This is a genomic window from Snodgrassella sp. W8158 (genome assembly GCF_016100435.1).
Taxonomy (GTDB): Bacteria; Pseudomonadota; Gammaproteobacteria; order Burkholderiales; family Neisseriaceae; genus Snodgrassella; species Snodgrassella alvi.
This window is the reverse complement of the sequence record NZ_JACFSM010000001.1, coordinates 345657-460999: the sequence shown is the minus strand read 5'-3', so window position 1 is coordinate 460999 and position 115343 is coordinate 345657. Positions and strand designations below refer to the sequence as shown.

The following is a 115343-nucleotide window of genomic DNA, read 5'->3' as shown; positions in this document are numbered from 1 at the left end:
CGGTTTCAATCAGATACATTTGACCGTTTATAAATTCAAATACAGCCAGCTCAGTAATAACCATGCTGACTTTGCCTTTCGCTGTAAGCGGCAAAGTGCATTCCGGCAATATTTTCGGTTCACCGGTTTTAGTACAGTGTTCCATGGCAATAATTACCTTTTTTGCACCTGTAACCAGATCCATAGCACCGCCCATACCCGGCACCATTTTGCCCGGTACCATCCAGTTAGCCAGATTGGCATGCTGGTCAACTTCCAGTCCGCCAAGCACACAGGCATCGACATGACCGCCGCGAATCAGCATAAAAGAAAATGCACTGTCAAACATCGCCGCACCGGGAACAATACCGCAAGGCTGACCGCCTGCATTAACAATATTCGGTTCATCAACTGTTTTAGGCCCCAGCCCCAGAAAGCCATTTTCTGATTGCAGCGTAATATTGATACCTTCAGGCAAATAATTCACCACCTGAGTTGGTAAACCAATCCCCAGATTAACAACATCTCCGTTACGTAATTCCTGAGCAACACGGCGAGCAATTAATTCTTTTTTATCCATTGTCTTTATTCCTTAATCGTTAGTGCTAACCATAAAATCAACTAATGCTGCCGGTGTCATCACCGCATCAGGATGAATCTGGCCAACTTCTACCAGTTCATCAGCCTGAGCAATCACCGTGTCAGCAGCGGTAGCAATCAGCGGATTAAAATTACGTGCAGCATATTGATAGACCAGATTACCGTTGTAATCAGCCTTATGCGCATGAATGATGGCTAAATCAGCACGGATTGGCAGCTCAAGTAAATACTCACGATTATTAACTGATAAAACTTTCTTGCCTTCAGCAACAATCGTACCCACTCCGGTAGGTGTTAAAACTCCGCCCAGTCCGGCACCGCCGCAGCGAATCCGTTCAGCCAGCGTACCCTGCGGTACCAGCTCAACTTCCATCTCACCGGCAATCATTCTTCTGCCTGTTTCACGATTGGTGCCAATATGGGAAGTAATCACTTTTCTGACCTGATTATTATTAATCAGCGGTCCGACACCAGTGTCTACAAAAGCTGTATCATTTCCGATAAGTGTTAAATCCTTAATACCCGATTCAAGAATTGCATTAACAATCTTTGACGGCGTACCACACCCCATAAAACCGCCAAACATAATCGTCATACCGTCTTTAAGAAAATCCCGGATTTTATCGGTAGTGATTAATTTTGTTTGCATCAACGGCTCCTTGTTACACGTTAAAAATTCATCTATGCTTAAAAGCAAGCCACTTTGCTATTGCAATTTGTATACCAGATTGGAATAATGAAAATAAAATAATAAAATATTGATTTTTAAAAATAAATTTTATATGACAAAAGGGTTTTGAATAAACTTAGCGCAGAAAATTGCACTTGCGTGCAAAAAAAATTGCACGATTAAGTATTCATTATTTATTTGACATTAATGATATGTAAGAAGTTACATTGATTTTAGTTACACCAGCAGACAAGAAAATAAAGTATCAGAATAATCCAGGAAAATAATTAATATTATGATTTATTGGATAAATAATTCTATATTGATAAAAATACTTTCAGTTTATTTTTATCATAAATTCTTCAGGAAAAATCCGATAAAGAAATTTGTACAAGGAAAAACTATATAGTATCTGTTTGGCGTGAATAAGCCATAATATATTTTATTAATTTTCTGATCTGAACTGATAAGCACAGAACCTGAATACGTTTATTAGAGTATAAAAGCAAATAGAATTTAAGCTATACAACCATATTTACAATTAAAAATATAGAACTACCAATGATTTGTATTTATTAGGCAGTTTTTGAGGCTTAAAATGGCTAAAAAGGCTTGACGAGTTTAATATCGACCCCTATAATGCGCTCTTCCTTTCCCTGATAGCTCAGTCGGTAGAGCGACGGACTGTTAATCCGCAGGTCCCAGGTTCGAGCCCTGGTCGGGGAGCCAAAGGGTCGTTAGCTCAGTCGGTAGAGCAGCGGACTTTTAATCCGTTGGTCGAGCGTTCGAATCGCTCACGACCCACCAATATCCTCTCCATTTCTTTCTATATATTGCTAAGATATTCAGTGTTGATTATTTAGTTTTATCCAGCGTAATAGTATTCTTCTTATACTTTCTTGTTATTATTTTGTCTCCTTTATAGTTGTTAATTTAAATATTTTCAAATCTAAATAAGTATATTTTGTACTATCTGAAAAGAAAAATTAGTTTTTAGTTTCTAGAGCTTTAAAATTTAAAGAAGAGTTACTTTGATAGATAGTCAAAACTACTAATAATATTAAATATATTACGGAAAATTTGCACAATCTATAGCTTATTTATAAAACTAAAACAGTAAATTTTATTTTCAAATTTAATTTTATAATTATAAATGGTGTAATTTTTTTATCTCTAATTAATATAAATGTCTTTTAGATCTATTGTTTGAAAAATCATAGGCTATTTCATTTCAAAATAATTAATTTGTTACGTCGATTATCTTGGATCTAATGCTATTTCTTTAATATTATTAAACATTTTAATATGCTCTTCATCCCATAATTTTTTTTCCTGCAATAACTTTTTTAAAGTTACTGAGCTAGGATTATAAATTAAGGTTGAAGAAAGAAAGGCAGAAAAAGCTTTATCTCTTTGACATAACCGTAATACTTTGGACATGCCATTTCTAACAAAATCAATGTTATCGATATTATCAACTAATTCTTCAAGTTGCTCATTTATAAAATTTGATGCCTTGAATCTGGCAAAAGTTAATCGCTCATCTTCATTTAAGTTTAATTTTTTAATGGTATTATCGCCTTTAGAATTTTTACCCTCCTTAGCGTATAAACGAAAGTTTTGAAGAGATAGATGTAGTTTAGGATCTTCTTCATAAGGATTAATGATAGAAGTAATATTGACATCCAAAGAACCTTTGTTAGTATTACATCTTTTACATGAAGGTAATAAATTATCCCAATCTACAACATGATCAGGGTATAAAGTTTTACATTTAAAATGCTCAATTTCTCCATATGAATCTTTTTCTTGTAATTCAATTTCACAGTAGGCACATTTGTTTTTACTACTCTCCAACAACTTTTTAATTATTTCTTTGTTTTTCCATACTCTATCTTTTGGGTTTGTTTGAAATCTCTTAGTTAATTCTTTCACCTTGTCTTCACTTAAATAATTAGGCTTTTCTCCTTTTTCTAACTTAATCATGGATTAGTCCTTTAAGCTATCCAGTTGCATTTTAAAAAGAGGGCGTAATGCATATTGAGGATGAAGTAATTTATCTAATTTTTTATATGCTTCGGTAGCAGCTTCTATATTGTTTTCATCTAAAGCATTATCAAATTTATTCTTAGCTTCTCTATAAATTTTTGTTCTTAAATCATTCATTTTCATGACATCACTAAGAATCTCTTCTATTGTCCAACCTTTAAAGCCATATGGTGCAATATCTACGGTACTTTTTTCTAAATGCCCATTTTTTCCAGATAATGCGATAACCTGATTGATTTCTGCTGTTTGAATTACATGAGGACTATGAGTACTCACTATAAATTGAGCTTGCGGAAATGTTTTTGTGAGGATACTACAAATTTTACCTTGCCATTCGGGATGTAGATGTAACTCTATTTCATCAATTAAGATAACCCCATCAAAATTTGAAGCCAAAATATTATCTGATTGAAAACGATATTCAATTTCTTTAATAATTCCTAGTAATATAAATAAGGTAGATTTAAATCCAGAGGATAAAAGTTCAAAATATATTTCTCCTGTAGGAGTGTTTATAATTATTTCATTTTTGGTAGTAATTTTAGAAAAAATAAAATCACGATCTAATAAAGAAAAACAAGCTTTTGCTAGTTCAAAATTTTTTTGCTGAATTGTAGTTAAATGATCAGGGTGTGCACTATGTAGTTTTCTTGAAATAAACCATTGTTTAATTTCCTTTTTATTTATTCCTTTGAAATTTTGGATTTCTCTTCTTTGTTCACTTGGGTCTGCTTGGATACTAGATTCTTCTTGATAATTAAAATTTCGTTCAGTTTTTAAATATAATATTTTTTTATATATTAGTTTTTGTTTTTCAGATTCAAAACCTTGATAAGATTCATTATCTTTTTTTATCCAAACTTCATCATATGAATATCCCGTAAGATTTGTATATAATTTTGTTATTTCTCTCTTGTAAATTTTTTTATCTATTAATATTTTTATATCTCCTTTTTCTAAACCAGATTTTACATTAAGATATATATTTTCAATTGTAGGAGAAAAAAAGGTTGCGATTGAATCCAAAATATTAGTTTTACCAATTCCATTTTTACCACAAATAATATTTATTTTTGGATCAAAATTATCAATTAATAAGCTGGATATACCTCCAATATTTTTTATTTCTAATAATTCAATTTTCATTGTGATACCCTTTATATTTATCGATCAGAATAATAGCACGGTAATCCAAAATATTGATAATTAAATTTATCTTAAAATAATTAATTTTTTTATAGCTATTTATTAAGCTAATATTAATTTAATATACATAGAGAACCATGTTTTTTAATTCCATTTACTCTTTACTTAATGCTGCATTATTTAGAATATAGAATGGCATATATTCCTAAACTTTTTGTATAAACTTGGTTTGAAAAAATTGTATTCTATAACGAGTTTTGTATAAGTGGTTTTTATAATGTGACTCTGATATTTTTACCCTGATGAGTAGAAGGTGTTATCTATATTATCTTTAATGGGGGGAATATTAAGCTATCATTAGCTATGTAGTTAGTATGGTAATTCATAATTTAGCGTTCTTAATACCTAAAAAATTTATGACATTTTATTTTTATAAGTTTTGTAATTTTAGTACAGATTAATCAAAATAAAGTAGTTATGTAGAAAGATAAATTTTTAAATAGATAATAGTATTTACAGGGAAAATAATTAGTCAAAATTGAAAATGAGTTGTTTAATTGCCCTATTATATTGTTTGTAAATAATCAGATTATGGTGGCTCCTAAAGTATTCTGAAAGTGCTTTAATGCCCATGAATGTCCTACCGGGTCAAAGCTGGCAACAGCATGCTGATGCACGACAATTTGATAATTAAGGTTATATGCATCAACTGCTGTATGTAATACGCAGATATCAGTACATACGCCAGTTAAATGTATTTCGGTAATATTTCTTTCACGCAAGCGTAAATCCAGATCTGTTCCGCTGAATGCAGAGTAGTGGTGTTTATTCATCCAGTAAACTTGCGGATTGGTTTGATTGGCTATGTAGAGCTGTTTCAATGAACCGAAGAGATTCTGACCGTGGGTACCTATGATATTATGCGGCGGAAATAATTTATTTTCCGGATGGTACTTATCATCAGGTTCGTGCGCATCAATTGCAAATACCACAAAATCTTTCTGCTCAATAAACGTTCTGGTCAGATTTACCATTTTGTTTTCTATGGCTTGTCCCGCCTGACCGGTTGTCAGTGCTCCGTCTGTGGCAATAAAGTCGTTGGTATAGTCGATTGAAATAAGTGCTTTCATATGTCATTTATCAAATTGTTATTGTTGTCTGAGTTTTGTGAATTATAAATCATAAGTTAAACTAATTTTATTTTATTGTGTCTATTGGTGTTTATAAAATTTTTTTAGTCAAGGTTGAATTTGCGAGTTCGAATCTCGTGCCCGATCCAATGCTTAATCTATAGACATCCTGAATTGTCTTAAATATCATAAAAAAACAAATGATTATATATTATCGATATAAAGTGATTGAAAATTACCTAAAAATACTTAATTGAAGTACAAATTTAAAGTAAATCATTTTTTTAATAAGTACATTTTGTATTTATCTGTATATACAAATTGATACGTAGTTTTGTTTATACTTGCTTAGGCATTTTGATGTTTTCTATTGCGTTTACGTTTAGTTCATCCTCTCTCTCCTAATCTAACTCAGAATTAAATCTGAGTTAGATTAGGAGATGCATTAATAGAGAGTGATTCCTCGTTTGAAAACACTTATCAGTTAAACATTAAAAAAATCACAAAAAATTTCAGTGTCTATGATTGTCTATTCAGATAGACAGTCTTTCAATAATTTGCCTAAACGCCTTATCTTGTAAGGCTTTTCATGATTTGAGATATGCTGTGGCTCAGGATATGATTCAATACTACATCAAACAAAGTTATACTGAAAAAGAAGTATAGCTCTTACTTATATGGCTTTGGTGCCTGAGAATGGCAGGAGAAGATATATAAAAGCTATTGTAGTTTAATATAAAATGTGATTATTTTTAATAGGTTAAATCAATATCTCAGCATAAGAAATAGTAATAAAAACTATTGAAGTAAGAGATTAACAATTAACTCTTTAGTTAATTGATTTTTTCTTCTAGAATGAAAGATAAATAATATATTAATTGGTATATAGATGATTACAGGCGACCATAAGAGTCAAATTGATAGTATTTGGGATACGTTTTGGAGTGCAGGGTTAACTAGCTCTATTGCTGTATTGGAGCAAATGACTTATCTATTTTTCATAAAAATGCTGGATGACAGTCAGCTCAAAAGAGAAGCAAATGCTCAGGCACTAGGTGGCACGATTAAAGCTCCTATTTTTAAAGATGGTGAATCCTGGCAAAACCCAGAGACAGAACAAACGCTTCCCTATGAAGATTTACGTTGGCACAAATTCAAAAATTTTAATGCCACAAATATGTTTAATATCGTTCGCAATGATGTATTTGTGTTTATTAAAACTCTAAGTACAGGCAAAGATAGCGCTTTTAGTCGCTATATGGCTAATGCCATTTTTATGATCCCTAACGAACGGACTTTATCCAAAATTGTAGATGGTATCGATAACCTCGACATGAATGATAAAGATACTATGGGCGATGTCTATGAATATATTTTAGGGAAAATGGCAGCTAGTGGTACCAATGGCCAATTTCGGACTCCTCGTCATATTATTCGTATGATGGTACAGTTAATGAAGCCCACTATTGAGGATAATATTTGTGATCCTGCTATGGGTTCAGCAGGCTTCATTGTTGAGTCAGCTGCGTACATTAGCGAGCATTATAAAAAGGAATTAGCCAGAAAAGAAAATGCTGAGCATTATAAAAACACTATGTTCTATGGTTTTGATACTGATCAGACCATGTTACGTATTGGCGCCATGAATATGATGTTGCATGGGGTAGATAACCCAAATATTAACTATCAAGATTCCCTCTCCGAAGATAATCAAGATAAAAATCTTTATTCACTGGTATTAGCTAATCCACCCTTTACAGGTAGCCTTGATTATGAAGTGGTAGATAATAGCTTATTAACTATTACTAAAACTAAAAAAACTGAGCTACTTTTTTTAAGCCTTTTTACTCGTATTTTAAAATCAGGAGGGCGTTGTGCATCTATTGTGCCAGATGGTGTGCTATTTGGTAGCAGTAAAGCACATTTAGCCATTCGTAAAGAATTAGTAGATAACCAGCAGCTTGAAGCTATTATCTCAATGCCATCAGGTGTATTTAAGCCGTATTCAGGCGTCTCTACGGCTATCCTTATCTTTACTAAAACTGATGCAGGCGGCACCGATAAAGTTTGGTTCTATGATATGCGCGCCGATGGTTATAGTTTAGATGATAAACGCAGCCCACTAGAAGTTAATGATATTCCTGATATTATTGCCCGTTATAATAGTTTAGAAAATGAAGCCAATCGTACCCGTAAAGAGCAATCTTTTTTTGTATCTAAAGATGAAATAGTGACTAATGGCTATGATTTTACGATTAATAAATATAAAGAAGTGGAACGAGAAAAAATTGAGTATGAAAAACCTGAAATAGTATTAGCTCGTATTAAAAAGCTACAAGCTGAAATAGACCAAGCAATTACCAGCTATGAAGGATTAATTAAAGAATGAATAAGGATAGTTGGGAAGTTAAAATGATTGGTGAAGTTTTTGATTTATATATGGGACGAACGCCAAGCCGAAGTAATCCAATGTATTGGGGAGATAATACTGGTTATAAATGGGTTTCTATTTCTGACATAGGAAATGAAAAATATATACAAACAACAAAAGAATTTATTTCCGAGTTAGGTAAAAAGGAATCAAAAATTAAGGTTGTACCTAAAGGTACAGTTATTATGAGTTTTAAACTATCAATTGGAAAGGTTGCTATAACGGCCGAAGATATGTATACCAATGAAGCTATTATGGCATTTCATCCAATTAATTCAAGTATTTTTGAACAAAATTATATATATTATTATTTAAAAGGTTATGATTGGATTGGAAGTAATCGAGCTGTAATGGGAACGACATTAAATAAGTTTTCTATTTCTAACTCCAAAATTGTTATCCCTCCTATTGCTATTCAAGAACAAATAGTAAAAGAACTAGATACACTAAGCGACATTATTACCAAAAAGAAAGAACAGCTTGCAGAACTGGATAAACTTGCTCAAGCTACTTTTTATGATATGTTTGGTGATCCTGTAGAAAATGAAAAAAATTGGAAAACAACTTTAATACAGAATATCTGTACAATAAATCCAACAAAATCTAGTGTAAAAAGTTTAAATAGTAACTTACCAGTTAGTTTTATTCCCATGGCTGCTGTAGGTGAACAAGGCGAATTTTACGCAAATGAAATTAAATTGTTACATGAAGTATATAAGGGCTTTACTTATTTTGAGGAAGGAGACATTCTTTTTGCAAAAATAACACCCTGTATGGAAAATGGAAAAGGAGCTATAGCGAGAGGTTTAAAAAATAATATAGGCTTTGGTTCTACCGAGTTTCATGTATTAAGGCCAAACAGTGAGTGTAATAATTCATTTTTGTATTTTATCACCAAGCTTGATTTATTTAGAAAAGCTGCTGAAAAGGAAATGACTGGTAGTGCAGGCCAAAAACGAGTACCTAAAAGTTTTCTACAAAAATGGACTTTAATTCTTCCTCCTATATCCCTCCAAAACCAATTTGCAAAAAAAATAGAAGCCATAGAGCAACAAAAAGCATTAATTAATCAATCAATCACAGATACACAACTTCTATTTGATTACACGATGGATAAATATTTTAATTAACTAAATTCGTTAGGTGAGTACCCTAATTATGAAACGGAACTTTGATTTTTTGAGTACATTATCTGATTTTGCAGAGTTATATAACTACTGTCATGAAGCTGAAGTGAATCAAAAAAGCGACCCTAAGCAATCAGCGCTTAATGCAAGGTTTGCCTTAGAATATACCGTTAAGATTATTTATATCCTACATAATTGGGTAATCCCTAAACGTAGTAGTCTGTTTGAATTAGTGGATAATGAAGACTTTCGTCGTTTTGTTAATGATAATGAGTTAATGGTTGCTTTACATTATATTCGCCGAGCTGGTAATAATGCTGCCCATTTAGAAAAGGTTACGGCGAAAGAGTCATTATTTTCTTTATTAAATTTGCATAGTTTTGTCAGTGCCGTATTAGTAAAACTCGGTGAAGTTACTGATGTGGCGACTTTTAATAAAACACTCCTTACAGAAAATAAAGGCAGTATTAGTAAAGCATCGGCAACCTTTATAGAACCCAAAAAAAAGGTTATTCATAAATACCGTGAACAAATAGCAGAATACGGTACGCTTAATGCTAAGAATCCCCAATATTTTACCGAAGCGGAAACACGCAGTTTCTATATTGACCAACAATTGCGTGAAGCGGGTTGGGAAGTTTTAGCAAAGAAAAATATTATAACGCCTAGTAAAGCCTGTATTGAAATTTTTGTAGAAGGTATGCCAAGTAATTCAGGCGAAGGCCATGTAGATTATGTGTTATTTGGTCGTAATGGTGTTCCTTTAGCCTTAATTGAAGCCAAAAAGACCAGTAAGAGTGTGTCTGTAGGTAAGCATCAAGCTACGCTTTATGCAGATTGTTTAGAAAAAAGATATGGTGAGCGCCCTGTTATTTATTGTAGCAATGGTTATGAAACCCATCTGATAGACGGCTTAGGTTATCCCTCAAGATTAGTGTTTGGTTTTCACACTATTGATGAGTTAGAACTACTTATTCAGCGTAAAAAACGTAAGGATATAACCGATCTGACAATCAAAAATGAAATTACCAATAGAGCTTACCAAAAACAGGCGATTACTGTGGTATGTGAGCATTTTAATAAAAAGCATCGCCGCGCTTTATTAGTTATGGCTACCGGGACAGGCAAAACGCGGGTAGCTATTTCGCTGATTGAATTGCTATATCGTAATAACTGGATTAAAAATGTACTTTTTTTAGCTGACCGTACTGCACTCGTTAAACAAGCTCATAAAAACTTTACTAAGCTTTTGCCCTCTGTAACTACCTGTATTTTATCTGATCGTACTAATAAAAAACGCGACCTTAATGCACGTATTATGTTTTCTACCTACCATACGATGATTAAGCATATAGATAGTGATGCTAAAGCGTTATCTATTGGGCGATTTGATTTAATAATTGTTGATGAGGCACATCGTTCTATTTTTGGGCGCTTTGGTGCCATCTTTGATTATTTTGATTCGTTATTGTTAGGTTTAACCGCTACCCCCAGGGAAGATATAGATCGTAGTACGTATCAAGTGTTTGAGGCTGAGCAAGGCATTCCCAATTTTAGTTATGAATTAGAAGAAGCTATTGCTGATAAATATCTTGTTCCTTATAAAGGCTTTAAAAGGCATTCTAAGCATTTGCGACAAGGTATAAAGTATGATGACTTAAGCCAAGACGAAAAGGATCAGCTAGAAAAAGTATGGGAATACGAAACCACTATTCACGATATAGAAGATGAAGACTATAAACGTGATATTGCTAATAGAGAAATGTTTAACTATATCTTTAATGACAATACTATTGATAAAGTGTTGCAAGATTTGATGAGTAATGGCTTAAAGGTACAAAGCGGTGAGCGTATTGGTAAAACCATAATCTTTGCCTACAACCATAAACATGCCAAACAAATAGTTGAACGCTTTGAAAAATTGTACCCGCAATACGGAGCTGAGTTTTGTGTATTAATTGATTATTCGGTTAATTATGCACAGAACCTGATTGAACGTTTCGAAGTGAGAGATAAAGATCCACAAATAGCCATATCTGTAGATATGCTGGATACAGGTGTTGATATTCCTGATTTATTAAATTTAGTCTTTTTTAAAGAAGTAAAATCCAAGATTAAATTTATGCAGATGATTGGTCGTGGCACCCGGCTATCCCCTGATATCTTCGGCACAGGTGCAGATAAAGAAGAGTTTTATATTTTTGATTATTGCCAAAACTTTGAGTTTTTTAGTCTTAATCCACAGGGTGCTGATGCAAAAGCCACGCAATCGCTGACAGATAGAATTTTTTGCTTAAAATCTGAAATTGCTTTTGAGTTGCAATCCACTAAATATCAAGAGGATGAGTATGCAAGGCAATTGCATGATGCATTAAAAACCGAATTGAAAGGGCAGATTGAAACACTTAATCCAAATCATATTAATGTAAGAAAAAATCGTTTATATGTTGATAAGTTTAGGTTGGCTGATAGCTGGCAGTATCTTTCTCTGTTAGACCTTAATGAGTTAAAAACCTATATTGCTCCTATATTAAGCCCTACCCAAGAAGATGAAAGCGCTAAGAAATTTGATTTATTACTATTTAATATTCAACTGAGTTTATTGAATAAATCCAAAAAAGCAAGTAAAAGCCAAAAGAGTGTCATTAATTTAGTACAAGCACTCTATGAGAAAGGTACTATTAAAGAGATTAAAGAGAAAATCGCAATTATTAAAGAGGTATTAACGGATAGTTTCTGGCAAACACTAGAACTGGATAAACTTGAACATGTGCGTGTTGAGTTGCGTGATTTAATTAAGCATTTAAAGGACGATGCTAATGGTCAAACATTTAATGTAGATATTGAAGACTTTATTGAATATGTAGGTGAAACAGAAAGCTTATTTTCTGTGAAAACTTATAAACAACGTGTTATAGATTATTTAATTGAAAACTCCTGGAATCCCGTTATTCAAAAAATACGTAATCTTGAGCCTATTACTCGTGCTGATACTGTTGAACTTGAAAAAGTATTATGGAACGAACTTGGAACAAGAGAGGAATATAATAAATTTACTTTTAATACTCTAGCGGGCGGTAATGTAGCTGCCTTTATACGTTCTATTGTTGGTTTGGATAAACAAGCCGCTGAAAAACGTTTTAGTCAGTTTTTATCCGATAATCAGCTTAATTCACAACAGCAAGAGTATTTAAAAACCATTATAAATTATGTGAATGAAAATGGTGATATCACTACTGATGTATTGATCAATGAGTCACCTTTTGACAGCTATGACTGGCAGGAAGTGTTTGGCGATAATGTAGCCTTTATTTCAAAATATGTTAATACCTTACACTCAGTTATTGTTGCGAGATAGTATAATATACAAATAGAACTACCTAAAAATACACTTTGTATGTAATAGTGAATTAGTTTTTTTCGTCTCGATATAACGTATCTTTCATTCTGACAAAAAATAACGGTGTATCGAATATGACATTGTTAACTGATTTAACCATCTGTAAATCCTAACCTGTACTGAAAACCTATTCTTTAAAAGACGATCTTGGTTATGGATAGTCTGTGTAAAGTATTCAGATAGTTAATATTTCTTTAAATCTGGTTGTGATGCAGTTGCTTAGCTGAGTTCGGGTCATAAGCCAGTCGCCGGATTGCAGCTCGCTGCCAAGCCGGATGCTGCCGCGGCCGTAGCGGCTGGTGATGTTGTCCCATGCTCTCATTAGTTCAGGGCGGTGATTGTGCTGGCTGTGGCAGAGTAAATCTAACTGCCGGAAGGTGTGCACTGGTTCGATGCCACTCAGTTCAATTCCACATTTTTTATATTCGTAGCCGGAACGGTAGATGCTGTTTAACAGGTGCCGGGTAATGTGGTTGAGGGTGAGTGTGTCGTTACTGGCCTGTGGCAGTTTGGTAATCCGGTAGCCGTTGTATTGTGGCAGGTCGTGGCGAAAGCGGTTGGTGTAGATAAATACACCAATGATATGTGCCTGACTGTTTTGTTCGCGCAGTTTGGCTGCTCCGGCGGTAATGTGATGGCTGATGGCCGCCTGTAAACCGTCAAGATTGGTGACCATGTTGCCGAAGCTGCGGCTACGGACGATATTCTGGCGACCGGCTTCTTCTGTGATGAGTTCGCTACAGGGAATTCCCTGCATTTCCCGCTGGGTACGTTCGAGTACAACACCAAATTGTTTTCTTAAGGTTGGGGTATGGGCATTGATGAAATCCAGAGCGGTGTGAATGCCTTGGGCGGCGAGTTTGTGACCGGTTCTGCGGCCGATACCCCAGATTTCGGTAACCGGTTCGCTAGCAAGGGCTCGTTGTCTGATATTCTGATTCCAGTCTGTCCAGACAACAACGCCATTGAAGTGATGGCGGTGGCGTTTGGCCAGATGGTTACAAAACTTAGCTAGTGTACGGGTAGGGGCAATGCCAACGCAGGTGGGGATGCCAACCCACTGCTGGATACGGGAGCGGATATTGTGGCCGAGCTGATGCAGATTATTCAGACCGTGCAGGCTGGCAAAGCATTCGTCGATTGAGTAGATTTCAATAGCCGGTACCAGTGAGGCGATGGTGCTCATCATGCGTCGCGACAGGTCGGCATACAGTTCGTAGTTGGACGAGAAGACGATTAGCTTGCCTTGCCGCACGAGGGGCTGAATCTGAAAGTAAGGTACGCCCATTCTGATGCCCATGTCTTTGGCTTCATTGGAGCGGGAAATGACGCAGCCATCGTTATTGCTCAGTACGATAACGGGTTGCTGCCTGAGTTCGGGGCGATAGACTCTTTCGCAGGAGCAATAGAAGTTATTGCCGTCAATCAGGGCAAACATGGGCAGGATTCAGGGCTTGCAGCAGATGTTTATGCTGGCGGATGATTTGATAGATGTCGCGATCAAGCTGTCCTTGCGGCTGATTGAGCAGGGTTTGCAGTTCGTCGGTATTGCCGGCACTGCCCAGATAAATCCAGTGGTGAAAGATGTGGTATTTGTGCTGTTCTTTTATATAGGCGTAACTACTAAACGGCCATGCAGCCAGTTTAATTTTCTGTAAAGCCAGTGCAAGTTTGAGGTTGTGCATGTCGGCGGTAATTTTGTTGATGCAGGCACCACTGCACTGATGCAGCTGATGGCGGAAGCAGGGGCGGTTATTGCTGCCTTTTTCGATCCCCAGAGTTTGCAGGCACAGATCGGTGTTGCTGATGATGTTTTTAATGCTTTTCTGTGCATCGCTTTTGCTGTGAAACAGGCCGTAATAGTGCTGTTCGCGGTTAAGCTGAACGTGGCGCATGGGTACAATGCTCAGGGTATTGTATCCGTTAGTATTGGTATTCAGCCGGAAGCTGAACAGGTCTTTCTGACGGCGTAGGCGGCGGTTGAGAATGGGCTGACGCTGCTTAATCTGAGCTGATTCGGTGAGCAAGGCGTCCAGTTCGCCGCTACAGGGGATAATGTCGATTTTTCTGGCTTGCTGTGACAGGCTCATTTCTTTGCTGTTGTGTACATCCTGACTGAAATGGCTCATCAGGCGGGTTTTAACTTGCTTGCTTTTGCCAATATACAGAGGAATGTCGTTGTCACCATAAATAAGGTACACGCCGTAATCGTCGCTGATGTTATCCAGAACATCGCTGTGCAGGTGAGCGGGCAGGCTGGGGCGCTGCATGATGGTTTTACAGGCCTGATGCAGGATGTCTGCGGGAAAGTTGTGTCTGAGCTGCTGCCAGAAGTCGTAGATAGCCCGGGCATCGGCAAAGGCTCGATGACGGTTTTGCATGTCGATGTTATGGCGGGCAATAATTTTGTCCAGTCCGTGATGTTTGTGTTCGGGATAAAGCAGACGCGACAGTTTAACGGTGCACAGTTGCTGCGGGTTGAATGTTCTGCCCAGACGTTTGAAAGCCGCTTTGATGAAGCCGTAATCAAAACGTACATTGTGCGCTATAAAGATTCGCTCTTTGAAGATGGCTGCCAGCTGGTCGGCAATTTCATTATCGAAATAAGGTGCTTTTTCTACCATTTTATTGCTGATACCAGTAAGAGACTGAATGAAAGGCGGAATGCTGGTATCGGGATTAAGCAGGGTATGAAAAGTTTGTGGCTGCTGTTGTCCGGCTTCTGTGTAAATAACTGCGATTTCGGTAATACGGTCACTGGTGGTGCGTCCGCCGGTAGTTTCGATATCGACAAAGGCAAGTTGCTGATCTGAAAACATGGTTTCTTGGTTAGCGGATGTGTTTGATAACGTAGGTTACGACGCCGACGATGGCAAGGGTATCGCCTTCTTTTAGGCTGAAATTGGGATAAGACTGGCTGCTGTTTTCGGAGTGTAGTTCGATATGGCTGTTATCCAGTTTGTGCAGCCGTTTGATAGTAAATTCATTACCTAAATCGGCCATGACGATATCACGGTGTTTGGGTGTGAGGGAGCGGTCGATGATAAGCAAATCGTTACGGCTGATACCAGCATCCTGCATAGAATCACCACCGCAGCGTACGGCAATGGTGGCAGCCTGATTTTTTATCAGGTACTGGTTGAAGTCCAGATAATCGCTGATGTAGGGTTCTGCCGGGCTGGGAAAGCCGGCGGGAATGGTTTCGGTGGCTAAGGGAATGTTGAGTCGTGTGAGGTTGTCGGCTATTTTCCAGCAGTCGGCAGGAAGATGCTGTGCCGGTCGCAGCGGGGTAACAACCAGCTGATTCATCAGGTGTTCTACTGCCGGTATCAGGCTGACGGGAATGCGTTTGACTATTTTGGGTCCGGCAATTCTGGCTTTGCGTCCGGCGCCGGCTCTTACGCCGCCATGCTGATTGTGTTTTGCTGCTGTATCAACCACAATTGTACTCATCTTGATTAAGTTATTTAATCAAGAATGGTAGATTTTTGATTTTTCTGCGTCAATTATGCCTGCTGCGGATGGCTGGTAATGGTTTGTTTTTTAGCTGTTATGCTGTCGGATATTACCCATGCTAATCAAAGCTAACTTATTTTATAGTTTTGAATTGGTTTGTATTGATGTTATCGAATGCAGATAAATTGTGATGGCAGACAATAAGTTTACTGATGTTGTGCAGGCAGGGAGGCAGAACGGGCCGGATGGCTGTTTGAGCCTGAAGCGTTACTGGCTGAGTTTATTTCATCCGCAATCCGGTCCAGGGTAGTGGTGGTTTCCAGGTGAGTACTTTGGATATCCGAAGCGGTGATAGCTGCGGCTTCACTGACGCTGTGTGTGCTCTCATTATGTGAACAGGCTGTCAGACAGATAAGTGTAAGAGTGAATAGTGGAAGAGAAATTTTCATGATAGTTGTACGGATGCTGATTTAATTCTGCCTATTATGATCGGGTAAGTGGTGTACAGCCACATTGGGTGAGCAGCTGAGTAGTTTCGTATACAGGCAAACCCATGATGCCGGTGAAGCTGCCGCTGATATGCTCGACCAGCATTCCGCCCAGCCCTTGAATACCGTAAGCTCCGGCTTTATCCAATGGCTCACCGGTAGCAATATAGGCGGCAATCTGTTCATCATTTAAGGTGGCAAAACTGACGGTACTGGTTTGCAGGGTCTGAAAGGTTTGATTTTGCCAATAGATGCAGACTGCTGTATGGACATGATGTTGTTGTCCTGACAGCAGTTTAAGCATACGAGTTGCGTCGTTGATATTTTCCGGTTTGCCGAGAATCAGATTATTCAGGCTGACGGTGGTATCGGCACTGATAAGGGGAAACTCTGGTGGCTGTTGTTTGTTTTGCTGCCAGGCATTGAGTGCTGCACGGTTTTTCATGCTTGCCATGCGCTGAACATAATCTGTGGCGTTTTCATCCAGATAGGGGGTTTCATCGATCTCTGCATTTAGCCGCAATACATGGTAGCCAAGATTAATGAGGATTTCATGCCGGCGCGGGCTGCCTGATGCAAGATAGACGGTTAGCGGATTCATTGATACAGGATGATTATGTATGGTTAAAATTGACTACGGTTATTTTAGTATTGCTTTAAGTTAGCATGTTGCTTGTTAATAATATAATAAAAGATTATGCCGGATATTTGTTAGCTGTAAGTCATATCCGGCAGCAGATTAGGTTTACTATTATCGGTTTAATGGTTTACATCGACAATAAATCGTCCTCGGATTTTACCACTAATGATATCTTCTGCAATGTCGCGACACTGATTCAGCGATATGGTATGCGCGATATTTTCTAATTGCTGAATGTCCAGATGTCTGGCAAGAAAATCCCAGGCTGCAATACGTTTTGCCCGTGATGCCATGACGCTATCAATACCTGCCAGAGTGATACCTCGCAAAATAAATGGCGCAACTGTGGCCGGAAAATCCATACCCTGTGCCAGTCCACAGGCAGTAACAATGCCACCATACCGGATTTGTGCGCAGATATTAGCCAGACTATGAGAACCAAGCACGTCAATGGCTGCCGACCATTGTTCCTTTTGTAATGGTTTGCCTGTATCAGACAAGGTTTTGCTGTCGATAATATGCTGTACACCTAGTTGCTGCAGATAATCTGTATCGTTGATTTTGCTGGTAGCTGCGGTAATGGTATAGCCCAGCTGGGTGAGTAACATAATTGCCACTGATCCGACACCGCCGGTGGCTCCGGTAACCAGAATATTACCCTGTTCGGGAGTAATGCCATGTTCGAGTATACGTTGTACACACAAGGCTGCTGTATATCCGGCGGTTCCGATAATCATGGACTGTCGGGCAGTTATGCCTGCGGGTAGGGGGATAAGCCAGTCTGCATTGAGAAAAGCACGCTGGCTCATGCAGCCCCAGTGGGTTTCTCCACAGCCCCAGCCATTTAAAATCACTTTATCCCCGGTTTTGAAATGCTTACTGCTGGTGCTAATAACGGTTCCGACACCATCTATACCGGGAATCATCGGCCACTGCCGTACCACAGGTCCACTGTTGGTAATAGCCAAGGCATCTTTATAATTCAAACTTGAATACTGCACCTCAATTAGGGTATCACCTGGTTGTTGCAACAGGGTGTCTTCACTAATATTTTGGATATTGCAGGAAAATTCAGTCTGATTTTTTTCTAAGAGTATGGCTTTGGATAGCATGATGATATTCCTGTTGCAGTTAACTAGACGAATGGTCTGTTTTTATTATAGACCGGTTGTCTAGTTGTAAGCAATTATTGCCGAATCTATCTAAGTATATAAGGGATTTTGATTAAATTTCAGTTAAGTAGAGTGTTATTAATTATGGCTGGCAACAGATAATGGAAGCTGATTAATGGTTTTTTATCAGATTAAAAAACTGTTCGGTAAAGATATCCAGCGGCGTTGCATTTTTGAGCAGTTTGGCACGGCTGACTGCACCTTCCCAGCCAAGCCAGAAAAAGTAAGCCAGTTTTGTGCAGTCTGTTTGTGAACTGATTTCTTGCTGCTGTTGCGCCAGCTGCAAACAGCAGGCTATTTTTTCCTGCCAGTTGTGCAGGATGTTGTTGAGTAAAGCAGGATAATTTTGTGGCAGAAGAGATTCATCCTGCATTAGCTTACCCACCAGACAACCTCTGTTGAAATGATATTTGGCCATGCTGGTTTTGGCATCTGTGCAGAATGCATTAATTCTAGCCAGTGCGGAAGAGATATTCTGGTTTAATAAATGTTGTTCCAGTTTTTCAGTAAAAAAGTGGTCGTAGTATTGGAGTATGGTTATGCCAAACTCTTCTTTACTCTTGAAATAGTGATAAAAAGAACCTTTGGGTACGCCTACCTGTTTCAGTATGCTTTCAATATTGGCACTGATGTAGCCGTGTGTGGTCATGGCTGCTACGCCGCTGCGGATAAGGGCGATTCTGGTGTTATTACCTTTGCGGGATAATGAGGGTGTACTGAATAATTCTGTCATTGTTATAAGATTTTTGCGGGCTGGTTGGGACAAATGGCTGTGGCAGGGGTCAGTTTGATTTTCCCTGTTTTCTGACGGCAGTGCGACATAGCCAGTCCAGACAGCTGATGGGCAGGAATTTTTTCAGATACCAGAAGAGGTGTGCCGGTACGGTAACCGGGTAACGTGCTTTAGGTTTGCTGGCATTGAGTGCACGGGCGCAGACCTGGGCGCATTGTTCGGCAGTCAGTGTAAATGGTGCGACAGAACCGGCAGCCTGCAGGCGGTTGAGCTGAGCCTGATAGGCGGCACGATGCACGCTGTTTTCAACATCTATATATTGTTTGAATTTAATCAGTGCATTGGGACGAAAGCGACTGGTGATCGGTCCGGGCTCAAGCAGGCTGATATAAATACCACTGGCATGAGTTTCATGACGCAATGTATCACATAGTCCTTCCAGTGCAAATTTACTGCTGGTATAAGCACTGCGCCATGGCATGGCTGCATAGCCCAGTATGCTGGAATTTACCAGAATACGACCATGCTGCTGACGCCGGAAAATTTTCATTGCTGCGTTGATGCATTGCCATGTGCCGAATACGTTGGTATTAAACTGTTCCTGTAAGGCTGCCCGGCAAAGATCTTCGGCTGCACCTGTCTGACCATAACCGGCATTGCAAAATAAAGCATCAAGGTGGCCGAATTCGGCTATTACGGTTTCGATAGCTGCCTGTATCTGTTCATCATTGGTAATATCCAGTTGCAGACTGTGAAAACCTTCTGAACGTAAGCGCTCTATATCTTCTGCTCGACGGCAGCTTGTATAAACGCGCCAGTTGTCTTGTCGCAGAAGCTGAGCGGTTGCATACCCGATACCACTGGAACAGCCTGTGATCAGAATAGTTTTCATCATATTTATGTGAATTGGAATTTATTTACCGGATGTAGTTTAACATGCCGGAAAATGGATATGTCCGGGTTGTTTGACAGTTATGCTGATAGCAGCAGGTGGTAAAATATCATTTTCCTGTCTGTGCGGAATATGCAGCTTCTGCCGGTAATCAAATTATTTTATTGCGTTATCAGTGTGCTCAGATTAATCATTAATCAAAAGATGACTGTTCTTTTTCAGCTGCTTCATCATAAGCGTCGACAATTTTCTGTACTAACGGATGGCGTACTACGTCTTCGCTGGTGAATACGTGAAAATAAATCCCCTCAATGTTGCTGAGTTTTTCACGCGCGTCTTTCAGACCGCTTTTGATATTTTTAGGTAAGTCGATCTGGCTGATGTCACCGGTAATCACTGCTTTGGCTCCGAAGCCGATACGGGTCAGGAACATTTTCATTTGTTCCGGTGTGGTATTCTGGGCTTCATCCAGAATAATATAGGCTCCGTTAAGTGTGCGTCCGCGCATATAGGCCAAAGGTGCGATTTCAATCAGCCCTTTTTCCAGTAGTTTGGTCACACGGTCGAAGCCCATCAGGTCATAAAGGGCATCATACAGGGGACGCAGATACGGATCGACTTTTTGTGCCAGATCGCCCGGCAGAAATCCGAGTTTTTCTCCGGCCTCTACAGCTGGACGAACCAGTACGATACGTTCTACCTGATGTTTTTCAATGGCATCTACTGCGGCGGCGACAGCAAGATAGGTTTTACCGGTACCGGCAGGGCCCAGACCAAATACGACATCATGTTTTAATAATGCCTGTATATAACCGTTCTGGCGCGGGGTGCGCCCGCTGATGTTGCCGCGGCGGGTGCGCAGTGTCCAGACTTTAGGTTCATGGTGGTCTGAATTTTCCTGTGTGGTGGTTTTGGCTTCTACCGCAGCTAAATGGATGTCACTATCGCTGATATCGCGCTCACGCGCTATGCTGGCCAGATTCTCCAATGCTTTTACTCCTTGACTGATATGTTCTCCGCTTAAGGTAAAATGGTCAAAACGACGGGTAATTTCAAGATCCAGAGCTTTGCCCAGGCTGATAATGTGCTGGTCTAATACGCCGCACAGGCGTTGCAGAGAAATATTGTCTATCTGATGTAACTGATAATGGCTGGTTTGACTCATAATTACAATAAATAAAAAGATAAATATTGATTTTAATATGTAGTCAGGCTGATCGAAAGCAAGAGAGGATGATTTGATAATATTTTATCTGATAAAAGTGTTTTTTGTGTTTGCTGAAAAGAAAACACCGGCTGACCTTGCCGGCAGAAATGAGTTGATATAGATTGTAGGTGTAGTGGAGAAATGCCGCAGGCAATTTATACTACTGCATATATAAATAATTTTGAAATGGAACATTGCATGCGAACTGCGACAATTACGCGTAATACCAGTGAAACAAAAATACAAATAAGTATTAATCTTGATGGCACCGGTGTAGGAAATTTTGATACCGGAGTGCCTTTTCTGGAGCATATGCTTGATCAGATTGCCCGTCATGGGTTGATTGATCTGGATATCCGTTGTCGCGGAGATCTGCATATTGATGATCATCATACTGTTGAAGATATTGGTATTGCGCTGGGACAGGCGTTAAAACAGGCACTGGGTGATAAATGCGGTATTACGCGTTATGGTCACAGTTATGTACCGCTGGACGAGTCTTTGAGCAGGGTGGTGCTGGATTTATCCGGTCGCCCCGGTCTGGTTTATAATGTAGAGTTTACCCGGGCGTTAATCGGCCGGTTTGATGTGGATTTGTTCAGTGAATTTTTTCATGGTTTAGTGAATCATGCCATGATGACTTTGCACATTGATAATTTGCGTGGTTTGAATGCTCATCATCAGGCAGAAACGATTTTTAAAGCGTTCGGTCGTGCTTTGCGAATGGCTGTTACTCAGGATGAGCTAATGGCAGGGGTGATGCCGTCGACGAAAGGTACGCTGACTGCATAATGGTTTTGTATAGATTCTAATCCGCTAGTGTGTATACATTGGCGGATAAATTTATTTATGTCGGACTGTACGAGTAATTATGAAACCATCTGCAATAATTTATTTTGCAAATCACAATTACTGATGGCTGTCTTATATACGTTATGTTGTATTTGAATTGATTGATTACAGTTTCTATGTGCTTGTGCAATCAATTGCTGATAAATATGCCGGTTATTTATATCTTCAGGATTATTTCTTTACGGTCAGCTGTTATTGAATTTAACGGATAAAAATAAATAAAATCAGTCGCCGGATAATAAAATTCTGATGGATAATATGGAAATAATCAGCATAATTGCTGATAAATATGTGTTTTTTTAGCAAGATTATGGCTACGTATCATAATCTGCCAGTTTCAGATTTTCAGCTATCCAGTGTTCATGTATGATAACAAGCTGTTTCTTTGCAGGCAGCCCGTTAAGTGATAACCGGACTCCGGATAAACTGTTGCTGCAGGTATGTTCAGTTGATTTTATAAAGATATGAAGATGAAAGTAGCCATTGTCAATTATGGTATGGGTAATCTGCATTCAGTGCTGAAATCTGTACAGGCGGCAAACCAGTTACAGCAGATGCAAGCGGAAGTTATTCTGACATCCGAACCGGATGAGGTATATCAGGCTGATAAAATTATTTTTCCCGGTCAGGGGGCTATGCCGGATTGTATGGCTGCTTTGCAGCGGAGCGGATTGGCTGATGCACTGGAAGACGGATTGCGGCGCAAACCGTTTTTTGGTATCTGTGTTGGCGCGCAATTGCTGTTTGAATGTAGCGAAGAGGGTAATACGGCCGGATTAGGCTGGTTCCAGGGTACGGTACCGCGTTTTCAGGCTGCATTAAGTACTGATGGCAGACCACTGAAAATACCGCATATGGGCTGGAACCGTGTACATCAGATGCAAGAGCATCCTTTATTTGCCGGTGTGGCTCAGGATGAATGGTTTTATTTTGTCCATAGTTATTATCTGCGACCAGAGGATCCGTCAATTACTCTGGGTACGGCTGATTATGCCGGTGATTTTGCCTGTATAGCAGGCAGAGATAATGTTTTTGCTACGCAGTTTCATTCTGAAAAAAGCCATGCGGCCGGTTTGCAGCTGCTGGGTAATTTTTTACGGTGGGATGGTACGTTTTAATTGAAGTAAAGGTACCGGTGTTTAACTCGTCAGTATATTTGAATTTAATATGTTATTGATTCCAGCAATTGATTTAAAAGGCGGACAGTGTGTACGTCTTCAACAGGGGCTGATGGAAAAAGCCACTGTATTTTCTGATGAGCCTGCACAGATGGCTGTGCACTGGTGTCAGCAGGGTGCGCGTCGCTTGCATTTAGTTGATCTGGATGGCGCTTTTGCCGGAAAACCAGAAAACATGACCGCCATCAAAGCGATACTTGAACAGGTAGCGGATAATGTGCCTGTGCAGCTTGGCGGTGGCATTCGTGATTTGCATACAATTGAACAATATCTGCAGCTGGGACTGAGTTTTGTCATTATTGGTACAGCAGCTGTGAATAATCCCGGATTTGTGCGTCAGGCATGTGCAGCTTTCCCTGGACAAATTATTGTGGGGCTGGATGCTAAAGATGGCATGGTTGCCATTGATGGCTGGGCAAAAGTGACAGATATCCATGTTACTGAGCTAGCCAGACAGTTTGCGGATGATGGTGTTAACAGCATTATCTACACTGATATTGGTCGCGATGGAATGATGAGTGGTGTCAATATTGACGCCACAGTCAAGCTGGCACAGGCAGCTTCTGTGCCGGTTATTGCATCCGGCGGGGTGAGCAGTATGAATGATGTGGAAGCTTTATGTGCCGTAGCCGAGCAGGGTGTTACCGGAGCTATTGTAGGACGCGCGATTTATGAAGGTTCACTTGATTTGGCCGCAGCACAGCGGATGGCTGATCAGTATAAGTAATAAATTTTGCTGACAGTCAGTGCTTGATCAGAATATTTTCTGATAATCTGATTTTGTATAAATTAATAATCATATAGGACTCGATTAATACCGATAGCCAATATGATTTTTGGACTGTAACTGTACAGGTAATCAGGGAGGACGTTTATGGTTAGCATCTTAGGTGCGGTAGTAATAGTTTTATGGCTATTGTTTACAATGAACCGCCCGAGACAGACTTTTTTTCAGGCCAGTATATTTACGATGGCGATGATGGTATTCAGCAGCATCATAGAACATGCATGGCCGGAAGTTAACAATGTCTGGTTAGTAGGATGGATAGCACAATGGGTATTTGTATTCATTGTCATATGGCTCTTTGATATTATTGCTGTAAGTACTACCAGTGCCGTGATTTATACATTAGTTGTGGGTATTGCTTACTATTTTTATCAGAATCATATTTTTACTCTGGTTGCGCAGTGGCTAGGTAAATGATTGCTGCTCAGTAGCAGAGAAAGATGGCATTATTATGGCTTTAGCCAAACGTATTATTCCCTGTCTGGATGTTGATAACGGGCGGGTAGTTAAGGGAATTAATTTTGTTTCTTTGCGTGATGCCGGTAGTCCGGTTGAGGTAGCACAGCGTTATAATGATGAAGGTGCTGACGAGCTGACTTTTCTGGATATTACTGCCAGTTCGGATAATCGTGATACGATTTTACATGTTATTGAAGCGGTAGCCAGCCGAGTGTTTATTCCGCTGACAGTAGGGGGCGGCGTACGCAGTGTTGAAGACGTGCGCCGCTTACTTAATGCCGGTGCTGATAAGGTATCAATTAATACCGCAGCAGTGACCAATCCTGAACTGGTTAGTGAAGCCAGTGCATTTTTCGGTAATCAGGCAATTGTTGTGGCAGTAGATGCTAAAGCAGTCAATGCCGAGAATACCTGCTGGGAGGTTTTTACTCATGGCGGACGCCGACACACCGGACTCGATGCAGTAGCCTGGGCACAGGATATGGCCTTACGCGGAGCTGGTGAAATTTTGCTGACCAGTATGGACCGTGATGGTACCCGGGCAGGGTTTAATTTACCGTTAACCCGGGCTGTAAGTGATGCTGTGTCGGTTCCTGTTGTTGCATCAGGAGGTGTGGGCAATATTGAACATTTGATAGAAGGTGTTCAGGAAGGTCATGCTGATGCTGTACTGGCTGCCAGTATTTTTCACTTTGGTGAAGTACGTATTCAGGATGCTAAGATAGCCATGAAACAGGCCGGTATTGAGATGCGTATCTAATCTGGCTGCCGATAATGGTTGTATGTTTACCTGAAAATAAGGACAATTGCAGTGTTTGATACGCTTCTGGATGCGATAAAGTGGGATGATAAAGGTCTGGTTTGCGCGGTGGTGCAGGACAGGCATACTCAGCGCGTTCTTATGGTGGCATGGATGAATGCCGAAGCTTTGCGTCAGACAGTAAGTACTGGTCTGGCTCATTATTACAGCCGGTCACGCCAGCAGCAATGGATGAAAGGTGAACAGTCCGGGCATACGCAAAAGGTATATGAAATGCGGCTGGATTGCGACGGTGATGCACTGGTGCTGCTGGTTGAGCAGTCCGGAGGTATTGCCTGTCATACCGGACATGCCAGCTGTTTTTATCGTGTTTATCATGATGGTGACTGGCAGAGCACTGACCCGGTTATCAAAAATGAAAATGAAATATATACATGTCCTGCCAAAGGACACACACATACTGATTAAAGAGGATGCAGGATGACACAAGTGCCGGAAAAAGCAGATTTTTCCAGAGTATTAACTGAACTGGCTGATGTGCTGGACAGCAGACGTGAGGCTTCACCGCAAACTTCTTATGTTTCTCAGTTATTGCATGCCGGTGAAGATAAAATCCTGAAAAAAGTTATTGAGGAAGCCGGTGAAGTATTAATGGCATCCAAAGACGGAGATAAACAGCATTTAGTTAAAGAAGTTGCTGATGTCTGGTTTCATACGATGGTGTTATTAACTTATCATCAGATTCGGGTTGAAGATGTATTGCAGGAATTGCAGCAGCGGCAAAATGTGTCTGGTCTGACTGAAAAAGCCAGTCGCCAGCCACAGTAATTACAATGGAATTTTAAATATGCGCAGCTGTGAGTAAACAGCAGGCGCATGTTTTTTTAGGCAGTTGAAGTAAAGGATAACATCATGGGCAGTTTTTCAATTTGGCATTGGGCTTTGGTATTACTGATTGTTGTACTGGTTTTTGGCACCAAAAAATTACGTAATCTTGGTAAAGATCTGGGCGGAGCTGTACACGATTTTAAGCAGGGACTGAACGAAAGTGACCGGGAAAGCACAAAAAATGATGATGTAATCGAACATAATAAAGACGACAGCAAAGTGTAGAAAGCATTTATGTTTGGTTTGGGGTTTGGTGAAATTTTACTGATTGCTGCTGTGGCTCTGGTTGTACTCGGACCGGAGCGACTACCCAAGGTCGCACGCAGTGCCGGTCTCTGGGTCGGGCGCATTCAGAATTTCATTAATAATGTTAAAACCGAACTAAGCCAGCAGGCCGGCGTGGCAGAATTCAGGCAGGCGCGTGACAGCATTGAAGCCGCAGCCCGTTCTTTTGAGCATGATATCAATGCCAATGTGCATAGTATCCGCGGGGAAGTAGATGCACTTAAACGTCAGCTCTCTAAAGATGAACAGCAGGCTGAAACAGACAGTACGCCTGAGTTCTCTGGGTCGTCACAAAATTATCATTTGCCGGTAAGGGAAGCGCCATTGCTGCATCGGGTGTCGTTACGCCGGCAGGCTCTGCAACGCCGGCGGGATATGCGACCGCGGCACAGCATTACTCCTAAACTGCGGGTACGCCGACATTGATGGATAACCGATTGTGAAGCAGGTTGAAGAAAATACTGAATTGACGCTGATTGATCATTTGCTGGAATTGCGTCGCCGCTTGATGTGGATTCTGGGAATTCTGCTGCTGTGCTTTGCAGTTTTAGTGCCTTTTGCGCAAAAAATTTATACTTTTGTAGCTGAACCATTAATGGCGAATCTTCCGGCTGGTCAGCATATGATTGCCACAGAAGTGATTGCTCCATTTTTTGTGCCGTTAAAAGTAACACTGATGGCGGCATTTCTTCTGACACTTCCGCATACTCTGTATCAAATCTGGGCTTTTGTGGCACCGGGTTTGTACAGACATGAGAAACGTCTGATACTGCCATTACTGATTGCCAGTGTTTTATTATTTGCTTTAGGTATGGCATTTGCCTACTATCTGGTTTTTCCGGTTATTTTCCGTTTTCTTACCGGTGTTATTCCTGTTGGTGTCAGTATGGCAACTGATATAGATAAATATTTGTCTTTTATTCTAGGTATGTTTGTAGCATTCGGAGTAACATTTGAAGTGCCTGTACTGGTGATTCTGTTAAACAGAATCGAAGTAGTGTCTGTTCAGCAATTGAAAAAAGCCCGTGCCTATGTGGTGGTAGGTGCTTTTGTTGTAGCTGCCGTAGTGACTCCACCGGATGTGCTGTCGCAAACATTACTTGCTATACCGCTGATTCTTCTTTATGAAGTAGGAATTCTGGTGTGTCGCTGTTGGGGTAGTAGTAACAAAAAGACTGCTTTAACAGTCCACTCGGGAAGAGAATAGTTTTGTCACTTTTGCTTTTTTACTGAAATAACAGGCTGCCTGAGAATTTTCAGGCAGCCTGTTTAATAAATAATATAAGCCGGCTAATGATGTTATTCGTTGGAGAGTTGTATGAATCAGTCACAAATTGATTCGTGTCCGAGTATTTGCCGTCTGTCCACACTGATATGGTGGCTGGGGATGCTGACTTTATGCATTGTGCCATTTATGTCGAGCTGGCGGGTAGGTACGCTGTCAAGCTTTTATCTGGAAGCCGGGACGTTATTTTTTGCTCTTTGTCTGACTGGATTAACGGTACTGACACGCAAAACTCAGTTTTCATTTCCTCCTGCCTGTATCAGTCTGCTATTGCTCGCTTTTTTGCTGATGCTACAGGCAAGAGTTATGCATCTTACTTATATCAGCCAGTCTGATCTGACTGCTCTGGTATTTGTAGTAATGGCTTTGCTCGCATGGGCTGCACGGGCATGGGTGATTCGCATAGGCCAGACTCAGGCTGTCACTATTCTGGCGATGGCTCTTGTGCTGGGTGTATTACTGCAATCAATCGTATGTGTAATGCAGTTTGCTGATATTGCAGGCCGGATACCGGGAATATTGCGCGGTCCGGGTAATCATTACATCTATGGTCAGCTGGCACAGCGCAATCATCTCGGGCATTATCTGATGTGGGGCGTGCTGGCACTGTGCTTTTTATGGGAACAGCGACGTCTGCCTAACTGGCTGGTATGGGTTTTATTAATCTGGTTTACCGGCATTATGGGACTGATAGGTTCACGGACGATTGTTGTCTATGTGCTGGTAATAGGACTGTCACTATTTTTCTGGCGCTGGCGTGCCGGCTCTGCAGCGAATCGCCTGTTGCTGATGCTGGGTATTGCCATAGGTCTGGTATTGCTGTTTCAGCTGATATTAAGCCCATTATTTGACATGTTGCTGCATATCAATTTTCAATCCGGAACAGCACGGCTGGAACAGGGTGGATTTGCCCGGTCTGGCAGACAAATGGAGTGGCATAAGGCTTGGCTGATATTTCAAAGCGCTCCGTGGTTTGGTTATGGCTGGGGCAGTTATTCATATCAGGGCTTTGCTATTGCAGATGTTTATCCGAATGGTTTTCGTCAGTATGAAAATACTGTGCTGTTTACTCATTGTCATAATCTGGTACTACAATTACTGGCTGAAACAGGCATAGTCGGACTGCTAATTGTCAGTGCCTGCTTTGTATGGGTTATCTGGCCTCATTTACGTAAAGGATTTAATCCGGCATCAATTGTGCTGATCAGTATGATTCTGGTGTCTTTATGCCACAGCATGCTGGAATATCCGCTGTGGTACAGCTATTTTCTTGCTGTGTTTGTTTTGTTTGTGGCACTAACGCCTGTATCACAGAAAGACTTGAAACGGTCTTGCCGTTCGGCGTCCGGCCGCGTAAATCAGTTCTGCGCCATAGTGGTATTGATTTCGATGATTCTGCTTCTGTGGCAAATGATGAACTATCAGCGTTTTTTAAAAGTGCGTGCTGAACGTAATCTGCCCCAGGCTGAACAAGTAAGCCGTATGCATGATTTGCGTAATCAAATGTACTTTCTTCGTTATTATGTAGACATGGCAATTATCGAAAAGTTGAATGTTACTGATTCTTTTTTACCTTTATGGGGTAAACAGGCTGCATTGCTTGCCGGACGGTATCGCCCGTATAGCAACACTTTCATGCGCGGATTTTACTTAGAGCAAGCACATCAGAATAATGAGGCTAAAGAGTGGTTCAGCCATGTAAGTCATTATTATCCTGTACTTGTTCCTGGTTTTATAAGCAGATTTAAACAGCAGCCTCAGGCCGTGGCAGTAATACCACAATTGCAACAAGATTGCCTGAAATATCAGCAGCAAAGCATGCAGAAAGTGAATTGTTTATAGAGTTCAGACAAATATTTAACATAGTGCTTTTTAATGAAAAAATGAGCAAAAGCCTTGTTATTGTAAAGATAATCTCAACCTACATGTTAAGATACAAAGTGTAAATATAGTAAATTCGTCTGTAGTCAATACAGACAACGCACTTCCATTTAGGAGGATGATATGAATCGCGTATTATTAATTGATGATGATAATTTGTTGACTGAACTGCTCACTGAATATCTGACAGCAGAAGGTCTGGAAGTCAGCCGCGTTGCTGATGGTGAAGCCGGTGTTAAAGAAATTTTAACCGGTCAGTATGATGTAGTGGTTCTGGATTCCATGATGCCGAAAATGAACGGTCTGGATGTATTGAAAACGGTACGGGTTCAAAGCAAGATTCCGATTATTATGCTAACCGCCAAAGGTGATGATATTGATCGCATTATCGGTTTGGAAATGGGTGCGGATGACTATGTGCCGAAACCTTGTCAGCCGCGTGAATTGCTGGCTCGTATCAATGCTATTCTCCGCCGTACACATCAAAGTCATGACAATGACCAGAATGGCATTCCGAACAGTATTTCAGCCAGTGGTGTAGTACTTTATCCGGCTAAACGTCAGGTTACTATTGAAGAAGAACCACTGGAGCTGACCAGTACCGAATTCAATCTGCTGGAAGTGCTGATGCGTCATGCCGGACAGGTAGTTAGCAAAGAAACACTGTCTCTGGAAGCACTAGACCGGAAGCTGGCTAAATTTGATCGCAGTATCGACGTTCATATATCCAGTATTCGTCATAAGCTGGGCAATGCCAGTCTGATTCAGACTGTGCGTGGTCTGGGCTACCTGTTTGTAAAAAACTGAACCAGTGGATACAGGCTGTTAATAAACAGCCTGTTCTGATTTATGAAACTGTTCCCCCGTATCTTTGCAACTTTTTGTGCTGTAATTGTTTGTGCCATTTTTGTGGCCAGTTCTTCATTCTGGCTGGTACAAAACACTTTAGCCGAAACACGGTTTAAACAACAGCGCAATTTTGAAGAAAATCTGCTGAGCAGCACCATGAATGCGTTTCAGGCACGTGGTGATGCCGGTATACGCGAACAACTGGTTGAGTGGGGGAATAGTCCGGGTGGCGAAAACCTGTATGTTATTACCGGTGACAATAAAAACGACATACTTGGACGCCCTATTGATCCTGAGGATATCGATAAAGCACATGAGTTCGCTTTGTCACATCCGCACTCAAAACTCGTACAGATTGCCTATAATTCACTGGGTGAAGAATATCTCTTCATGATTCGCGGCTGGAACCATGAACGTACTCCTCGTCCGCCGAGCCCGTTTTTTATTCCCGGTTTACCCATTGCACCAGTCTGGCACGAATTTATCATTCTCAGCTTTATTATTATAGTAGGTTTATTAACAGCCTATATACTGGCTAATAATATTACTCAGCCAATCCGCGTATTGTGGCGCGGGATGGATCGTCTGGCTCATGGGAATTTGCAGACCCGTGTTTCTCATCAGCTATCAGAACGTCGTGATGAACTGTATTCTCTGGCTGTGCAGTTTGACAATATGGCAGATAAACTGCAGAAGCTTGTGGAAAAAGAGCGTCACCTGTTGCACCATGTATCACATGAAATGCGCTCTCCGCTGGCACGCATGCAAGCGATTATTGGTTTGATTCACGTACAACCACAAAAACAGGAACAACACTTGCAGCGTCTGGAAAGTGAACTGGGGCGTATGGATTTACTGGTAGGTGAACTGCTTACCTTGTCACGGCTGGAAACTTCTGATTTGCCTATTACGCTGGAACCTTTGTCTTTGGTGCCACTAATCAGGCAAATCGTGGAAGACAATCAGGCCATAGCTATGCAGCATCAGCAGACTTTATCATGGCAGTGTGATATTCCTGATACTGCTATGGTAAAAGCCAATGAAAGCTATTTATATCGGGCTTTTGATAATGTTGTGCGTAATGCCATTAATTACAGCCCTGATGGCAGTGAAATTAAAGTTTATCTGCATGAGGGTGGTAAACAGCAATGGCAGGTTGATATCAGTGACAATGGACCCGGTGTGGCAGAAAATCAGTTACCGCATATTTTTACTGCTTTTTATCGTGCAGACAGCAGTGCTAATAAACCGGGTACAGGTTTAGGCTTGGCGTTAACCAAACACATCATTGATCGTCACCATGGCAAAATTTATGCGGATAATCAACAACCCAAGGGTTTAAGTATGCATTTTTTACTGCCTAAATTTACGCCGGGCAGAAACAGGAACCGCCAGAAAAATAAAAATCAGTTGCCTGTAGCCAACGGATAAAGTTATTTATACTTATCCGGCTGGCAGGTTCTCTCCGAAGAATACGTTGTAGTTGTATGTAAACTGCTACTATTTAAATTTCAATATCAATAAGGTTTTAGTCTGGCAGATGTATAGTACGACAGATAACTATTAATCTGTGGTTCTCTGGTCTGGTTTTTCCGCGTCTGTTATCAGATTAGTTTGCTGGGTAAACCAATCAGTGGCAATTTGATTGACCTCATCTATACCTTGCTTTTTCAGACTGGAGAACAGTTGTACCGTAACTTGTTGACGGGCAATGTAAGGTTGAAGTGCTTTTTTAACACCGGCCAAGGTTTTAATTTGATCGTTTTTTGATAATTTATCTGCTTTAGAGAGCAAAATGTGGACAGGACGCCGAGTTACCGCGAAAAAATCAAGCATTTGTTTGTCCAGCTCTTTAAGCGGGTGGCGGGCATCCATAATCAGAATCAGCCCGACCAGTTGCTTGCGTGTTTGTAGGTAATCGCCCAGTAGTGTTACCCAATGTCTGCGGATTGCCTCAGGTACCTGAGCGTAACCATAACCGGGTAAATCCACCATAAACCCGCCGTTAGTCAGTTCAAAAAAATTAATGTGCTGGGTACGGCCTGGAGTTTTAGATACATAAGCCAGACGAGTATGATTAGTCAATGTATTGATTGCGCTTGATTTACCCGCATTGCTGCGACCGACAAAAGCAATTTCAGCAGTTGTTGCGGGCAGGTCTTTCAGATGATTAACGGTAGTATAAAAACGGGCGTGACGAAACAGATTCATGAGTAATTAAAAAAAAAGTAAGGTGATAGCATACCATATTTTGAGCCCAATCCGGATTCCGCTGTTTATGTAAATGCTTGCTTTCAGGCGGGGTACTTGATTTTTTGTTTTATGCTGCTAAACTGCATTTAAGATTATTTTAAGGAAACTTTCAGATGGAAGACGAGGTCTCGAGCAGTTGTATCGTGCATGTAGACGTGTTTTTTCTCTGATTTAAGGCAGCCTTGCTCATGTAGCAGGCTGCCTGTTTGTATTTAACGCATAGGAAAAGAAAATGGATTTTAGCTGGTTAGGAGAACCGGCCACATGGGTAGGGCTGATTACCCTGATAATTCTTGAAATCGTTCTGGGTATCGATAATCTTGTATTTGTAGCCATACTGGCGAATAAAGCCAGTCCGAAAAAGCGCGACCATGCCCGTATAGCTGGTTTGTCTCTGGCAGTGCTGATCCGCATTCTGATGCTGGCACTGATGTCTTTTATCATTACCCTGACCAAGCCCTTTGTACATATCAGCGGTTTTGCCATTTCAGTTAAAGATCTGATTATGTTTGGCGGCGGACTCTTCCTGCTCTATAAGGCAACAACTGAGTTGCATGAACGGCTGGAAGGGCATACTGCTATGGCTTCAATTACCAATGTCTCCGTTTATGCCAGTTTCTGGAGTGTGGTATTACAAATTGTCGTGCTGGACGCGGTATTTTCACTTGATTCAGTCATTACCGCTGTCGCCATGGTGCAACACATTACAGTGGCAATGCTGGCCGTGATTATCGCTATGGCAATGATGATTTGGGCAAGCGGACCATTGACAGAGTTTGTAAATCGCCATCCTACAGTAGTGATGCTGTGTCTGGGCTTTTTACTCATGATAGGGTTCAGCCTGATTGCTGAAGGTTTACACTTTGAAATACCTAAGGGTTATCTGTATGCCGCTATTGCTTTCTCCATTCTGATTGAGATATTTAATCAGATTTCTACCCGGAATACCCGTCGTAACGATATGATTGGTCGCTCTTGGCGTTACCGTACCGCTGACAGCGTGCTGGGTATGATGGGACTGCGTGAAAAAGAGCTGGCTAAAAATGGTACGCAAACTGATGATGACGAACATTTTGAAGAAAATGAAAAATCCATGATTCGCAGCGTGCTTACTTTGGCCGAACGTCCGATAATGGGTGTCATGACACCGCGCAGTGATATTGAACGTCTGGATTTATCTCAGCCGCGTGAGCAGCAGTGCCAACAATTACAAAGCACACCATTTTCACGACTGGTAGTAGTAGGAAAAGCCGGAATTGATGAGCCACTGGGATTTGTAAATAAAAAAGATTTACTTAACCAGTTATTAAGCGGAGAGCAATTAAATATTCAGGCTGCATTACGGCAACCACTGGTCTTACCGGACAGCAGCACCGTACTAGATGCTATGGAGTTGTTTCGTTCGCGAAGTGCTGATATTGCGCTGGTAGTTGATGAATTTGGCGCTGTACTCGGACTGGTCAGCATGAAAGATTTAATGGAAACCATTGCCGGTGATTTTCCGGAAGAGTATGAACGTGCCGATGCACCCAGTATCCAGCAAAATGCCGATCATAGCGTTACTGTAGACGGCAGTCTTGAGTATGCCATTCTGGCTCAGCACCTGCATTTGCCTACCTTACCGGAAGATGCTGAGTACCATACTGTAGCCGGATTAATTATGGAAGAAATGCAGGATATTCCGGATGTCGGAGATACCATTGATTATGCCGGTTACCGTTTTGAAGTATTGAACAAAGACGGGCACCGTCTGGAACGGGTACGTATCAGCAAAATTGAACAGCCGGAATCTGAATAACTCGGTTGATAGCCATAAAAAAGCCTGCTGATAACAGCAGGCTTTTTTCGTTAACTAATTTGATTATTGAATCTGGCTACCGATAACGCCACCCAGCGCAGCACCGCCTAAAGTAGCACCAGTATCTTTACCTAACAGATTACCAGCCACACCCCCTACTACTACACCGGCAGCAGTATTACGCTGAGCTGGGGTCATATCAGCACAGGCAGAGAGAGAAGCAGCTACTGCAGCTATTAAAGCCAGTGTTTTTAGACTTGATTTCATGTTAATACCTCTTTCTATTCAGAATAAAGAATTGCGTGTTAATTAATATTTATACGTTACCTATAAACTATTTAACTACAAATAAAATATTATTTCAAAGTTAATTATATACCTTTAGCAAAGCAGTTTAGTAAAAAACTGCAATCAAAATCACAAATGCATTTTACAGATGTATTCAAAATATCTGCCGATTATTCAAGTTCAGTAGCAGTATCCGTGTCAGTACATATTTCGGGTGTCTGGTGTGAAGGCTGCCTTTTTTCTTTATATTTAATCACAGCCCTGTCCAGTTTATCCATCAGACAATCGATAGCAGCATACATATCATTATCCAGACATTCAATATGGATATCTTTACCGGAAAGATGCAAATCAATTTCAGCTTTTTTCTGTACTTTAAATACAGAGAAAGTGACAGTTGCGCTGATGACCTGATCGGCATGACGGATAATGCGCTCCAGTTTATTCAGTGTGTAGTCTTTCAGAGCTGCGGTAACATCAAGATTCTGTCCGATAAATTTAAGATTCATAGCCTGATCCTTTTTAAAGGGTTTAGGAAAAAACAGGATAAATTTTATGAAAGTTAACTGAAAATTAATGATTACTGTACTGTACTTTACGTTGGTGCGCCGGAGGAATTTTCAAGTCCTCACGATATTTTGCAACTGTGCGCCGGGCTAGATTAATACCCTGCTTAGCCAGCTGATTTACCAAATGTGTATCAGAATAGGGATGTTGCGGGTCTTCTCCGTTAATTATACTTTGCAGAAGTGATTTAATTGCTGTCTGACTGTTACCTGTTCCATCATCCGTTGCTGCAACAGACTGATTGAAAAAATAGCGTAGAGGAAAAACACCTTGTGAACAGGTCAGGTATTTCTGATTGATTGCCCGTGAAACAGTACTCTCTGCCAGTTCGAGAGCCTGAGCTGTTTCTTTAATAGTTAAAGGAGCCAGCGCCAGAGAACCAAAATTGAAAAAATCCTGCTGTTGCTGCAAAATCCATTCGCCCAGACGTTGCAGAGTGGTTTTACGCATCTGCAAGCTGTGAAGACACGTTTGTGCTTCCTGCCATTTGTTTTTACACATAGTATCCATCTCTGTGCTTTTTTGCTCTATCCACTCTTCGACACTGGGTTCTATTCTCAGCTGAGGAAAAGTATCATGCAGAAGGCGTATCTGCCAATTACCACTTTTATTGATATAAACTTCCATATCAGGGCGTATAGACAGAATACCATTACGATCAGGTAATCCGTAACAGGGATAAGGATTCAGTGCGCCAATGAGTTTACAGGCTGTTTCAAGTGTGTTTGCAGAAAACTGGGGCAATTGCCGGCAAAGTTGTTTAAACTGATGGGTACTCAGCCACTGACCAAAGTGTTTGCTAATCAGTAAGCGCGCGCAGGTATGAATTTCATCATTATCGACAGATTCGTCAGACAGATTATCCAGTTGCAGTAACAGGGATTCCTGTAAATTCCGAGCACCAACACCAGTAGGCTCAAACTGCTGCAGAATCGTCAGCGCCTGTGCCAGCTCTGTTTCGTCCAGCCGCCATTCCAGCGGTGCATTTTCTATCAGATCAGTTAAACTGCTGTCCAGATAACCCTGCTCATTCAGATTCTCTATCAGAAAATACACCTGTGCTGCCGTAACGTCATCCAGATCGTATTCACATACCTGCCGGCGCAGCAATTCATACATATCAGGATTGTCGGCAATCGTGTCCCAGACATCACTTTCGGCTTGCATAATACCCAGCTGTGGCGGCTGTACATACTGAGTATCAGAAAAGCTGTCTTCAGATGTATTTTCTACTTCCTCAAGAAAAGGATTATCCGCCAGCCAGCCGGCTACCAGTTCCTGCAATTCCAGCGTAGATAGCTGCAACACCTGTAGCGATTGTTGCAGCTTCGGACTAAGGCGGGTTGTAAGACTGAGTCGGAGATGAGTAGCTGGCCTTTGCATAAGCAGTTAATACTCGAAATGCTCACCCAGATAAACAGCGCGTACCTGTTCATTATTAACCAGCTCTTCCGGTACACCGGAAGCCAGTACACTACCCTGATTAATAATATATGCGCGGTCACAGATGCGCAGGGTTTCACGTACATTATGGTCAGTAATCAGTGTGCCGATACCACGCTGTTTCAGGAAAGAAATCAGATTCTGAATATCGATCACTGCAATCGGATCAACGCCGGCAAATGGTTCATCAAGCAGAATGAAGCGCGGGTTCATGGCCAGAACCCGTGCAATTTCAGCACGACGGCGTTCACCGCCGGACAAAGACTGTGCAGTGTTGTTGCGCAGGTGCTCAATATGCAGGTCGGCCAGCAGCAGTTCCAGCTGTTCGGCTCGTTTTTCGGGCGGATAATTAATTTCCAGAATAGCTTTGATATTCTGGGCTACTGTCATTTTACGAAAAATCGAAGCTTCCTGAGGCAGATAACCTAAACCTAATCGTGCACGTTCATAAATCGGACGGTGAGTAATTTCCTGCCCATCTAGCATGATACTGCCACCATCAGCTGCAATCAGACCTACAATCATATAGAAGCTGGTAGTTTTGCCGGCACCATTCGGGCCAAGCAGACCGATTACCTCGCCACTGTTGACTTCCAGTGCGACATCATTAACTACCTGACGCTGTTTAAAACTTTTTTGCAGACCGCTGACACGAAGCTGACTTGGCGGCACAGTAGGCATTACATTCATGAGTATGGATTATTTCTTTTTCTGTTGCGGTTGGATAATAACGTGTACCCGGCCTTTAGGCGCGCTTTTAACGGTATAAACCTCAGTATTGGTGTTATAAACAATTACTGCACCGCGTGCCATATCACCACCACGGTTTACCTGAGCGTTACCGGTAATCGTAACAATACCGCTCAGGCTTTCATAATGTACATTATCTCCGTGACCGGTTACCATGCCGTCTTTTTCCAGCTGTTGTCCAAACGTAGCAGGCTTGCCATCAGCAATAATTGTCTGGTTACCGGCATTATCCTTATGCGCAGTGATACGGGCTGCATTCATATACATACTGCCCTGCCGCATTTTTACATTACCGGTAAATACGGTTGTCTGATTCTGTTTATCCAGAGAGCCTTGATCGGCTTCAATCTGAATAGGTTGCTGCCGGTCACTTTCCAGTGCCCATGCATGCATACTGCCGGCAAGCAGACAAAAGACTGCTAAAATTTTGCCGTTAATGAGAGTGCGGGTCATAAATAATCGCCTTTACGCGTGCGGGTAAATTCAGAAAGCCGCGTTGTTTGTCGTATTCGAAACCTTGTGATGTACCGTGAGATATACCATACTGGTAAGAAACCTGTGCATCAGTTTTGATTACCTGAGTTTGTGTATCAACATGTAATACACTGGTTTCCAGCTGCCCTGCCGGTTCATTTCCAACCGGATTTTTGTGCCAGACTACCTGTCCCAGTAAATCTACCTTGCGGCTGTCGGTATAGTACTGTCCGGTATTGGCCTTAATGCGATAAAGTTCAGCACCGTTTTTATATAATCCCATATTGGGATTATCAATATAAATAACAGTTTGCTGCGGAAACTGCCGGGCAGCAGTGGCGTGAATGGTTTCACTTAACTGGCCGTGCTCATCATACCGTTCACCGTCGATTAAATTAATCACATATTTAGGCTCTTTCGGATTCAGAGGAACTTCTACTGTCTTGATATCAGTAATCCGGTCTAGCCAGAAGCTTATGCCGCCAAGGGCTACAGCCAGAATCAGCGGAAACGCCCAGTTACTGCGGCTGCGAATCACATTCATGCCAGATACTCCGCCATATCCTGAGCCAGAAAGCCCTGTGCATCCAGTAATAAATCACAGACTTCACGTACTGCACCGGCTCCGCCGGGCGCACGAGTAACATAATCAGCATGCTGTAACACTAAAGGATGAGAACCGGGTACTGCAACTGCCAGCCCGCAATGTTTCATAACCGGTAAGTCTACGACATCATCGCCGATATAAGCACATTGCTGCTCATCTAAACCAAGCTGCTGTAATAATTGCCGATAACAGCTGCGTTTATCCGAAATACCTTTAAAATAATATTCGATGCCAAGCTGCTGTACCCGGATACCGACAGAGGGTGCGTCGCGTCCGGTAATAATTGCCGTTTGAATGCCGTGGCGGTGCAACATCTTCAATCCGTGGCCGTCAAGTGTATGGAATGATTTGATTTCCTCGCCGTTATCACGGATAAAAATACGACCGTCAGTCAGTACGCCGTCTACATCCATAATAAACAGCCTGATTTTCCGGGCAGCTTCAACCATCGCACTGGCAGACATCATCGTATTCATCGGTATTCCTCAGTCATAACATTCTCACGCATTTAAACAATCCGTGCCTGTAATAAATCATGCATATTCAGTGCACCAACCGGACGATTATTTGCATCAATTACTGCCAGCCCGTTTACATGATTCTCCTGCATGATTTTCAGGGCTTCCGTCGCCAGTCGGTCGGCAGAGATGGTTTTAGGGGTATGTCCCATTACATCGGCCATCAGCCATTCCTTTAATTCTCGGTTATCCTGAAATAAACGGCGTAAATCACCGTCTGTAAATAAACCGCACAGCTCTCCGGCAGTATTGACTACCAGCAGCATTCCCAGACCTTTTTCACTCATGGTAACAATGGCTTCACGCAAAGGCGTATCTTCCTGTACCAGAGGCATATCTTGGCCGCCATGCATAACATCAGCCACCGTTAACAACAGGCGTTTACCCAGACTGCCGGCAGGATGGCTTAGCGCAAAATCTTCAGGTGTAAACTGACGTGCACGCAGCAGTGCCACCGTAAGCGCATCGCCCAATACCATTACCGCTGTTGTGCTGGATGTTGGAGCCAGCCCTAACGGACAGGCCTCCTGTGATACATGTGCGCATAAATGGATATCCGCATGTTTCGCCATGCTTGAACTGGTTTTACCAGTTATACAAATCAACTGCACATGCTTACGTTTGATGGCCGGTATCAGCGCCAGAATTTCCTCGCTTTCACCAGAATTGGATAATGCTATTAGCACATCGCCATCAACAATCATACCCAGATCGCCGTGTCCTGCTTCAGCCGGATGCACAAAATAAGCCGGTGTGCCGGTAGACGCCATTGAAGCGGCAATCTTACGCCCGATATGGCCGCTTTTGCCCATACCGGTGATAATCACCCGTCCGCGGCAGTCGAGAATAGTCGTTACTGCCTCAGCAAAATGCTCATCCAGACTATTGGCAACTTCACGTATCGACTGCTCTTCAATAGCAAAAACTTCTTTACCCCAGCCTAAATATTTATCCTGTAAATTCATAACATCATCAGCAGTAATAATAAGCAAACGAAAACACAATAAAGTTAACCGGATTATAACCTGATACCGGTTATTTTGTTTGCTTCGGAACTTGTCAAATTACACCATCCTCGTTAGAGTAATCCATAATTCATGAATAACCAGTTTAATCGATTGATTAACTTTAATAAAACATATCTAACGTATATTTACTATAAGGAAATAATATGGCCGTATTAGCACAAGTCAATACATTGGGGCAGCAAATCTGGCTGGATAATCTTTCCAGAAACCTGATTCAGTCAGGTGAACTGGCACACATGCTTGAGGCGGGTATCGGTGGCGTGACTTCCAATCCGGCCATTTTTCAAAAAGCTTTTGCCAGCGATACCCTTTACCAGAATGATATTAACCAGCTAAAACAGCAGCCACTGTCCCCCAAACAGCGTTATGAACAACTGGCCGTGGCCGATGTACAGGCTGCATGTGATGTCTGTCTGCCCTTGTATGAACGCAGTCAGGGTAAAGCCGGATTTGTCAGCCTTGAAGTGGCGCCAGATCTGGCCGATGATGCTCAGGCTACCATTACCGAAGCCCAGCGACTATGGGAAGTTCTTAACCGACCCAATGTCATGATAAAAGTACCAGCAACAGACAGCGGAATACAGGCATTAACCACACTGGTTGCACAGGGCATTAATGTTAACCTGACCCTGTTGTTTTCTAAAACCCAGCTTAGCAAAGCATGGCAGGCACACGCTGCCGGCATTCGCCAGCGTCTGGCACAAAATCTGCCGGTTAACCGTATTCAGGTAGTCGCCAGCTTTTTCCTGTCCCGCATTGACAGCGCTCTGGACATTACTCTGCCGGAATCTTTGCAGGGTAAAACCGCCATTGCACTGGCCAAAACAGCTTATGCTGAATGGCAGGAATTTATCCAGAGCCGTGAATTTACCGATCTGGCAGCACAGCAGGCAGCACCACTGCGTTTGCTATGGGCATCCACAGGGACTAAAAATCCGGCGTATTCCGATGTTTGCTATGTAGAAAATATTATTGGTGCTGACACCATTAATACCGTACCAACCAACACGCTTAATGCCTTTATCGATCATGGACATGCTAATGCCACACTGACACAGAATGTGCAGCAGGCTAAAAACGTACTGATTGAAATTCAGAAGCTGGGTATTAATCTTGAATCCCTCGCAGTGCGCTTGCAGCAAGAAGGCTTACAACAGTTTGTGGATGCATTCGATGCGTTACTGCAACCTCTGGCTTAAACGGAATAAATAAAACACAACAAGACATACGGAAATCTGAATTGTAGCTTACCGGTTAGACTAATCAGAATAATCGGTAAGCTTTTATAATTTTAGATTAAAAAAAGCATATTGAAAATACATTTGTAATATAAAACTTAAAAAATATTAATTTAAATGATAAATCACACTTGATGATTTAAAGTATGGATAAATTAATTAATGTTTAAAATTATATTTAATGATTTAAACTTTAAAATTAATAATTCTAACTATAATTTATAATCCAAACATAAATAACATTCAGAACAATACCATATAAGCCGCGCTTAAATTAATCTTAACCTTAAAATCGGTATTGCAGCCACCTTTTGGCCATAAGCCATAATCTTTATCCAAGGCTCAGATGTTTGTTGCTGCTGAATTCAGACTAATATACATAAAAATGCCACAAAAGCACAAAACTCTTGTGGCATAAACATGAATTGTCACTCAGCCGGCAACCGGCCGGCAGCTCTGTTAAATTTTAATGTAAACCGACAATATTGCCCTCAGCATCAATATCAATCTGTTGATAAGCAGGCAGAGTACCCAGCCCCGGCATAGTCATCACATTACCCGCATATACACGGATAAAGCCCGCACCGGCCGATACCTGTAAACGGGCAATTTCAACATCAAAATCTGTCGGCACATTTTTCAGATTCGGGTCTGCACTGATAGATAATGGTGTTTTCACCATGCATAACGGTAAATGATCAAGCTTAAGCTGTTTGATTTCTTCGATATTCTGCAAAGCCTGTGCCGACAGATTAGCCTGACGCGCTCCGTATTTCTTCACCATAGTCTGAATTTTTTCCGGCAGCGGCATATTGTCAGCATAGGGTAGATTAACCGAATTTTCCTGATTGCAGGCAGCGACTACATGCTGAGCCAGAGCCTGAGTACCCGCACCACCCTGAGTAAACGCATCACTGATTTCACATGCATAGGCACCGTGTTCCAGCGCATACTGGCGTACAAAATCCAGCTCTTCCTGATGGTCGTACGGGAAGCGGTTAATAGCCACAATCACAGGCAGGCCATAGCTTTTCGCATTCTGAATGTGCCAGCCCAGATTAGCACTGCCTTCAGCCAGCAGCTCAACATTACACTGAGTAACTTCTGCCGGTAATGGCTGACCCGGCTTAATATTAAACCGGCCGCTATTCGATTTCAGACTGCGTACCGTGGCTACCAATACAACGCATGAAGGCGCCACACCTGTCTGGCGATATTTAATATTAAAGAATTTCTCCATGCCCATATCAGAGCCGAAACCAGCTTCTGTTACCACATAATCCGCCACTTGCAGACCGACCATATCCGCCAGCACCGAAGAATTACCATGGGCAATATTGGCAAACGGTCCGGCATGAATCAGTACAGGGGTCTGTTCTGCCGTCTGCATCAGATTCGGATTAATCGCATCTTTCAGTAACACCGTCATCGCACCGGCTACCTGAAGTTTTTCTGCCGTAACCGGATTGCCCTGAGTATCATAAGCCAGAATAATCCGCCCGATACGCTGGCGCATATCCTGTAAATCCGTCGCCAGAGCCAGAATCGCCATTAATTCAGACGCAGCAGAAATCTCAAACCCGTCTTCACGCTCCACACCATTAACACCACCGCCCACACCTACTTTAATCCGGCGCAATGCACGGTCGTTGTGGTCGATTACCCGTTTCCAGACAATCCGGTTTTTATCAATATTCAGCCGCGGCAGCTTGGTTTGCGCCGTAAACTCCTCGCCTAGATGTTCTTCATGGTATAAGCGTGCATCCAGTGCCGCAGAGGCGAGATCATGAGCCGCTGTAATAGCGTGAATATCACCGGTTAAATGCAGATTCAGCTTTTCCATTGGCAAAACCTGTGCTTTACCGCCGCCCGCTGCTCCGCCTTTTACCCCGAATACCGGTCCCAGACTTGGCTGGCGGATACAGGCAATCGCTTTCTTACCGATAAAATTCAGCCCCTGACTCAGCCCGATAGTGGTTACTGTTTTACCTTCTCCCAGCGGTGTCGGGGTAATGGCCGACACCAGCACCAGCTTGCCCTGTTTGCTATCCGGCTGAATCACCTTTAAATCTACTTTGGCTACTTCATGGCCGTAAGGAATAAGGTATTGTTCGGGAATGCTGCTGTTGCGGGCAATTTCGGTGATGGGGAGTAGTGTAGGGCTAGAAGCCATATGAAATTTCCTTATTATGAAATATAAAACATTGTAGTTAAAATGGGATAATTGTAGATATATTTACATAAAATTAACATAATAATACCATTTGTATGGTAAAGGAAAAGATTGTCACTTAGTTAATGATGTAATTTAGAAGCTAATTAGTATGAATTCAAATACGGTTTATTTCGTTCTTTATATTGTCGTTTCTATAATACAGTTAAATTATACATCAAGGTAATATAAATTTATGTTTATTATAAAAAAAGTTAAAAACAGTAATTTTTTATAATAAATTAAGTTTGTTTTATGGTTTAAATTCTATATATTTAGATAAGTAGTATTAATGAGATTTTATAAAAATTATTAATTATTGATATCCAGAGAAATCATAAAAGCAAATTTTTTGAATAAATTTTAGTGATAATAATTTATGGATGAAATTGAAACTGTATTAAATAAAAGTTCAGCAGGACCCCAGGGACTAGGATTTGATTATCAATTTTATTATTTTGTTTACCTTTCATTACATCTGAAAAAGGGACAAAGAATTGGATATGAGCACTATGATGATGTTTGTTTAGAAATTGATAATACGAATAAAATATTAATTCAGTTAAAACATACAATACAAACAGATAAAACTGGTAGTATTGAAAAAATGAATAACCTTGATCCAAGATTATGGAGTACGCTTAACAGATGGATTGGATACATTAAAGAGTTTGAAAATTTTTTGGATGAGCATTCATTTCGATTTATTACAAATAAAACAGAAAATAATAATAAATTTATTGAAATTCATAAAAAATTTATTGAAAATCAGGATTTAATATACTTTAAAGATGAACTATTTCAATTACTCAATTCTGCTAAAGTCAATCAAACTAGAGAATATATAAATACAATGTTGAATTTAGATGAAAATAAATTGACTGAATTTCTACTCAAATTAGATATTCAGCTTGATGTAAATGATATAGAACAAAAAATAAAAAATTATATTAATAATCATTGGCCAGTTAAAGAAGAAGATGTTGATAAGGTTTATTCTCAATTATTTACAAAATTAAGTCATAATAAATATGATAAGATTAGAAATCGTCAAACTTATGTGATGAGATTTGACGAAATTCAAAACTTAAAAGTTGAGAGTTACAGTGATATATATGGAAAAATTTCATTACCTGATAGAAATTTTGAATGTGTGTTACCTGAAAATCTTGAAGAGCAAGTATTTATTAAACAGTTAGATGGAATTGGCGAGTTGGGATATGGCCCCAAGAAATCTAACAGAATAATAAAATATACTAATCTTATGCTAAAAGCTATAAATCATATTGAATGGTGGATTGAGGATAATTTTGTAACAAGTGAGCAAATAGAAAAGTTCAAAGAAGAATGTATCCATATATGGCAAGTAAAATTTGATGATCAATATAGAGAAATAGAAAAAGCTATATATAATGATGGGATTAATATAGATGAACTAGAACAAAATATATGTCATCAAGCTATCGCTATTGTTAACGCTCTGAGAAAAATAGATCTAACAATAAGAGGTTTTCAAAATTCGATAGGTATTGAATTAAACAATGGTTATTATTATTTTCTTTCAAATATATTGGAAATAGGTTGGCATTATGACTGGGAAAATAAATTTAAAAATTAATACTAATTATTATTATGTATATAATAATGAGGCATTAATATGTGTAATATTTAAATCGATTTTAAACATAGTCACACATTTAGATATAGCTCGAGGATGTTTAGTTTTACCATTTTTATTAGATGAGAGAACAGTAAACTGCTTAATAAAAAATTCTGATAATCAATTGAGTTTAACGCAGTTAATAAAAAATAATCCTAAAGTATTTATTTCATTTAATAAACGGTATTTGTCTTTGTTACCTTTATATATTAATTTTATTACTATATTTCAAGATGCTAATGAAATTGATATAGTTGAAAAAAATATAATAAATAAATTTTGTTGGGATTTTGAAAATGCAGATTTAGGCCAAAGATTTAATAAAATACGAACTGTTATTCCAAAGTTTTTAGAATTAATACAACCCCATCAAACAATATTCTTATATAAAATTTTAAAGATTGTGCTATGAAGCTGACTATACATGAAATAAAAATTTGGTTTCACGATAAAAACATCAATACTAGAAGTTTGAATTTTTTACCAAATAAAATAAATGTTATCACAGGACTGTCAAATACTGGGAAAACTACGATATGGTCAATCATAGATTATTGCTTGTTAGCTGATAGTTTTAATGTCGCGACTTCAATAAGTAAAGTAATCTCATGGTTTGGTTTACGCTTTAGTATTAATGATTGTGAAATGTCTATTGTACGAGAATCTCCTGGTGATAAAAGGATTTCATCGAACATTTATTTTACTTATGGTGGTTTTCCTTCAATACCAGAAAATAATATAAAGAGTATTATCGAACTAAAAGAGATTTTAAATAAAAAATTTGGTTTAAGTGATAGAATTAAACCTTTAAAAAAAGAATATCAATTTAATTATAGGGATTTTTTAATTTTTTGTGCTTTAACGGATACTATAATAGGTGTACGCAATATTTATTTAGATAATATCTTTTATTCAAATCTTGGAGATATTAAGAAACTCAATAAAATATTTGATTTGGCTATAGGTGTACAGAATTTAAATGTTATTGAAATATTTAATGAATTAGAGGTAGTTGAGAAAGAATTATCGAGGTTAGATAGAGATAAAAAAAGATATTTGGACAATCAAAATAAATTAACTGAAAAACTTAAAAATTTACTTGAAAAGTGTAAATTCTATAATTTATTGAACTATAGTATAGATTTTACTAGTATCACTGATTCGATAGAATTAATTGATAGAGTTATAAAAGATAAAAAAAATCCACATCTTAATTCCGAAAAATTTAAAAATTTAGATGAACTTAAATTTAAGAAAAAAGAAATACAATTAGAGCTAAATGAAATTAGAACTTTTAATAATGAATATAATAAATATAAAGAAAATATTAATAAGGTGGCGGATAGTCTTCAACCAATTGATTATTTGAATGAAAAATTGAAATCTCAACTCATTGACTCATATCAGTCAAAAGTATTTTTAGCCAATTTGGCTGATTCATTAAAAAATATTAAACAAAGTTTAGCCAAAAGGAAACCTCCCTTACTTGATGTGCAAAGTGAAGAAAAAAAATTAAAACAAGAATTAGAAAATATAAAAAATAGAATCTATTCAATAGAACAATCAATTAAAAATTTTCCTGATACTCTTAATGAATATATACGAATTGGTGAAATTGGTAATGAATTAAACAATATATTGTTATCATTTAATAATAAGGATGAAATTAATAAATCAAATGAAATTTATAATATTTTGAATAATAAAAAAAGTGAGTTATTACAGAAATCTAATGACATTAAGAAAATTAAATTTGAAAATATTAAACTATTAAATAACAATATTCAAAAATTTTTTGAAAAATTTAAAAATATATCTGATTTTAAGGATTGTAAAGTAGAGTTTGATGTGGAATCAATGACTTTGAATCTTTTTTCTTTATCAGATAAATCATCGTCGAATCCAATAATAACTGGTAGTCAGTCAAATTTCATGATTCTACATATATGCTTCTTTTTAGGGTTGCATAAATATTTGTTGGAAACAAAGAACGGTTTTGTACCACAAATTTTATTTATAGATCAACCTAGCAAACCATATTTTGAAAGGGAAGATGACAGAGCTAAATTACTTGACGTATTTTTTTCATTAAATGAATTCTTTAATACTTTAAGTGAAAAAGAATCTTTTCAATTAATTTTATTGGACCATGCTGGTCCATATTATTGGGAAAATCAAAAATTGGAAAATTTTCATCTTGTAGATGAATTTATAGGTGATAATGCGCTTATTCCAAAAAAATTAATAAAAGAATAGTATATTATGAATAAAATAGAATTAGCACCTATATGTCATTTGATTATGCATGGTATTGGTAATAAAAGTAATGGTGATGGTGTAAAACTATACAGTGAATTAACTAATTATGAAAAAGTAAAGGAAACACTTAATAATTTGATAATGTCTAGTTTTAAATTTGATGATTTATACAAATTTTATTTTCCACATACGTTAGAGCTAAATCCGATTTATACTTATGTTAGTAATATATTTGCCAACAAAGAAATTGATAATTTTATAAATCAATCGAAGAATATTGGATGTTTTTTGTATGATAAAAGCAATCATCCACAAATTAAGCCCGGAGAATTGGGCGTATTTTATCTTGCCGACTGTACAGTAGATGATGAAGTAGTGGATTGTATTGGCATCTTTAAATCAGAAAATAAGCAGAGAATTCTGAAAGTTGAAGACCGGCAGAATGGTTATGATTTAGCTGATATTGAAGGATTAAGCATCCAGAAGCTGGATAAAGGCTGTCTGATTTTTAATCTGCATTCAGAGCAGGGCTATCTGGTTGCTGTTGTGGATAATACCAACAAACATGCAGATGCTAAATACTGGACTGAGGATTTTTTAAGTATCAGACCTGTTAATAATGAATATCATCAGACTACTCAGATTATGGAAACAGCCAAGCAATTTATTGCTCAGACCATGGACGCTGATGATGAGGAGAGTAAATCAGAAAAAATCGGTTTGCTGAACAGGTCTGTTGATTACTTTAAAAATAATGAGCAGTTTGATTTGCAGGAGTTTGAGCAGCGGGTTTTTGCGAATGATGATCTGATTCAGCAATATCAGGATTTCAGCCAGAATTATGCGCAGGAAAATCAATTAGAACCGGTTAAAAGCTTTGCTATTTCTCCCAAAGCGGTAAAAAAGCAGGAGAAATATTTTAAAAGCGTGGTGAAGCTGGATAAAAATTTTCATATCTATATCCACGGTGGTAAAGATATGATTGAAAAAGGACGGGATGAAGACGGGCGTAAGTTTTATAAGATTTATTATCAGCAGGAAAAATAGTAAACCTGACTTATTTAGTATTTTGGATTGTCTGCAAAATAGAATGACGATAAATCTGACAAAATAATGTCAGATTTATCGTGTTTGTTTACAAAGAGAGTAACTCTCTAATAAAAATTTATTTACCAAAAATATTACTAAGCGTTAAATAAGTATATTGATAAAATTGTTAAAAAATTTATGGTAGTAAGAGTGATTTTACTCTTATCAGCCTGCAACTGAATGTAAGTTTATGCAGAAAGTGGTTTCTAGCCAATAAAACAAAAGCTGGTTTCTGTAATATTAGAAATTGAAAATCTTCGAATCTAGCAGAAAATACAGCTATTTTTATAGCAAAAGAAATTAATTCAAAATTTTTAATCAATAAATTCCTATGAATGTATGACTAAATTAGTGATATTAATATATCCGTAAATGGAACTTATTTATTATTGATGTTTTATATTTACACTAGCCGAATTAACTTCAATATCAGTTATGGGAGGTTGATTTTTTACTAAATCAGAAAGACGTCTGTATTTTTTCCAGTAAATAATCGGATTAGAATTATCCGGAAGTTTATCAGCATAATAGAAGGTATAATTCTCATTCGTTACATTTGTTTTTATGTTAATGAAAGTAGAGTACAAATCAATTAGATTTACTCCGCTAATCACTTTTTTCACCAGAATATGTTTTTTTTCATCCGGAGCTAAATAAAACAATGGTACTTGATATTCTTGTAATAAACCACCCAGATCATGAAAAATACGATCTGGTTCAACCGATAACCCGTGATCTGAAAAATACATTAATTTATATTTTTTTCCTTTCATAAGTTCTGTCAGTTTTTTTATAAATAAATCTAATTTTTCAATGCTTGCCACATAGCAGCCAGCTTGATTATTCAATTTAAAATTTGATTTAAAATCATTAATTTGCGAGCATATTGGTTCATGAGAGCCCATCATATGTACAAAAACTACTTTTTTATTACTGTTTTTGTTTATTATTTCCGAAACAATGGGTAACATATGATCATCATCATTAAAGCTAGTATAGTATGGACCTTTTTTTAAAAATTTGGATTTATCAGTTGTACCAGCTAATGCAGAAAAAATATTATCTCCATATTCACTTGTGCCCTGATTGCTAACCCAGTAAGTCTCATACTCGGATTTTTTTGCTAAGGAAACGAAATTAATTTCCCAGTCAATCTTATTTTTCTCAGGATAGGCTTTAAATAAAGTTCTAGTTAAGGATTGTTCTGTATTCGGACCAGCAGCCACTAATCCATCAATAAAAATTCCATTGGCTGTATTTAAAAAAGGAGTTGTATTGAGAGGGTAGCCATATACGGATAAATAATCTTTTCGTACAGATTCACCGATTACGACTAAAAATATTTCAGTATTATCATCTTCATTTAACCGACTTACCCGGATATTGTTATTATTACTGCCAATATATTTTTTCATTTCTTCATGTATTGAATTTATTTCTTGATATGCAGATATGACATTTTTTAAAAATGCGCTATTATTTACTTCCAGGTTCTGATAAGAAATGCCGAGTAAAGTTATTATATAAAAGAATATAAAGCTCATTACTGAGACAAATTGTGAAATTTTATTTTTCTTAATTTTTTGTGTTTTTATAATTTTATTTAAATAATAAATTAAACCTTGAATAAATATAAATACTACAGTAATTAAAATTTGCTGTTTGACAGCCATGAGATAACCAATAATTTCAAGTTTATTAGTTTGTAATAGTGGCATTAATAAATCAGCTGTTGGTTTGCCGTAATTTATCCCTGTAGGAAAATAAAATGATAATACGGAAAACGTAACTAACAGACTTATTAAAGTAAATTTATTTGCCGAACTTAATATATAACAACCTAAAAATAATAAACCAGTAGAAATAACTGTATGATCAAAATCATAGTAATAACCTAAACCATATACAAGAGCTAAAGTGGATATAATATATAAAATAGGTAATAAAACTAAGGCTGTTTTTCTGGTTATCACTCATATACCCCAATTATTTATTTAAAGCATCTAGGTAAGAAATTTTGCTATGTGCTTAAATAGTTTATTGATTTGTATTATGAAATTAATATTTGATTTCACTAAGCTGTTAATATTAGTTCTTAATGATAAATCTTTTTATCATATTATAATAAAGTTTTAGGTATAGTTCTCCGGTTTTAAATGAATCATAATCCATTTGTTAATAAGCGATTTGTAAATAGCACATTGATAATATATATAAACACAGAGTAGAGATGATATTTTTTAATGTGTCTGTATCTAAGATGTATAAATAACAATTCTTTGGTCCCGCCGACAGGAATCGAACCTGTATCGCACGCTTAGGAGGCATGTGTTCTATCCGTTGAACTACGGCGAGACATTTTAAAAACAGGGCTATGGCTGAAATCTGCCATAGCCCGTTATTTTAAGAGATTCGGGCTAAAGATGCCAAGGCTAAATCTCGCATAGCCTGGGTGGTTTCATTAACCGGTAACTCATCCAGGCAGTTAATTGCGGCATCTACGGCTTTTTTTGCCTGCATAGTGCAATAAACCAGTGCATCAGAGTTGATTACGTGATCGTGAATTTTGTTGAAATAGCTGCGGTCGGCGTGTTCCAGAGCATGGCGTACATCGGCTTTGGCCGCAGCACTGCCCTGATTAAGCAGGTAAATCAGCGGCAGGGTAGGTTTGCCCTCAGCCAGATCGTCGCCGACATTTTTACCAATGGTTTCTACATCACCGGCATAATCCAGTACATCATCGATAATCTGGAAAGCTGAGCCCAGATATGTACCATAATATTTTAAAGCCAGTTCCTGTTGTTCTGTAGCCTTGGCAAGTATGGCACCTACTTGTGCCGCTGCCTGAAAGAGTTTGGCGGTTTTGTATTCGATTACCTGTAAATACTGTTCTTCAGTGACATCAATATTACCAATATTCATCAGCTGCATGACTTCACCTTCAGCAATGATGTTGGTGGCTTCTGCCATCACTTCGAGAATACGAAGACTGCCGGAGCCAACCATCAGCTGGAAGGCTCGTGTGTAGAGAAAATCGCCCACTAATACAGCAGCGGCATTGCCAAACAGATTGTTCGCAGTTTCCCGGCCGCGGCGCAGGTCGCTTTCATCCACTACATCGTCGTGCAGCAATGTGGAGGTATGGATAAATTCCACCATGGCGGCCAGTGAAAAAAGCGGGTCTTCTGTATAGCCCAGAGCTTTGCCGGCAAGGATGGTAATTATCGGGCGCAGGCGTTTACCGCCGGCACTGATAATATACTGGCCTATTTGTGAAATCAGGACAACTTCGGATTCAACAGCACGGTTGATTACCGCATTAACACGGTTTAAGTCTTCAGGCAGGTGTTTCTGGAAATAAGGCAGGTTCTCAAGCATGTGTTTAGTGTTTCTGCAACTGGTAATGATGATGTGTTTTAGCCATGTGTCCCCGAAACTGCCGGGCACTTTTGTGTATTATTATACTTGAAATTCATTTGGGAAATGAGAAAAGTTAGATTGGGTTAATAAAGATGCAATTGTGAATCGGACAGGTAAATTATGCTGGTGTATACACAAGCCGGAGCAGAAATTCTATGCTCAAAGCGGTGCATTCGTCACAAATGGTGGTATATCCGGCAGCCGGTTAACAGTTATGCTGTAATACTTGTAAAGTTTTTTTGCGTGTTTGTACGGTAGACCAGAGAGCAAATTTTATGACACTGAATAATTCAGCTTAAGTTTGAGTATGGTAAATTATTAATATAAATCAGTTATGTAGTACTTCGCCATTTTATCCATTAATTTACCGGAACTTAAAGCATTACTTGAAGAAGTTTATGCTAAAATAAATTGCATAAAATCAGGTGCATTACTAATCATGCCGGAACTGCCTGAAGGATAGGTTTCAGGATTAAATATGCGTTTCGGACTATAGGACAAAATCTCGTTATTCCAAGATTCATCTAATTGCATGCAATAAGGGCTTGGCATGGGTAATGGCTGCGATAAAGCATCATGATAGTGAGTATCTAGTTGGTGATTATCCGGTAAGGTAAAACCGGTATTTATCATATTTAAGGGAATGGTTATGGTGCTTTTTATTATTTCTTCTAATGACTGTTAAGTGACAGCAGTTAATACGCCATCTAAGACATCTAATGCCATAGTTTGAGTGGGCTTGCTTTGGCTGTGACTAGTCTGTGAATGTAACGGGTCTTGCATATGCTTGGCAACACTATAAATAGCTTTCGGTAGGGCTTAATTTTTAATTGACTTAACTAATCTGAGCTATATATGCCATGAGATATTTATTATTGTTTTGACAGTAAAATCATGCGTTGATATAATCGCGAATTCCGTTTTTGCGGAAATTTAATTTTTGTTTTTTAATTGAATTCCTATTGGAGTTGAGTATGTACGCGGTCGTAAAAACCGGCGGTAAACAATATAAAGTTGCCGTTGGCGAAAAATTAAAAGTAGAACAGATACCAGCAGAACTCGACAGCCAGATCGAACTGAATGAAGTTTTGATGATTGCTGACGGTGAAGCGGTGAAAGTGGGCACGCCTTTTATTGAGGGCGCTAAAGTAACCGCTAAAGTGGTTGCACATGGCCGTCACGATAAAGTACGTATTTTCAAAATGCGTCGTCGTAAACACTATCAGAAACGTCAGGGTCACCGCCAGAATTTTACCCAGATTGAAATCGTGGCGATTGCCTAATTGAGTGAAGGAATAACAGAATGGCACACAAAAAAGCAGGCGGTAGCTCCCGCAACGGTCGTGATTCAGAAGCCAAACGCCTGGGCGTTAAAGCCTTTGGTAATGAGCTGATTCCGGCTGGTTCAATTATTGTTCGTCAGCGCGGTACCCGTTTTCACGCAGGTGAAAATGTAGGTATGGGTAAAGACCACACTCTGTTCGCTAAAGTGGATGGTTATGTGGAATTTGCCGTTAAGGGCGCGCTGAACCGTAAAACTGTAAGTGTGCGTCCGTATACCGGCGCAGACGAGTAAGTTTTTACTGATGTTAAGCCCTGCCTTGTCTGGCAGGGCTTTTTTGTTATCAGGTCAGTTGGTGTGAAGAGGCAGCACAGATATTCTGTACTTTGGCTATAATCATGCTATGAGGTGTTCACAAGGGTATTACTGAGACTGGTTGCCCGGCATAAATATTGCAAACTGAGAATGATATGAAGTTTATTGATGAAGCAAAAATCGAGGTAGTTGCCGGCCGCGGCGGCAATGGTGCGGCCAGCTTCCGCCGCGAAAAATTTGTGCCTAAGGGCGGCCCCGATGGCGGTGATGGCGGCAGAGGCGGCAGTGTCTGGGCTGTAGCCGATGAAAATATTAATACTCTGGTGGAATATCGTTTTGTTAAACGCTATCAGGCCAAAAACGGTGAAAAAGGTCATGGTTCAGACCGTTATGGTCGCGGGGCTGATGATATTGAGTTGAGAATGCCGGTAGGTACGCTGATTCGTGATGTTGATACGGAACAGGTTGTGGCGGATTTAACTCATCATGGTCAGAGGGTATGTCTGGCTAAAGGCGGTAAGGGCGGCTTAGGTAATATTCATTTTAAATCATCAGTAAACCGTGCTCCTAAACAGGCTACACCCGGTGAAGAAGGTGAAGCGCGCAGTTTGTTGCTGGAGTTGAAAGTACTGGCGGATGTGGGTTTGCTCGGTATGCCGAATGCAGGGAAATCTACGCTGATTAGTGCAGTTTCGGCTGCACGGCCAAAAGTGGCTGATTATCCGTTTACAACGCTGCATCCTAATCTGGGGGTAGTACGCAGTGATGACAATCACAGTTTTGTGATGGCTGATATCCCTGGGTTGATTGAAGGTGCTGCTGAAGGTGCCGGTTTGGGGCATCGGTTTCTGAAACATTTGTCGCGTACCGGATTGCTGCTGCATGTGGTGGATCTGGCTCCTTTCGATGAAGGTGTGGAACCGGCAGCAGAGGCGCTGGCGATTATTGAAGAGTTACGCCGTTATGATGAGGCTTTGCACGATAAGCCGCGTTGGCTGGTGTTGAATAAAATTGATATGCTGGCTGAAGATGAGCGTGCCGAACGTGTGGCTCAGTTTCTGGCAGATATTGGCTGGGATTACTCGCAGCCGGATGATCAGTTTGAATTTGATCTGACAACCCCGCGGGTATTTCAAATCAGTGCACTGGCACGTGAGGGTACGCAGGAGCTGGTGCAGACCATACAGCGTTATTTGGATGCAAAGCATGAATTACTGGCAAAGCAGCAGGCTGAACATCCTATTGTGGCGGAAGTGCCGACTACAAACGGGCTGATACAGCCGGAATAATTCTGCTATCCGGATAATAGATACAGCCACCTGTTACAGGTGGCTTTTTTGTATTGGAATGAATCAGAAAATTGATGGTACTGAAAAATTAGTTTGTCTTATTTCTGAAAGAACGGCGGCGGATAAAACGATATATCAATTGCAGGAGCAAGACGCTGACTAATGCCAGAACGGCAGCCATTGATATCTGATCTATTGTATATACCGTTGATTTTATCGGTGTGACTGTGCCGGCGGTAGCCTGATAGGTGGCAATGGTAATGCTGCGTGATGTACGCAGGCTGGTTCGTATCAGCTGTTGTTGTGCGGTTTTTTCGATAACTTTATAACTAAAGGTATCGTTATCATTTTTCTGTTTGCTGCCGTCAGGCTTTTTAGCCAGAAAAGTGGTATTGGCCAGTGTGTGCTGCTGAACGTAAGAATAGGGCAGGGCAAGAAAGGAGCCGTCCGGTTCAAAGGCTGCAATAGTCAGATCGGAGTGCCATGGTTTGTGATTGGCCGCAGTTCTGCTGTCCTGACCGGCAAGCAGGAAAATAAATAAAATAAAGAAGCCGCAAAATAAAATCAGTTTAATCAGTCGCTGTTTAAACTGACCGGAACGCTTCTGAGGCTGACTGGCTGCCGGATTATGCTGAGTACTCATGTAACTAACCACTGCTGATTGATTAAATTCAGCCTAAATAATGGCTGAAAGGTAATTTTACCTAATTTTTGGCCTGTGAAAGCTTATTATATTGTTATTAATACTCTGATACAGGTAAATCATTGCCGATTTTATTGATTTTAATGGCATTCTGATTTGATGATTTATTTGTGTTCATCTTTTTTTCTGTGCCCGGTATGTTTGATAATGATGCCTCGCCGATGATAAATAATGGTATGACGGTCAAATGGAATTTGAATTTTCAGATGGAAATTATTATCATTAATTTTGGTTATTGTTAATCTGATACAGGAATGAGTGTATGAGTGAGCAACAGAATGTCGCTGAACTTCAGGCTGCTGTAACACGTTTACAGCAATTAAATTCTCTGGTTCTGGCTACGGTAGCACAGGATGGTACCCCTCAGGCAAGCTATGCGCCTTTTGCTGAATATGATGGTTGTCTGTATATCTTATTATCCGGTCTGGCACCACATACACAGAATTTGCAGCAACAGGAGCAGGCCAGTGTGATGCTGATTGAAGATGAAGCTTCGGCACGCAATATTTTTGCCCGTGCCCGGCTAAATTATACTGTATCGGTTACGGTAATTGAAAAAAACACAGCTGATGGCATTGCTGCTTTGCAAGCAATGAAAACAAAACTGGGCAATACAGTAGATGTGCTGTCTGAATTGCCGGATTTCATGCTGTTTCGTCTGCAATTGGAAAAGGCTCGCCTTGTAACTGGCTTCGGCCGCGCTTATGTCTTTATGCCGGGTAAGGTTGATGGAGCAATACAGCTGACTGAAAAGAATGCTAAAACAGTGTGATGCCGCTGTGCGCAGCGATTGCTCGGTAAAGGTGGTTAAAATCCCGTACAATAGTCATTTTATTCGGACAAACCGGAGCTGCGTGCATGTGGTGTTGGCCTAAACGAATTTGGGTAATTATCCATACGGTGTATGTATATGGTCTGCTGGATCTGGTTCAGCAGCATGTACATCCGTCATGGCTGCAAAGGCTGATACGTTTACTGCCGCGCGGACGCAAATACCGGCAGCTGGATGCAGCGGTACGGTTGCGTCTGGCTTTGGAAAGTCTGGGGCCGATTTTTGTTAAATTTGGTCAGGTATTATCCACTCGGCCGGATTTAATCCCTGCTGATTACGCGCGTGAGCTGGCCTTACTGCAGGACAGGGTGCCGCCGTTTGCCAGTGATGTGGCAATCCGGGTGATTGAAACTGAGCTGGGCAGGCCGCTGGCGGAAATTTACGCCCGCTTTAATCCGCAGCCGGTAGCCAGTGCGTCTATCGCTCAGGTTCATGAAGCTTATTTATTCAATGAGGCCGGTGGTATCGGTCAAAAGGTTGCAGTAAAAGTTCTTCGTCCGGACATCGCGCCGGTTATTGATCAGGATTTAGCTCTGATGGCTGTAGGAGCGCGCTGGGTAGAATGGCTGTTTGCAGATGGCAAACGCTTAAAGCCACGCGAAGTAGTCGCAGAGTTTAAGAATTATCTGCATGATGAGCTTGATCTGATGCGGGAAGCCGCTAATGCCAGCCTGCTCGGGCGGCAGTTCAGTAAAAGCACTATGCTGATTATTCCGGCTGTTTACTATAATTATTGTGCGCGTCGGGTGCTGACAATTGAATGGATGGACGGTACTCCGGTTGCCAGTACCGATAAGTTGCGTGAAAAGAATATAGATTTGCACCAGCTGGCACGCTATGGGGTAGAAATATTCTTTACTCAGGTATTTGACAACGGTTTTTTCCATGCGGATATGCATCCGGGCAATATTATGGTCGCAGATGACGGCAGGTATATTGCACTGGATTTTGGTATTGTCGGCACGTTAACAGATTATGATAAGCGCTATCTGGCAATTAATTTTCTGGCGTTTTTCAATCGTGATTATCATCGGGTGGCCACTGCGCATGTGGAATCCGGCTGGGTACCGGCAGATACGCGAGTGGAGGAGCTGGAAGCAGCAGTGCGTGCTGTATGTGAACCGATTTTCAATAAACCGCTGGCAGAAATTTCTTTTGGTATGGTGCTGATGCGGTTGTTTGAAACCAGTCGTCGTTTTAATGTGGAAATTCAGCCGCAGCTGGTGCTGCTGCAAAAAACATTACTTAATATAGAGGGACTGGGAAGACAGCTGGATCCTCAGCTGGATTTATGGGCAACTGCCAAACCGTTTCTGACCCGCTGGATGCATAACCAGATTGGTCTGAAAGCGCTATGGAAAACGCTAAAGCAGGAAGCACCGGACTGGGCGCAAATGCTGCCTGCACTGCCGCGTAAACTTAATGCCCTTGTAGATGAAAAGCGTCAGCTTGAATGGCGTGATGCCTATATTCATCTGCTGCGTACACAGCGGCAGCAGAATTTCTGGCTGGCGGTAATTGCACTGGTGATGCTGGCAGTTTTTCTCTTTAAATAAAATTTAACTGTGTTTTCAATGTGAAGTTGTCGGGTATCAGCTTGCGGTGCTGAGATGGTAACCGTTATGGTTCAGTTGGTCTTTGGTTAATAATTGTACTGTTTTTATATTGTTCTTATGCTGAAATCTGCTTATAGTTATATGCGGTGCTTTAAGGTACGGATTTCGGGTTATAATTTTGTCATTGTTTTAGCTCGCGGTTCATCCGCAGTATCTCATCTGTAAAGGAGTAGCCTTGTGTCGCGTGTGTATCCTTATCCTTTGATTGCTAAGGAAGGCTGGCCGTTTATTATTGGCAGCCTGGTGCTGAGCATATTAACTTTTTTCTGGTGCGGATGGTGGTCGCTGCCTTTATGGGTGCTGACAGCATTTGTGGTGCAGTTTTTTCGTGATCCTGCCCGTGATATTCCTGCAAATCCCGAAGATGTGCTGAGTCCGGCAGACGGACGTATTGTGGTTGTGGAAAAAACTACCGATCCGTACCGTGGTGTGAATGCTCTTAAAATCAGTGTATTTATGAATGTATTCAATGTGCACTCTAACCGCAGCCCTATTGATGGCAAAGTGGAGCGTGTAGATTATTTTAAAGGCAGCTTTCTGAACGCTGCACTGGATAAAGCCAGTGCACAAAATGAACGTAATGCAGTTCTTGCGGTAACCAAAACCGGCCGGCCGGTAACATTTGTACAGGTTGCAGGTCTGGTAGCACGGCGTATTCTGTGCTACGTAAATGCGCATGATTTATTACATCGCGGTGACCGCTATGGTTTTATCCGCTTTGGTTCGAGGGTAGATGTTTATTTGCCGGAAGATGCTACTGCGCTGGTGGCTATTGGTGATAAGGTCAGTGCCAGCAGTACAGTACTGGCAACTTTGCCATTGCAGGCTCCTGATATCAGTGCTGAACCGCAAAGTAATACTGAAGAACATGCAGATCTAGTCACAGAAGCTACTAATCGGGCAGCAGCTGCCGCACGGCATGTACTGTCTCAGGAATAAAGGCTATTAATTGTTATACAGGCTGTTTGTCCTTTGTAAGGTCAGGCAGCCTGTTGTCGTTCAAACCGGTAAATGATGAGCAGATTCGATAAGACCAATTTATCTGAGCAGCAGCCAGAACGGGTGCTGCTGGTAGGGGCATTGCTGGATAAGGATTTTCCGGTTGCTGCCGAGCGCCGGACAGTATTGTTTGAGTCGGCACTGGCTGAAGCTGAGGAGCTAGTACGTGCTACTGGAGCAGATTTAGTGGAAGTTGTTCCGTGTAAACGTCAGCAGCCGGACAGTGCATTGTTTGTGGGTAAAGGCAAAGCAGAAGAACTGGCACAAACAGTAGCTGAAGCCGGAATTGATCTGGTGGTCTTTAACCATGCGCTGACACCTACGCAGGAGCGTAATCTTGAAAGGCTGCTCCAGTGCCGGGTATTGGATCGGGTTGGCCTGATTCTCGCTATCTTTGCCCGTCGTGCACAAAGTCAGGAGGGGCGCTTGCAGGTGGAGCTGGCTCAGCTGGTTCATTTATCCAGCCGGCTGGTGCGTGGTTATAGTCATTTGCAGAGCCAGAAAGGCGGTATTGGTTTACGCGGCCCGGGTGAGACACGTCTGGAAACTGACCGCCGTCTAATCAGGCAGAAAATTACCCGTCTGCGCCAGCAATTGCAGCAGGTGCGCCGGCAGCGGGCAACTCAGCGTAAAAGCCGGTATCAGGGTACACTGCCGGCCTTTGCGCTGGTGGGCTATACTAATGTAGGCAAATCCAGTCTGTTTAACCGTTTAACCAAAGCTCAGGTCATGGCAGAAGACCAGCTGTTTGCCACCCTGGATAATACAGTGCGCCGTTTGTATCTGAATGACCAGACCAGTGTTTTATTATCCGATACTGTGGGTTTTATTCGCGATTTACCGCACGGACTGGTAGCTGCTTTTGCGGCGACACTGGAGGAAACTGCGCTGGCTGATGTGCTGCTGCATGTGGTGGATATTACCCATCCGGAATTTGAGCGGCAAATAGATGCTGTAAATACGGTATTACAGGAAATTGATGCAGAAAACATACCGCAGCTGATTATTTATAATAAAATTGATAAATTGCCTGCTGAACAAAGAATGCAGGGGATTGTGCGTGATATACATGGTCGTCCGCAGGCTGTTTATATATCGGTACAGGATGGCAGCGGACTGGATGATTTACGTACAGCTATGATAGAAATGGCAGGTATGAAATATGCACAACATAATAAACAGGATGAGTATTAATATTGCCTGTTGAGGATTTAGCTGAATATGACTCAAGAAAAAAATGATGTAATTAAACCAAATCGCCCCCATCGTCCGAACCGGCGCCGCCGGCTGCGAGATAACAGTATTTACTTGCTGCCTAATGCATTTACGCTGGCGGCGCTGTTTGCCGCTTTTTATGCCATTACTCAGTCGATGCATGGTCATTATGAAGTTGCAGCAATTGCGGTATTTATTTCTATGCTGCTGGATGGCATGGACGGTCGGGTTGCCCGTCTGACTAACAGTCAGAGTGCTTTTGGTGAACAGCTCGACAGTCTGGCTGATATGGTAAGTTTCGGGGTGGCACCTGCCTTGATTGCGTATAAATGGCAGTTATTTCATTTTGGTAAAATCGGTTACTCGGTAGCATTTATTTATTGTGCCTGTGCGGCCTTGCGGCTGGCATTGTTCAATACTCTGATTGGTAAAGTAAGTAAGAAATGGTTTATCGGAATTCCCAGCCCGACGGCAGCTGCACTGGTAATCGGCTTAATCTGGGTAAGCCATACTTTTCAGGGTTTACCTCATGTAGACTGGCTATGCCTGATTATTACTCTGTTTGGCGGTTTATCCATGGTGGTTCAGATACCGTTCTGGTCATTCAAGGAAATCAATGCTTATCGTAAAGTACCTTTTTTTGTAATGATTCTGGCTGTTATTGGCTTACTGGTAGTGACATGGGAACCATCAGTAGTACTGTTTGCCTTTTTCCTGCTCTATAGTTTGTCCGGTTATGTGATGTTTATCTGGCGCGTGCTGACTAAACGCAAATTTCAGCCAGAATAATGATGAGCACTTTCTATTGCTGAAAAAATAAGCTGATATTGATTAAAGGAGAATAGTAATGGCAGTTAATTTGTCCGTGCCTGGTGATGAGCAGATTTTAGCCATTGACGGCGTGCAGGTATTTGTCGGACAGGCCGGAATCAAAAAACCGGAACACGATGATTTAACGCTTATCGTGCTTAACGGGATAAACAGCATCGGCGCTGTATTTACCCAAAACCGTTTTTGTGCTGCACCGGTACAGATTGCTAAACAGCATCTGGCTACAGACGCCGGAGTGCGTGCACTGGTAATCAATACAGGTAATGCCAATGCCGGTACAGGCAAACAAGGACTGGATGATGCGCAGTTGATTTGTGACAAGGTAGCACAGCAGATTGGTTGCAGTGCATCAGAGGTTTTACCGTTTTCTACCGGTGTGATTCTCGAACCTTTGCCGGTAGATAAAATTGTGGCTGCTTTGCCGAAAGTGAAAGTTGTACACTGGCCACGGGCTGCTGCTGCCATTATGACTACGGATACTGTTCCTAAAATGGCCAGCCGTACAGTTTATATTGACGGGCATAAAGTACGTTTCACCGGTATTGCCAAAGGTTCCGGCATGATTCATCCGAATATGGCTACTATGCTCGGATTTGTGTTTACTGATGCGGCTATAGCCCAGCCATTGTTGCAGCAAATGGTAGCTGAAGTGGCAGCCACATCTTTTAATGCGATTACTGTTGACGGAGATACTTCTACCAATGACAGTTTTGTGGTGGTAGCTACAGGTAAGTCTCAGCTGGGGCGGATAGAGTCAGTAGCCGGAAAGGATTACTTAGCAGTCAAAACTGTACTGGCTGATCTGGCACTGGAACTGGCACAGGCGATTGTGCGTGACGGTGAGGGTGCAACCAAGTTTATTACTATTGATGTACGCAATGCTTTGACTGAAGCAGAGGCCAGACAGGTAGGCTATGCTGTTGCACGTTCACCATTGGTAAAAACAGCTTTTTATGCCAGTGACCCGAATCTGGGGCGTATTTTGTGCGCAATCGGTTATGCAGGTATTGCTGATTTGGATGTGGCAGCAATTAAGGTATATCTGGGTGAAGTGCTGGTGGCAGAAAATGGAGGCCGGGCTGCCAGCTATACAGAAGAGGCTGGTCAGCAGGTAATGGCACAGAATGAAATTACAGTAACTATTGATCTGGCACGTGCGGAAGCACAGGCAAAGATTTACACCTGTGATTTATCCAGAGAGTATGTGACAATTAATGCTGATTATCGCAGCTAAGCTGTACTGAATCAGCAATTACTGAACCCGCGTTTAACGCGGGTTCAGTGCTTTAAAGGATTTCTTTTTGTACAGCTGTTAGTTTGATTTCTACTTTCCAGTTTGGGTTAGCCAGCGCAGCCTGTATACAGGCTCGTGCCGGCGCTCTTCCCGGTGTAACCCAGTTATCCCATGCCTGATTCATACCTTCATATTCCTGCATATTGCTCAGGTAAATTACTGCTTCACAAATATGCTGCTTGTCACTGTCACATGCTTCCAGAATAGTATCTATCTGTGCCAGAACATTGGCAGTTTGCGCAGTGATGTCGGCATCTTCATTAGTTGGAACTTGTCCAGCAAGAAATATCAGGCCGTTAACAATGGTGGCTTCTGCCAGGCGGTTACCGCTCTCGTAAAATTTAATACTCATAGAATTCAATACCCATATACTGGTTCTTGTGAAAATAGCCTGAGCTACAATGTTATCTGTTAATGCAAGAATTTATTTTGTGGCCGGGCAATACTGGCCTGAAAAGAAAAAACAGACAGCAAAAGAATATAAGCTATGCCTTTTTATATCAATACTATCTTCTGAATCTATCGAGATATCGCTATATGATAACCATCAATTTTCACTAAGTAGTAAAATAATAATTCGTTATCTTTGCCTGAGTAGATGAGAATAATTGATGAGTAAAAGTAAATTTCCGGTTACTCCTGCTATCCGTTTTTTGCGTGCTCACCAGATACCGTTTGAACCGCGTGAGTATGCTTATGTTGAGCATGGCGGAACAGCACAGTCAGCATTAGCGCTGGGCGTAGACGAACATGCAGTGATTAAAACCATTGTGCTGCAAAATGAGCATAAGCAAGGTTTGATTGTGCTGATGCATGGCGATCGGCATATATCTACCCGTCAGCTGGCACGTGAGCTGGGTATGAAGCATATAGAACCAGCCAGCCCGCAGCAGGCTAATAAATGGACTGGTTATCTGGTTGGTGGTACCAGTCCTTTTGGCAACAAGGCCGGATTACCGGTGTATGTTGAAAAAAGTATTTATTCTTTACCATTGATTTATATTAATGGGGGTAAGCGTGGATTTCTGGTACAGATGCAGCCAGAATATCTGGCCTGCCTGCAGCCGCAATCAGTGCATGTGGCAACAGAGACGGAATAATATTGACTAATGAACACAGGTCAGACGTGAAAGTCTGGCCTGTTTGTTTGTCGGCTAATAAAAATTTTTATTTAATTAATCCGCGCTGATAAGAGTTATTAAAAGGCTGATAATTATGATCATGCAGCTGCTGGGCTGCTTCGGTTAACCAGTTGGTATTACGTAATAACACCCGTCCTTCCATAATCAAATCTGCCTGACCGGTTTGTAAAATATATTCAGCCAGATCAGGGCTATCCAGCAGGCCAACGGTTGCTACCGGAATATTGACTACTTGCTTCATGGCAGTCGCAAAAGGTGTCTGATAACCGCCATGCACCGGGATATCTGGAGCGTAATCCATAACACCGCCGGTGGATACATCAATAACATCTATGCCGTCACGTTCTAGCCACTGACATATTTCCTGCCAGTCGGCAATACTGTTTTGCTGACCGGTTTTGTCATAGTCGGATAAAGACATGCGTACCCATAATGAACCGGAAAATACTGCACGCATTTCGAGAGTAATTTCGTGCAGCAGACGATAACGATTCACTAAAGAACCGCCATATTCATCGGTACGCTGATTGCTCAGCGGTGAAAGAAATTCACTGATTAGATAACCATGTGCAGCATGGATTTCAATTACATCCACACCGGCTTGCCGGGCTCGTCTGGCTGCAGCAATAAAATCTTCTTTGATTTGTGTGATTTCCGGTTTACTCAATGCTTTTGGCGTTTTCGAGCTGCTATTAAAAGGAATAGCACTGGGTGCAACCGGCTGCAATGCATCTGAAGCTTTGCGTCCGGCATGTGCCAGCTGCACACCTACTTTGCTGTTCAGATAATGTAGTGAATCAACCAGCTGAGTGAATTTTTCTGTCTGACTATCATCCCATAAACCTAAATCGTGTTTGGTAATCCGTCCGTCCGGCTGTACGGCAGTGGCTTCTATAATAATCAGACCGACATTGGCAATGGCACGTGCGCCATAATGTGCAAAATGAAAAGGTGTAACGATACCATCTTCCTTTTTTACTTCATACATGCACATTGGTGCCATAACTACCCGGTTTTTCAGATTTAAATTACCAATGGTTATAGGAGATAATAATAATGACATTGATTGTTCCTTTTGATTATCTGATTCCTGATTGGGTGCAGTAAATAATATATAAAAATAATATTCAGTTTATTTTTATTGATTTATTACTTCTTATCCAGTTCTCTGAATGATATCTGACAGGCAGATACAGCCTGCTATCAGCAGATATTTCATCAAGTTCATCATATAATAATATCTTGTTTGATAAACATAATTAATTATTATTTACTTACAAATAAAACTTATTTGTAATTTAAATTATCTATAATTTGTGACACAAATCCCCATACATGAATCCCTGCCAGTCTACGTCAATATTTTTTCCAAACGCGATGACTTTAAATAATTCGCCCATTTCATGTGCATCCAGCAGGGTATGACAGGCTGAAGCAGTCTGAATGTATGCGTTTTCTTCCGGTTTGCCGGTTTTTGCGAGTAATTCGGTTATACCCAGATTAAGCAGAAATGTTGCCTGATTGGTATAACCAATTAAGTCCAGATGATTATCAATGCCGGCATCAGCAATACGGGTGAAATTAACATGAGCGGTTAAGTCAGTGAGTCCGGGATAAAAGAACGGATCATGAACAGTATGATGTCGGTAGTGACCGATTAATGTACCCTGACGGCGCTGAACATGATAATACTGTGCTGCATCAAAACCATAATCAATCCATATCATTGCTCCGCGTTTCAGCTTTTGTGCCAGTGTTGCTACAAAGGCATATTGTTGTGGATGCAGCTCAGACTGATAAGGTTCTGCTGTATCAGGGAAAGTTTCCATGACCTGTTGTATTGCTGCGCTGGTAGCAGGTTTATCCTGCCAGACAAACTGGTTATCCAGCCAGCTAACGCCCATTTCTGTTATCTGATTTGCCTGACGGCGATAGACCGGAACAGGCATGGCATCCAGAACTTCGTTTCCTATCAGGATACCGTCAAACTGTTCAGGCAACTGAGTCAGGTGTGTAACTTTATGTATCTGATCAGGTGCATGAGTCTGAATATATTCTCTCTGACGCTGCGCCAGTTCTGCAGAAAGTTCAATAATGTAATAGTGCTGAAAGTGCTGGCTGTGCAGAGCTGGTAATACAGATGCTGCCAGATGACCGGTTCCGGCACCGAATTCATAAATATTGCCTGCTGTTTGTGGCAATAGTGCATCTAATTGATGCGCCAGCGTCTGCCCGAACAAAGGAGTCAGAACAGGTGCAGTAATAAAGTCGCCATCACGACCGAATTTTTGTGCTCCGCCGGTGTAATAACCATAGTCAGGCGTATACAGTGCCATTTGCATGTAGTCGGCAAAAGAAAGCCAGTTATTTTGCTGCCGGATTTTCTGCTGAATAAGTTCAGACAGTTTCTGCGAACTGATTAATGCGGCTTTTTCAGGAGTGGGTAAATTATCCATAGGATAGATGATGGAAATTGTAAAGAAGATGGTCATTATAAACGCTGATTTTGGCTTATGTTGACCCTGGTCAAGTGTCTGAAAAGGCACATAGGGACTGGATTGGATGATTAGTAAAATAATGATTTGATTTAAATATATTTTTGTATTTTGGATTGCTTTTATTCGGCTTCGGAATTTGACTGGATTACATTGACCCTGTATGCAAAATTGCCTTATAGTGTGAATAAGTGTGTAAAGGTGTGGCAAAGTGGGGGATAATCCCGTTATATTGAATAGGAGCTGAACAGTGTTTGGCGGCGCGTATGAATTAAGTATAGACAGTAAAGGACGACTGGCGATTCCGGCCAAGTTTCGTGATTTGCTGGCGCGTCATTTCACTCCGGTACTGGTTGCCACACTGGAAAAGCGCACACATTTGTTACTGTATCCCGAGTCATCATGGCGCAGTGTGGAAGCTCAGCTGTTACAGCTTCCTGTGGCTGGCAACAGAGTATTGCAGGCCTATCAGAATTTACTGTTGCATAATGCGGATACTTTGGATTTAGACAGTGCCGGCAGAGTATTGCTACCGGCACATTTGCGCCGTCTGGTGAATTTTGAACGTGAAGTTTATGTTGTGGGTCGTGCCAACCGCATTGAAGTGTGGGGCAGGGCGCTATGGGAAGAACAGAATAACGCTGCACTGGATATGGATGAAGATATGCTGGCGGCAGAGTTGGGTAAGACTCAACTGCAATTATGAGTGAACAGATAAATAATGGCGGTCATGTTACCGTTTTACTGAATGAAGCAGTTGCCGGTTTACAGGTACAGCCGGCCGGCGTGTATGTTGACGGAACTTTTGGTCGTGGGGGTCATTCGCGTTTGATTCTGTCTCAGCTTGGGAAAGACGGGCGGCTGGTTGTTTTTGATAAGGATCCACAGGCGATTGCTGTAGCACAGGAACTGGCAAGGCAAGATGCACGGGTACTGGTTGTACATGAAGGTTTTTCTGCATTAAAGCGGTCGTTACAACAGCTGGGTATCAGCCGGATAAATGGTGCCTTATTTGATCTGGGTATTTCCTCTCCTCAGATTGATGATGCAGGTCGCGGTTTCAGCTTCCGCTTTGATGCACCGCTGGATATGCGTATGGATACTACGCGCGGACAGTCAGCAGCCCAATGGCTGGCTGTGGCAGAAGAGCAGGATATACACGAGGTAATTAAAAATTATGGTGAAGAGCGGTTTAGTCGCCAGATTGCACGGACAATTGTGGCGCAGCGGGAACAAAGCCCGATTACCACAACCGGTCAGCTGGCGCGCCTCGTCGCACAAGTCGTCCGTACTCGTGAACGCGGACAGGATCCGGCTACACGTACCTTCCAGGCCATTCGCATCTTTATTAACCGTGAACTGGAAGAAATAACTGTGGTACTGCCGCAAGTGATGGAATGTCTGGTTGCCGGCGGACGGATGGTAGTGATTTCATTTCATTCACTGGAAGACCGGATTGTAAAAAGATTTATGCAGCAGCACAGCAAGCCGGCTCCTTTACCGCGCTGGGCTGTAGTTAAAGAAGCAGAACGTGAGCAGCCGCCGTTGCGCCTGATAGGCAAGGCGCAAAAACCTGCTCCGGCAGAAATTGAAGTAAATCCGCGTGCCCGTTCAGCGGTATTACGGGTAGCCGAACGCAGTTATTAAACTAAGATTAATGATTGATTAATTATGAATAAAATCAACATTATTTTGCTTATATTGGTACTGGCTTCAGCTTTTGCTGTTGTAACAGTACAGGATCGTTCGCGTCAGTTTTTTATTGCGCTGGATAAAGCGCAAAAAGGGGAAAGTCTTTTGAACGAAGACTTTAGTCGCTTAAAGTTAGCGCAGGCAAAGTTATCTAATCATCAGTTGATTCAGGATGCTTCAGCCCGGCAGAATTTGCATTCGCCGTCATTGGCTGAAACGCAGATGCTGGATGCGCCGCGTTTGGTTAAGCAGTGATGTGACGGGTCAGAGAATAATGGAGTACTGCTTCAGGCAGTATTTCCGGCAGTGGAACAAACTACTATGTTAATTAAAAACGATTATAAGCCGCGCATGCTGCCCCGTGAGGTAAAACAGGCTAAGCCTGTAACCACTAACGGGCGGATTGTATTGGTGTTAGGTGCTCTGGCTATAGCTTTTGCTATGCTAATCGGACGTGGTATCTACTTGCAGACTGAGAAACATGAATTTCTGAAAGAGCAGGGTGATCAGCGTTTTGTCCGTACTCTGCCGCTCACGGCTACCCGGGGCACAATTACTGATCGCAACGGAGCTGCACTGGCCATCAGTGCACCCGCAGACTCTTTATATGCTATGCCCTCTGCTATGGAGCAGATGCCGACAGATACTCAGATTCAACAGTTATCTGCATTAATTGATGTACCGGCGGCAACCATTAAAAGCCGCCTTAGCCGTAATAAAGACTTCATTTATCTGAAAAGACAATTGTCGCCGGAGGTTGCAGAAAAAGTTGCTGCGCTGAATATTAAAGGTCTTGCCTTTCAGCATGAAAGTAAACGCCATTATCCGATGGGACCGATTTTTTCCCATATTATCGGTTTTACCAATATTGATGGTAAAGGGCAGGAAGGACTGGAATTATCGCGTGAAGACAGTCTGCATGGTATTGATGGTGCTAAAGTTGTTTTGCGCGACAATAAAGGTAATATTGTTGATAGTCTGGATTCTCCGCGTAACCGTCTTCCTCAGAATGGTACGAATATGGTGCTGTCTCTGGATCAGCGGATTCAGTCAATTGCATATGAATCGTTAAATAAAGCAATGCAGTATCACACTGCATCAGCTGGTTCAGTTGTGGTTCTGGATGGTAAAACCGGAGAAATTCTTGCTCTGGTAAATTCACCGGGATATGACCCTAATAATCCGGGTGCCACCGATAGTGATGCACGCCGTAACCGTGCGGTAACTGATATGATTGAACCGGGTAGTGCGATGAAACCGTTTACCATTGCTAAAGGGCTGGATAGCGGAAAAATCAAACCAGGCAGCGGTTTTAATACTTTACCGTATAAAATCGGACCGGCGACAGTACGGGACACGCATAATTATCCTTATCTGGATGTGGGCGGCATTATTCAGAAATCATCTAATGTTGGTACAAGTAAAATTTCTGCAATGTTTACGCCCGAAGAAATGTACAACATGTATACTTCTGTCGGTTTCGGGCACCGGATGCATTCCGGTTTTCCGGGTGAAACACCGGGAGTAGTACGTGACTGGCATAACTGGCGGCCGATTGAGCAGGCTACTATGTCTTTTGGTTATGGTATACAGATGAGTCTGCTCCAGCTGGCACGGGCATATACTATCTTTACCAATGACGGTGCGCTACTGCCAGTGAGTTTTCTTAAGCTGAACAGTGCCCCGCAGGGTGAGCAGATTATCCAGCCAAAGACTGCAAAGGCAGTACGCCATATGATGATTGCTGTAACGAAGCCCGGTGGTACCGGTTTGCAGGGGGCAATTGACGGGTATGATGTAGCCGCTAAAACAGGTACTGCGCGAATGCTGGTAGACGGACACTATTCTGATTCCAAGCATATGGCTACATTTATCGGCTTTGCACCGGCAGACAATCCGCGAGTTATTGTAGCAGTCAATATTCAGAATCCTACTACTAATGGTTATTACGGGGGACCGGTTGCCGGTCCGGTATTCCATGATGTAATGGTTGGCACTCTGAATGTACTTGGTGTTTCTCCGAGCAGACCGGTAAAATCCGCGCCACATTCTGAAACGCATTAATCTGAAGACAATCTGTGTGTTTGCACAGATTGTCTGTCTGTTTGTACCCGATAAAAATGTTTGAATCGACAGTGTTATGTTTTCCCTGAAAAAAATTTTGCCTGAATATCATTTAAGTGCTGAAACAAGTCGGCTGATTGCTGGCCGTACACTGCGGGTGGATAGCAGAAAGGTACAGCCCGGAGATGTATTTGTAGCCTGTCAGGGTGAGTATAGTGACGGTCGTGATTTTATACAGGCTGCAATTGATAATGGTGCAGAATTTGTTTTCTGGGATGATGATGGTCAGTTTGTATGGCAGACCGGCTGGAAAGTAGCGAATGAGGCTGTAAAAGATTTACGTCAGCGTGCCGGACTGGTGGCTGCTGCCTGTTATGACTATCCGGGCAGAAAGCTGAGTGTCTGGGGAGTGACCGGAACTAATGGTAAAACGTCAGTGTCACAATGGCTGGCGCAGGCTTCAGATATTCTTGGCAAAAAATGTGCCATTATGGGTACGGTAGGGAATGGATACTGGCAACAGCTGCATGATACTGCCAATACTACTATGAATGCGGTATCTAATCAGACATGGTTACGTGATTTTGCTGAAAATAATGCTGCAGCCGTTGCCATGGAAGTGTCCAGTCATGGTCTGGATCAGAGCCGTGTCGTTGGTGTCCCTTTTACCAGTGCTGTTTTTACCAATCTGACCCGGGATCATCTGGATTATCATCATAGCATGCAAAGTTACGGTGATTGCAAGGCTTCATTGTTTTACTGGCAGGGGCTGAAACACGCCATTATTAATATTGATGATGAGTTCGGCTATCGGTTATGGCAGGATTTATGCCGTGATTGTCCGCAGTTAACTGTACTGGCTTATGGTTTTCATGCTGATGCAGATATTCATATTAGTCAATTTCAAGCTTCAGCAAGTGGTATGCAGGTGCATTTGCGTACGCCGTGGGGAAACGAAGTAGTACATACACGTTTACTGGGTCGGTTTAATGCTCAGAATCTGGCAGCCTGTATAGGTGTATTGTGTGCTAATGGTTTTACTTTTAATGAGGTAATTGCTGTCTGGCCGCAGATTAATCCTGCTACCGGACGTATGGATTGTTTGATGGGAAGTAATCAGCCGCTAGTGGTGGTTGATTATGCTCATACACCGGATGCACTGGAAAAAGCATTATCGACTTTGCAGGAAATTAAACCTGACGGAGCGCATTTGTGGTGTGTTTTTGGCTGTGGCGGAGACCGTGATGCAGGTAAAAGACCATTAATGGGAGCCGCAGCCGCTGCAGGAGCGGATTATGTTGTCGTAACCAGCGATAATCCGCGTACAGAAAATCCGCAGGCAATTATTAACGATATTTTGCCCGCTGTTGCTGAACCGGTGCTGGTAGAAGCAGACCGCAAAGCTGCGATTAATTATGCTGTAAATCATGCAGCAGTTGACGATATTGTTCTTATTGCAGGAAAAGGTCATGAAACCTATCAGGATATCGGTGGTCAGAAGCAGCATTTTTCAGACTTTGAAATAGCACGGTCAGCTTTGCAACAGCGAGTCTAAAGTTTTGTAATTGCTTAATAATATGTCAAATTTAGATCTTAATTTTATTTATCAGACTTTTGGACAAGTGTTACCTGATAATAATCAGCCGGTCACACGGGTAGTTATTGATAGTCGTCAGATTCAGCCGGGTGATGTATTTGTGGCCATTAAGGGTGAACGTTTTGATGGTCATGATTTTGTTGATGAAGTGCTCGCTCAGGGAGCTCAGTTGTGTATTGTCAGTCGCTCAGACTGGCAAAATAAGGCGAAATGTCTGGTAGTTGCAGACACAGGAAAAGCGTTGGGAGAGCTGGCACAGGCATGGCGAATGCAGGTTAATCCGGCATTGCAAGTGTTTGGTATTACCGGTTCAGCAGGTAAAACCACGGTAAAAGAAATGCTGGCTACAATTTTGCGGCATCATGCAGGTACTAGTGCGGTTCTGGCTACTGCCGGTAACTTTAATAATCATATTGGTTTACCGCTGACATTATTACAGTTAAAGCCGCAGCATCGCTATGCTGTGATTGAAATGGGTATGAATCATACCGGTGAACTGAGTTATTTAACCGGCCTGACCAAACCGGACTATGCTCTGGTTAATAACGCACTGCGTGCTCATATCGGCTGCGGCTTTTCAGATGTTGCTGATATTGCCCGCGCTAAAAGTGAAATTTATCAGGGTCTGAATGCGAATGGAACCGGTTTTGTTCCTACTGATGATGATCAGTCAGATATTTATATTTCAGCTTTGCAAGGTAAGCAATGTGTCCGCTTTGGTACAGAACAGGGTGATGTATATGCCAGCAATATTGTACTGCAGCCATTAAGTATCAGTTTTGATTTGTGCAGCCCGCAAGGAGTGGTTAATTTACAAATCCCGGTGCCGGGATTGCATATGGTACATAATGCTGTGGCCGCCTGTGCACTTGCTCTGAGTGCCGGCTTGCCCTTAGCGTCATTACAGGGATTGAATTCATTTGAGAATGCTAAAGGCAGATTGCAACAAAAGCGCAGTCTGCATGGCGCTTTGGTAATTGATGACACTTATAATGCTAACCCGGATGCATTTAAGGCAGCTATCGATGTTCTGGCGGCTTTTCCTGCGCCACGAATTATTGTGATGGGTGCTATTGGTGAGCTAGGCACTAATGCTTCTGCTCTGCATGCAGAGGTAGGTGCTTATATACGGGCACGCGGTATTGATGCGGCATTTTTTATTGGTGACGAAGCGCGGTTTGCAGCAGAAGCTTATGGTGTACCAGATGCATTTTATACGGATCGAAACAAACTAATTGATGATTTACGTGCATGGGATCAGCAGACAGCTACCATTCTGGTAAAAGGTTCAAGGTTTATGCATATGGAAGATGTAGTACAAGCAATAACACAGAAATAAATTATTGCTAACTCTCGTCAAGTAGTGCTGAACGACTTAAAATAGCCGCTTTTATCCGGCTCAGGCTATCTGAGTGATTATCCATCATTCATATAGCAATAAATTATTTAATAACGGTTATGGCTTTGGCTGTGACAAGGGAAAACAACCATGCTGTTGTGGTTAGCAGAAATTTTTCACTATTGGATAAATGGTTTCCATTTATTTCAATACACTACTTTTCGTGCCGTAATGGCGGCACTGACATCCATGGGGCTGAGTCTGGCATTCGGTCCGTGGATGATTCGCAAATTAACTCAGCTCAAAGTAGGGCAGGCTGTTCGCGATGACGGTCCCAAAACCCATCTGGTGAAAACCGGTACACCAACTATGGGCGGTACACTTATTTTACTGGCTATCACTGTTACAACATTATTATGGGCTAATCTGGCCAACATTTATATCTGGATACTTTTGCTGGTTATGCTGAGTACCGGAGCTCTGGGTTTTTATGATGACTGGAAAAAGGTAGTTTACAAAGATCCGCACGGGGTTTCAGCCAGATTTAAAATGATCTGGCAGTCTGTAGTGGCTCTGGTAGCCGGTCTGGTGCTGTTTTATGTGGCACACTTAAGCTCTACAAATACTTTTATTGTTCCTTTTTTCAAGGAAATTACTTACCCGCTGGGTGGCATTGGTTTTGTTATTCTGACGTATTTTGTCATTGTTGGTACTTCTAATGCAGTAAATCTGACTGACGGACTGGACGGGCTGGCTGCTTTTCCTATTGTGCTGGTTGCTGCTGGTCTGTCAATTTTTGCTTATGTCAGCGGTCATGCTGAATTTGCTCATTATCTGCAGCTGCCGCATGTCCCCGGTGCGAATGAAGTTATGATTTTCTGCGCCGCTATTTGTGGTTCTTGCCTGGGATTCCTGTGGTTTAATGCTTATCCGGCACAGGTATTTATGGGAGATGTCGGTGCGCTGGCTTTAGGTGCAGCTTTGGGTACGATAGCTGTGATTGTGCGTCAGGAAATTGTACTGGTAATTATGGGCGGCTTATTTGTTGTTGAGGCAATGTCTGTCATGCTGCAGGTAGGTTCATATAAATTACGGCGTAAACGTATTTTTCTGATGGCACCAATTCATCATCATTTTGAACAAAAAGGCTGGAAAGAAACTCAGGTTGTAGTACGTTTCTGGATTATTACCATGATTCTGGTACTGGTTGGTTTAGCTTCCCTGAAAATCCGTTAGTAGTCAGATAAGCAGGATCAGACGATATACATTTGGGTTAAATTTAGTGTAGGACTTAACCATGATTGACTGGCGTAATCAAAAGGTTTTAGTTGCAGGGCTGGGGCGTACCGGAATTTCAATGCTGGAGTTTTTAACTCAGGCAGGTGCTGATGTAGCTATTTATGATGCACAGCCTGATGCAGAACAATTGCAGTCTTTAACTGAGCGTCATCAGGTTGCTGTATATACCGGAGAGCTGGCAACAGTGTTTGAACAGCACCAGTTTGATATTCTGTCTTTAAGCCCGGGAATCAGTCAACGTCAGCCTGCTATTGTTGATTTTAAACGTGCCGGCGGTGTCGTGCTGGGTGATGTGGCTATTCTGGCTGATTTACTTGAAAGCAGTAACAGTAAAATTATTGCAATTACCGGTTCAAACGGTAAAACCACTACTACCAGCCTGGTGGGTTTTTTATGTGCGCAATGCGGACTTGATACAGTGGTGGCAGGTAATATTGGTACACCAGTACTGGAAGCCTATCTGGAGCGAGCAGGTAAAGCAGCAGATGTCTGGGTTCTGGAATTATCGAGTTTTCAGCTGGAGACTACTCCCTGCCTGAATGCGACTGCTGCCACAGTACTGAATGTATCAGAAGACCATCTGGATCGCTATGATGATTTTCTGGATTATGCGCATAGCAAAGACCGGATTTTTCGTGGCCAGGCCATACAAGTGTTAAATGCCGATGATGTTTTTTGTCGTGCTATGGTACGGCATAACCGGCCGGTGAAATGGTTTTCTTTACAGCATAATACTGATTTCTGGTTGAATAAAGATATGCTGTGTGCCGGTAATGAACCATTGCTGGCTTGTGATGCTCTGTCTTTACAGGGTACACATAATGCGGCCAATGTTTTGGCTGCATTTGCTTTATGTGAAGCCATTGGCTTGCCGCGTGCACAATTGCTTCAATATGTGCCCACTTTCAAAGGTTTACCGCATCGTGTGGAAAAAGTAGCCGAAGTGAAAGGTGTGACATTTATTGATGATTCCAAAGGTACTAATGTTGGTGCTACCTGTGCTGCATTGCTCGGGTTGGATAAACCTATTGTGCTGATTGCGGGCGGACAGGGTAAAGGTCAGGATTTTACTCCGTTGCAGGCTGCATTACAGGATAAGGCACGTGCAGTTTTACTGATTGGTGTGGATGGTCATCAGCTTGGTGCAGTTCTCGGACAAGCCTCCTATCCGGTAGAGTACTATGACGATTTGCCGCACGCTACTGAACGTGCTTTTGAACTGGCTCATCCGGGAGATATTGTGCTGCTTAGTCCGGCTTGTGCCAGCTATGATATGTTTAAGGGTTATGCACATCGCAGTGAGGTATTTATTGCCAGCGTCCGTCAATTGCAGGGTAGCGCAGCATGATTACTGAATCACGTCTGCTGGATCGCAAGCTATTGCGACGCGGATATACTTTTGATCAGTCACTGTTATGGATGGTGGCATTGATGGCCAGCTTCAGTCTGATCATGGTTTACTCGGCCTCAGTTGCGTATGCAAAGCATGATGGCGGCAGTACTTATTTTTATCTGATTCGTCAGGCTATTTTTCTATTGTGCGGCGGCGTACTTGGTTGTGTGGCTGCACGTATTCCTTTGCGAACATGGAAAAAGCTGACACCACTGGTATTGCTGTTCAGTATCGTGCTGCTGATTCTGGTGCTGGTAATGGGAAGAGAAATTAACGGTGCCAAACGCTGGATTAATGTAGGAATGGTTAATATCCAGCCTACCGAAGTTTTTAAACTGGCGATAATTTTGTATTTATCCAGTTTTTTTACCAGACGTGCTGAAATCTTGAAAGAATTCAAAAAAGTCTGGTTTGCAGGTATTCCGGTAGGACTTGGTCTCGGGCTGATTATGCTGGAACCGGACTTTGGTTCATTTGTAGTGGTTTCTGTTATTGCGGTAGGCTTGCTTTTTCTGGCTGGTTTACCGTTTCGCTGGTTTATGGCTGTAGTAGGTTTTGGTTTGCTGGCCATGGTTATGCTGGTGCTGTTTGAGCCTTACCGTATGGCACGTGTAGCCGGTTTTCTTGATCCGTGGGCAGATCCCCTGGGTAAAGGTTATCAGCTTACGCATTCATTAATGGCAATCGGGCGCGGCGGCTGGTTTGGTGTCGGACTGGGAGCCAGTCTGGAAAAACGTTTTTATTTACCTGAGGCTCATACGGATTTCATTCTTGCGGTCATTGGAGAAGAATTCGGTTTTGTCGGTATTCTGGTATTAATGTTTTGTTATATCTGGCTGGTAGTCCGTGCTTTTTCCATTGGTAAACAGGCTCGTGATTTAGAGTTGTTTTATGGTTCTTTCGTCGCCAAGGGTATTGGTATCTGGCTGGGTATTCAAAGCTTTTTTAATATTGGTGTGAATATTGGCCTGTTACCGACTAAAGGGCTGACTCTGCCTTTACTGTCATATGGTGGTTCAGCTGTTATGATTATTTTAATCAGTGTGGGTTTGCTGTTGCGAGTGGATTATGAGAACCGGCGTGTGATGCGTGGATTCAAAGTATAAATAATCACAGAACTCTGATAGTTTTGACGGGAAAATAATGAGTGTAAAAACTTTCATGGTCATGGCCGGCGGAACGGGCGGACATATTTTTCCTGCGCTTGCAGTTGCTCAGGCATTACAGGCACAGGGTCATCGTATTATCTGGCTGGGTAGTGACGGGGCAATGGAAACCCGTCTGGTTCCGCAGTACGACATACCACTGGAAACCCTGGCAATCAAAGGAATACGAGGTAACGGGCTAAAGCGTAAGCTAATGCTACCTTTTACCTTATTAAATACCATTGCGGCAGCACGTCAAATTATTCGCAGGCATCAAGTAGATGCAGTCATCGGTTTTGGTGGTTTTGTTACTTTTCCGGGCGGTATAGCCGCAAAGCTATGCGGTTTACCCTTGATTGTCCATGAACAGAATGCGATTGCTGGTTTATCTAATAAAGTGCTGGCTCATTTTGCCAATCAGGTAATGTATGCATTTCCACAAGTATTCGCAAATGAAAACGGACTGGTAGGTAATCCGGTACGTGCTGATATTGCTGCATTACCACTACCGCAACAGCGCTTTAACGGTAGAAATGGTGAGCTGAATATTCTGGTAGTTGGTGGAAGTCTGGGTGCTGATGTATTGAATCAGATTGTGCCGCAGGCTGTGGCTTTGTTACCAGTTGAACAGCGTCCGCGACTGCTGCATCAGTCCGGAAGAAATAAACTGTCACAGTTAGAGCAAAATTATGCTCAGTGTGCAGTAGAGGTGCAATGTGTTGAATTTATTACAGATATGGTATCAGCCTATCGTAATGCCGATTTGGTAATTTGCCGGGCCGGTGCACTAACAATTGCTGAATTAACCGCTGCCGGAGTCGGGGCAATTCTGGTGCCTTATCCGCATGCGGTAGATGACCATCAGACAGCTAATGCACAGTTTATGGTTAAAGATGGTGCGGCAATATTATTACCGCAGACGAATCTGAATACACAGACATTAATGGCTACGCTGGCCGATTTATCGCGCGAACGCTGTTTAGACATGGCGATTAAAGCACGTGCGCTGGCTCAGCCTGACAGTGCGGCTAAGGTTGCGGCAGCAGCGCTAGCGAGTATCCGTTAAATTTTGATTGAGCCGGATGAATTGTTGCAGACTCGAGCTGTCAATCACAATTCAGACTGGCAGGAAAAGTTATAAAGTATGAAAGAAAACATGAAAGACCGTATCCGCCATATTCATTTTGTAGGGATTGGCGGAACCGGTATGTGTGGTATTGCAGAAGTTTTACATAATGAAGGTTATCAGATAAGTGGTTCTGATTTGGCTGATAATGCCGCAACCCGGCATTTACAGGCAATCGGAGTGCATATTTGTCCAGGGCACAGTGCTGAAAATATTACTGGTGCAGATGTAGTAGTGACATCAACAGCCGTTAAAAAAGATAATCCGGAAGTAGTAGCAGCGCAGGCACAAAAAATTCCTGTAATTCCGCGAGCCATGATGCTGGCTGAAATCATGCGTTTTGGTCGCGGTATTGCCATTGCCGGTACACATGGTAAAACCACAACTACCAGTTTAACTGCTTCAGTACTGGCAGCAGCAGACTTAGATCCAACTTTTGTTATTGGCGGCCGGTTAACTGCAGCCGGAACCAATGCCAAGCTGGGTAAAGGTGAATATATTGTTGCTGAAGCAGATGAATCAGATGCTTCGTTTCTGTATCTGACACCATTATTTACGGTCGTTACCAATATTGATACCGATCATATGGATACATATGATCATGATGTAGAAAAACTACATCAGGCGTTTGTGGATTTTGTGCATCGTATGCCGTTTTACGGAAAAGCCTTTTTATGTATTGACAGTGAGCATGTGCGCCAGATTTTACCGTTGATTCAGAAACCTTTTGTTACTTATGGTTTGGATGAAAGTGCTGATTTATATGCAACTAATATTGTTGCCGATGGTGCACAAATGCATTTTGATGTCCATACGCGTAAAAAAGGCATAAAACCATTTAGTGTGACGGTCAATATGCCAGGGCGGCATAATGTTCTGAATGCACTGGCTGTTATCGGGATTGCCCTGGAAATTGGTGTCTCAGTACCGGCAATTCAACTTGGGCTGGAAAGTTTTGCAGGTGTGGGTCGCCGTTTTCAGCAGTACGGTGAGATTGCATTACCGAATGGTGGTGAAGCGTTACTGATTGATGATTATGGTCATCATCCTGTTGAAATGTCTGCAACCATAGCTGCTGCACGAGGTGCCTACCCTCAGCGTCGTCTGGTCGTAGCATTCCAGCCACACCGCTATACACGTACACGGGACTTGTTTGAAGATTTTGTTCAGGTTTTGAGTAAAGCTGATGGCGTGGTTTTAACGGAAGTATATTCTGCTGGTGAAGACCCGATTGTGGCTGCTGACAGTAAGGCATTAATGCGTGCGATCAGAGTGCTGGGTAAAGTTGAGCCGATTTATGTGGCAAACGTAGACGAAATGGCGCCCACGTTATTAAATGTCTTGCAAGATGGTGATGTTTTGCTCAATATGGGTGCCGGCAGTATTAACAAAGTACCTGCTATGCTTACCGGAATATCTGCTGCAGTATAATGACTGCAGTTTAATTATTTCACATACTGTTCTTATTAAAAGAAAAACAGGATTAATGACAAACAATGAGTGATTTTGGTAAAGTTGCCGTACTGATGGGCGGTTTCTCCAGTGAGCGTAAAGTCTCATTAGCTAGTGGTGCATCAATTCTTACTGCATTGAAAAGCCGAGGTATAGATGCACATGCATTTGATCCGTCTGAGCGGCCATTGTCTGAACTGGTTAGTGCCGGCTTTGACCGGGCTTTTAATATTCTGCATGGCTCTTATGGAGAAGACGGAGTTGTACAGGGGGCATTGGAAGCATTTGGTATTCCTTACACCGGTTGCGGAGTTGCGGCCAGTGCGCTGGGTATGGATAAATTCCGTAGTCGTCTGGTCTGGCAGGGAGTTGGTTTGCCTTGCGTACCATTTATTGTGTTGCATGACGATAGTGATTTTGCTGCGGTAGAAGAAGAATTGGGTTTACCTTTATTTGTTAAGCCGGCAGCAGAAGGCAGTAGTGTAGGTGTAGTGAAAATCAGGCAGACTGGTGAGCTGGTACAAGTTTATCAGCAACTGAAACAGTACCATGGTGAAATTCTGGCTGAACGGGCAATCGAAGGTGGTGAATATACATGTGGTATTCTTGGTGAACAGGTATTGCCCAGTATTCGCATCGTTCCGGCAACAGAATTTTATGATTATGAAGCTAAATACCACCGCGATGATACCGAGTATCTGTGTCCGGCTGATCTGACACCGGCGGATGAGCAGTATATGCGTGATTTGACAGCCCGTGCTTTTAAAGCATTAGGTGGTCGAGGCTGGGGGCGAGTAGATTTTCTGCGTGATGCGGACGGTACAATCTATATTCTGGAAGTGAATACTGTACCGGGTATGACCGGACACAGTCTGGTGCCTAAAGCTGCACGTGAAATTGGCTTGAGTTTTGAAGATTTGTGTGTTGAAATTTTAAGTCATGCGACTTTGGGATAATGCACAAGCCTTAAAACGGCTTTACCGGTGGTTATATGTATGTGTATTGTTCTGCCTGCTGGCAGCAGGCGGATCGTGGCTGGTGCATTCGCCATATTTTCCGGTCCGGCAAATTCAGGTAATACATCCGTTGAAGCATTTGCAGTCGGCCGAAATTGAACAAATCAGCAGACAGTATTTGCAGGGTAATATTTTTACTGCAGATGTGAGTGCGGCACAATCTGCACTGGCTAAACTACCCTGGGTATATAAAGTACAGGTAAAACGAATCTGGCCGGATACGGTACAGCTTGATATCAGGGAACGGGACCCTGTTGCACGCTGGAATGACCAGCAGCTGGTGGATACTGACGGACAGATATTTAATGCAGTAGTTCATGAGCAGCTGCCGGTATTTGTTGGAAGCAGCGGTTCTGCTCGCTACATGACCGTACATTTGTTAACATTCGAAAATTTGTTGCAATCAACAGGTCTGCATATTCAGCAGTTGCAGTTAAGTAATCGTTCTGCCTGGCAGCTGACCTTAAGCAACGGAATAACCCTGAAACTGGGGCGGGAAAAGGTAGAACAGCGTTTGGCTCATTTTGTCTGGGCATGGCCACAGGTTTTACAGAAACAGGCCAGTAATATCGATTATGTAGATTTGCGTTATCCGGATGGTTTTGCGTTACGGTACAAAAATAAGGCTAATTCAGCTGTAAGTACCAGAGCAGTAAATGCATCTGAAGTGGCGGATCAGTATGAAGCAAATCTGGATTGATCCGGACAGACCGATTGATTATTTGATTTTAAAGTGATGACCATGGTTAAAGGTAAAAAATACATCAGTGCACTGGATATCGGCACTTCAAAAGTAATCGCTCTTATTGGTGAGGTTCAGGAAGATAATGAAATCCACATTGTTGGTTTAGGACAGGCTCCGTCGCGCGGTTTGAAAGCAGGTATGGTGACCAACATTGAAACCACTGCACAAGCAATCAAACAGGCCATGGAAGAAGCGCAGATGATGGCTGATGTACAGGTAGACTGTGTAACAACCGGTATTGCAGGTAATCATATTCGCAGTTTCAATTCACAGGGTGTGGTTAAAATCAAGGACGGAGAAGTCAGTCAGGCTGATATTGACCGTGCAATTGAAACGGCAAAAGCTGTCAATATTCCGCCGGATCACGATATTTTACATACAGTGGTACAGGAATTTATTATTGATAATCAGCCGGGCGTGCGTGAACCCATTGGCATGAGCGGGGTTCGTCTGGACACGCGCATACATATTATTACCGGTGCTGTAACAGCAATGCAGAATATCCAGAAGTGTGTCAATCGCTGTGGTTTGCAAATCAATAAAATGATATTACAGCCACTGGCCAGTGGTCAGGCAGTACTGACTGAAGATGAAAAAGATCTGGGTGTCTGTGTTATTGATATCGGCGGAGGCACGACAGATATTGCTGTATATACTAACGGAGCTATCAGGCATACAGCCGTTATTCCGGTGGCAGGGGATTTGATTACCAAAGATCTGGCACAAGCGTTGCGTACACCCCACAGTGCAGCTGAATACATCAAAATTAATCATGGAGTGGCACTGGCAACCATGGACGGTCTTGATGATATGATTGAAGTACCCAGTGTGGGCGACCGTAATCCGCGCCAGATTTCGCGTCGGACACTGGCAAGTGTAATTGGTCCGCGCGTGGAAGAGATTCTGGAACTGACACTGAATGAATTGCGCCGTTCCGGTTTTCCTGAGGATGTGCTGACTTCAGGCATAGTTCTTACCGGCGGAGCATCATTATTACCCGGAATGGTCGAGCTGGCAGAGGATGTATTTAATCTGCCGGCCCGAATTGGTGTGCCGCAGGAAATGGGTGGTGTCTCAGAACGGATCCGCAATCCGCGTTATGCTACTGCTATTGGTCTGTTACAGTCTGCCTGTGAAGAAGAAAACAAAACAGACATGCCTGTGGCAGCAGCTTCTGAACCGAAAGATTCATGGCTTAAAAAATTACAGACTTGGTTTAAGAACAATTTTTAACTAAACTCAAACATTAAATGACAGAACTTTTGCGCATTGTATATAACTGTCTATATAATGATAGCTATACAAGGGCAGATGACGTTTATGCATAGGTTTTGTCAGGAGACATAAATGCAATTGGTATATGATGTTGTGGAGACGGTAGTCGGTGCTGCAGTTATCAAAGTCATTGGTATCGGCGGTGGTGGCTGTAATGCTATTAACAATATGGTGGAAAATGCGGTTGCCGGTATTGAGTTTATCAGTGCCAATACTGATGCACAGTCTTTACAAAACAGTAAAGCATCTAAACGCATTCAGCTGGGCAATAATCTCACCCGTGGTCTTGGCGCAGGAGCCGATCCGGAAATTGGCCGTAACGCCGCAATGGAAGATCGCGAAGCATTATCTGATGCTATTCGCGGAGCGAATATGCTGTTCATCACCACCGGCATGGGTGGTGGTACAGGTACAGGTGCGGCTCCGGTAGTTGCAGAACTGGCAAAAGAGATGGGTATTCTGACTGTTGCTGTTGTTACCCGTCCGTTTGAGTATGAAGGTAAACGTATTCACGTTGCTAATAACGGGATTGAGATTCTTAAAAATACCGTTGATTCACTCATTGTTATTCCGAATGACAAATTAATGTCAGCACTGGGTGAAGATGTGAGTATGCGCGAGGCTTTTCGTGCGGCAGATAATGTATTGCGTAATGCAGTAGCCGGAATTGCTGAAGTCATTACTAATCCGGGTATCATTAATCTGGATTTTGCCGATGTGAAAAATGTCATGAGTATCATGGGTATGGCCATGATGGGGTCAGGCAGTGCACATGGTGTTGACCGTGCCCGTATTGCTACAGAACAGGCTATTGCCAGCCCGCTTCTGGATGATGTGACTCTGGATGGCGCACAGGGTGTGCTGGTTAATATTACTACCGCACCAGGCTGCCTGAAAATGTCTGAATACAAAGAAATTATGTGCATGATTGATGAATATGCACATGATGATGCCGCCCTGAAATACGGTACTTCTGAAGATGCCAGTATGGAAGAAGGCGAAATCCGCGTAACCATTATTGCAACCGGATTGCAGGAACAGAAAGTTTTACATCACCAGCAGCCGAGCAGTTTGCGTGTTTTGCAAACCGTACAGGCCACTGGTACTGAAGATGCCTATCCGGATATCGGAAGTGTGGTACGTTCAGGACGCAGTGCACGCGGGATGAATCTGGCTGCTGCTGATTTCTCAAATCAGTCTGTGCTGGATGACTTCGAAATTCCGGCAGTCATTCGCCGACAAGCTGATTAATTGATTAAAGTTATTAAAGCTGTCCGGGCTAAGCTCCGGACAGCTTTTTTATTTTTAAAATCAATATATATAATTTAAATACGATATATTGCCGGCATAAGAAAATTTTTTTAAAAAGTTAGATAAAAAAGTTTATTCTTTAGAAAAAGTGCAATTTCTGCAAAGTTTGTGTTGTATTAAAACCAACAATATTTTACTGAAATGATAATGGTTTTTATAACATGCATTTCTGTTTTGTTATTTCATCAAACCAAAAGCAGTAGTTTTGGGTATAAAAGCAAAATCCTTTACAATAGGTAGCTTAGATAATCTGTTCCACAGAAGAATTTAATTAAGTCAGAATAAGTATGAGTGAATCTATTCAACAATCAGACCGCAGTGATGATCATCTGTTACTTGGTCAGTATGCAGAACGTGCTTACCTTACCTATGCCATGAGTGTGGTAAAAGGGCGCGCATTACCAGATGTGGCTGACGGGCAGAAGCCGGTTCAGAGACGCATTCTGTATGCTATGAAAGATATGGGGCTGGTTCATGGTGCCAAACCGGTAAAATCTGCCCGCGTGGTTGGTGAGATTCTAGGTAATTATCATCCGCATGGTGATTCATCCGCTTATGATGCGATGGTACGGATGGCGCAGGATTTTACCTTACGTTACCCTTTGATTAACGGTATTGGCAATTTTGGTTCACGTGATGGTGACAGCGCAGCAGCTATGCGCTATACCGAAGCCAGTTTAGCACCGATTGCTGAATTGCTGTTATCGGAAATCAATATGGGGACTGTAGATTTTGTACCCAATTATGATGACAAATCTTTTGAACCCTCTGTATTACCGGCACGCCTGCCAATGATATTGCTTAATGGCGCCTCAGGTATTGCAGTAGGTCTGGCAACTGAAATTCCTTCACATAATTTACGCGAAGTCAGTGCAGCTGTTGTGGCTCTGTTGAAAAAGCCTGAGCTGGATTCAGCAGCCTTAATGCAGTATTTACCCGGCCCTGATTTTGCCGGTGGTGGTCAGATTATTACTGCACCAGAGGATATTCAGGCAATTTATGCACAGGGTAAAGGCAGTATACGTGTACGTGCACGTTATGAAATTGAAAAACTGGCACGCGGACACTGGCGGGCTATTGTCACAGAATTACCTCCCGGTACCTCTGCGCAAAAAATTCTGGCTGAGATAGAAGAACAGACTAATCCCAAACCGAAAACCGGTAAAAAAAATCTCACTCAGGAACAGCAGAATACGCGCACATTAATGCTATCACTGCTTGATCGGGTGCGTGATGAATCAGATAGTCAGGCACCGGTGCGTCTGGCGTTTGAACCGAAATCCAGTCGTCTTCAACCTGAAGAATTTATGAATACTTTGCTGGCACAAACCAGTCTTGAAGGGAATGTGCCGGTCAATCTGGTTATGATGGGGCGGGATAATAAACCGGCACAAAAGAATTTATATCAGATTCTGCGTGAATGGCTGGATTTTCGGATACTGACTGTAACCCGGCGTTTGCAATACCGTCTGGAACAGGTGGAAAAACGTATTCATATTTTGCATGGGCGGCAAACGGTATTTCTTCATATTGATGAAGTCATCAGGGTTATCCGTGAATCAGATGAACCCAAAAATGAATTGATGTCTGCATTCGGTTTAAGTGAGATACAGGCGGATGATATTCTTGAAATCCGTTTACGTCAGCTGGCCAGACTGGAATGGATTAAACTGGAAACAGAACTGAATAAACTACAGCAGGAACGTGATCAGTTAACCACCCTTCTGGAAGATGATAAAGCTAAAAAACGACTAATTATCAAAGAAATTGAGTCTGATACCAAAATCTATGGAGATGACCGGCGTACACTGATACAGCCGGCAGAGCGGGCTTCGCTTACCCGAACTACTGCAGATGAACCAGTTACGCTGGTATTGTCACAGAAGGGCTGGCTGAAAACGCGTGTCGGACACAATCTGGATTTAAGCCAGACTACTTTTAAGGAAGGTGACGGTCTGCTTCAGGCAGTAGAGGGACGTACAGTTTGGCCGGTAGTTTTACTTGATTCGCACGGGCGAGCATATAGTGTGGATGCTGCTAGTATTCCGGGCGGACGTGGTGATGGTGTGCCTGCAGGTTCATTGGTTGATTTAGATAAAGGTGCCAGAATTGTAGCTATGCTCAGTGCCTTGCCGCAACAGCATTATGTACTGAGTAACAGTGGCGGATATGGATTTGTGGTTGCATTTAAAGATATGGTCAGCCGTACTAAAAACGGTAAAGTTGTTATGACAGTTAATAGTGATGAGACATTGCTGCCGCCGCTTCCTGTACCGTCTGCCTGCCTGTCTGTAAACGGGCAGACTCAACTTATTGCCATTTCCAGTGCCAATCGCCTGCTGGCCTTTCCATTACATGAATTGAAAATGATGGCTAAAGGCCGCGGTCTGCAAATTATGAGTTTACCAGCTAATGAGAAACTGCTTTATTTTACTCTGACAAATAAATCGGAATTTAAACTGGAGACTCAGGGTAAACGTGGCGGACGCTATCAGGAAACCTTACGCGTTCAGGATATTCTTAATAAACGCGGACATAAAGGTAAAGAATTAAGCGTATCGGGCGACATTGTTGCTGTCTATGGTGACCTGGATAACGGAAACTAAGCCGGTATGAAAACGCATATAAATGGCTGGCCGCAATATCTGGACAGGCTTTCAGCTTTGCTGAATATTGCGCGTATAAGTCTGCTGTTTTCAATTATGACGTTTTATTTGCTGACCCGCAGCATGGATGAGCCCGGTCTGGCTGTACCCATATTCAATAAAATTGAACTGTATAGCTGGGCAGCGCTCTACGGTATTCTGATTGTCTTTTCCATGCTGGTACCACGCTGGCAGAATCAGCCGGATGCACTACCAAATGTTAATTCTGCTGTAGACATTACCATGATAGCCTGGCTGATGAATATGGGTGGAGGAGTGGATAGCGGTTTTGGTATTTTACTCCTGCCATTTGTCGGTTCGGCCTGTTTGTTCAGCCGTGGCCGGTATCCGATGATTTATGCCGGTTATGTAACTTTACTGATTGTCATCATTACCTGGACGCAGCTAAGCCGTAATGGTTTTGCTAATCACAGTATGCGGATATGCATTATTGCCATTATGTTGATTGCCGCTGTCTTTCTTGTGGCCGGTCTGACTGCCTATGCCGCTACTTTACTGGCGCGATCACAAAATTTGCAATATCAGCAGTCAAAAATGCTGAACAGTTACCGGAATTTGCTCGACCGTGCTTTTAATTATGTACAGGAGGGGGTAGTTGTACTGGATGAAAGCGGTCTGGTGTGGCTGATTAACCGGAAGGCGCAGAATTATTTCCCGATGCTGCTGGTTGATAAACAAACTGCTTTATTTCGTCAGGTTATGCATTACTGGCACACTGAACAGAAAAATATTTTCGAAATAAACTGTACACTGAATAATTGGCCGATGAGGGTGCATGCACGCTTGTTACAGGAAGCAAATACGCCTTTACTGATGTTATCAATGCGTTCGCGTACTGAAATTGATAAGGAGGCTATGGCCATTAAACTGGCCTCATTAGGCCAGTTAACGGCTAATCTGGCTCATGAAATTCGTAATCCGATGTCTGCAATAAGACAGGCCAATGAATTGTTACAGGAAGAAGAATATGATTCGACACGACTGCGGCTGTTTAATATTATAGAGAACAATATCAGTCGTATTGATAAAATGCTTGAAGATATCAGTATGCTGAATAAGCGGGATAAAAAAAATAAACAGGCAATTGATTTGCGGGTATTCTGGACTGCCTTTATGCAGGAATTTATACTGATCAGGCAGCAGGCTGTGGATTGTATTGAACTACAAGCCGATAAAGGGGATTTAATCGTCTGGTGTGATTCGGTACACTTGCAGCAGATTATATGGAATCTGATGAATAATGCCTGGCGTCATAGTTTGCAGAATAAAAATGCTATTCGTGTTATTTTTTGTATAGAAGAGCAAAATGAAATTTCCATTACCGTAATTGATAATGGTGCTGGTGTCAGTGCAGAAAATCAGTTGTATTTGTTTGAACCGTTTTTCACGACTGAATCCAGCGGCACCGGTCTTGGATTGTATGTGGCGCGCGAACTGGCTCAGGCTAATCATGGTCAGTTAATTTATCGCCCTGAAGTTAATGGATTTGAATTAACCTTGCCAAGGATGGTTGATGAATAATAATAATCAGATGGACTTAGAAAAGCCGGTACTGATAATAGATGATGAAGCCGATATTCGTGATTTAATGGAGTTAACCCTGATTAAAATGGGTTTGTCCGTAAAAACTGCCGCTGGTGTAGCTGAGGCAAAAAAGGCTTTACGTACGCATGCTTTCTCTCTGGTGCTAACGGATATGCGTATGCCGGATGGCTCAGGGCTGGAGATTGTTGATTATATTACTGCCCATAATCTGGATATTCCGATTGCAGTTATTACCGCTTACGGAAATGCAGCGCAGGCTGTACAGGCACTGAAAAATGGTGCTTTCGATTACTTACAAAAACCCATTACTCTGGCGCAGCTGCGTACTCTGGTTAAATCTGTTATTACAATCAATAATACTGCCGAAACCGAAATAGATAATAAAATGGTAACCGCATTTAAACAGTCTGAAAATAAACAAAAAAATGAAGATACTTCCGCAATGGTTAACGAACAGCCGGTACGTGAACGTTTACTGGGTAATTCTCCGTTAATAACAGAAGTACGTCAGTTGATCAGCAAGCTGGCTAAAAGTAACGTGCCGGTATACATTGCCGGAGAATCAGGCAGTGGTAAAGAGCAGGCAGCGCGCAGTATTCATGAACAGTCAGAACGCAGAGACAAGGCATTTGTTGCTGTAAATTGTGGTGCCATACCTGAAGCATTGATGGAAAGTGAGTTTTTTGGTTATAAAAAAGGCAGTTTTACCGGAGCAGAATCAGACAGGGCCGGTTTTTTCCAGCATGCGGACGGTGGAACATTATTTCTGGATGAGGTAGCTGATTTACCACTATCGATGCAGGTTAAATTATTGCGGGCCATTCAGGAACGTGCTGTACGCCGGATTGGCGAAATGGAAGAAAAGCAGGTTGATGTCCGTATTATCTGTGCAACCCATAAAGATTTAAATGCTCTGGTTGAATCAGGTCAGTTTCGTCAGGACTTGTTTTATCGTTTGAATGTTGTATCTATTATCATGCCGCCATTACGTGAATTACGTGATGATTTACCGCAGTTAATTCGGGTTTTACTGCAACGAATTTTGCATGATGAAACCATGACATTAACACCGGAAGCAAAAAAAGCACTGTTGCAATACAGTTATCCCGGTAATTTCCGTGAATTGGAGAATATTCTGGAACGTGCTATTGCACTGTCGAAAAATCATATTATTGAGGTAGATGATTTACAGATTCATAGCTATCAGCTGGATAATCCGCGTACTGAATCTGCAGAGAATGCAGGCAGTAATCTATCCGCAGATAGTAATGAGGAAATTAAGGATTACCAGTTCGGAAAAACTCAGATACAGGATTATCTGGATGAAATAGAGAGAAAAATCCTGGAACAGGCTTTGGCGCAAACCCGATATAACCGAACACAGGCCGCCAAGTTACTGGGTATCAGTTTTCGTTCTATGCGTTACCGGATGGAACGGTTAGGGATTGTCTGATGGTAAAGCCTCTGATTTTAACCGGTCAGATAGCAGATAAAACTGATCTGATCACTCCTTTACAGAAATTGCTGGCCAGTAAAAAACTCTGTTATCAGCAACAACCACCCGAACAGGGATTATATCTGATATACGAAAATGACAGTCTTGCTTTAGCTAAAGCCGGGCAAAAAGGGGTCGTGCGGGTTGATTTTGTAGAAGGTACTGCACGACACCGGCGGCTTTTTGGCGGGGGAGAATTACTGGCACGTGCTATTCAGGCCAAAAACCGGCCGCTTGTCTGGGATGCTACCGGAGGTTTAGGTCGGGACGCTTTTGTAATGGCATCATTGGGACTGGAAGTTGTGGTATTTGAACAGAATCCTTATGTATATGTTTTATTTGCGGATGGGCTGAAACGTGCGATGGTTGATGAACAGACTGCGCATATAGCAAAGCAGATTCATCTGCATTATGGCAGTATTACTTTACCGGACGCGGAACAAAAGCAGATACCATTGCCTGATGTGGTCTATCTGGATCCGATGTATCCGCAAAAGCAAAAAGCAGCGGCAGTAAAAAAAGAAATGGCTTATTTTCATGAATTACTGGGTAATGCAGATATAGATAATGATCAGGCTTTATTACTCGCAGCACAGAAATTAGCCCGAAAACGGGTCGTGGTAAAAAGACCGGCTAATGGGGCAGTTTTAGCAGGAAAGACACCGGCATTTCAGTATTTTGGTAAAACGACGCGATTTGACGGGTATATGCCTTTGTAGCTTTAAAAAGAAGTCAATTTTGTGAATCTGAATTATTTTATTTAAATTTAATACAGGGGAGAATAACAAATGGCTAGAAAAATCTGGGCATATGCTAAAGATAAAAATCAATATTTTATTTGCGAAAATCAATCTTTGCAACCAAAAATTTTTTATATCTGGGATGTTCTGAGATTAAAAGAACAAAATTTTAAAAAATATCTGGAATTAACGTTTTACTCAACGGAATATGATGAAATTAATCGTCTGGAGTTAATTCCAACTGAACATGGCTTTTTTCGGTATAAATCCGACGAAATTGATGAAAACAATAAAGAGTCTATTTATCATTCTGCAGCGACAGTGATATTACTGGAAATGCCTGTAATTAAATTTACTATTGATAAAAATAAATATATTTTAAATTTTTCAAAATTTTTAGTTGAGCCGTGTCTTCGATTTAAGCATTTTGATCAAGATGAGGAAAAATATTATCCTGACCTTGTTGGCTATTTTTCTTCTGAGTGTGAATTACAGGAAAAATGGAAAGGATGTCTGGCTATAGAGGTTGTTTATACTAATGCTTGTTATTCTAAAAAAATACACTCTTTTGAAAAGAATCATATACCGATCATTGAAGTGAGTATTTCAAAAAAATTAAAACTAGAGACAGAGTTTGGCGGTGAAATAAAATTTACAGTTGCAGATGTTGAAAACTATTATTTCTCACTAAAGAAGATTTTTGAGAAAAACGTATATGGCAAAATACGTTCAGATCCGGTGAATCATAAATTTTATACGGATAAGATTATTTCTCTTGAAGACGCATATAAGCGTGAATTAGAAAATAAGCAGCTATTAAATGATAATGAACAAGCAAATTTAAAAAGAGAGCTTAATTATATAAATTTAAAGTACGAAGAAATGAAATCTGAAGCATCACATTTACACAATTTACTTGAACAAATGAAACAACAGGAATGGCACTTAAATAACCGGTTAAATAATTATGCAGTAATGGGATTTTGGCAGAAACTAAAATTTTTATTTAATATTTCTGCAGATTAAATAATAAAGCTGCTTAGGAATTAAGGCAGCTTTATTATTTCCTGGCAGATATTTAATCATTTTAATTTAATTAGAAGGTATAACCTGTCTGAACTTCTTCTGAGCCAATTAATTCAGTAATTAATTGCAGTAGCGGGCGCAATTCACCATAACGGCGGCTGGTTTTGCGTAAATATTTCAGGAAGCGATGAATTTCACCGCGATATTTATCTTTACCATCGCGGTAATATAAGCGGGCAAAGATACCGGCAACTTTCAGATGGCGCTGTACACCCATCCATTCAAAATCACGGTAAAACTGATCAAAATCGGTACGTACCGGTAATCCGGCAGCTCTTGCTTTTTCCCAGTAACGAATGACAATATCAAGTATAAATTCTTCGTCCCATTCGATAAATGCATCACGTAATAGTGATACCAAATCATAAGTAATCGGACCATACAATGCATCCTGAAAATCAAGAATACCAGGGCGGTCGCGGGTCAGCATAATATTTCGAACAATAAAATCACGATGTACATAGACCAGTGGCTGTGACAATATTACCGGTAATATATTGTTAACTGTCTGCTGCCATAACTGTTGCTGTTTCTCAGTTAATGATAAACCAAGTTCTTTCTGAACATACCATTCAGGAAAAAGTTGCATTTCCCTTTTTAGTACGGCTTCATCATATAATGGTAGTTGCTCCGGCTGGCTTGAAAGTTGCAGTTTGATGAGTTCATCAATGGCTTCCAGCAGCAATACTTTGTGTACTTCAGTACGTTTATCCTGTTGCAGTGCAGCCAGATAAGGGGTATTACCAAAATCTTCCAGAGCCATAAATCCCTGCTGTGTATCCAGATGATAGATTTCGGGAACATTAAGAGCCTGAAAAAGCTTTTGTACCTTAATATATGGCAGGATACTCATTTTATCCGGTGGGGCGTCCATACAGATTACTGTACGGTCGTCAGTAAAAGTAGCGCGGAAATAGCGTCGGAAATCAGCATCAGCAGCTGCAAAGCTAAGAACAAATTCCTGTTGCGGATAGCAGGTATGAAACCATTTTTTTAATTCAGATTCTCGTTGCATGACATTTTTCAGGTTAAAATAAACACTATTTTAACTGGCAAAGCCGTTTAGGTGATACTTTGTCCTACTTATTCTCTCCAAAACCATTAGCTCTGGCCTTAACAACGGTTTTTTGTACTTTGCCCGGGTTTGTTCTTGCGGCCTCACCTTTGTCTATGGGCGAAGGAAATGTTTGTACAGCGCCACAGCGTCCGAAAAATTTTGTTAAACCTGTACAAAGCAGCGGTGAAGCTAATCCGGGTACTGATGTTACCCGGGTTGTGGCTGACGATGTCAACGGGCAGTCACAGGTTCAGGTACATGCAAAAGGGAGTGTCATTATTGAGCGTAATGATGTCACTTTGAATTCAGACTGGGCTGATTATGATCAGGAAAGCCAGATTGTTAAAGCTGGTGATCACTTTACTTTAGATAATGGTAAGGGACGTGTTACCGGTGAACATGTTACTTACGACATGGCTAAAAGTACGGGTGTCGGTGATGCCGGCCGCTTTGAAATGGAAAATGATAACCGGCGTCTGCAAGGTGTCGGGGACGAGATACAGATGGGTGGTAAAAATCGCTATCGTCTGCAAAGTGCTAAATTCAACACCTGTAATCCGGGCGATGACAGCTGGTATATCCGTTCAGGCAGTATTGATCTGGATTATGATAAAAATGTCGGGGTAGCCCGTAATGCAACGCTGGTATTTGGCGGTGTTCCTCTGTTTTACACACCATGGATCGATTTTCCGTTAAACGGCAATCGTAAAAGCGGGTTTCTGACGCCTACACTTAAAGGAGGATCTGACGGTTTTGAAATAATGACTCCTTATTATCTGAATCTGGCTCCTAATTATGATGCAACTATCCGGCCGCATTTTATTAGCAGCCGTGGCATACAGCTGGGCGGTGATTTTCGTTACCTGCAGCCGACTTATCAGGGGCAGATTAGTGCTGACTGGGTGCCGAATGATCAGAAAAGCAGTCACAAAAATCGTGCAGAAATTGATTTTACCCATTCCCAGAGACTGGCAAAGGGATTAACCGGCGGTATTGACTATCATCAGGTCTCAGATGATGATTACCGGCGTGATTTCTGGAGCGGAGATAATGGCAGTTCTAATCTGAACCGGCAGGCATGGCTGAATTACCACCGGGATTTATGGGGCGGGACATTTGATGGCAGTTTAATGGTGCAAAAATATCAGACACTGGCCTCAATCAGTGGATATAAGGATCAGCCTTATTCACGTTTACCTCGTTTATCTGCTACGTGGAACCGTTATTTTGGTAATCATTACGCAGTCAATGTCTATGCTGAAGCAACCCGTTTTGAGGGCAGGGAAACTGGTCATAAAGACTGGTGGATACATAAATATCCCAATGGTACCCGCCTGGTGTTATTGCCCACATTTACTGCTGACTATTCCAATAACTGGGGTTATATCCGTCCAAAACTGAGTTTTCATGCCACTCATTATGATATGAACCGGCAGGATAATCAGGATAGCCGCAGTATGGATCGTGCCGTACCTTTACTTAGTGTGGATTCAGGCGTGACCTTTGAGCGTTTATGGAAAAACAATCGATTAAACAAGGGATATATTCAGACACTGGAACCACGTCTGTTTTATACCTATATACCGCGACGTAATCAGAATGATATGCCTTTGTTTGATACAGCTGAAAACAGTTTTACCTATGATCAGTTATTTCATGAAAACCGTTATTCAGGACAGGACAGAATCAATGCGGCTAATTTTATGACAACAGCACTGCAATCTCGGATATATGATAGTACTAACGGTATTGAACGTTTCGCAGCCGGTATTGGTCAGCGCTTTTATTTCCGTGATGATAACGTCAAACTGAATGACAACACGCCTAAAAATAAAGAACGCAAACGCTCTGATATGGTGGCTTTTGGACGTGCTGCCCTGAGCGAGCACATCACAGCTGAAACTAACTGGCATTATAATCAGGATTTAAAAACATCTGAAAGTTATAACTTTGGCATCCGCTATACACCGAATGCAGGTAAAACTATCAGTGTTCGCTATAAATATGGTCGTTATGAAAATTTATATGATGATGTTTATGGCAAAATGCGTACAATAGATGTCGGTGTTCAATGGCCGCTAACCCGTAATTACTATCTGGTCGCACGGCAGGATTATGATTTTAATAGTAGTACATCTCTGAATCAGACAGTAGGGATAGAGTACCAGAGTCCGTGTCATTGCTGGAGTGCCGGACTGGTAGGTTCCCGCTATACAGATGATTACAAAAAACGCAAAACCGCCGTATTATTCCAATTGCAGTTGCGTGACCTGACAGGTATGGGAAATGGTTCCCTCAATCAGCTCACTTCACAAATTCCCGGTTACAGCAATACTTATGAGGTAAAACATTAATGAAAAAGATACATTCCTGGCTGGCAGCAACGATGCTGGCTGTAGTATTGCCTTCGGCAATGGCATTGGATATCAAACCAGTTGATAACATTGTGGCAGTTGTCAATGATGATGTAATAACACGTCGCGAGCTGGACTTAGTAGCAGCCCAGATGCGTTCACAGTTACCAAAAGGACAAAATATCAGTAATGCAGATTTACACGAGCAGGCACTTGCACAGCTGATACGTAAGGATTTACTGGTGCAAGCTGCCAGGCGCTCCAATATCCGCCTGACTAATGCCGATGTAAACGAAGCAATTGAACTGTTTGCTTCACAACGCCATATGACAGTTAAAGAGCTGATTCAGCGCATTGCTAAAGAAGGTGTGAATGAAGATCAGCTGCGCCGCACCATAACGGAAAACCTGCTGGCACAGAAAATTGAACAAAGTGAAGTAATGGGCAAAAGTCAGGTCAGTGATGCAGAGGTTGATGATGCTATTGCACGCGCACAGCAGGAAGGGCGACCTCTGCCGCCACCGGTTACAGCCTATTCCTATCATGTGCAACATATTCTGTTGAAAAACGATAACGATATCACACGAAAACTGATTGAACAGATTGCTCAGCAGGCACGTTCCGGTGCCTCATTTGATCAGCTGGCACGGCAGTATTCTCAGGACGGCAGTGCACAAAATGGCGGAGATCTGGGCTGGATTATCGATGGTGAGACTGTACCGCCATTCGAAGCTGCGGTGAAATCATTGCAGCCGGGTCAGATATCCATGCCGGTGCGTACTCAGTTTGGCTGGCACGTAATCCGTCTGGTGGCTGTCAGAAGCAATGACAGCCCGCAAGAACGTCAGCGTAACGGAATGCGTGCAGTACTGGTACAGGAAAAACGCGAAATTCTACTGCAGAATTTCCTGAAACAGTTACATGATCAGGCCTATATCAGTATTCGTCCTTTGGATTAACCGGATAAAAACAACTTTTCTGCAATGCGTGCAGCCTGTATCAGTGTCGAAATGTAGAGTTTGTATATTCTGATAGCTAAGTATTTTTTATTGATTTTTCTGTGAAAAATATCATTATAATTCTGGCTTATTTTTATGAAGAATCAGTTAATTATTGCTGTTACTAGCGGAGAGCCGGCAGGTATCGGTCCAGATATCTGTCTGGATCTGGCCAGCCAGGACTGGCCGCAACGCATTGTGGTATTGGGAGATATGCAATTATTGCAGCAGCGTGCGGCACAACTGAATAAAAAAATTACCATACAGGCTTATCAGCCAGATAGTAACAAACCTGTATCCGGAGTACTGGAAGTTTGTCATATTCCAGTTCAGGTATCTGTTCAGGCAGGAAAATTAAACGTACAAAATGCTGCTTATGTATTGCAATTACTGGACAGAGCATATACTGGCATAGAACAGGGTGAATTTGCTGCTATAGTCACTGCTCCGGTTCATAAAGGAATTATCAACGATAGCGGTATTGCTTTTAGCGGCCATACGGAATATCTGGCTGCTAAAAGTGCTACTTCTCAAGTAGTAATGATGCTTACCGGTGGCGGTCTGAGAGTGGCTTTAGCCACTACTCACTTACCACTGTGGGCAGTAGCAGATACCCTGACACTTGAATTATTAACCGAAGTACTAACTATTCTGCATCATGATTTGCAGACAAAATTCGGGCTGATACAGCCGCGTATTCTGGTTGCCGGTCTCAATCCGCATGCTGGTGAAGGCGGTCATCTTGGAAATGAAGAAAATGATATTATTATTCCGGTAATCAGCCAGTTACAACAGAAAGGTATGCAAATAACCGGACCATTTCCGGCAGATACACTGTTTCAGCCTTTCATGCTTGAACAGGCTGATGCTGTTCTGGCTATGTATCATGATCAGGGATTGCCGGTATTAAAATATGCAAGTTTTGGAGAGGGCGTTAATATCACTCTGGGACTGCCTTTTATCCGCACCTCAGTGGATCATGGTACTGCGCTGAATCTTGCCGGTACTGGTGAAGCAACCAGCAGCAGTTTATTTGCAGCAATTCATGCTGCAGTGGATATGAGCAGACACTGGAAAGCAGAGCAGTAATTACGCACTTGTATTTGATAAATACCAACAGACATCATAAAATCTAAGTTGCTATACGGCATGGGAATTCTCAATATGGCTACGCCGTTTATTGAAATGAAAAATGTGGTTTTCGCTTATGGCGACCGACCCATTTTAAAAAATATTAATTTTAAACTGGAGCAGGGCAGTTTTACCGCTATTATGGGTAGTTCCGGAAGTGGTAAAACAACCTTGTTGCGTTTAATTACCGGCCAGATCAGTGCACAACAGGGGCAAGTATTGATCAATGGTCGTGATATTGCCGAATTCAGCCGCGAAGAACTGTATTACCATCGCCGTAACATGGGCGTACTGTTTCAGTTTGGTGCTTTGTTTACGGATTTATCAGTATTCGATAATGTTGCTTTTCCAATGCGGGAACATACTGATTTGCCGGAAAGCATGATACATGATCTGGTGGTCATGAAACTGAATGCAGTTGGTTTACGCGGGGTAGAGCAATTAATGCCATCCGAGCTTTCCGGTGGTATGGCAAGACGAGTAGCACTGGCTCGTACAATTGCACTTGATCCGGCATTATTGCTATATGATGAACCATTTACCGGCCTGGATCCGATTTCACTCGGGGTAATAGCCAGTCTGGTGAGTAAGGTCAATAAAGCCTTACAAACTACCAGTGTAATGGTGACACATGATATCCAGCAATCTCTGGATATTGCCAGCCATGTGGTTTTTCTGGCACACGGTGAAATTATTTTTTCCGGTTCACCGCTACAAATGCGTGAACTGGATTCACCATGGATAAATCAGTTTATTCATGGTCAGGCAGACGGCCCAGTAGCATTTCGTTATCCGGCTACCACCACCTTACAACAGGATTTAGACATCGCGTGATGAAAGCAATTGAGCAACTGGGTGCAAAAACCCTGAGTTTTGTCCAGCATCTGGGGCGGGCAGCATTATTTCTGCTTGCCGCCTTGCTGCGCAGCGGAACAGTTTTACGCCGTCCGCGCCTGATGATCCGGCAAATGTATTTTTCCGGTGTTCTTTCTATTGTCATTATCGCAGTATCAGGACTGTTTGTCGGAATGGTACTGGGGTTACAGGCCTATACACAGCTGGCTAAATTTAAATCTGCTGATATTCTTGGTTATATGGTGGCTGCCGCCATGCTGCGCGAACTTGGTCCGGTACTGGCTGCAATACTGTTTGCCAGCAGTGCCGGTGGTGCAATGACCAGTGAAATAGGTTTGATGAAAACCACTGAACAACTGGAAGCCATGAATGTCATGGCTATTGATCCGGTGGCGAGAGTTATCGCCCCACGTTTCTGGGCAGGTGTACTTTCCATGCCTTTACTGGCTTCAATATTCAATGTTGCCGGCGTTTATGGTGCTTATCTGATTGGCGTAAAATATTTTGGCATGGATAACGGCGTATTCTGGGGTCAAATGCAGAATAATCTTGATTTTTACTACGATGTTGTAAATGGTTTAATTAAATCATTGGTATTTGGCGTAGTTGTTACTCTGATAGCTGTTTATCAGGGTTTTTATGCAAAACCGACATCAGAAGGTATTTTGCGCGCCAATACACGTACTGTTGTATCCAGCTCACTAACTATTCTGGCAGTGGATTTTATGCTAACCGCTCTGATGTTTACCAAATAGGGTGCAGATTAACAAGGTAATGATATGAAAAAAAACAGTCTGGAAATGCTGGTTGGTCTATTTGTTTTAATAGGCATAGTGGCAATTCTATTTTTATCTTTTCGGGTAGCCGGCGGTAATGGTATCGGCTCTTCCCAGCCTACATATACTTTATCAGCCTCGTTCAGCGATATTGGCGGTTTAAAAACACAGGCGCCTGTCAAAGCAGCCGGTGTTGTGGTTGGCCGGGTAGACAGAATTGTACTTGATCCGAAAACTTACTGGGCTAAAGTGACTTTAAAAATTGATAAGCAGTACCAGTTTAGTACTGACACTTCAGCGCAGATTCTGACTTCAGGTTTGCTTGGCGACCAGTATATCGGACTGGAGCAAGGCGGCGATCCGGATAATCTGGCCGATGGGGATAATATTACTATTACCAGTTCAGCTTTGGTGCTGGAACAGTTAATTGGTAAATTTATGACCAGTTTTGCTGAGGGTAATGCCAAAAGCGATAATAAAAAAACAGATACTGCTGTTTCTGCGAGTGAATAAGTAAAAGTAACAGTAGATAAACAAATTTAATTTAATTAAAGGAATATTTAAATGAAACTGAATAAATCTTCATTTATGGGGGCGGTAAGCATTGCCATTATGAGCATTAGTATGGCATTTGCCTCACCACAGCAGGCCGTAAGCCAGCTTAAAGACAATGCTACTCAGGTATTGAATATTTTAAGTTCAGCCAATGGTAAAAATGATAATCAGGTACGTCGTCAGGCTGAAAACTATGCAATTCCGTATTTTGATTTTGAGCGCATGACTGCACTGGCGGTAGGTGCTCCGTGGCGTACAGCCAGTACTGCACAGCAGCAGGCATTAACTCAAGAGTTTAAAACCCTGTTAATCCGTACTTATTCCGGCACTATGCTGAAATTTAAAAATGCTCAGGCAAATGTATACAGTAATCCTGTCGTTAATAAGGGCGGACGCGAAATCATTGTGCGTGTAGATGTTACTACACCTAACAGTAAACCAGTACGTATGGATTACACCCTGTATCAGGCAGGCAATATATACCGTATTTACAATGTAGCTGTAGAAGGTGCCAGTCTGGTGACTGTATACCGCAACCAGTTTAATCAGACTATCAGCCAGAAAGGCATAGATGGTTTAGTAGCGGATTTACGTGCCAAAAACGGTAAATAATCATGCAAACCAACGTGCAGGGTAAAACCCTGATGATTCATGATAAGGTAACTATGGGTACAGTAGGAGAAAACGATTTCAAACGTTTCTGTGACTGTATCCAAACCGGACAAATAGAAAAAGTGGACGTCAGTGGTGTAACCGAAGCCGATTCTGCCTGCGTGGCATTGCTCGTGGCGGCTAAGCGGCTGGCGCACAGACAGAAATTTATGTTGCACATCGCCGGTGTGCCGGCGGGACTCATTACCCTGATGGCACTTTACGGTGTAGAGGAATCATTACAATGAGTAGTAAGAAAAAGTTGCTAACAGGCTGTGTACTGCTTATGCTCAGTCAGGCTGGCTGGGCGGCAGCAGAACAGACCTATACTTATAAAGATCCGTATGAGGGTTATAACCGGGTGATGTTCAATATTAATGATCATCTTGATCGTTATATCATGACACCGGTTGCCCGCGGTTACCGAAAAGTCACTCCTTCACCTGTACGTACAGGCGTTAACAACTTTTTCAATAACTTGCGCGATGTAGTGAGTTTTGGCAGTAATCTGCTGCGTCTGGATATTGAGAAAGCCAGTACAGATTTCGTGCGCGTTGGTATTAATACTACATTTGGCTTGGGCGGTTTACTGGATATTGCTGATGCAGGCCGGATTCCGAACAACAAAAATACCCTTGGTGATACCTTTGCCTCTTGGGGTTGGAAAAACAGTAATTACTTTGTTTATCCTCTTTTGGGTCCGTCGACAGTACGTGATAGTATCGGCAGTACCATTACTGATATATTCCCCATAGAAAATGCTATTTTCAAGGAAGATGCTGTACGCTGGAGTCTTACTGGTCTTAATGGAGTGGCTTCGCGTGAAGCATTGCTGGATGTAACTGATAGCTTGAATGATGCTGCACTGGATCGCTATACATACATGCGTGATGTATATATGAAATTGCGTAACAATCAGGTAGGCGGCTCACTGTTTCCGGCAGATGATGAAGATGATGACGATATTGATAATCTGGTAGCTCCCGGTAGCGATAATGCTGTTACCCAGCCGACTTCTGTATCATCAAGTCAATCTGTTAAAAAAGTAACTGAATCAGATGACAATGTTCCGGCAACAGCTGATTCAACACCAGATAAAATTACAGACGACAACTTGTCTGAATCTCCGGTTTCAGCAAGTCAGCCCTATTGGAATGTGCATTAAACGTTAGTATTTTATAACAGTAAAAAGTATCATTCCGAAAACTGAAATTCAGATCAGTATAAAACAAGGAATAAGACTATGTATGAAGTTAACCGCAGTGTATTTTTGCTTGTTCCGCTTGAACCATTCTGGGCCTGGTTGCAAAAATTGCCTGATATTGATCTGGAACAGTTATCTCTGGATATTTTGCAACAGGATGCCAATGCCTATCTGACTTCCGCTAGTGAAGATATAGATAGCTTGTGGGGTGAAATCGAACAGCGTTATGAGGATATCTTTGCAGCAGAACTGGCTGACTGGTGTGAGGATGAAAGCTTGTGGCCTGATTTGAGCTTTGAAAATTTCAGAAACTGGTTTGGTGTACAATTTTCTACAGTAGTAACTGATATGGCACAAGAAGAACTGGCGCGTGAAGCTTTTGTACCGATCGCTCTGAGTTAAACAGTTCAGCTGTTATATCATGAAAAAAGCCAATATTGATATTGGCTTTTTTCTTTAAAACAGTTGTCTGATATGGATTCTGTGGATTGAAAAACTCATATTGTCATAAAAAATACTGTATAAACTTTAAAATATCTAACTATATTTAATATAATCAATTAAAATTACCTATCGTAATCTTGCAATCAGTTTGTATACAATACACAAACGGAATTAAATTATATGCCGTACAGAAATAAATCTGTTTCGCGACGCCGGCTGTTACAGGCAGGCGGTGCTTCCCTGCTGGGGATAGCTGTGCCGCGTATAGTGTTGGCAGGTGCACAGCGTGAAGAAACCCTTTCTGATGATGTTGCTTCGATCATGCGCAATGCAGTTAATAATGCCAATCCTCCGCGCCTGATTTTTTCTTCGCCTTCAGAGGCCAGCCGCTGGCTAAATGCCATGTCGGGTCGTCTTGCTTCACATATTCCTGATGATTATGCACGAAAACGTTTATTAACCAATATTCAGTATGAATCAATGCGTGCTGGTTTGGATACACAGGTTATACTTGGTCTGATCGAAGTAGAAAGCCGTTTTCGTCAATATGCTATCTCCGGAGTAGGCGCCCGCGGTTTAATGCAGGTAATGCCTTTCTGGGTAAAACAAATTGGTCGTCCGGAACATAACTTATTCGATATTCGCACTAACTTACGTTACGGATGTACTATCCTGCGTTATTATCGAAATCGTGAGAATGGTAATATGGTAAGAGCGCTGGCGCGTTATAATGGTAGCTTAGGGCGTAGTACTTACTCGAATGCTGTTATCAATGCCTGGCAACGGCACTGGCAATGGGCCTGAATTCCCGGCATTCTGCGATATTTGTAATCTGTTAATTATGGGTTGTCATCTTGGACAGCCTGTATTCATTATTAGGAAACCACCATGTCTGTTAATAAAGTCATCCTGGTTGGCCGTCTGGGTCGTGATCCTGAAACACGATATATGCCCAGCGGAGATGCAATAACCAATTTTTCCATAGCTACCGATGAACAGTGGCGTGACCGTAATGGTGAACGCCAGACTCGTACTGAATGGCATAATATTACTCTGTTCGGTAAATTGGGTGAGATAGCCAGCCAGTATTTGCGTAAAGGCAGCCAAGTGTTTATTGAAGGCAGGATTCAGAGCCGTAAATATACCGGTAAAGATGGTATCGAACGCACCGCATACGATATTATCGGCAATGAAATGAAAATGCTGGGTAGCCGCAATGACGGGGCTTCCGGCTCAGGTAATAGCTATGATCAGATGAATGGCGGAAATAACTATGCACAGGGAGGTAACTATAATCAGGATGGTTATGATGCTGCACCTGCTGCTTCCAGTCCGCCACCGGCAGCTCCGCGCCGTCAGGCACCACGGCCGGCACCTACTCCTGCTCCGGTAGATGATATTGATGACGATATTCCGTTCTAATAACAAAGAATAGCATTGAATCTACTTTAAGCTGATAAAAACCTGATGATTTTTATTAATCAATTTTATACCTTTCAGAGAAATATCTTTGAAAGGTATTTTATTTAATGAAATATTAATACTTAGATTGGATAGTATATATTTTTATGTTGATTGGATACCGATCAGATGAAATAATTAAATTTAGCTCTTAAGATATAGTCTGGACTATTATTTATATAATAAATTAATATTTAATGATTAAATAAATGTTTAAAATAAAGCATCTTTATACCAAATTACATGGTCTACCAGAACCCATTTATCCTGTTTTTTCTCATACCAGATAGTTAAATTTTCATCTTGATTGCAAGACCACGTTACTTCTCTGATTATAATGTCTCTGTTTTCAATTTCTTTTTCTGTAAATGTATTTCTTAAACTAATTCTGAATTCTGAAATCACACCATCTCCTTTGCCTAAAATAAAAGTACTATCTGTTAATGGCGGGTATTTTGATACTAAAGTATTAACTGGTATCTGTTGTATTTGGTTAATATTTATATTCTTTTCAGTAATAAATTCTGTATTTACATTCAGAGTATCTGTTTTATAACTTTCTTCTAATGATTTAGTTTTATTACAGGCAGACAACAATATTACTAATAGCATAGCTACAAAATTTTTATTTGTTTTAAATAGATTCATATTGAAATAATTTTAGATTTTTAAACGGGATTATTTGATTAGATATAAAGCGAGAGCGAAAGGATATACTAATAGTCTAATTTAAATCTAATTAGCGTAGTGATGTTGAATATTTTATTAACAAGCCAATCAATGTATATATTTTTTAAATGGTTAGCAGCAGTATTCTTTTGGTAAATTTGTTCTGATGAATTTTAGCAAAAAATTTATATCTGAGTGATTTTCCTTATCGGGCGAAACTGAATTTTTTAAAATTCATAAAAGAAAGCTGAATTGATTTACTATATATTATGAAATAATTAAAAGATTAGATAACCGAGGCATAAGCTAATAAAATAATTAAAATATGTATATTTTTATTAAAATATATTTAAATGAAGTTTAGACTTCAGATAAATCTGGCGATGATTGGTTCGATTAATCAGATTAATGAACATACAAAGCCGCAGTATTGATGATGAATATTATGGCAAATTAAATTAGCTGATTATTCTATGAAATAGTCGTTATAAACGTTGCTATTTTATACCGGTCTGCTAAAATAGCACCTATGGAACAGCGCAAGCCGCCAAAATCGGGCGGCTTGCTTTTTGTTATTAATACGAAATACCGTTGATGCATTCTGCAGCGGTATCTTGGAGAAATATGATGCAAAAAATTCCGTTGACCGTAATTGGTGCTAATTTGCTGAAACAAGAGCTACAAGAGCTTAAAAGTGTAGCTCGGCCGGCTGTAATTGAAGCAATTGCTGAAGCACGTTCGCATGGCGATCTGTCGGAAAATGCAGAATATGAAGCTGCTAAAGAAAAACAGGGCTTTATTGAAGGCAGGATTGCTGAAATTGAGCACAAGCTTTCCCTGGCGCATATTATTGATCCAAAAGAAACCAATGCTGATGGTAAGGTGGTTTTTGGTGCTACAGTGAAAATGCAGGATCTGGAAACCGAAGAAGTAGTGAGTTACCAGATTGTGGGTGAAGATGAGGCAGATATTAAACAGGCTAAAATTTATGTCGGTTCACCTATAGCACGTGCTCTGATTGGTAAAGAAGAGGGTGATGTGGCAGAAGTTCAGGCACCGGGCGGTATTCGCGAATATGAAATTCTTGAAGTGTTTTATATTTAATTTATCTGCATTTAAAAAATTGTTTACTGTTTTACAGAAACTAGCCGGATAAAATAAAAGCGATTCATGTAATGAATCGCTTTTATTTATTCTGCCGGATTCTCTTTGCGGCGGAATAATATTAGTTGTTTGCCAATATGCTGAATTAATTCGGCATGAGTAGCTTTACATAGTTCTTCTGCAATGGCTATACGCGCTGCACGATCGTCACCTGCTACCTGTACTTTAATCAGTTCATGTGCATCAAGATTACGATTGGTTTCGGTGATTACTTCAGTAGTCAGTCCGTGCTGACCAATCAGTACTACTGCATGTAATTGATGTGCACGAGCTTTTAATGCCATTTTTTCTTTACTGTTTAATTTATCTGTTGCCATTTTACTTTCCGGATTAATTACGATCTGATTAGCCTGTTATTCAAGTTAGATTCAGAGTTGAGCTATTTTAAATGAGACAGACGATTTTTTATAGTTGAGAGGTCTTGTATATTTGTATTGAAAATAAAAATTCAAAATCAGTATATTAATAAGGTATTTCTTATTTTAATTAAAATAGTAATTTATAAAACATTCAGGTATATTTAATTTCTGTGATATTTGTTTATTGTTGGTAATATTTATTCTATTTTAATTAGTTAGCAAAAATTAATATCTTTTTCGTTAAGTCATTATAATTATGAAATTTTCGCAGATTTTGTGCCTTGGCATACTGAGAGTTCTGGATACCTTTATTTTCAGATTGGTTGCAGGGCTTGGGTTGTGCGTGGTTTGTCTGCCGTTAGTGTCGCATATATATACTAGAAGCAGCATCAAAAACCAATCTCATTATCCTTTTGAAGTTGCGGTATTTCAGTCTGATGGTACTTTTACTCAGGTAAATTATAGTACTAATAGAGATTTTAAACCGGAAAATACGTCATTTCTGGCCAAATTCCCCAGCGGGCAGGATAAATCATCAGATGGTAATTATTCCTTCAGTTATAAGGTACTTAAAGAGGAGCCACAGCTTCAATTGATTGAGATTGAAACTATTGACCTGGAAAATGATAGAAATACATGGGCAACATATGTTGCTACGGCCGATACTATCATGCCATTGAGTACCAGAATTGAAACCCCTGCTTATCTGCCGCTATGCGCTCTTATGGCTTTTATTCTGGTGCAGCTAATGAAACAATTTATCAGATATGTGCGCTGGTGTTTCACTATGTCAATCTATTCAGATGAGTAACTTACACTACAAAAAAGATTTGGAATAAAACCTGAGAAACAGGTCTGATTAATTGCTGAGTATAGCCGGCGGATAAAATTATTTATGCTGATGAATTTATCTTTTATATAAGGGGAAATGCTGTATTCTGCATCAATTTCACGATACAATGTGGTGATTTTTTCAAGAATTTGCATCATGGGTGTTCGCTCTAAATCTTCCAGTGCATGGCTCAACGAGCATGTTAACGATCATTATGTTCATCTGGCTCAAAAAGAAGGCTACCGTGCACGCGCAGCCTATAAGTTGCTGGAAATCAATGATAAGGATCATCTGATACGACCGGGTGCGGTAGTGGCTGACCTTGGCAGTGCTCCGGGTAGCTGGTCGCAGGTTGCGGCCAGGCTGGCTGGTGCGGCTGGACAGGTATTTGCACTGGATATTCTGCCTATGGAACCAGTGACGGGTGTACGTTTTATTCAGGGTGATTTTCGCGAGAATGACGTGCTGGCAAAGTTTGAAACTTTGCTGGATGGTTGTGAACTGGATCTTGTAATTTGTGATATGGCACCCAATATGTCTGGCAATAACATTACTGATCAGGCACGCAGTTTTTATCTGGCAGAACTGGGTCTGGAGTTTGCTCAGGCACATCTCAAACCGGGTGGTGATTTTCTGGTGAAGGTGTTTCAAGGAGCAGGTCTGCAAGAGTTTCAGCAGGCTATGAAGGATTGTTTTGCTCAGGTAATGGTTCGCAAGCCGAAAGCATCCCGTGACCGCTCGAGCGAAATTTATTTGCTTGGTCGCGGTAAAAAATAGTAGTTATAGCCAATGCTATGTGAAGATGTGGCTATATTAACTATTCTGAACAACAATTAATTAACCTCCTTAGGAGTTTCTGACAGTGCGGAATACCGTAAAGAATCTTTTGGTCTGGCTGGTGCTGGCGTTAGTATTAATGGCCGCATTCAATGCCATTACTGAGAAAAAAGAGAGTAAACAGCAAATTGAATACTCTCAGTTTATTCAGCAGGTTAACAAGGGTGAGATTGCCAGTGTAAATATTGAAGGTTCAGTGATTAATGGTCTGCAACTGAAGGGCCAGCGTCATGATAAATCTTCTTTCATTACCAATGCACCGACACCGCTGGAAAATAATTTTGTTAGTAATCTGATAGCGAAAAATATTCGGGTTAATGTGATTCCGGAAGAAAAACCGGGTATTTTGACTAATATGTTTATCAGCATATTACCTATACTGTTGCTGATTGGTGTATTTTTTTATTTCATGCGCTCCACACAAGGCGGCGGAGGCAAGGGTGGTGCTTTTTCTTTTGGTAAAAGCCGTGCCCGATTGCTGGATAAAGAGTCTAATAAAACAACCTTTGCTGATGTAGCCGGTTGTGATGAGGCTAAGGAAGAAGTGCAGGAAATTGTGGATTATCTGCGGGCACCACAGCGTTATCAGACGCTTGGCGGACGCGTACCGCGCGGTATTCTGATGTGTGGCAGACCGGGTACAGGTAAAACATTACTGGCTAAAGCAATTGCCGGCGAAGCTCAGGTGCCGTTTTTCAGTATTTCCGGTTCCGATTTTGTAGAGATGTTTGTTGGTGTGGGTGCATCGCGTGTTCGCGATATGTTTGAGCAGGCAAAAAAGAATGCTCCCTGTCTGATTTTTATCGATGAAATTGATGCGGTAGGCCGCCAGCGTGGTGCCGGTTTGGGTGGTGGTAATGATGAACGTGAGCAAACACTGAATCAGCTGCTTGTGGAGATGGATGGTTTTGAAAGCAATACAACAGTTATTGTGATTGCGGCAACCAACCGTCCGGATGTGCTTGATCCTGCTCTGATGCGACCTGGCCGTTTTGACCGTCAGGTAGTGGTACCGTTACCGGATATCCGCGGACGTGAACAGATTCTGAAAGTACATGCTGCCAAAGTGCCTCTGGATAAATCAGTGGATTTACCTGTGCTGGCACGTGGTACACCTGGTTTTTCCGGTGCTGATTTAGCCAATCTGGTAAATGAAGCTGCTCTGTTTGCAGGTCGTCGGAATAAGACCAAAGTAGACATGAGTGACTTTGAAGATGCTAAAGATAAGATTTACATGGGTCCTGAACGCCGTTCCATGGTTATGCATGAGGATGAGAAAAAAGCCACTGCTTATCATGAATCAGGACACGCTGTTGTTGCTGAGACACTGGATTTTACAGATCCGGTACATAAAGTAACGATTATGCCCCGTGGGCGTGCACTTGGTCTGACCTGGCAGCTGCCGGAACGTGACCGCATCAGTATGTATGAAGATCAGATGCTTAATGAGATTTCAATTCTGTTTGGTGGTCGAATAGCTGAACAGTTGTTTATTGGTCGTGTGTCTACTGGTGCTTCTAATGACTTTGAACGTGCTACTCAGATTGCGCGTGATATGGTAACCCGTTATGGTATGTCCAAAAAAATGGGACCTGTAGTATATGGTGAAAATGAAAATGAAGTGTTTCTCGGGCGCTCTGTAACGCAATCGAAAAATATTTCTGAAAAAACCATGCAGGAAGTAGATGCTGAAGTACGTCGTATCCTTGATGAGCAGTATGAAATTGCCTATAAAATTCTGGATGAGAATCGCGATAAGATGCATACCATGGCTAAGGCTCTGATTGAATGGGAAACCATTGACCGTGATCAGGTGCTGGAAATTATGGCAGGTAAGCAGCCTAGTCCGCCAAAAGATTTCAGTGAAAATATAGTTAAGGATGGCGATACTGAGCAGCCGTTAGCTGAGACTGAAACTGAAGCTAAGACTGATGCGGTAGCTGAAACCGAAACAGGTGCTAAAGCGGATGGAGCAACTCAATCCGAAATTAAAGCTGATGCTGTGGCTGAGGATGCAGATCATACTGAATCTAAAGCATCTGCACCTGAACAGAAATCACAGGACTAATTGATGTAGTTATATGATTTTTAACGGCAGCAATAGCTGCCGTTTTTTCTATGTTTTATCTGAAAATAAGAGGCACAAAATATAATAGTAATACTGAAAATAGTTATTCTGGTATATAGGTATATGCTATTTTGGTTCATATGAATTGTTGAAAAGCATGGTAATTTAAGTCAGGAAGATTCTGTATTATGTAAATGATAAAATACTGGCAAAAGCTGGTGTTAAAAATTCAGCTAAACGGTTCAATTCATGAAAGTAGTAAATCAATATTTCCCATGAGACAAATATTCTTTCATTTATTAATCTGGCTGGCTTTAAAATAGGTGAATTTATAAATTGAATATTTCTCCATTATTATCAGTTATAAATGTCAAATCAGAGCAATTATGATGGTTATATTGGAGTCTGGGTTATTTATATAACTCAGATAATGACAGGATATTTAAATCTTGAGATTTATCAATTTATTTTACATCAAGGTATTCTGTCTTAGTTCTGACAGCAATTCTGGTTGTAGTTCAATATATATCTTTGTTTATTTTAATATTCTTTGATTTACAATGATTTTTTAATAGATTTTATATTTTTGTTATTTTCAGTGAGTCTGAATTTGTACTTTGCGGATAAAAAAATTGAGATGCGAAGAGAAATAACTTTATCTGGCTGAGCAGAATTTATTGCTAGTATTATTGGTTTAACCACAAATACAGACTGTATGATTATTTGATAAATGTTAAGAGATTATGATTTAAGTATGGATAATTCTAGTCAAAATTACTGGCAGTGCGGGCGTTTTCAAATTGATTTGGCTCAGCCGAAAATTATGGGAATCGTCAATTTAACGCCGGATTCATTTTCAGATGGCGGAAGTTACAGTACTTCTCTGACTCTGGCATTAAAGCATGCGGAACAGTTATTAAAGGATGGGGCGGATATTCTGGATATTGGCGGAGAAAGCTCCCGTCCCGGATCTGATTTTGTTTCACCCCAGGATGAGTGGAAGCGTATTGAGCCGGTATTAACAGAGTTGGTTACTTGGAATGTACCATTAACTGTTGATACACGCCGCACATGGGTAATGCGTCAGTTACTCGAGCAGCAACTGGCTGACGGAATAAATGATATTCAGGCACTGGAAGATGCCGGTGCAGTGGATTTACTTGCGCAGCAGCAGAATATTGGTGTGTGTCTGATGCATATGCAGGGACAGCCTGAAAATATGCAGCATAATCCTGAATATCAGGATGTGGTTACTGAAGTTGGTCAGTATTTGCAGCAACGGGTATCTGTGTGTGAACAGGCTGGGATTGACCGTTTGCGTCTGACAATAGATCCGGGTTTTGGTTTTGGTAAGAGTCTTCAGCATAATATCGCATTAATGCAGCATTTTGCAGACTGGCATGCGGCCGCCGGTTGTCCGGTACTGATTGGGGTATCACGTAAAACGATGATTGGTTTACTGACTGATGAAACTGAACCAAGACAACGGGTTGCCGGAAGTGTGGTGGCTGCAGTAGCAGCAGTGGCACGTGGTGCAGCAATTATACGGGTACATGATGTACGTGAAACACGTCAGGGTTTACAGGTATGGGCGGCCTTGGGCGGAAGTATTTAACAAGATAGGTTGCAGATTGTCAGCAGACGCGGGCTGCGTTTTTATTATGTAATCTGAGTAGAGTTTAATCGGGTTGAGATTTATTGTGAACCGGATAGTTTTCAAATAACATTTTATTTACTGACTGAACAGCTATGCCTGTTCTACAATAATAGTCTTGAATTAATCGGTCGGAGCAGGTGATGGCAAAAAAATATTTTGGTACTGACGGGGTGCGGGGTGAAGTTGGTAAGTTTCCGGTAACCCCCGAATTTGTACTGAAATTAGCGTATGCTGCCGGACATGTACTGGTACAACATGGAACTGATCATCAGCCTACTGTGCTGATTGGTAAAGATACAAGAATTTCCGGTTATATGCTGGAAGCAGCAATGGAAGCCGGCTTTACAGCAGCAGGGGTAAATGTACTGCTTACCGGACCATTACCTACACCGGGTGTGGCTTATTTAACCCGTGCACTGCGTTTGGACTGCGGGGTGATGATATCTGCTTCACATAATGCTTATCATGATAATGGTATTAAATTTTTTGCAGAGGGCGGAGTCAAGTTAAGTGATATTCTGGAGCTGGAAATTGAAGCAGAGCTGGAAAAGCCGGTAAAAACTGTCCCCTCCAGCGAGCTTGGTCGTGCACGGCGCATAAATGGTGCTGTTGACCGTTATATTGAGTTTTGTAAATCTACTTTTCCGAATCATTTGAATTTGCGCGGTTTGAAGCTGGTAGTAGATACGGCAAATGGTGCGGCCTATGCTGTGGCTCCTAAGGTATTTCATGAGCTGGGTGCAGATGTGGTCTGCATCGGCGATCAGCCGGATGGTTATAATATCAATCAGAAAATCGGGGCAACATATACTAAGTCACTACAGGCAGCAGTATTACAGAATGAAGCCGATTATGGTATTGCGCTGGACGGTGACGGCGACAGGCTGATGATGGTAGATAAATTCGGCAAAGTCTATGATGGGGATGCGCTGATTTATGTAATTGCCAAAGCTCGTGCTGCAGCAGGTTGTCTGGATGGCGGTGTAGTGGGGACGGTTATGACCAATCTTGCTATGGAGCTGGCGTTTAAGCGGCTGGGCATTGATTTTGTCCGCGCTAAAGTAGGCGACCGTTATGTTCTGGAACAGCTGCATCAGCATCAGTGGTCACTGGGGGGAGAAGCTTCCGGTCATATAGTTTGTCTGGATAAGCATAATACTGGTGACGGAATTATTGCAGCTTTACAGGTCTTTGCAGCCTTACAGGTTTTACAGCAGGATTTAGCCAGTATACTTACTGACTGGCAGCCTTTTCCGCAAACTATGATTAATGTTCATATTGAGCCTGATCAGGACTGGCAGAGTATTGCGGCGCCGGTAGCCGATGAGGTGATAAAACAGCTCGGAGATAACGGACGTGTGGTACTTCGCCCGTCAGGAACAGAACCGGTGGTGCGGGTTATGGTAGAAGCTCGTCAGACTGAAGTTGCACGTCAGGCAGCTGAAAAAATTGCCAATGCAATTAAGTCGGGTTTGGCAGAGTAAATCTGTCTGACAGGAATAAAAAAAGAACGGGCATTTTATGTTTGCATTGCTGGAAGCTTTTTTTACTGAGTATGGCTATGCAGCGGTATTTCTGGTATTGGTCGCCTGCGGCTTTGGTGTGCCGATACCGGAAGACGTAACGCTGGTTGCCGGTGGTGTTATTGCCGGACTGGGACATGCGCATGTTCATACCATGTTTATGGTAGGTATGGCGGGTGTTCTGGTAGGTGATGGTATGATGTTTAGTGCCGGACGCGTATTTGGTCATCGTATTCTGAAATTTCGTTTTGTTCAGCGGGTAATGACGCCCAGGCGCTATGCTCAGGTACAGGATAAATTTGATAAATATGGTAGCTGGGTATTATTTATTGCCCGTTTTCTGCCGGGTTTGCGTACCCCGATTTATATTACTGCCGGTATCAGCGGGAAAGTTTCTATACCGAAATTTTTGCTGATGGATGGTCTGGCAGCAATGATTTCTGTACCTGTGTGGGTATATCTGGGTGAATATGGTGCGGAAAATATTGATTGGCTGATGCATAAGGTGCATCAGTTCCAGGCAGTTGTGTATGTTGTGATTGGCGTTGGTGCACTGGCACTAGTCTATTACTGGTGGAAAAAGCGTCAGCGTATCCAGTTTTTTAAACGTAAAATTGCTGAAATTCGTCAGCGCAGGCGCAATCGTAAGCAGCAAAAACAAAATTTGAAGTAATGTGCCTGAAATAAAGAAAAAGACAGTTGAGAAAACTGTCTTTTTTATTTATGGTCGCTATGTCAATTTATTATTTAGTTTCGCCAATTTTACCTTCACGACCACTGAACAGGTTTTTGATATTGCTTTTATGCCGGTAAAGAACCAGTATATCAATCACTATAACAGCAATTACCCAGCTTAACTGAGGCATAAACCACCAGGCAGCAAACGGGCTGATCAGAGTAGCTATTAATGCGGCCAGTGAAGATACTTTGAAACCAAAGGCCATAATCAGCCATACTGCTGCACAAATAAGTGCAGTAGGCCATGATAAAGCCAGGAGTACACCCAGTGCAGTAGCTACGCCTTTACCACCTTTAAATTTGAAAAATACCGGCCACATGTGGCCAATGAGAACCACTACGGCAATTATGGCAATGGTATTGCTGTCCAGTTGCCAGATCGTCTGATAGTGTTTTGCCAGCCAGACGGCCAGCCAGCCTTTGAGTGCATCGCCTAACAGTGTAAGAGCAGCAGCACTTTTTTTGCCTGTACGCAAAACATTGGTAGCACCAGGATTGCCGGAACCATAGCTGTGCGGATCAGGCATACCCATACAGCGTGAAACAATAACGGCAAAAGACAGGGAACCCAGTAAATAGGCACCGATAATTGCAAGGTAATTGACCATAAAGCGGTTTCTTTAGTCTACAATCTGAGGGTTTGCATTTTAGCTCAGTAGGTTGGACATGGATACTATCTTTTTACACGGCATGACTGCGCAGACGCTGATTGGGTTATATCAGTGGGAGCGGCAGCAACAGCAAACATTGTTGCTGGATGTGGATATTGGTACAGATTTTCAACAGGCGGCGCAAAGCGATAATATTGACGATACGATTCACTATGCCAGAGTGGCTGATGATTTGCGTGAGACACTTGCTGAACAGGAATTTTTGTTACTGGAAGCACTGGCAGAGTACGTGGCGCAGTTTATATTGAACCGTTACGGGGCATTATGGGTGCGGGTGAAAGTGGTGAAGCCGGGAATTCTTGCTGGTATTAAGGAAGTGGGTGTACAGATTGAACGCCGGAATACCCAAGTATGATAATAATCTGTTTTTCCTGCTAAAGGACAAGATATGAATACGCCGGTCTGGACTGTGGCACAGATGAAAGCATGGGAGGATACACAGAACCGGGAAGGTTTGAGTTATGCCCGAATGATGGAACATGCAGGAAGTCGTGCAGCGAAGGATTTATTATGTCGGTTTCGTTCCCCGCAGCATGCGCTGATACTGTGTGGCAAAGGGAATAATGCAGGCGACGGGCTGGTACTGACCCGAGTATTGTCTTTACATGGCTGGCCGGTAACGATTATGTTTTTACAGGGACAGCGATTATCAGCTCTTGCCGAAGCCAACCGGAAATGTCTGCCGGTTACTGTAGATTGTATTGATGTTTCGCAATTGCATACTGTGCTGCCGTCTGTTCATCTGGTTGTGGATGCTGTTTATGGTACTGGTTTCCATGGTAAATTGCCTCAGGCTATTGCACGTTGTTTTGATGCAGTTTCTCAGGCAGATGTGTTTAAGGTGGCACTGGATATGCCCAGTGGTGTGGCTGGAGATGGCGAAGAAATAGCTGCCGGAAGTTTTCAGGCTCAGCTTACTTATGCTTTTCAGGCCCTGAAACCGGCACATTGTCTGGAGCAGGTAAGACAGTTATGCGGAGAAATAGTACGTGTTGATTTACTGGATTAGTGTTGATGGTTTTGCCTGCTCCATACCTGATAGCATTGAGCCAGGTGTAATAGCATGCATGCAGTCGCTCCCCAGATATGCCGGTTCTGATAATGTAAATGATAAACCTTAAGCTTAAGATACTGATATTGAGTAATACTATGCTGGTATAGCCCGCTATCTAGAACAACAGGTAAGGGTACAGGGAATATTTCGCTGACTTCTGACGGGTTGAGCTGCCAGTGCAGAGATGAATTGGTCCAGGCCAGAACAGGAACAACTTTGAAACCGCTGGGCAGATAGCATTGGGGTAAGGTTCCGACCAGCCGCCACTGATTACGGATTAGTCCGGTTTCTTCTTCGCTTTCGCGAAATGCTGCATTGATACTGCTTTCATTATTTTCCAGTTTGCCGCCGGGAAAAGCGATTTGTCCGCGGTGCTGGCGTAGTTGCTGACTGCGCTGAGTGAGCCAGATTTGCGCGTTACCATGATTCCAGTCAACAGGTATCAGTATAGCAGCGCAGCGAAAATTAACGGGCAGATGCTGTAATGCATCCTGGCGCTGATTAAGTATAGTAGGCAGTGTACTAGTGCATGTGTAATGTAAAAACTGTTTCAGCTTATCAGGTGTAGTAAACATTTCAATGATGCCAGACTGTTCTTTTTTCAGGATACTGAGTAATTTATATATCGTTCAGGCATAAATGACCAGAATAATTATAAAGAGGATTAACCAGTGGTTACCAGAGGGTGATTGAAGCACTGAAGTACTTAGGCGGAGTTGGCTGGCTAAGGATGTCAGTAAATAAATATGAGCAGGAGTTGAAAGCATCTGGAAGTATGCTTTATACCTGGCAATATGATTTACGTTGGGCTGCTCAGCAATTGCGTAATGAGAAAAATTAAAACCAGTTCATAAACGGTGTGATTTACCGTGGGAACTGGTTTAATTTTAAACAGTAAAATTGGTTTGCAGTTAAGTAAATGGCGATGACGGACAGTTGCAGTATTTATTAATTTTGGCAACGTTATTTATCTTGCTGATAAAACGATGGTAACTGTTGCGGTTTGATTATTATAATGTACGCGAATACTGGGCTTCGGTGCGCTTCTGGCGCAAATAGTAGTCAAATACCATGGCGATATTGCGAATCAGCAGCCTCCCTTTGGGTGTAACCTGTAAATTCTGATCACTAAGATTGAGCAAGCCAAGCTGTTGCAGATGCTGTAAATCAGTCTGCTCAGCAGCAAAGTATGTTTGAAAAGGTTGCTGCATGGCATGGCTATAATCAGGGTAATTAAGCTGGAAGCGGCACATTAAATCCTGAATTACACGCCGGCGCAGTAAGTCGTCTGCATTAAGCTGGTAGCCGCGCATAACCGGCAGGCGGTTTTCATCCAGA

109 protein-coding genes, 3 tRNA genes and 1 pseudogene (2 of these 113 cut by a window edge) are annotated in these 115343 nt (G+C 41.6%); 75 read left to right on the top strand and 38 right to left on the bottom strand.

All coding sequences use genetic code 11. From position 1 onward, the window contains the following. Positions 1-559, bottom strand: the 5' portion of a protein-coding gene (locus H3V11_RS02005; RefSeq protein WP_198223496.1) for a 3-oxoacid CoA-transferase subunit B. It extends 98 nt beyond the left edge of the window; only the first 559 of its 657 coding nucleotides appear in the window; its start codon is at positions 557-559; its stop codon lies beyond the left edge, outside the window. A 12-nt stretch (positions 560-571) separates the two neighbouring features. Further along, complete coding sequence (gene atoD, locus H3V11_RS02000) at positions 572-1228, bottom strand: acetate CoA-transferase subunit alpha (RefSeq protein ID WP_198189830.1); 657 nt, start codon at positions 1226-1228, stop codon at positions 572-574. A gap of 674 nt (positions 1229-1902) precedes the next feature. Between atoD and H3V11_RS01995 the strand changes: the two genes are divergently transcribed. Beyond that, positions 1903-1978, top strand: a tRNA-Asn gene (locus tag H3V11_RS01995). Positions 1979-1980: 2 nt separating this feature from the next. After that, a tRNA-Lys gene (locus H3V11_RS01990) sits at positions 1981-2056 on the top strand. A gap of 450 nt (positions 2057-2506) precedes the next feature. Here H3V11_RS01990 and H3V11_RS01985 read toward each other — a convergent pair. The 3 genes from H3V11_RS01985 to H3V11_RS01975 form a co-directional block, all read right to left on the bottom strand. Next, the gene (locus H3V11_RS01985; protein ID WP_198223495.1) at positions 2507-3235 is read right to left on the bottom strand and encodes a hypothetical protein; all 729 of its coding nucleotides are present in this window, start codon (positions 3233-3235) and stop codon (positions 2507-2509) included. A 3-nt stretch (positions 3236-3238) separates the two neighbouring features. Beyond that, entirely contained in the window at positions 3239-4444 is a 1206-nt protein-coding gene (locus tag H3V11_RS01980) for an AAA family ATPase (protein WP_198223494.1), read from the bottom strand. A 584-nt stretch (positions 4445-5028) separates the two neighbouring features. Continuing rightward, positions 5029-5574, bottom strand: a complete 546-nt coding sequence (locus tag H3V11_RS01975) for a cysteine hydrolase family protein (protein ID WP_198210794.1) — start codon at positions 5572-5574, stop codon at positions 5029-5031. A gap of 889 nt (positions 5575-6463) precedes the next feature. Here H3V11_RS01975 and H3V11_RS01970 point away from each other — a divergent pair. From H3V11_RS01970 to H3V11_RS01960, 3 genes are read left to right on the top strand one after another with little or no spacing between them, the layout of a single operon-like run. Continuing rightward, a complete protein-coding gene (locus tag H3V11_RS01970; RefSeq protein WP_198223493.1) occupies positions 6464-7963 on the top strand; it encodes a class I SAM-dependent DNA methyltransferase in 1500 nt (499 codons plus the stop codon). Further along, positions 7960-9135 (top strand): restriction endonuclease subunit S, encoded by a 1176-nt coding sequence (locus H3V11_RS01965; RefSeq protein ID WP_198223492.1) that lies wholly within the window; start codon positions 7960-7962, stop codon positions 9133-9135. The genes H3V11_RS01970 and H3V11_RS01965 overlap by 4 nt, the downstream gene beginning before the upstream one ends. Before the next feature lie 49 nt (positions 9136-9184). Next, positions 9185-12490, top strand: a complete 3306-nt coding sequence (locus H3V11_RS01960) for a DEAD/DEAH box helicase family protein (protein WP_198223491.1) — start codon at positions 9185-9187, stop codon at positions 12488-12490. Between the two features lie 217 nt (positions 12491-12707). Here the strand turns inward: H3V11_RS01960 and H3V11_RS01955 are convergent, their stop codons facing one another. From H3V11_RS01955 to H3V11_RS01915, 9 genes are all read right to left on the bottom strand, one after another. Beyond that, the gene (locus H3V11_RS01955; RefSeq protein ID WP_198223490.1) at positions 12708-13970 is read right to left on the bottom strand and encodes a Y-family DNA polymerase; all 1263 of its coding nucleotides are present in this window, start codon (positions 13968-13970) and stop codon (positions 12708-12710) included. Continuing rightward, complete coding sequence (locus H3V11_RS01950) at positions 13954-15351, bottom strand: 3'-5' exonuclease family protein (RefSeq protein ID WP_198223489.1); 1398 nt, start codon at positions 15349-15351, stop codon at positions 13954-13956. The genes H3V11_RS01955 and H3V11_RS01950 overlap by 17 nt, the downstream gene beginning before the upstream one ends. A gap of 10 nt (positions 15352-15361) precedes the next feature. Beyond that, positions 15362-15985, bottom strand: a complete 624-nt coding sequence (locus H3V11_RS01945) for a LexA family transcriptional regulator (RefSeq protein WP_084562710.1) — start codon at positions 15983-15985, stop codon at positions 15362-15364. A gap of 209 nt (positions 15986-16194) precedes the next feature. Beyond that, positions 16195-16437 (bottom strand): hypothetical protein, encoded by a 243-nt coding sequence (locus H3V11_RS01940; protein WP_084552109.1) that lies wholly within the window; start codon positions 16435-16437, stop codon positions 16195-16197. 34 nt (positions 16438-16471) lie between these two features. Continuing rightward, on the bottom strand, positions 16472-17077 hold the full coding sequence (locus H3V11_RS01935) for a nucleoside triphosphate pyrophosphatase (protein WP_198223488.1): 606 nt from the start codon (positions 17075-17077) through the stop codon (positions 16472-16474). A gap of 158 nt (positions 17078-17235) precedes the next feature. Further along, the gene (locus H3V11_RS01930) at positions 17236-18228 is read right to left on the bottom strand and encodes an MDR family oxidoreductase (protein ID WP_084562714.1); all 993 of its coding nucleotides are present in this window, start codon (positions 18226-18228) and stop codon (positions 17236-17238) included. 172 nt (positions 18229-18400) lie between these two features. Continuing rightward, positions 18401-19021, bottom strand: a complete 621-nt coding sequence (locus H3V11_RS01925) for a TetR/AcrR family transcriptional regulator (protein ID WP_198223487.1) — start codon at positions 19019-19021, stop codon at positions 18401-18403. 49 nt (positions 19022-19070) lie between these two features. Continuing rightward, a complete protein-coding gene (locus H3V11_RS01920; protein ID WP_198223682.1) occupies positions 19071-19913 on the bottom strand; it encodes an SDR family NAD(P)-dependent oxidoreductase in 843 nt (280 codons plus the stop codon). A gap of 193 nt (positions 19914-20106) precedes the next feature. Beyond that, complete coding sequence (locus H3V11_RS01915; protein ID WP_198223486.1) at positions 20107-21078, bottom strand: PhoH family protein; 972 nt, start codon at positions 21076-21078, stop codon at positions 20107-20109. Positions 21079-21321: 243 nt separating this feature from the next. Here H3V11_RS01915 and hisB point away from each other — a divergent pair. From hisB to H3V11_RS01850, 13 genes and pseudogenes are all read left to right on the top strand, one after another. Next, positions 21322-21912, top strand: a pseudogene (gene hisB / locus H3V11_RS01910) (imidazoleglycerol-phosphate dehydratase HisB); the annotation flags it as partial. A 530-nt stretch (positions 21913-22442) separates the two neighbouring features. Then, on the top strand, positions 22443-23090 hold the full coding sequence (gene hisH, locus H3V11_RS01905) for an imidazole glycerol phosphate synthase subunit HisH (RefSeq protein ID WP_198223484.1): 648 nt from the start codon (positions 22443-22445) through the stop codon (positions 23088-23090). 49 nt (positions 23091-23139) lie between these two features. Continuing rightward, positions 23140-23877, top strand: a complete 738-nt coding sequence (gene hisA / locus H3V11_RS01900) for a 1-(5-phosphoribosyl)-5-[(5-phosphoribosylamino)methylideneamino]imidazole-4-carboxamide isomerase (RefSeq protein ID WP_198223483.1) — start codon at positions 23140-23142, stop codon at positions 23875-23877. 147 nt (positions 23878-24024) lie between these two features. After that, positions 24025-24354 carry a hypothetical protein gene (locus H3V11_RS01895; protein ID WP_037392724.1) on the top strand — a complete coding sequence of 110 codons (330 nt, stop codon included), beginning with the start codon at positions 24025-24027 and terminating at the stop codon, positions 24352-24354. Between the two features lie 34 nt (positions 24355-24388). Continuing rightward, the gene (hisF, locus tag H3V11_RS01890) at positions 24389-25156 is read left to right on the top strand and encodes an imidazole glycerol phosphate synthase subunit HisF (RefSeq protein WP_025331287.1); all 768 of its coding nucleotides are present in this window, start codon (positions 24389-24391) and stop codon (positions 25154-25156) included. Between the two features lie 51 nt (positions 25157-25207). After that, positions 25208-25624, top strand: coding sequence for a phosphoribosyl-AMP cyclohydrolase (gene hisI / locus H3V11_RS01885; RefSeq protein WP_025331286.1), 417 nt, complete (start codon positions 25208-25210; stop codon positions 25622-25624). A gap of 12 nt (positions 25625-25636) precedes the next feature. Next, on the top strand, positions 25637-25984 hold the full coding sequence (locus H3V11_RS01880) for a phosphoribosyl-ATP diphosphatase (protein ID WP_078475718.1): 348 nt from the start codon (positions 25637-25639) through the stop codon (positions 25982-25984). Positions 25985-26068: 84 nt separating this feature from the next. Next, positions 26069-26269 (top strand): Sec-independent protein translocase subunit TatA, encoded by a 201-nt coding sequence (tatA, locus tag H3V11_RS01875; protein WP_025331284.1) that lies wholly within the window; start codon positions 26069-26071, stop codon positions 26267-26269. Between the two features lie 9 nt (positions 26270-26278). Further along, on the top strand, positions 26279-26755 hold the full coding sequence (tatB, locus tag H3V11_RS01870; protein WP_025331283.1) for a Sec-independent protein translocase protein TatB: 477 nt from the start codon (positions 26279-26281) through the stop codon (positions 26753-26755). A gap of 13 nt (positions 26756-26768) precedes the next feature. Beyond that, complete coding sequence (gene tatC, locus H3V11_RS01865) at positions 26769-27536, top strand: twin-arginine translocase subunit TatC (protein ID WP_370570162.1); 768 nt, start codon at positions 26769-26771, stop codon at positions 27534-27536. Positions 27537-27647: 111 nt separating this feature from the next. Next, entirely contained in the window at positions 27648-29456 is a 1809-nt protein-coding gene (locus tag H3V11_RS01860) for a PglL family O-oligosaccharyltransferase (protein WP_198223482.1), read from the top strand. A 162-nt stretch (positions 29457-29618) separates the two neighbouring features. Beyond that, positions 29619-30302, top strand: coding sequence for a response regulator transcription factor (locus H3V11_RS01855; RefSeq protein ID WP_084552100.1), 684 nt, complete (start codon positions 29619-29621; stop codon positions 30300-30302). A 42-nt stretch (positions 30303-30344) separates the two neighbouring features. Then, positions 30345-31775, top strand: a complete 1431-nt coding sequence (locus H3V11_RS01850; protein ID WP_110414530.1) for a cell wall metabolism sensor histidine kinase WalK — start codon at positions 30345-30347, stop codon at positions 31773-31775. 132 nt (positions 31776-31907) lie between these two features. Here H3V11_RS01850 and yihA read toward each other — a convergent pair whose 3' ends face one another. After that, complete coding sequence (gene yihA, locus H3V11_RS01845) at positions 31908-32555, bottom strand: ribosome biogenesis GTP-binding protein YihA/YsxC (RefSeq protein WP_100125791.1); 648 nt, start codon at positions 32553-32555, stop codon at positions 31908-31910. Positions 32556-32829: 274 nt separating this feature from the next. On the opposite strand from yihA, the gene H3V11_RS01840 reads away from it, so the two are divergent. Beyond that, positions 32830-34395, top strand: coding sequence for a TerC family protein (locus H3V11_RS01840; RefSeq protein WP_025331277.1), 1566 nt, complete (start codon positions 32830-32832; stop codon positions 34393-34395). A 63-nt stretch (positions 34396-34458) separates the two neighbouring features. On the opposite strand, the gene H3V11_RS01835 is transcribed toward H3V11_RS01840, so the two are convergent. The 8 genes from H3V11_RS01835 to H3V11_RS01800 form a co-directional block, all read right to left on the bottom strand. Continuing rightward, the gene (locus H3V11_RS01835; RefSeq protein WP_025331276.1) at positions 34459-34662 is read right to left on the bottom strand and encodes a glycine zipper 2TM domain-containing protein; all 204 of its coding nucleotides are present in this window, start codon (positions 34660-34662) and stop codon (positions 34459-34461) included. Between the two features lie 191 nt (positions 34663-34853). Further along, positions 34854-35192, bottom strand: coding sequence for a ribosome hibernation-promoting factor, HPF/YfiA family (gene hpf, locus H3V11_RS01830; protein ID WP_025331275.1), 339 nt, complete (start codon positions 35190-35192; stop codon positions 34854-34856). A 64-nt stretch (positions 35193-35256) separates the two neighbouring features. Further along, complete coding sequence (rpoN, locus tag H3V11_RS01825; protein WP_198208739.1) at positions 35257-36633, bottom strand: RNA polymerase factor sigma-54; 1377 nt, start codon at positions 36631-36633, stop codon at positions 35257-35259. Positions 36634-36639: 6 nt separating this feature from the next. After that, complete coding sequence (gene lptB / locus H3V11_RS01820; protein ID WP_100126282.1) at positions 36640-37383, bottom strand: LPS export ABC transporter ATP-binding protein; 744 nt, start codon at positions 37381-37383, stop codon at positions 36640-36642. A gap of 9 nt (positions 37384-37392) precedes the next feature. After that, complete coding sequence (gene lptA / locus H3V11_RS01815) at positions 37393-37896, bottom strand: lipopolysaccharide transport periplasmic protein LptA (RefSeq protein WP_037392713.1); 504 nt, start codon at positions 37894-37896, stop codon at positions 37393-37395. After that, positions 37877-38461 (bottom strand): LPS export ABC transporter periplasmic protein LptC, encoded by a 585-nt coding sequence (gene lptC / locus H3V11_RS01810; protein ID WP_084547647.1) that lies wholly within the window; start codon positions 38459-38461, stop codon positions 37877-37879. The genes lptA and lptC overlap by 20 nt, the downstream gene beginning before the upstream one ends. After that, positions 38458-38991, bottom strand: coding sequence for a 3-deoxy-manno-octulosonate-8-phosphatase KdsC (gene kdsC / locus H3V11_RS01805; RefSeq protein WP_041879036.1), 534 nt, complete (start codon positions 38989-38991; stop codon positions 38458-38460). The genes lptC and kdsC overlap by 4 nt, the downstream gene beginning before the upstream one ends. 41 nt (positions 38992-39032) lie before the next feature. Next, positions 39033-40007: a KpsF/GutQ family sugar-phosphate isomerase gene (locus H3V11_RS01800; protein ID WP_198223481.1), complete on the bottom strand. Its 975-nt coding sequence runs from the start codon at positions 40005-40007 to the stop codon at positions 39033-39035. Between the two features lie 206 nt (positions 40008-40213). Here H3V11_RS01800 and tal point away from each other — a divergent pair, with 206 nt between their 5' ends. Further along, complete coding sequence (tal, locus tag H3V11_RS01795) at positions 40214-41269, top strand: transaldolase (RefSeq protein WP_198223480.1); 1056 nt, start codon at positions 40214-40216, stop codon at positions 41267-41269. A 505-nt stretch (positions 41270-41774) separates the two neighbouring features. Here the strand turns inward: tal and H3V11_RS01790 are convergent. Beyond that, on the bottom strand, positions 41775-43481 hold the full coding sequence (locus H3V11_RS01790; protein WP_198223479.1) for a formate--tetrahydrofolate ligase: 1707 nt from the start codon (positions 43479-43481) through the stop codon (positions 41775-41777). Between the two features lie 418 nt (positions 43482-43899). Here H3V11_RS01790 and H3V11_RS01785 point away from each other — a divergent pair, with 418 nt between their 5' ends. From H3V11_RS01785 to H3V11_RS01770, 4 genes are read left to right on the top strand one after another with little or no spacing between them, the layout of a single operon-like run. Further along, positions 43900-45138 carry an ABC-three component system protein gene (locus H3V11_RS01785; protein WP_198223478.1) on the top strand — a complete coding sequence of 413 codons (1239 nt, stop codon included), beginning with the start codon at positions 43900-43902 and terminating at the stop codon, positions 45136-45138. Beyond that, the gene (locus H3V11_RS01780; protein WP_084553826.1) at positions 45110-45592 is read left to right on the top strand and encodes a hypothetical protein; all 483 of its coding nucleotides are present in this window, start codon (positions 45110-45112) and stop codon (positions 45590-45592) included. Before H3V11_RS01785 ends, H3V11_RS01780 begins: the two co-directional genes overlap by 29 nt. Continuing rightward, on the top strand, positions 45589-47436 hold the full coding sequence (locus H3V11_RS01775) for a DUF3732 domain-containing protein (protein WP_198223477.1): 1848 nt from the start codon (positions 45589-45591) through the stop codon (positions 47434-47436). The genes H3V11_RS01780 and H3V11_RS01775 overlap by 4 nt, the downstream gene beginning before the upstream one ends. 6 nt (positions 47437-47442) lie before the next feature. Further along, positions 47443-48486 carry a nucleoid-associated protein gene (locus H3V11_RS01770; protein ID WP_198223476.1) on the top strand — a complete coding sequence of 348 codons (1044 nt, stop codon included), beginning with the start codon at positions 47443-47445 and terminating at the stop codon, positions 48484-48486. A 428-nt stretch (positions 48487-48914) separates the two neighbouring features. Here the strand turns inward: H3V11_RS01770 and H3V11_RS12020 are convergent, their stop codons facing one another. The 4 genes from H3V11_RS12020 to H3V11_RS01750 all read right to left on the bottom strand — a co-directional run bounded on the left by H3V11_RS12020 (position 48915) and on the right by H3V11_RS01750 (position 52581). After that, entirely contained in the window at positions 48915-50501 is a 1587-nt protein-coding gene (locus tag H3V11_RS12020) for a phosphoethanolamine transferase (RefSeq protein ID WP_084565527.1), read from the bottom strand. Positions 50502-50808: 307 nt separating this feature from the next. After that, a tRNA-Arg gene (locus tag H3V11_RS01760) sits at positions 50809-50883 on the bottom strand. Between the two features lie 48 nt (positions 50884-50931). Further along, complete coding sequence (locus tag H3V11_RS01755) at positions 50932-51906, bottom strand: polyprenyl synthetase family protein (protein WP_100126369.1); 975 nt, start codon at positions 51904-51906, stop codon at positions 50932-50934. Positions 51907-52344: 438 nt separating this feature from the next. Continuing rightward, positions 52345-52581 (bottom strand): hypothetical protein, encoded by a 237-nt coding sequence (locus H3V11_RS01750; RefSeq protein ID WP_198190322.1) that lies wholly within the window; start codon positions 52579-52581, stop codon positions 52345-52347. A gap of 341 nt (positions 52582-52922) precedes the next feature. Here H3V11_RS01750 and rplU point away from each other — a divergent pair, with 341 nt between their 5' ends. From rplU to obgE, 3 genes are all read left to right on the top strand, one after another. Next, a complete protein-coding gene (gene rplU / locus H3V11_RS01745) occupies positions 52923-53231 on the top strand; it encodes a 50S ribosomal protein L21 (protein WP_025331258.1) in 309 nt (102 codons plus the stop codon). Positions 53232-53251: 20 nt separating this feature from the next. Next, complete coding sequence (rpmA, locus tag H3V11_RS01740; protein WP_025331257.1) at positions 53252-53524, top strand: 50S ribosomal protein L27; 273 nt, start codon at positions 53252-53254, stop codon at positions 53522-53524. A 176-nt stretch (positions 53525-53700) separates the two neighbouring features. Then, positions 53701-54834: a GTPase ObgE gene (gene obgE, locus H3V11_RS01735; RefSeq protein ID WP_198223475.1), complete on the top strand. Its 1134-nt coding sequence runs from the start codon at positions 53701-53703 to the stop codon at positions 54832-54834. A gap of 88 nt (positions 54835-54922) precedes the next feature. On the opposite strand, the gene H3V11_RS01730 is transcribed toward obgE, so the two are convergent. Continuing rightward, positions 54923-55477 (bottom strand): hypothetical protein, encoded by a 555-nt coding sequence (locus H3V11_RS01730; RefSeq protein WP_198223474.1) that lies wholly within the window; start codon positions 55475-55477, stop codon positions 54923-54925. 322 nt (positions 55478-55799) lie between these two features. Between H3V11_RS01730 and H3V11_RS01725 the strand changes: the two genes are divergently transcribed. The 6 genes from H3V11_RS01725 to argJ all read left to right on the top strand — a co-directional run bounded on the left by H3V11_RS01725 (position 55800) and on the right by argJ (position 62264). Continuing rightward, entirely contained in the window at positions 55800-56309 is a 510-nt protein-coding gene (locus H3V11_RS01725; protein WP_025331254.1) for a HugZ family protein, read from the top strand. An 86-nt stretch (positions 56310-56395) separates the two neighbouring features. After that, complete coding sequence (ubiB, locus tag H3V11_RS01720) at positions 56396-57925, top strand: ubiquinone biosynthesis regulatory protein kinase UbiB (protein WP_037392666.1); 1530 nt, start codon at positions 56396-56398, stop codon at positions 57923-57925. A gap of 237 nt (positions 57926-58162) precedes the next feature. After that, entirely contained in the window at positions 58163-58924 is a 762-nt protein-coding gene (locus tag H3V11_RS01715) for a phosphatidylserine decarboxylase (RefSeq protein ID WP_198223473.1), read from the top strand. A gap of 75 nt (positions 58925-58999) precedes the next feature. Further along, positions 59000-60178 carry a GTPase HflX gene (hflX, locus tag H3V11_RS01710; protein ID WP_198223472.1) on the top strand — a complete coding sequence of 393 codons (1179 nt, stop codon included), beginning with the start codon at positions 59000-59002 and terminating at the stop codon, positions 60176-60178. 27 nt (positions 60179-60205) lie between these two features. Continuing rightward, complete coding sequence (gene pssA, locus H3V11_RS01705; protein ID WP_041878862.1) at positions 60206-60988, top strand: CDP-diacylglycerol--serine O-phosphatidyltransferase; 783 nt, start codon at positions 60206-60208, stop codon at positions 60986-60988. 58 nt (positions 60989-61046) lie between these two features. Further along, positions 61047-62264 carry a bifunctional glutamate N-acetyltransferase/amino-acid acetyltransferase ArgJ gene (argJ, locus tag H3V11_RS01700; protein WP_198210823.1) on the top strand — a complete coding sequence of 406 codons (1218 nt, stop codon included), beginning with the start codon at positions 61047-61049 and terminating at the stop codon, positions 62262-62264. Between the two features lie 52 nt (positions 62265-62316). Here the strand turns inward: argJ and H3V11_RS01695 are convergent, their stop codons facing one another. Beyond that, entirely contained in the window at positions 62317-62676 is a 360-nt protein-coding gene (locus tag H3V11_RS01695) for a RidA family protein (protein WP_198223471.1), read from the bottom strand. 259 nt (positions 62677-62935) lie between these two features. On the opposite strand from H3V11_RS01695, the gene ybaK reads away from it, so the two are divergent. Further along, entirely contained in the window at positions 62936-63424 is a 489-nt protein-coding gene (ybaK, locus tag H3V11_RS01690) for a Cys-tRNA(Pro) deacylase (RefSeq protein WP_198223470.1), read from the top strand. 67 nt (positions 63425-63491) lie between these two features. Here the strand turns inward: ybaK and H3V11_RS01685 are convergent, their stop codons facing one another. Both H3V11_RS01685 and H3V11_RS01680 read right to left on the bottom strand, forming a co-directional pair. After that, the gene (locus H3V11_RS01685; RefSeq protein WP_084563388.1) at positions 63492-64529 is read right to left on the bottom strand and encodes an NADH:flavin oxidoreductase/NADH oxidase; all 1038 of its coding nucleotides are present in this window, start codon (positions 64527-64529) and stop codon (positions 63492-63494) included. A gap of 244 nt (positions 64530-64773) precedes the next feature. Beyond that, positions 64774-65958, bottom strand: a complete 1185-nt coding sequence (locus H3V11_RS01680) for a class I SAM-dependent methyltransferase (protein ID WP_370570161.1) — start codon at positions 65956-65958, stop codon at positions 64774-64776. A 253-nt stretch (positions 65959-66211) separates the two neighbouring features. On the opposite strand from H3V11_RS01680, the gene mraZ reads away from it, so the two are divergent. The 20 genes from mraZ to H3V11_RS01580 all read left to right on the top strand — a co-directional run bounded on the left by mraZ (position 66212) and on the right by H3V11_RS01580 (position 90887). Then, positions 66212-66667, top strand: coding sequence for a division/cell wall cluster transcriptional repressor MraZ (gene mraZ, locus H3V11_RS01675; protein ID WP_025331245.1), 456 nt, complete (start codon positions 66212-66214; stop codon positions 66665-66667). Further along, positions 66664-67608 carry a 16S rRNA (cytosine(1402)-N(4))-methyltransferase RsmH gene (rsmH, locus tag H3V11_RS01670; RefSeq protein ID WP_198223469.1) on the top strand — a complete coding sequence of 315 codons (945 nt, stop codon included), beginning with the start codon at positions 66664-66666 and terminating at the stop codon, positions 67606-67608. Before mraZ ends, rsmH begins: the two co-directional genes overlap by 4 nt. Before the next feature lie 24 nt (positions 67609-67632). Continuing rightward, a complete protein-coding gene (ftsL, locus tag H3V11_RS01665) occupies positions 67633-67908 on the top strand; it encodes a cell division protein FtsL (protein ID WP_084552075.1) in 276 nt (91 codons plus the stop codon). 66 nt (positions 67909-67974) lie between these two features. After that, a complete protein-coding gene (locus tag H3V11_RS01660) occupies positions 67975-69717 on the top strand; it encodes a penicillin-binding protein 2 (protein ID WP_198223468.1) in 1743 nt (580 codons plus the stop codon). Between the two features lie 76 nt (positions 69718-69793). Next, on the top strand, positions 69794-71272 hold the full coding sequence (locus tag H3V11_RS01655; protein ID WP_198223467.1) for a UDP-N-acetylmuramoyl-L-alanyl-D-glutamate--2,6-diaminopimelate ligase: 1479 nt from the start codon (positions 69794-69796) through the stop codon (positions 71270-71272). 22 nt (positions 71273-71294) lie between these two features. Then, positions 71295-72653, top strand: coding sequence for a UDP-N-acetylmuramoyl-tripeptide--D-alanyl-D-alanine ligase (murF, locus tag H3V11_RS01650; RefSeq protein WP_198223466.1), 1359 nt, complete (start codon positions 71295-71297; stop codon positions 72651-72653). Between the two features lie 150 nt (positions 72654-72803). Beyond that, positions 72804-73889 carry a phospho-N-acetylmuramoyl-pentapeptide-transferase gene (gene mraY, locus H3V11_RS01645; RefSeq protein WP_025331240.1) on the top strand — a complete coding sequence of 362 codons (1086 nt, stop codon included), beginning with the start codon at positions 72804-72806 and terminating at the stop codon, positions 73887-73889. 64 nt (positions 73890-73953) lie between these two features. Then, the gene (gene murD, locus H3V11_RS01640; protein ID WP_198223680.1) at positions 73954-75300 is read left to right on the top strand and encodes a UDP-N-acetylmuramoyl-L-alanine--D-glutamate ligase; all 1347 of its coding nucleotides are present in this window, start codon (positions 73954-73956) and stop codon (positions 75298-75300) included. Beyond that, positions 75297-76451: a putative lipid II flippase FtsW gene (ftsW, locus tag H3V11_RS01635; RefSeq protein WP_198223465.1), complete on the top strand. Its 1155-nt coding sequence runs from the start codon at positions 75297-75299 to the stop codon at positions 76449-76451. Before murD ends, ftsW begins: the two co-directional genes overlap by 4 nt. Before the next feature lie 37 nt (positions 76452-76488). Further along, on the top strand, positions 76489-77556 hold the full coding sequence (murG, locus tag H3V11_RS01630) for an undecaprenyldiphospho-muramoylpentapeptide beta-N-acetylglucosaminyltransferase (protein ID WP_198223464.1): 1068 nt from the start codon (positions 76489-76491) through the stop codon (positions 77554-77556). A gap of 78 nt (positions 77557-77634) precedes the next feature. Then, positions 77635-79047 carry a UDP-N-acetylmuramate--L-alanine ligase gene (gene murC / locus H3V11_RS01625; protein WP_232335733.1) on the top strand — a complete coding sequence of 471 codons (1413 nt, stop codon included), beginning with the start codon at positions 77635-77637 and terminating at the stop codon, positions 79045-79047. A 65-nt stretch (positions 79048-79112) separates the two neighbouring features. Continuing rightward, on the top strand, positions 79113-80024 hold the full coding sequence (locus H3V11_RS01620; RefSeq protein WP_198223463.1) for a D-alanine--D-alanine ligase: 912 nt from the start codon (positions 79113-79115) through the stop codon (positions 80022-80024). Beyond that, complete coding sequence (locus H3V11_RS01615; RefSeq protein WP_174832072.1) at positions 80008-80784, top strand: cell division protein FtsQ/DivIB; 777 nt, start codon at positions 80008-80010, stop codon at positions 80782-80784. Before H3V11_RS01620 ends, H3V11_RS01615 begins: the two co-directional genes overlap by 17 nt. 42 nt (positions 80785-80826) lie before the next feature. Continuing rightward, positions 80827-82062 (top strand): cell division protein FtsA, encoded by a 1236-nt coding sequence (gene ftsA, locus H3V11_RS01610; RefSeq protein ID WP_025331233.1) that lies wholly within the window; start codon positions 80827-80829, stop codon positions 82060-82062. Between the two features lie 114 nt (positions 82063-82176). After that, entirely contained in the window at positions 82177-83355 is a 1179-nt protein-coding gene (gene ftsZ / locus H3V11_RS01605; RefSeq protein WP_025331232.1) for a cell division protein FtsZ, read from the top strand. Between the two features lie 347 nt (positions 83356-83702). Further along, positions 83703-86021, top strand: coding sequence for a DNA topoisomerase IV subunit A (gene parC, locus H3V11_RS01600; protein ID WP_198223462.1), 2319 nt, complete (start codon positions 83703-83705; stop codon positions 86019-86021). Between the two features lie 6 nt (positions 86022-86027). Then, positions 86028-87602, top strand: coding sequence for an ATP-binding protein (locus tag H3V11_RS01595; RefSeq protein ID WP_084552068.1), 1575 nt, complete (start codon positions 86028-86030; stop codon positions 87600-87602). Next, positions 87595-89079 carry a sigma-54 dependent transcriptional regulator gene (locus H3V11_RS01590; RefSeq protein WP_198223461.1) on the top strand — a complete coding sequence of 495 codons (1485 nt, stop codon included), beginning with the start codon at positions 87595-87597 and terminating at the stop codon, positions 89077-89079. The genes H3V11_RS01595 and H3V11_RS01590 overlap by 8 nt, the downstream gene beginning before the upstream one ends. Continuing rightward, entirely contained in the window at positions 89079-89840 is a 762-nt protein-coding gene (locus tag H3V11_RS01585; RefSeq protein WP_198223460.1) for a class I SAM-dependent methyltransferase, read from the top strand. The genes H3V11_RS01590 and H3V11_RS01585 overlap by 1 nt, the downstream gene beginning before the upstream one ends. 69 nt (positions 89841-89909) lie before the next feature. Further along, on the top strand, positions 89910-90887 hold the full coding sequence (locus tag H3V11_RS01580) for a hypothetical protein (protein ID WP_198223459.1): 978 nt from the start codon (positions 89910-89912) through the stop codon (positions 90885-90887). Positions 90888-90957: 70 nt separating this feature from the next. Here the strand turns inward: H3V11_RS01580 and amgK are convergent, their stop codons facing one another. Continuing rightward, a complete protein-coding gene (gene amgK / locus H3V11_RS01575) occupies positions 90958-91962 on the bottom strand; it encodes an N-acetylmuramate/N-acetylglucosamine kinase AmgK (protein ID WP_084565505.1) in 1005 nt (334 codons plus the stop codon). A 59-nt stretch (positions 91963-92021) separates the two neighbouring features. Between amgK and H3V11_RS01570 the strand changes: the two genes are divergently transcribed. The 12 genes from H3V11_RS01570 to H3V11_RS01515 all read left to right on the top strand — a co-directional run bounded on the left by H3V11_RS01570 (position 92022) and on the right by H3V11_RS01515 (position 102394). Beyond that, positions 92022-94358, top strand: a complete 2337-nt coding sequence (locus tag H3V11_RS01570; protein ID WP_198223458.1) for an LPS-assembly protein LptD — start codon at positions 92022-92024, stop codon at positions 94356-94358. After that, positions 94358-95317, top strand: a complete 960-nt coding sequence (locus H3V11_RS01565; protein ID WP_084552063.1) for a peptidylprolyl isomerase — start codon at positions 94358-94360, stop codon at positions 95315-95317. The genes H3V11_RS01570 and H3V11_RS01565 overlap by 1 nt, the downstream gene beginning before the upstream one ends. A gap of 135 nt (positions 95318-95452) precedes the next feature. Beyond that, the gene (pdxA, locus tag H3V11_RS01560; protein ID WP_198223457.1) at positions 95453-96445 is read left to right on the top strand and encodes a 4-hydroxythreonine-4-phosphate dehydrogenase PdxA; all 993 of its coding nucleotides are present in this window, start codon (positions 95453-95455) and stop codon (positions 96443-96445) included. A gap of 75 nt (positions 96446-96520) precedes the next feature. Further along, positions 96521-97321, top strand: a complete 801-nt coding sequence (locus tag H3V11_RS01555) for an ABC transporter ATP-binding protein (RefSeq protein WP_084552135.1) — start codon at positions 96521-96523, stop codon at positions 97319-97321. Then, a complete protein-coding gene (gene mlaE, locus H3V11_RS01550) occupies positions 97321-98097 on the top strand; it encodes a lipid asymmetry maintenance ABC transporter permease subunit MlaE (protein ID WP_078475685.1) in 777 nt (258 codons plus the stop codon). Before H3V11_RS01555 ends, mlaE begins: the two co-directional genes overlap by 1 nt. 24 nt (positions 98098-98121) lie before the next feature. Further along, entirely contained in the window at positions 98122-98631 is a 510-nt protein-coding gene (mlaD, locus tag H3V11_RS01545) for an outer membrane lipid asymmetry maintenance protein MlaD (RefSeq protein WP_198223456.1), read from the top strand. A 57-nt stretch (positions 98632-98688) separates the two neighbouring features. Then, positions 98689-99285, top strand: coding sequence for a phospholipid-binding protein MlaC (locus H3V11_RS01540; RefSeq protein ID WP_100125965.1), 597 nt, complete (start codon positions 98689-98691; stop codon positions 99283-99285). Between the two features lie 2 nt (positions 99286-99287). Beyond that, positions 99288-99572 (top strand): lipid asymmetry maintenance protein MlaB, encoded by a 285-nt coding sequence (locus H3V11_RS01535; protein WP_084547256.1) that lies wholly within the window; start codon positions 99288-99290, stop codon positions 99570-99572. Continuing rightward, entirely contained in the window at positions 99569-100489 is a 921-nt protein-coding gene (locus H3V11_RS01530; protein ID WP_370570160.1) for a VacJ family lipoprotein, read from the top strand. Before H3V11_RS01535 ends, H3V11_RS01530 begins: the two co-directional genes overlap by 4 nt. Positions 100490-100567: 78 nt before the next feature. Then, complete coding sequence (locus H3V11_RS01525; RefSeq protein ID WP_198223455.1) at positions 100568-100930, top strand: VacJ; 363 nt, start codon at positions 100568-100570, stop codon at positions 100928-100930. Positions 100931-101152: 222 nt separating this feature from the next. Beyond that, entirely contained in the window at positions 101153-101776 is a 624-nt protein-coding gene (locus tag H3V11_RS01520) for a lytic transglycosylase domain-containing protein (RefSeq protein ID WP_174830534.1), read from the top strand. 84 nt (positions 101777-101860) lie between these two features. Beyond that, the gene (locus H3V11_RS01515; RefSeq protein ID WP_078475680.1) at positions 101861-102394 is read left to right on the top strand and encodes a single-stranded DNA-binding protein; all 534 of its coding nucleotides are present in this window, start codon (positions 101861-101863) and stop codon (positions 102392-102394) included. A 252-nt stretch (positions 102395-102646) separates the two neighbouring features. Here the strand turns inward: H3V11_RS01515 and H3V11_RS01510 are convergent, their stop codons facing one another. Further along, positions 102647-103081: a hypothetical protein gene (locus H3V11_RS01510; RefSeq protein WP_198223454.1), complete on the bottom strand. Its 435-nt coding sequence runs from the start codon at positions 103079-103081 to the stop codon at positions 102647-102649. 648 nt (positions 103082-103729) lie between these two features. On the opposite strand from H3V11_RS01510, the gene greA reads away from it, so the two are divergent. Further along, the gene (greA, locus tag H3V11_RS01505) at positions 103730-104206 is read left to right on the top strand and encodes a transcription elongation factor GreA (protein WP_025331212.1); all 477 of its coding nucleotides are present in this window, start codon (positions 103730-103732) and stop codon (positions 104204-104206) included. Between the two features lie 86 nt (positions 104207-104292). Here greA and yhbY read toward each other — a convergent pair whose 3' ends face one another. Continuing rightward, positions 104293-104583, bottom strand: coding sequence for a ribosome assembly RNA-binding protein YhbY (gene yhbY, locus H3V11_RS01500; RefSeq protein ID WP_041881436.1), 291 nt, complete (start codon positions 104581-104583; stop codon positions 104293-104295). A 298-nt stretch (positions 104584-104881) separates the two neighbouring features. On the opposite strand from yhbY, the gene H3V11_RS01495 reads away from it, so the two are divergent. The 6 genes from H3V11_RS01495 to H3V11_RS01470 all read left to right on the top strand — a co-directional run bounded on the left by H3V11_RS01495 (position 104882) and on the right by H3V11_RS01470 (position 112215). Further along, on the top strand, positions 104882-105436 hold the full coding sequence (locus H3V11_RS01495; protein WP_198223453.1) for a hypothetical protein: 555 nt from the start codon (positions 104882-104884) through the stop codon (positions 105434-105436). Positions 105437-105613: 177 nt separating this feature from the next. Then, a complete protein-coding gene (locus tag H3V11_RS01490; protein ID WP_041880460.1) occupies positions 105614-106234 on the top strand; it encodes an RlmE family RNA methyltransferase in 621 nt (206 codons plus the stop codon). An 85-nt stretch (positions 106235-106319) separates the two neighbouring features. After that, on the top strand, positions 106320-108362 hold the full coding sequence (ftsH, locus tag H3V11_RS01485) for an ATP-dependent zinc metalloprotease FtsH (RefSeq protein WP_041880462.1): 2043 nt from the start codon (positions 106320-106322) through the stop codon (positions 108360-108362). 754 nt (positions 108363-109116) lie between these two features. Continuing rightward, positions 109117-109977 carry a dihydropteroate synthase gene (gene folP / locus H3V11_RS01480; protein WP_198223452.1) on the top strand — a complete coding sequence of 287 codons (861 nt, stop codon included), beginning with the start codon at positions 109117-109119 and terminating at the stop codon, positions 109975-109977. Between the two features lie 182 nt (positions 109978-110159). Beyond that, complete coding sequence (glmM, locus tag H3V11_RS01475) at positions 110160-111503, top strand: phosphoglucosamine mutase (RefSeq protein ID WP_078475675.1); 1344 nt, start codon at positions 110160-110162, stop codon at positions 111501-111503. Positions 111504-111540: 37 nt separating this feature from the next. Continuing rightward, positions 111541-112215, top strand: a complete 675-nt coding sequence (locus H3V11_RS01470; RefSeq protein WP_084552052.1) for a DedA family protein — start codon at positions 111541-111543, stop codon at positions 112213-112215. A 70-nt stretch (positions 112216-112285) separates the two neighbouring features. On the opposite strand, the gene plsY is transcribed toward H3V11_RS01470, so the two are convergent. Next, on the bottom strand, positions 112286-112888 hold the full coding sequence (gene plsY / locus H3V11_RS01465) for a glycerol-3-phosphate 1-O-acyltransferase PlsY (protein ID WP_084552051.1): 603 nt from the start codon (positions 112886-112888) through the stop codon (positions 112286-112288). A 58-nt stretch (positions 112889-112946) separates the two neighbouring features. Here plsY and folB point away from each other — a divergent pair, with 58 nt between their 5' ends. Together folB and H3V11_RS01455 are read left to right on the top strand one after the other, a co-directional pair. Further along, positions 112947-113306: a dihydroneopterin aldolase gene (gene folB / locus H3V11_RS01460; RefSeq protein WP_084552050.1), complete on the top strand. Its 360-nt coding sequence runs from the start codon at positions 112947-112949 to the stop codon at positions 113304-113306. Positions 113307-113339: 33 nt separating this feature from the next. Further along, positions 113340-113960 (top strand): NAD(P)H-hydrate epimerase, encoded by a 621-nt coding sequence (locus tag H3V11_RS01455; RefSeq protein WP_198223451.1) that lies wholly within the window; start codon positions 113340-113342, stop codon positions 113958-113960. Here the strand turns inward: H3V11_RS01455 and H3V11_RS01450 are convergent. Further along, a complete protein-coding gene (locus H3V11_RS01450; protein ID WP_084552048.1) occupies positions 113957-114580 on the bottom strand; it encodes a CoA pyrophosphatase in 624 nt (207 codons plus the stop codon). The genes H3V11_RS01455 and H3V11_RS01450 overlap by 4 nt on opposite strands. Before the next feature lie 435 nt (positions 114581-115015). After that, positions 115016-115343, bottom strand: the 3' end of a protein-coding gene (gene hemN, locus H3V11_RS01445) for an oxygen-independent coproporphyrinogen III oxidase (RefSeq protein ID WP_100125823.1). It continues 1058 nt past the right edge of the window; only the last 328 of its 1386 coding nucleotides appear in the window; its start codon lies beyond the right edge, outside the window; the stop codon is at positions 115016-115018.

What these genes read in the sequence shown, in the direction of transcription:
- H3V11_RS01970 (WP_198223493.1), top strand. Translation starts at nt 6,464, where the DNA reads ATGATTACAGGCGACCATAAGAGTCAAATTGATAGTATTTGGGATACG.
- H3V11_RS01955 (WP_198223490.1), bottom strand. Translation starts at nt 13,970, where the DNA reads ATGTTTGCCCTGATTGACGGCAATAACTTCTATTGCTCCTGCGAAAGA.
- H3V11_RS01725 (WP_025331254.1), top strand. Translation starts at nt 55,800, where the DNA reads ATGAGTGAGCAACAGAATGTCGCTGAACTTCAGGCTGCTGTAACACGT.
- obgE (WP_198223475.1), top strand. Translation starts at nt 53,701, where the DNA reads ATGAAGTTTATTGATGAAGCAAAAATCGAGGTAGTTGCCGGCCGCGGC.
- H3V11_RS01495 (WP_198223453.1), top strand. Translation starts at nt 104,882, where the DNA reads ATGAAATTTTCGCAGATTTTGTGCCTTGGCATACTGAGAGTTCTGGAT.
- H3V11_RS01470 (WP_084552052.1), top strand. Translation starts at nt 111,541, where the DNA reads ATGTTTGCATTGCTGGAAGCTTTTTTTACTGAGTATGGCTATGCAGCG.
- pssA (WP_041878862.1), top strand. Translation starts at nt 60,206, where the DNA reads ATGACTCAAGAAAAAAATGATGTAATTAAACCAAATCGCCCCCATCGT.
- H3V11_RS01880 (WP_078475718.1), top strand. Translation starts at nt 25,637, where the DNA reads ATGACACAAGTGCCGGAAAAAGCAGATTTTTCCAGAGTATTAACTGAA.
- H3V11_RS01450 (WP_084552048.1), bottom strand. Translation starts at nt 114,580, where the DNA reads ATGTTTACTACACCTGATAAGCTGAAACAGTTTTTACATTACACATGC.
- lptA (WP_037392713.1), bottom strand. Translation starts at nt 37,896, where the DNA reads ATGACCCGCACTCTCATTAACGGCAAAATTTTAGCAGTCTTTTGTCTG.
- H3V11_RS01695 (WP_198223471.1), bottom strand. Translation starts at nt 62,676, where the DNA reads ATGAGTATTAAATTTTACGAGAGCGGTAACCGCCTGGCAGAAGCCACC.
- rplU (WP_025331258.1), top strand. Translation starts at nt 52,923, where the DNA reads ATGTACGCGGTCGTAAAAACCGGCGGTAAACAATATAAAGTTGCCGTT.
- glmM (WP_078475675.1), top strand. Translation starts at nt 110,160, where the DNA reads ATGGCAAAAAAATATTTTGGTACTGACGGGGTGCGGGGTGAAGTTGGT.
- H3V11_RS01590 (WP_198223461.1), top strand. Translation starts at nt 87,595, where the DNA reads ATGAATAATAATAATCAGATGGACTTAGAAAAGCCGGTACTGATAATA.
- H3V11_RS01520 (WP_174830534.1), top strand. Translation starts at nt 101,153, where the DNA reads ATGCCGTACAGAAATAAATCTGTTTCGCGACGCCGGCTGTTACAGGCA.
- H3V11_RS01835 (WP_025331276.1), bottom strand. Translation starts at nt 34,662, where the DNA reads ATGAAATCAAGTCTAAAAACACTGGCTTTAATAGCTGCAGTAGCTGCT.
- mlaE (WP_078475685.1), top strand. Translation starts at nt 97,321, where the DNA reads ATGAAAGCAATTGAGCAACTGGGTGCAAAAACCCTGAGTTTTGTCCAG.
- argJ (WP_198210823.1), top strand. Translation starts at nt 61,047, where the DNA reads ATGGCAGTTAATTTGTCCGTGCCTGGTGATGAGCAGATTTTAGCCATT.
- tatA (WP_025331284.1), top strand. Translation starts at nt 26,069, where the DNA reads ATGGGCAGTTTTTCAATTTGGCATTGGGCTTTGGTATTACTGATTGTT.
- H3V11_RS01655 (WP_198223467.1), top strand. Translation starts at nt 69,794, where the DNA reads ATGTTTTCCCTGAAAAAAATTTTGCCTGAATATCATTTAAGTGCTGAA.
- pdxA (WP_198223457.1), top strand. Translation starts at nt 95,453, where the DNA reads ATGAAGAATCAGTTAATTATTGCTGTTACTAGCGGAGAGCCGGCAGGT.
- kdsC (WP_041879036.1), bottom strand. Translation starts at nt 38,991, where the DNA reads ATGATGTCTGCCAGTGCGATGGTTGAAGCTGCCCGGAAAATCAGGCTG.
- tal (WP_198223480.1), top strand. Translation starts at nt 40,214, where the DNA reads ATGGCCGTATTAGCACAAGTCAATACATTGGGGCAGCAAATCTGGCTG.
- H3V11_RS01620 (WP_198223463.1), top strand. Translation starts at nt 79,113, where the DNA reads ATGAGTGATTTTGGTAAAGTTGCCGTACTGATGGGCGGTTTCTCCAGT.
- H3V11_RS01555 (WP_084552135.1), top strand. Translation starts at nt 96,521, where the DNA reads ATGGCTACGCCGTTTATTGAAATGAAAAATGTGGTTTTCGCTTATGGC.
- H3V11_RS01985 (WP_198223495.1), bottom strand. Translation starts at nt 3,235, where the DNA reads ATGATTAAGTTAGAAAAAGGAGAAAAGCCTAATTATTTAAGTGAAGAC.
- H3V11_RS01780 (WP_084553826.1), top strand. Translation starts at nt 45,110, where the DNA reads ATGACTGGGAAAATAAATTTAAAAATTAATACTAATTATTATTATGTA.
- ftsL (WP_084552075.1), top strand. Translation starts at nt 67,633, where the DNA reads ATGAATAAAATCAACATTATTTTGCTTATATTGGTACTGGCTTCAGCT.
- H3V11_RS01515 (WP_078475680.1), top strand. Translation starts at nt 101,861, where the DNA reads ATGTCTGTTAATAAAGTCATCCTGGTTGGCCGTCTGGGTCGTGATCCT.
- H3V11_RS01965 (WP_198223492.1), top strand. Translation starts at nt 7,960, where the DNA reads ATGAATAAGGATAGTTGGGAAGTTAAAATGATTGGTGAAGTTTTTGAT.
- H3V11_RS01660 (WP_198223468.1), top strand. Translation starts at nt 67,975, where the DNA reads ATGTTAATTAAAAACGATTATAAGCCGCGCATGCTGCCCCGTGAGGTA.
- folP (WP_198223452.1), top strand. Translation starts at nt 109,117, where the DNA reads ATGGATAATTCTAGTCAAAATTACTGGCAGTGCGGGCGTTTTCAAATT.
- H3V11_RS01945 (WP_084562710.1), bottom strand. Translation starts at nt 15,985, where the DNA reads ATGAGTACAATTGTGGTTGATACAGCAGCAAAACACAATCAGCATGGC.
- greA (WP_025331212.1), top strand. Translation starts at nt 103,730, where the DNA reads ATGCAAAAAATTCCGTTGACCGTAATTGGTGCTAATTTGCTGAAACAA.
- ubiB (WP_037392666.1), top strand. Translation starts at nt 56,396, where the DNA reads ATGTGGTGTTGGCCTAAACGAATTTGGGTAATTATCCATACGGTGTAT.
- ftsW (WP_198223465.1), top strand. Translation starts at nt 75,297, where the DNA reads ATGATTACTGAATCACGTCTGCTGGATCGCAAGCTATTGCGACGCGGA.
- H3V11_RS01915 (WP_198223486.1), bottom strand. Translation starts at nt 21,078, where the DNA reads ATGAGTCAAACCAGCCATTATCAGTTACATCAGATAGACAATATTTCT.
- hisA (WP_198223483.1), top strand. Translation starts at nt 23,140, where the DNA reads ATGTTATTGATTCCAGCAATTGATTTAAAAGGCGGACAGTGTGTACGT.
- H3V11_RS01940 (WP_084552109.1), bottom strand. Translation starts at nt 16,437, where the DNA reads ATGAAAATTTCTCTTCCACTATTCACTCTTACACTTATCTGTCTGACA.
- H3V11_RS01980 (WP_198223494.1), bottom strand. Translation starts at nt 4,444, where the DNA reads ATGAAAATTGAATTATTAGAAATAAAAAATATTGGAGGTATATCCAGC.
- plsY (WP_084552051.1), bottom strand. Translation starts at nt 112,888, where the DNA reads ATGGTCAATTACCTTGCAATTATCGGTGCCTATTTACTGGGTTCCCTG.
- H3V11_RS01535 (WP_084547256.1), top strand. Translation starts at nt 99,288, where the DNA reads ATGCAAACCAACGTGCAGGGTAAAACCCTGATGATTCATGATAAGGTA.
- H3V11_RS01755 (WP_100126369.1), bottom strand. Translation starts at nt 51,906, where the DNA reads ATGCTTGAGAACCTGCCTTATTTCCAGAAACACCTGCCTGAAGACTTA.
- atoD (WP_198189830.1), bottom strand. Translation starts at nt 1,228, where the DNA reads ATGCAAACAAAATTAATCACTACCGATAAAATCCGGGATTTTCTTAAA.
- yhbY (WP_041881436.1), bottom strand. Translation starts at nt 104,583, where the DNA reads ATGGCAACAGATAAATTAAACAGTAAAGAAAAAATGGCATTAAAAGCT.
- H3V11_RS01530 (WP_370570160.1), top strand. Translation starts at nt 99,569, where the DNA reads ATGAGTAGTAAGAAAAAGTTGCTAACAGGCTGTGTACTGCTTATGCTC.
- H3V11_RS01855 (WP_084552100.1), top strand. Translation starts at nt 29,619, where the DNA reads ATGAATCGCGTATTATTAATTGATGATGATAATTTGTTGACTGAACTG.
- H3V11_RS01840 (WP_025331277.1), top strand. Translation starts at nt 32,830, where the DNA reads ATGGATTTTAGCTGGTTAGGAGAACCGGCCACATGGGTAGGGCTGATT.
- lptC (WP_084547647.1), bottom strand. Translation starts at nt 38,461, where the DNA reads ATGAATGTGATTCGCAGCCGCAGTAACTGGGCGTTTCCGCTGATTCTG.
- H3V11_RS01580 (WP_198223459.1), top strand. Translation starts at nt 89,910, where the DNA reads ATGGCTAGAAAAATCTGGGCATATGCTAAAGATAAAAATCAATATTTT.
- ftsZ (WP_025331232.1), top strand. Translation starts at nt 82,177, where the DNA reads ATGCAATTGGTATATGATGTTGTGGAGACGGTAGTCGGTGCTGCAGTT.
- H3V11_RS01730 (WP_198223474.1), bottom strand. Translation starts at nt 55,477, where the DNA reads ATGAGTACTCAGCATAATCCGGCAGCCAGTCAGCCTCAGAAGCGTTCC.
- H3V11_RS01510 (WP_198223454.1), bottom strand. Translation starts at nt 103,081, where the DNA reads ATGAATCTATTTAAAACAAATAAAAATTTTGTAGCTATGCTATTAGTA.
- murC (WP_232335733.1), top strand. Translation starts at nt 77,635, where the DNA reads ATGAAAGAAAACATGAAAGACCGTATCCGCCATATTCATTTTGTAGGG.
- H3V11_RS01975 (WP_198210794.1), bottom strand. Translation starts at nt 5,574, where the DNA reads ATGAAAGCACTTATTTCAATCGACTATACCAACGACTTTATTGCCACA.
- murG (WP_198223464.1), top strand. Translation starts at nt 76,489, where the DNA reads ATGAGTGTAAAAACTTTCATGGTCATGGCCGGCGGAACGGGCGGACAT.
- H3V11_RS01925 (WP_198223487.1), bottom strand. Translation starts at nt 19,021, where the DNA reads ATGACAGAATTATTCAGTACACCCTCATTATCCCGCAAAGGTAATAAC.
- hflX (WP_198223472.1), top strand. Translation starts at nt 59,000, where the DNA reads ATGAGCAGATTCGATAAGACCAATTTATCTGAGCAGCAGCCAGAACGG.
- hisF (WP_025331287.1), top strand. Translation starts at nt 24,389, where the DNA reads ATGGCTTTAGCCAAACGTATTATTCCCTGTCTGGATGTTGATAACGGG.
- rsmH (WP_198223469.1), top strand. Translation starts at nt 66,664, where the DNA reads ATGAGTGAACAGATAAATAATGGCGGTCATGTTACCGTTTTACTGAAT.
- hpf (WP_025331275.1), bottom strand. Translation starts at nt 35,192, where the DNA reads ATGAATCTTAAATTTATCGGACAGAATCTTGATGTTACCGCAGCTCTG.
- yihA (WP_100125791.1), bottom strand. Translation starts at nt 32,555, where the DNA reads ATGAATCTGTTTCGTCACGCCCGTTTTTATACTACCGTTAATCATCTG.
- H3V11_RS01935 (WP_198223488.1), bottom strand. Translation starts at nt 17,077, where the DNA reads ATGAATCCGCTAACCGTCTATCTTGCATCAGGCAGCCCGCGCCGGCAT.
- H3V11_RS01860 (WP_198223482.1), top strand. Translation starts at nt 27,648, where the DNA reads ATGAATCAGTCACAAATTGATTCGTGTCCGAGTATTTGCCGTCTGTCC.
- tatB (WP_025331283.1), top strand. Translation starts at nt 26,279, where the DNA reads ATGTTTGGTTTGGGGTTTGGTGAAATTTTACTGATTGCTGCTGTGGCT.
- H3V11_RS01525 (WP_198223455.1), top strand. Translation starts at nt 100,568, where the DNA reads ATGTATGAAGTTAACCGCAGTGTATTTTTGCTTGTTCCGCTTGAACCA.
- H3V11_RS01930 (WP_084562714.1), bottom strand. Translation starts at nt 18,228, where the DNA reads ATGCTATCCAAAGCCATACTCTTAGAAAAAAATCAGACTGAATTTTCC.
- H3V11_RS01585 (WP_198223460.1), top strand. Translation starts at nt 89,079, where the DNA reads ATGGTAAAGCCTCTGATTTTAACCGGTCAGATAGCAGATAAAACTGAT.
- parC (WP_198223462.1), top strand. Translation starts at nt 83,703, where the DNA reads ATGAGTGAATCTATTCAACAATCAGACCGCAGTGATGATCATCTGTTA.
- ybaK (WP_198223470.1), top strand. Translation starts at nt 62,936, where the DNA reads ATGAGTAAAAGTAAATTTCCGGTTACTCCTGCTATCCGTTTTTTGCGT.
- rpmA (WP_025331257.1), top strand. Translation starts at nt 53,252, where the DNA reads ATGGCACACAAAAAAGCAGGCGGTAGCTCCCGCAACGGTCGTGATTCA.
- H3V11_RS01565 (WP_084552063.1), top strand. Translation starts at nt 94,358, where the DNA reads ATGAAAAAGATACATTCCTGGCTGGCAGCAACGATGCTGGCTGTAGTA.
- rpoN (WP_198208739.1), bottom strand. Translation starts at nt 36,633, where the DNA reads ATGCAAAGGCCAGCTACTCATCTCCGACTCAGTCTTACAACCCGCCTT.
- H3V11_RS01615 (WP_174832072.1), top strand. Translation starts at nt 80,008, where the DNA reads ATGCGACTTTGGGATAATGCACAAGCCTTAAAACGGCTTTACCGGTGG.
- H3V11_RS01455 (WP_198223451.1), top strand. Translation starts at nt 113,340, where the DNA reads ATGAATACGCCGGTCTGGACTGTGGCACAGATGAAAGCATGGGAGGAT.
- mlaD (WP_198223456.1), top strand. Translation starts at nt 98,122, where the DNA reads ATGAAAAAAAACAGTCTGGAAATGCTGGTTGGTCTATTTGTTTTAATA.
- H3V11_RS01770 (WP_198223476.1), top strand. Translation starts at nt 47,443, where the DNA reads ATGAATAAAATAGAATTAGCACCTATATGTCATTTGATTATGCATGGT.
- H3V11_RS01595 (WP_084552068.1), top strand. Translation starts at nt 86,028, where the DNA reads ATGAAAACGCATATAAATGGCTGGCCGCAATATCTGGACAGGCTTTCA.
- H3V11_RS01490 (WP_041880460.1), top strand. Translation starts at nt 105,614, where the DNA reads ATGGGTGTTCGCTCTAAATCTTCCAGTGCATGGCTCAACGAGCATGTT.
- H3V11_RS01850 (WP_110414530.1), top strand. Translation starts at nt 30,345, where the DNA reads ATGAAACTGTTCCCCCGTATCTTTGCAACTTTTTGTGCTGTAATTGTT.
- lptB (WP_100126282.1), bottom strand. Translation starts at nt 37,383, where the DNA reads ATGAATGTAATGCCTACTGTGCCGCCAAGTCAGCTTCGTGTCAGCGGT.
- H3V11_RS01950 (WP_198223489.1), bottom strand. Translation starts at nt 15,351, where the DNA reads ATGTTTTCAGATCAGCAACTTGCCTTTGTCGATATCGAAACTACCGGC.
- H3V11_RS01785 (WP_198223478.1), top strand. Translation starts at nt 43,900, where the DNA reads ATGGATGAAATTGAAACTGTATTAAATAAAAGTTCAGCAGGACCCCAG.
- hisH (WP_198223484.1), top strand. Translation starts at nt 22,443, where the DNA reads ATGAAAGTAGCCATTGTCAATTATGGTATGGGTAATCTGCATTCAGTG.
- H3V11_RS01750 (WP_198190322.1), bottom strand. Translation starts at nt 52,581, where the DNA reads ATGATAAATACCGGTTTTACCTTACCGGATAATCACCAACTAGATACT.
- H3V11_RS01680 (WP_370570161.1), bottom strand. Translation starts at nt 65,958, where the DNA reads ATGACCATCTTCTTTACAATTTCCATCATCTATCCTATGGATAATTTA.
- H3V11_RS01685 (WP_084563388.1), bottom strand. Translation starts at nt 64,529, where the DNA reads ATGTCATTATTATTATCTCCTATAACCATTGGTAATTTAAATCTGAAA.
- murF (WP_198223466.1), top strand. Translation starts at nt 71,295, where the DNA reads ATGTCAAATTTAGATCTTAATTTTATTTATCAGACTTTTGGACAAGTG.
- H3V11_RS01800 (WP_198223481.1), bottom strand. Translation starts at nt 40,007, where the DNA reads ATGAATTTACAGGATAAATATTTAGGCTGGGGTAAAGAAGTTTTTGCT.
- H3V11_RS01920 (WP_198223682.1), bottom strand. Translation starts at nt 19,913, where the DNA reads ATGAAAACTATTCTGATCACAGGCTGTTCCAGTGGTATCGGGTATGCA.
- amgK (WP_084565505.1), bottom strand. Translation starts at nt 91,962, where the DNA reads ATGCAACGAGAATCTGAATTAAAAAAATGGTTTCATACCTGCTATCCG.
- ftsA (WP_025331233.1), top strand. Translation starts at nt 80,827, where the DNA reads ATGGTTAAAGGTAAAAAATACATCAGTGCACTGGATATCGGCACTTCA.
- H3V11_RS01775 (WP_198223477.1), top strand. Translation starts at nt 45,589, where the DNA reads ATGAAGCTGACTATACATGAAATAAAAATTTGGTTTCACGATAAAAAC.
- mraY (WP_025331240.1), top strand. Translation starts at nt 72,804, where the DNA reads ATGCTGTTGTGGTTAGCAGAAATTTTTCACTATTGGATAAATGGTTTC.
- H3V11_RS01895 (WP_037392724.1), top strand. Translation starts at nt 24,025, where the DNA reads ATGGTTAGCATCTTAGGTGCGGTAGTAATAGTTTTATGGCTATTGTTT.
- H3V11_RS01790 (WP_198223479.1), bottom strand. Translation starts at nt 43,481, where the DNA reads ATGGCTTCTAGCCCTACACTACTCCCCATCACCGAAATTGCCCGCAAC.
- folB (WP_084552050.1), top strand. Translation starts at nt 112,947, where the DNA reads ATGGATACTATCTTTTTACACGGCATGACTGCGCAGACGCTGATTGGG.